Source organism: Tannerella serpentiformis (genome assembly GCF_003033925.1).
In the GTDB taxonomy this organism is placed as follows: Bacteria; Bacteroidota; Bacteroidia; order Bacteroidales; family Tannerellaceae; genus Tannerella; species Tannerella serpentiformis.
In genome coordinates this window covers 2,825,899-2,941,241 of sequence record NZ_CP028365.1, presented here as the reverse complement: position 1 = coordinate 2,941,241, position 115,343 = coordinate 2,825,899, and the positions used below count along the sequence as shown (strand labels likewise).

At 57.1% G+C, this 115,343-nt stretch carries 78 protein-coding genes and 2 pseudogenes (1 of these 80 running past the window's edge); 50 read left to right on the top strand and 30 right to left on the bottom strand.

The window, feature by feature from the left end; translation table 11 throughout:
- The 5 genes from C7123_RS12415 to C7123_RS12390 all read right to left on the bottom strand — a co-directional run.
- On the bottom strand, positions 1-1,240 hold the 5' portion of the coding sequence (locus tag C7123_RS12415; protein ID WP_069175267.1) for a M64 family metallopeptidase. Its footprint begins 32 nt before the window's first position; only the first 1,240 of its 1,272 coding nucleotides appear in the window; its start codon is at positions 1,238-1,240; its stop codon lies beyond the left edge, outside the window.
- 747 nt (positions 1,241-1,987) lie between these two features.
- Complete coding sequence (locus C7123_RS12410) at positions 1,988-2,731, bottom strand: HmuY family protein (RefSeq protein WP_069175266.1); 744 nt, start codon at positions 2,729-2,731, stop codon at positions 1,988-1,990.
- A gap of 188 nt (positions 2,732-2,919) precedes the next feature.
- On the bottom strand, positions 2,920-4,503 hold the full coding sequence (locus C7123_RS12405; RefSeq protein ID WP_069175265.1) for a SusD/RagB family nutrient-binding outer membrane lipoprotein: 1,584 nt from the start codon (positions 4,501-4,503) through the stop codon (positions 2,920-2,922).
- Between the two features lie 20 nt (positions 4,504-4,523).
- Positions 4,524-7,712, bottom strand: a complete 3,189-nt coding sequence (locus tag C7123_RS12400) for a SusC/RagA family TonB-linked outer membrane protein (protein WP_069175264.1) — start codon at positions 7,710-7,712, stop codon at positions 4,524-4,526.
- 989 nt (positions 7,713-8,701) lie between these two features.
- Positions 8,702-8,956 carry a hypothetical protein gene (locus C7123_RS12390; RefSeq protein WP_159049939.1) on the bottom strand — a complete coding sequence of 85 codons (255 nt, stop codon included), beginning with the start codon at positions 8,954-8,956 and terminating at the stop codon, positions 8,702-8,704.
- A 702-nt stretch (positions 8,957-9,658) separates the two neighbouring features.
- On the opposite strand from C7123_RS12390, the gene C7123_RS12380 reads away from it, so the two are divergent.
- The 9 genes from C7123_RS12380 (at position 9,659) to C7123_RS12335 (ending at position 27,192) form a co-directional block, all read left to right on the top strand.
- Positions 9,659-10,615, top strand: coding sequence for a DUF6261 family protein (locus C7123_RS12380; RefSeq protein ID WP_159049938.1), 957 nt, complete (start codon positions 9,659-9,661; stop codon positions 10,613-10,615).
- Positions 10,616-10,802: 187 nt separating this feature from the next.
- Positions 10,803-13,091 carry a TonB-dependent receptor gene (locus C7123_RS12375; protein WP_069175260.1) on the top strand — a complete coding sequence of 763 codons (2,289 nt, stop codon included), beginning with the start codon at positions 10,803-10,805 and terminating at the stop codon, positions 13,089-13,091.
- A gap of 158 nt (positions 13,092-13,249) precedes the next feature.
- Positions 13,250-15,571, top strand: coding sequence for a TonB-dependent receptor (locus tag C7123_RS12370; protein ID WP_069175259.1), 2,322 nt, complete (start codon positions 13,250-13,252; stop codon positions 15,569-15,571).
- A gap of 606 nt (positions 15,572-16,177) precedes the next feature.
- Positions 16,178-17,101, top strand: coding sequence for a DUF6261 family protein (locus C7123_RS12360; RefSeq protein WP_069175257.1), 924 nt, complete (start codon positions 16,178-16,180; stop codon positions 17,099-17,101).
- A gap of 528 nt (positions 17,102-17,629) precedes the next feature.
- Positions 17,630-20,041 (top strand): TonB-dependent receptor domain-containing protein, encoded by a 2,412-nt coding sequence (locus tag C7123_RS12355; protein WP_069175256.1) that lies wholly within the window; start codon positions 17,630-17,632, stop codon positions 20,039-20,041.
- 154 nt (positions 20,042-20,195) lie between these two features.
- The gene (locus C7123_RS12350; protein ID WP_069175255.1) at positions 20,196-21,875 is read left to right on the top strand and encodes a putative transporter; all 1,680 of its coding nucleotides are present in this window, start codon (positions 20,196-20,198) and stop codon (positions 21,873-21,875) included.
- 783 nt (positions 21,876-22,658) lie between these two features.
- Positions 22,659-24,608: a glycogen debranching enzyme N-terminal domain-containing protein gene (locus tag C7123_RS12345; RefSeq protein WP_038010296.1), complete on the top strand. Its 1,950-nt coding sequence runs from the start codon at positions 22,659-22,661 to the stop codon at positions 24,606-24,608.
- Between the two features lie 28 nt (positions 24,609-24,636).
- Positions 24,637-25,905 carry a glycosyltransferase gene (locus C7123_RS12340; protein ID WP_037982461.1) on the top strand — a complete coding sequence of 423 codons (1,269 nt, stop codon included), beginning with the start codon at positions 24,637-24,639 and terminating at the stop codon, positions 25,903-25,905.
- A gap of 15 nt (positions 25,906-25,920) precedes the next feature.
- Positions 25,921-27,192: a glycoside hydrolase family 57 protein gene (locus tag C7123_RS12335; RefSeq protein ID WP_069175254.1), complete on the top strand. Its 1,272-nt coding sequence runs from the start codon at positions 25,921-25,923 to the stop codon at positions 27,190-27,192.
- Between the two features lie 1,037 nt (positions 27,193-28,229).
- Here C7123_RS12335 and C7123_RS12325 read toward each other — a convergent pair.
- From C7123_RS12325 to C7123_RS12315, 3 genes are all read right to left on the bottom strand, one after another.
- Positions 28,230-28,676 (bottom strand): helix-turn-helix domain-containing protein, encoded by a 447-nt coding sequence (locus C7123_RS12325; RefSeq protein WP_069175252.1) that lies wholly within the window; start codon positions 28,674-28,676, stop codon positions 28,230-28,232.
- Between the two features lie 961 nt (positions 28,677-29,637).
- A complete protein-coding gene (locus tag C7123_RS12320) occupies positions 29,638-31,011 on the bottom strand; it encodes an MATE family efflux transporter (protein WP_037982467.1) in 1,374 nt (457 codons plus the stop codon).
- Between the two features lie 48 nt (positions 31,012-31,059).
- On the bottom strand, positions 31,060-32,010 hold the full coding sequence (locus C7123_RS12315; RefSeq protein WP_069175251.1) for a CPBP family intramembrane glutamic endopeptidase: 951 nt from the start codon (positions 32,008-32,010) through the stop codon (positions 31,060-31,062).
- Between the two features lie 587 nt (positions 32,011-32,597).
- Here C7123_RS12315 and C7123_RS12310 point away from each other — a divergent pair.
- From C7123_RS12310 to C7123_RS12295, 4 genes are all read left to right on the top strand, one after another.
- Positions 32,598-32,795: a heavy-metal-associated domain-containing protein gene (locus C7123_RS12310; RefSeq protein WP_083207031.1), complete on the top strand. Its 198-nt coding sequence runs from the start codon at positions 32,598-32,600 to the stop codon at positions 32,793-32,795.
- A 139-nt stretch (positions 32,796-32,934) separates the two neighbouring features.
- Complete coding sequence (locus C7123_RS12305) at positions 32,935-33,213, top strand: HU family DNA-binding protein (RefSeq protein ID WP_037982480.1); 279 nt, start codon at positions 32,935-32,937, stop codon at positions 33,211-33,213.
- A 231-nt stretch (positions 33,214-33,444) separates the two neighbouring features.
- Positions 33,445-35,025 (top strand): Rne/Rng family ribonuclease, encoded by a 1,581-nt coding sequence (locus C7123_RS12300; RefSeq protein WP_037982471.1) that lies wholly within the window; start codon positions 33,445-33,447, stop codon positions 35,023-35,025.
- 123 nt (positions 35,026-35,148) lie between these two features.
- Positions 35,149-36,048 (top strand): alpha/beta hydrolase, encoded by a 900-nt coding sequence (locus tag C7123_RS12295; RefSeq protein ID WP_069175250.1) that lies wholly within the window; start codon positions 35,149-35,151, stop codon positions 36,046-36,048.
- 420 nt (positions 36,049-36,468) lie between these two features.
- On the opposite strand, the gene C7123_RS12290 is transcribed toward C7123_RS12295, so the two are convergent.
- Complete coding sequence (locus C7123_RS12290; protein WP_069175249.1) at positions 36,469-37,050, bottom strand: hypothetical protein; 582 nt, start codon at positions 37,048-37,050, stop codon at positions 36,469-36,471.
- A 107-nt stretch (positions 37,051-37,157) separates the two neighbouring features.
- Entirely contained in the window at positions 37,158-37,421 is a 264-nt protein-coding gene (locus tag C7123_RS13055) for a hypothetical protein (RefSeq protein ID WP_159049937.1), read from the bottom strand.
- A 92-nt stretch (positions 37,422-37,513) separates the two neighbouring features.
- On the opposite strand from C7123_RS13055, the gene C7123_RS12285 reads away from it, so the two are divergent.
- Together C7123_RS12285 and C7123_RS12280 are read left to right on the top strand one after the other, a co-directional pair.
- The gene (locus tag C7123_RS12285) at positions 37,514-40,075 is read left to right on the top strand and encodes an adenosylcobalamin-dependent ribonucleoside-diphosphate reductase (RefSeq protein WP_237269319.1); all 2,562 of its coding nucleotides are present in this window, start codon (positions 37,514-37,516) and stop codon (positions 40,073-40,075) included.
- 10 nt (positions 40,076-40,085) lie between these two features.
- Positions 40,086-42,767, top strand: coding sequence for a 4-alpha-glucanotransferase (locus C7123_RS12280; protein ID WP_069175248.1), 2,682 nt, complete (start codon positions 40,086-40,088; stop codon positions 42,765-42,767).
- A 39-nt stretch (positions 42,768-42,806) separates the two neighbouring features.
- On the opposite strand, the gene C7123_RS12275 is transcribed toward C7123_RS12280, so the two are convergent.
- Positions 42,807-43,226: a bactofilin family protein gene (locus C7123_RS12275; protein ID WP_037979886.1), complete on the bottom strand. Its 420-nt coding sequence runs from the start codon at positions 43,224-43,226 to the stop codon at positions 42,807-42,809.
- A 181-nt stretch (positions 43,227-43,407) separates the two neighbouring features.
- Here C7123_RS12275 and folB point away from each other — a divergent pair, with 181 nt between their 5' ends.
- The 6 genes from folB to C7123_RS13225 all read left to right on the top strand — a co-directional run bounded on the left by folB (position 43,408) and on the right by C7123_RS13225 (position 51,294).
- Positions 43,408-43,761 (top strand): dihydroneopterin aldolase, encoded by a 354-nt coding sequence (gene folB / locus C7123_RS12270; RefSeq protein WP_037979887.1) that lies wholly within the window; start codon positions 43,408-43,410, stop codon positions 43,759-43,761.
- Between the two features lie 522 nt (positions 43,762-44,283).
- The gene (locus tag C7123_RS12265) at positions 44,284-45,237 is read left to right on the top strand and encodes a methylenetetrahydrofolate reductase (protein ID WP_069175247.1); all 954 of its coding nucleotides are present in this window, start codon (positions 44,284-44,286) and stop codon (positions 45,235-45,237) included.
- Positions 45,238-45,399: 162 nt separating this feature from the next.
- A complete protein-coding gene (locus C7123_RS12260) occupies positions 45,400-46,524 on the top strand; it encodes a DNA polymerase III subunit (protein ID WP_069175246.1) in 1,125 nt (374 codons plus the stop codon).
- The gene (locus C7123_RS12255) at positions 46,521-47,531 is read left to right on the top strand and encodes a gliding motility protein GldB-related protein (protein ID WP_069175245.1); all 1,011 of its coding nucleotides are present in this window, start codon (positions 46,521-46,523) and stop codon (positions 47,529-47,531) included. The genes C7123_RS12260 and C7123_RS12255 overlap by 4 nt, the downstream gene beginning before the upstream one ends.
- Before the next feature lie 418 nt (positions 47,532-47,949).
- On the top strand, positions 47,950-49,737 hold the full coding sequence (gene lepA / locus C7123_RS12250; RefSeq protein ID WP_069175244.1) for a translation elongation factor 4: 1,788 nt from the start codon (positions 47,950-47,952) through the stop codon (positions 49,735-49,737).
- 105 nt (positions 49,738-49,842) lie between these two features.
- Positions 49,843-51,294, top strand: a complete 1,452-nt coding sequence (locus C7123_RS13225; RefSeq protein ID WP_083206860.1) for a tetratricopeptide repeat protein — start codon at positions 49,843-49,845, stop codon at positions 51,292-51,294.
- A 135-nt stretch (positions 51,295-51,429) separates the two neighbouring features.
- Here the strand turns inward: C7123_RS13225 and C7123_RS12240 are convergent, their stop codons facing one another.
- Positions 51,430-51,990 carry an NUDIX domain-containing protein gene (locus C7123_RS12240; protein WP_069175243.1) on the bottom strand — a complete coding sequence of 187 codons (561 nt, stop codon included), beginning with the start codon at positions 51,988-51,990 and terminating at the stop codon, positions 51,430-51,432.
- A gap of 446 nt (positions 51,991-52,436) precedes the next feature.
- Here C7123_RS12240 and C7123_RS12235 point away from each other — a divergent pair, with 446 nt between their 5' ends.
- The 3 genes from C7123_RS12235 to C7123_RS12225 all read left to right on the top strand — a co-directional run bounded on the left by C7123_RS12235 (position 52,437) and on the right by C7123_RS12225 (position 54,749).
- Positions 52,437-53,354, top strand: a complete 918-nt coding sequence (locus C7123_RS12235; RefSeq protein ID WP_069175242.1) for a nucleotidyltransferase family protein — start codon at positions 52,437-52,439, stop codon at positions 53,352-53,354.
- A 66-nt stretch (positions 53,355-53,420) separates the two neighbouring features.
- Positions 53,421-54,086, top strand: coding sequence for a peptidylprolyl isomerase (locus C7123_RS12230; protein WP_069176363.1), 666 nt, complete (start codon positions 53,421-53,423; stop codon positions 54,084-54,086).
- A 21-nt stretch (positions 54,087-54,107) separates the two neighbouring features.
- The gene (locus tag C7123_RS12225; RefSeq protein WP_037983066.1) at positions 54,108-54,749 is read left to right on the top strand and encodes a DUF4294 domain-containing protein; all 642 of its coding nucleotides are present in this window, start codon (positions 54,108-54,110) and stop codon (positions 54,747-54,749) included.
- 37 nt (positions 54,750-54,786) lie between these two features.
- Here C7123_RS12225 and C7123_RS12220 read toward each other — a convergent pair whose 3' ends face one another.
- From C7123_RS12220 to C7123_RS12210, 3 genes are all read right to left on the bottom strand, one after another.
- On the bottom strand, positions 54,787-55,362 hold the full coding sequence (locus C7123_RS12220) for an RNA methyltransferase (protein WP_069175241.1): 576 nt from the start codon (positions 55,360-55,362) through the stop codon (positions 54,787-54,789).
- A gap of 2 nt (positions 55,363-55,364) precedes the next feature.
- Complete coding sequence (gene glmM, locus C7123_RS12215) at positions 55,365-56,756, bottom strand: phosphoglucosamine mutase (protein WP_069175240.1); 1,392 nt, start codon at positions 56,754-56,756, stop codon at positions 55,365-55,367.
- A 174-nt stretch (positions 56,757-56,930) separates the two neighbouring features.
- Positions 56,931-57,926, bottom strand: coding sequence for a DUF6261 family protein (locus tag C7123_RS12210; protein ID WP_107490672.1), 996 nt, complete (start codon positions 57,924-57,926; stop codon positions 56,931-56,933).
- 727 nt (positions 57,927-58,653) lie between these two features.
- On the opposite strand from C7123_RS12210, the gene C7123_RS12205 reads away from it, so the two are divergent.
- Positions 58,654-60,117: a hypothetical protein gene (locus C7123_RS12205; RefSeq protein WP_159049936.1), complete on the top strand. Its 1,464-nt coding sequence runs from the start codon at positions 58,654-58,656 to the stop codon at positions 60,115-60,117.
- A 330-nt stretch (positions 60,118-60,447) separates the two neighbouring features.
- Positions 60,448-61,647, top strand: coding sequence for a DUF6383 domain-containing protein (locus C7123_RS12200; protein WP_069175237.1), 1,200 nt, complete (start codon positions 60,448-60,450; stop codon positions 61,645-61,647).
- 527 nt (positions 61,648-62,174) lie between these two features.
- Here the strand turns inward: C7123_RS12200 and C7123_RS12195 are convergent.
- From C7123_RS12195 to C7123_RS12185, 3 genes are all read right to left on the bottom strand, one after another.
- Complete coding sequence (locus tag C7123_RS12195; RefSeq protein WP_159049934.1) at positions 62,175-62,837, bottom strand: porin family protein; 663 nt, start codon at positions 62,835-62,837, stop codon at positions 62,175-62,177.
- 62 nt (positions 62,838-62,899) lie between these two features.
- On the bottom strand, positions 62,900-63,706 hold the full coding sequence (locus tag C7123_RS12190) for a 4-(cytidine 5'-diphospho)-2-C-methyl-D-erythritol kinase (protein WP_069175235.1): 807 nt from the start codon (positions 63,704-63,706) through the stop codon (positions 62,900-62,902).
- A gap of 12 nt (positions 63,707-63,718) precedes the next feature.
- Positions 63,719-65,029: a DEAD/DEAH box helicase gene (locus C7123_RS12185; protein WP_069175234.1), complete on the bottom strand. Its 1,311-nt coding sequence runs from the start codon at positions 65,027-65,029 to the stop codon at positions 63,719-63,721.
- 797 nt (positions 65,030-65,826) lie between these two features.
- Here C7123_RS12185 and C7123_RS12175 point away from each other — a divergent pair.
- Genes C7123_RS12175 through C7123_RS12165 form a run of 3 tightly spaced genes read left to right on the top strand, consistent with a single transcriptional unit; the run spans position 65,827 to position 71,531 of the window.
- On the top strand, positions 65,827-66,945 hold the full coding sequence (locus C7123_RS12175) for an efflux RND transporter periplasmic adaptor subunit (protein WP_069175232.1): 1,119 nt from the start codon (positions 65,827-65,829) through the stop codon (positions 66,943-66,945).
- A 3-nt stretch (positions 66,946-66,948) separates the two neighbouring features.
- The gene (locus C7123_RS12170; protein WP_069175231.1) at positions 66,949-70,149 is read left to right on the top strand and encodes an efflux RND transporter permease subunit; all 3,201 of its coding nucleotides are present in this window, start codon (positions 66,949-66,951) and stop codon (positions 70,147-70,149) included.
- Between the two features lie 14 nt (positions 70,150-70,163).
- Complete coding sequence (locus C7123_RS12165; RefSeq protein ID WP_069176362.1) at positions 70,164-71,531, top strand: efflux transporter outer membrane subunit; 1,368 nt, start codon at positions 70,164-70,166, stop codon at positions 71,529-71,531.
- Positions 71,532-71,719: 188 nt separating this feature from the next.
- On the opposite strand, the gene holA is transcribed toward C7123_RS12165, so the two are convergent.
- Together holA and C7123_RS12155 are read right to left on the bottom strand one after the other, a co-directional pair.
- Entirely contained in the window at positions 71,720-72,757 is a 1,038-nt protein-coding gene (gene holA / locus C7123_RS12160; protein ID WP_069175230.1) for a DNA polymerase III subunit delta, read from the bottom strand.
- 17 nt (positions 72,758-72,774) lie between these two features.
- Positions 72,775-73,551, bottom strand: coding sequence for an AMP nucleosidase (locus C7123_RS12155; protein ID WP_037983485.1), 777 nt, complete (start codon positions 73,549-73,551; stop codon positions 72,775-72,777).
- Positions 73,552-73,594: 43 nt separating this feature from the next.
- Here C7123_RS12155 and C7123_RS12150 point away from each other — a divergent pair, with 43 nt between their 5' ends.
- Positions 73,595-74,080, top strand: a complete 486-nt coding sequence (locus C7123_RS12150; protein ID WP_037983484.1) for a type I restriction enzyme HsdR N-terminal domain-containing protein — start codon at positions 73,595-73,597, stop codon at positions 74,078-74,080.
- A 2-nt stretch (positions 74,081-74,082) separates the two neighbouring features.
- Here C7123_RS12150 and C7123_RS12145 read toward each other — a convergent pair whose 3' ends face one another.
- Positions 74,083-74,829 carry a DUF1266 domain-containing protein gene (locus C7123_RS12145; protein WP_069175229.1) on the bottom strand — a complete coding sequence of 249 codons (747 nt, stop codon included), beginning with the start codon at positions 74,827-74,829 and terminating at the stop codon, positions 74,083-74,085.
- Positions 74,830-75,290: 461 nt separating this feature from the next.
- On the opposite strand from C7123_RS12145, the gene purB reads away from it, so the two are divergent.
- The 9 genes from purB (at position 75,291) to C7123_RS12100 (ending at position 84,982) form a co-directional block, all read left to right on the top strand.
- On the top strand, positions 75,291-76,634 hold the full coding sequence (gene purB / locus C7123_RS12140) for an adenylosuccinate lyase (protein WP_069175228.1): 1,344 nt from the start codon (positions 75,291-75,293) through the stop codon (positions 76,632-76,634).
- Positions 76,635-76,737: 103 nt separating this feature from the next.
- The gene (locus tag C7123_RS13165; RefSeq protein WP_173897011.1) at positions 76,738-78,102 is read left to right on the top strand and encodes a pseudouridine synthase; all 1,365 of its coding nucleotides are present in this window, start codon (positions 76,738-76,740) and stop codon (positions 78,100-78,102) included.
- A 33-nt stretch (positions 78,103-78,135) separates the two neighbouring features.
- Entirely contained in the window at positions 78,136-79,533 is a 1,398-nt protein-coding gene (gene asnS / locus C7123_RS12130; protein WP_069175227.1) for an asparagine--tRNA ligase, read from the top strand.
- A gap of 586 nt (positions 79,534-80,119) precedes the next feature.
- Positions 80,120-80,779, top strand: a complete 660-nt coding sequence (locus C7123_RS12125) for a LolA family protein (protein WP_083206858.1) — start codon at positions 80,120-80,122, stop codon at positions 80,777-80,779.
- On the top strand, positions 80,733-81,404 hold the full coding sequence (locus C7123_RS12120; RefSeq protein ID WP_159049933.1) for a hypothetical protein: 672 nt from the start codon (positions 80,733-80,735) through the stop codon (positions 81,402-81,404). The genes C7123_RS12125 and C7123_RS12120 overlap by 47 nt, the downstream gene beginning before the upstream one ends.
- Before the next feature lie 124 nt (positions 81,405-81,528).
- Entirely contained in the window at positions 81,529-81,906 is a 378-nt protein-coding gene (locus C7123_RS12115) for a hotdog family protein (RefSeq protein ID WP_069175224.1), read from the top strand.
- Positions 81,903-82,649: a glycosyltransferase family 2 protein gene (locus C7123_RS12110; protein ID WP_069175223.1), complete on the top strand. Its 747-nt coding sequence runs from the start codon at positions 81,903-81,905 to the stop codon at positions 82,647-82,649. Before C7123_RS12115 ends, C7123_RS12110 begins: the two co-directional genes overlap by 4 nt.
- Before the next feature lie 200 nt (positions 82,650-82,849).
- Positions 82,850-84,349, top strand: coding sequence for a DNA recombination protein RmuC (gene rmuC / locus C7123_RS12105; RefSeq protein WP_069175222.1), 1,500 nt, complete (start codon positions 82,850-82,852; stop codon positions 84,347-84,349).
- Positions 84,350-84,361: 12 nt separating this feature from the next.
- Positions 84,362-84,982 (top strand): trimeric intracellular cation channel family protein, encoded by a 621-nt coding sequence (locus C7123_RS12100; protein ID WP_037983822.1) that lies wholly within the window; start codon positions 84,362-84,364, stop codon positions 84,980-84,982.
- A gap of 140 nt (positions 84,983-85,122) precedes the next feature.
- Here C7123_RS12100 and C7123_RS12095 read toward each other — a convergent pair whose 3' ends face one another.
- The 3 genes from C7123_RS12095 to C7123_RS12085 all read right to left on the bottom strand — a co-directional run bounded on the left by C7123_RS12095 (position 85,123) and on the right by C7123_RS12085 (position 88,794).
- Entirely contained in the window at positions 85,123-85,650 is a 528-nt protein-coding gene (locus tag C7123_RS12095; RefSeq protein ID WP_069175221.1) for a DUF6155 family protein, read from the bottom strand.
- Between the two features lie 12 nt (positions 85,651-85,662).
- Positions 85,663-86,640: a type I phosphomannose isomerase catalytic subunit gene (locus tag C7123_RS12090; RefSeq protein ID WP_069175220.1), complete on the bottom strand. Its 978-nt coding sequence runs from the start codon at positions 86,638-86,640 to the stop codon at positions 85,663-85,665.
- 111 nt (positions 86,641-86,751) lie between these two features.
- The gene (locus tag C7123_RS12085; protein ID WP_069176360.1) at positions 86,752-88,794 is read right to left on the bottom strand and encodes an alpha amylase C-terminal domain-containing protein; all 2,043 of its coding nucleotides are present in this window, start codon (positions 88,792-88,794) and stop codon (positions 86,752-86,754) included.
- Between the two features lie 1,433 nt (positions 88,795-90,227).
- On the opposite strand from C7123_RS12085, the gene C7123_RS12075 reads away from it, so the two are divergent.
- The gene (locus C7123_RS12075; RefSeq protein ID WP_107490670.1) at positions 90,228-90,914 is read left to right on the top strand and encodes a hypothetical protein; all 687 of its coding nucleotides are present in this window, start codon (positions 90,228-90,230) and stop codon (positions 90,912-90,914) included.
- Between the two features lie 277 nt (positions 90,915-91,191).
- Here the strand turns inward: C7123_RS12075 and C7123_RS12070 are convergent, their stop codons facing one another.
- The 6 genes from C7123_RS12070 to C7123_RS12045 all read right to left on the bottom strand — a co-directional run bounded on the left by C7123_RS12070 (position 91,192) and on the right by C7123_RS12045 (position 97,607).
- On the bottom strand, positions 91,192-92,526 hold the full coding sequence (locus C7123_RS12070) for a DUF58 domain-containing protein (protein ID WP_069176359.1): 1,335 nt from the start codon (positions 92,524-92,526) through the stop codon (positions 91,192-91,194).
- 147 nt (positions 92,527-92,673) lie between these two features.
- Positions 92,674-93,645 carry an AAA family ATPase gene (locus tag C7123_RS12065; protein WP_069175217.1) on the bottom strand — a complete coding sequence of 324 codons (972 nt, stop codon included), beginning with the start codon at positions 93,643-93,645 and terminating at the stop codon, positions 92,674-92,676.
- 61 nt (positions 93,646-93,706) lie between these two features.
- The gene (locus C7123_RS12060) at positions 93,707-94,990 is read right to left on the bottom strand and encodes a DUF4350 domain-containing protein (protein ID WP_069175216.1); all 1,284 of its coding nucleotides are present in this window, start codon (positions 94,988-94,990) and stop codon (positions 93,707-93,709) included.
- Between the two features lie 3 nt (positions 94,991-94,993).
- Positions 94,994-95,623 (bottom strand): DUF4129 domain-containing protein, encoded by a 630-nt coding sequence (locus C7123_RS12055; protein ID WP_069175215.1) that lies wholly within the window; start codon positions 95,621-95,623, stop codon positions 94,994-94,996.
- 6 nt (positions 95,624-95,629) lie between these two features.
- Positions 95,630-96,568: a hypothetical protein gene (locus tag C7123_RS12050; RefSeq protein WP_069175214.1), complete on the bottom strand. Its 939-nt coding sequence runs from the start codon at positions 96,566-96,568 to the stop codon at positions 95,630-95,632.
- A 49-nt stretch (positions 96,569-96,617) separates the two neighbouring features.
- Positions 96,618-97,607, bottom strand: coding sequence for a stage II sporulation protein M (locus C7123_RS12045; protein WP_069175213.1), 990 nt, complete (start codon positions 97,605-97,607; stop codon positions 96,618-96,620).
- A gap of 784 nt (positions 97,608-98,391) precedes the next feature.
- On the opposite strand from C7123_RS12045, the gene C7123_RS12035 reads away from it, so the two are divergent.
- From C7123_RS12035 to C7123_RS11995, 10 genes and pseudogenes are all read left to right on the top strand, one after another.
- Positions 98,392-99,621, top strand: a complete 1,230-nt coding sequence (locus C7123_RS12035; protein ID WP_069175211.1) for a site-specific integrase — start codon at positions 98,392-98,394, stop codon at positions 99,619-99,621.
- A gap of 11 nt (positions 99,622-99,632) precedes the next feature.
- The gene (locus C7123_RS12030; protein ID WP_069175210.1) at positions 99,633-100,847 is read left to right on the top strand and encodes a site-specific integrase; all 1,215 of its coding nucleotides are present in this window, start codon (positions 99,633-99,635) and stop codon (positions 100,845-100,847) included.
- 807 nt (positions 100,848-101,654) lie between these two features.
- Complete coding sequence (locus C7123_RS12025; RefSeq protein WP_037984031.1) at positions 101,655-104,921, top strand: SusC/RagA family TonB-linked outer membrane protein; 3,267 nt, start codon at positions 101,655-101,657, stop codon at positions 104,919-104,921.
- Positions 104,922-104,934: 13 nt separating this feature from the next.
- Positions 104,935-106,503 carry a RagB/SusD family nutrient uptake outer membrane protein gene (locus C7123_RS12020; protein ID WP_069175209.1) on the top strand — a complete coding sequence of 523 codons (1,569 nt, stop codon included), beginning with the start codon at positions 104,935-104,937 and terminating at the stop codon, positions 106,501-106,503.
- Between the two features lie 623 nt (positions 106,504-107,126).
- Positions 107,127-107,210, top strand: a pseudogene (locus C7123_RS13430) (DUF3408 domain-containing protein); the annotation flags it as partial.
- 259 nt (positions 107,211-107,469) lie between these two features.
- Positions 107,470-108,156: pseudogene (locus C7123_RS12015) on the top strand (relaxase/mobilization nuclease domain-containing protein); the annotation flags it as partial.
- 363 nt (positions 108,157-108,519) lie between these two features.
- The gene (locus tag C7123_RS12010; protein WP_069175207.1) at positions 108,520-110,814 is read left to right on the top strand and encodes a cation:proton antiporter; all 2,295 of its coding nucleotides are present in this window, start codon (positions 108,520-108,522) and stop codon (positions 110,812-110,814) included.
- Positions 110,815-110,936: 122 nt separating this feature from the next.
- Positions 110,937-112,586 (top strand): glycosyltransferase, encoded by a 1,650-nt coding sequence (locus tag C7123_RS12005; RefSeq protein ID WP_069175206.1) that lies wholly within the window; start codon positions 110,937-110,939, stop codon positions 112,584-112,586.
- A 363-nt stretch (positions 112,587-112,949) separates the two neighbouring features.
- Positions 112,950-114,356, top strand: a complete 1,407-nt coding sequence (locus tag C7123_RS12000) for a glycoside hydrolase family 125 protein (RefSeq protein WP_069175205.1) — start codon at positions 112,950-112,952, stop codon at positions 114,354-114,356.
- Between the two features lie 86 nt (positions 114,357-114,442).
- Positions 114,443-115,291 (top strand): Abi family protein, encoded by an 849-nt coding sequence (locus C7123_RS11995; RefSeq protein WP_237269318.1) that lies wholly within the window; start codon positions 114,443-114,445, stop codon positions 115,289-115,291.
- Positions 115,292-115,343: the final 52 nt, after the last annotated feature.

The following is a 115,343-nucleotide window of genomic DNA, read 5'->3' as shown; positions in this document are numbered from 1 at the left end:
GTGCCCGCTTACATACGGGGCAAAATTCGGGGAATTGGTTGGTGCGCATACGGCAGTCTTGGAAGGCACGATAGACGCCTTTCACGCTGTAGCCTGCGCCTTCGTAGACGCCTACTTCCATTTTGTTTTTCTCCGTGGGGATGGTGGGGATCTTCGTGCCCTTCTTGACCATGTCTTTCCACTTGCTAGCGAAGTCAACGAGTGTGGTCAGGTTCGGCTCCCACGGCTCGATGTCGTGCGGATAGAGCGGGATAAGCTCTTCTTCAAACGCGTATTCGTCGCCCAGGCCAGCGATGCTGTGGCCAAATTCGTGCACTACGACGGGCTTGAAGTATTTGTGCCGCGTGGAGGTGAGGTTGTACGAGTTGTAGATGCCACCGCCACCGTAGGTCTCGGAGTTGACCAGGACGATGATGTGTTCGTAGGGCGTTCCAGCCAGCTGGTCGTGCATGTCACGCAGGTTGAGCGTGGTCAGGTAGCGATCGCTGTAGAAGGTGTCGAAGTGCGAACCGAGTACGGTGTTTTTCCACACGCCTTTGGAGGGGACACTGGTGCCGCTCTCTTTCGATTCAGACATGACGGCGATGACGTTGAAACGGCCTTTGAGCGACTTGAAGGGCTCGTGAGCAAAAAGCGCCTCGTTGGCCTCGGTGGCGTGGGCGATAAAGTCGTCCATGTCTTCCTTGCGATACCCTTCAGCGATGTAGGCGATGTGCATACACTTATTCGTGTCTGCGGCCTGCATGAGGGTCTTGTAGGGCGTCACTTCTTTCTCGCCGATGTGCTTGATGAGGATGTCAGACGGTATCACGCGGTGGGTGTAGCTGACCAGGACGTCGAGGCGGCTGGTGCGCAGCTCCACGGTCACGTCGACCGTGTCCTTGGGCATAGGCAGGAGGAAGACGTTCTCGAACGATTTCCTCACCTGCTTGGCTTCCGGGTAGGCGAGCCACTCTTGAAAGAGGGTGGAGAAGGAGTTTTTGTAGATCACGCGACCGTCTTTCGATCGGACGGTGATGTCGCCGTTGCCCGCAGTAGGGACTTCGGCCAGGTTTTGTCGTTTGCCATACCAGCGAGGGATAGCGTTCAGTCGGATAACGGAGATCTCTTGTTTGTTGACATCTCCCGTAAAATCGTAGTCGATGCGCAATGTCCGATCTTCAAAATAGTCATTGAAGTTCTGTGCGGAAGCCGCGGTGGCTCCACAGACAATACACATGGCCAAGAGTACCTTTTTCATACGGGGCATTTGTATTTATTGCGTTAAACTTGAATTATAACTTTGCGCCAAAGGTAAAGGAAAAGCCTTCGAACAATTGCAAGAATGAATCACTGAAAAATGCGCCATAGCCCGAAACTTATCCTGCTTTCTCCTCGCAACTCACTCTCTCTCACAGCCCTTATCGGGCTTTCTCCGGTATAATAAAAATGAAGCCCAGGGCGGCGCTTCCCTCTCCCCGCAGCCTGCGGGAGACGTCCGTAGCCCTACAATTGTCTCCTGCAAACTGCGGGGAATGTTCGTAGCCCTACGAAGTATCTCCTGCAAACTGCAGGGAATGTTCGTCGCCCTACGGAGTATCTCCTGCAAGTTGCGGGAGATGTTCGTAGCCCTACAATGATCTCCTGCAACTTGCGTAGGATGTTCGTCGCCCTACGGAGTATCTCCTGCAAACTGCGGGAGATGTTCGTAGCCCTACAATCGTCTCCTGCAAGTTGCGGGGAATGTTCGTAGCCCTACAATCGTCTCCTGCAAATTGCGGGAGATGTTCGTAGCCCTACAATTGTCTCCTGCAAGTTGCGGGGAATGTTCGTAGCCCTACGGAGTATCTCCTGCAAGTTGCGGGAGATGTTCGTACATCTACGATAGGCCCAAACAAATTGCGGGAGATGTTCGCCAAGTGACGAATTGGGGCTACAAAGAAGCGGCGCCCGCCTCTCACTGTTGGAGGGGAGCGCCGCTGATGGAGTAATGGCCAGAAAAGCAGAACTATTTCGCTTGATAGACGTAGCTGAACGTCACGACGCCGTTCTTCTGCCCCGTGGCGTCACTGTAGTCCGTGAACTTCAACTTGGCGTTGGCGCCGCTCTTGAACTTCACGACGTAGACTTTTCCTGAGAGCTTGTAGGTGTAGGGCGGCATGGTGCCGGTCGGGGTGCGGATCAGCCAGCCGCCGAGGGTGGCGTTGAGGCTGGATTGAGCGGCATAGCCTACGAGGCCTTGCTGCATCTTCGACATGTCTGTGATCACGCGCGCTTTGACCACGGTATCAGGCTTGTAGCCAGCGGCGGGCAGGCTGGTCACTTTGTCCAGATCTGTCTCTGTGGTGGCAACGGCTTCGCCTGCGTTGGTCTTGACCTCAAAGCGGTGGATGGCGATGTGCCACTTGATCTTCACGTCCGACTCTGATCCCTTGGCGGGTGTTCGGTTAACCACGGAGTCGCGCTTCATACCTTTGAAGTAGACCCACTCGCTGAAGTCGCGATGTACTTCCGTCTCGCCCGTTTCGAGGTTGATGTAGGTCCAGTCGGCATAGTTCGTGGCGTCGACGGTCATCTTCTTCGTCACGCCTTGATCCGGCTTGGGTTGCGGTTGAGGCTGCGGCTGCGGTTGGGGCTGCGGTTGGGGTTGCGGCGTAGGCGTAGGTTCAGGCTTGTCATCGCCACATCCAACCATCATTGTCATACTACACGCCATGAGCGCGAGCATCATCAGGTGCTTCATTTTCATCATTTCGTCAGGTTTTTATTGGTTATTAACGGCCGCAAAAGTAGAGGCGCCTGTAGGGGGTCACAATCCCAATTAGGGGGGATTTCGGATTGGCGCAATCACCGAAATTCGGGACGCACCGAACGCAAAGCGGGCGGATCCGCTTCATTGCAGACCCGCCCGCAGACTGATTCTCGTCGTTCAATGCACCGCTACTTGTTCGCTGGATGATCATAGGGGCCGGTGCGAACGTCCCAATACATCTTGGAGTAGTAGTTGTTCGTGCCTCCTTCGAGCTTCGATACGGCAGCGTTGAAGTTCTCGCCGTTCAGCGTACTCTCGTTCGTGGGGTACTTCACGCGGGGGATGATCATCCCCTTGGTGTCGGAGAGGGGGTTGAACTTGATCGTGTTACCCTTAGGCCCGACGAGGGAGACCTCACCCGGACGAATGAGCTGGTCGGGATAGCCCGTCCGACGGATCTCGACCCAAGCCTCGGTGCCGTTCATATAGAGGTCGATGTACTTCTGGAGGGCTACGGCCTCAGCGTCCACCTTCTTCGAGACGGCGTCGACATACTTATCGAGGTCTTCGGTGGAGATGGGCTTGCCGTTCAGCGTGGTCCAATACGTGACGGAGGCGCGGACGCCCGTCTTGTATTCATCGGCCGAGAATCCTTTGTATTCACTGAGGATGAACTGCAGTTCGGCGTAAGTCATGATGGGCACAGCGAAGTCCTTGGAGAGGTGAATGGGCGGGTTGCTGTACCAACTCGGCGCTATGTTGCGATAAGCAGAAGACATATCACCGCTGGCGATGCCGAAGGGGATGCCGATGTATTTTCCATTACGCGACGTGGTGTAGACCTCCAGTCGAGGGTCTACGACGCCTGCCCAGGGGTGCGACTTCTTGTTGAGCGTATCGGGTTGCCCCTTGAGGATGTCCATGAAGGGCCGCGCAATGGTGAAGTCGTTACGCTGGGCGACGAAAAAGCCTTCGTAGAACTGGCAGTAGTCCTGCCCCGTGGTGGAATACTTGAAGACGGCGTTGTCAGCATTGCTTTCGAAGACGCCATCCTTGAGCGCCTCGGCGATGTAGGTCTTCCAGTTGCTGTCCACTTTAGAGAGGTGGATGGCCAGGCGGCACTTGAGGCTGTTGGCAAACTTCTTCCACTTCGCGGCGTCGCCCTTGTAGATGATGTCGCCACCGATGAAGGCCTTCTCCTTGACGTCGATCATCTGCGAAGCCTCGGTCAGCTCACGGATCATGGCGGCGTAGATGTCCTTCTGGTCGTCATACTTGGGGTGATAGACGTCCTGGATCAGTTTGCCAGCCTCCGAGTAGGGCACATTGCCCCACGTGTCGGTGATGATGGAGAGCATCCAGACCTTCATGATCTTGGCAGCTGCGATCTGGTTCTTGTTGTTGCCATAATTGACCGAGATGGCTGCCTTCTTCGGGTCGGTGTTAAGCTCGATGATGCGATCCATGTAGTAAAGGTTACGGTAGAAGCTATTGAAGTGACCGTTGTTCACTGATTCACGAATCTGATAGCGATCCTCCTCCGTGTAGTTGCGTTGCGCCCAATACTGGCTGTAGGTGAGGCATTGGCGGGCGCTGAACCAGTTGTCGTAGACGTCGTCCATCATGTGCTTTTGGGCGCCGCTCATCAACATGTGCGAGGGAACCTCTACGGGGTTGTTCGGGTCGACGTTCGTCGTTTCCAGCTTCTCGCACGAAAGGGCAAAGACACCAGCCACGACGGGCAGAACGAGGTATTTATATGTTGCTTTCATCACTGCAAATTCTTAGGTCGTTAAAATTTCAAGTTCACGTTGAATCCGAAGTTCGCCACCGAAGGCAGTGCACCGCCTTCGATACCCTGAATGTTTCCAGAGCCGGTGACGATCATTTCCGGGTCGAAGTGCTTCGTATCCGGCCCCCAAACGGCCAGGTTACGACCGTAGGCCGACACGCGTACGGCTTTGAAGAAGGCGTCCTTCTTCTTGAGCGGAATGGTGTAACCGATGTTGATCTCGCGGAGCTTGACGTAGTCCGATCTGAGCACATTCTGCACTGCGGGGCCTGAGTTATGGTCGTTGCCGTACTGCTTGGCTGAGATCTTGGTCGTGTTGGGCGTTCCGTCTTCGTGCACGCCCTCGAGGACGATACCGTTTTCACGGATGCCGTTGGCGGCGGACTCTTCGAGCATACCGGAATACATTCCCCAGAGGTAAGACGTGGAGAAGTAATGGCCGCCCTTAGAGAAGTCCAGGAGTACGCTCAGGTCGATGTTGCCCAAGCGGAAGGTGTTGCTCCAGCCTCCGGTGAAGTCGGGGAAGATGCTGCCCAAGTTCACGTTGCCGTCGGTGTACATATAGCGTCCGTTGGCGTCGATCAGCTTGTTGCCGTTCTTGTCATACTTATAGTCCGTGCCCATGATTACGCCATAGGCCTCGCCCTTCATAGCGCCAATCTCCACCTTGAACGGTGCGGTGGCGATGCGGTAATAATCGACCACCATCTCCTTCACCTTGTTCTTGTTCGAGGCCAACGTGAGGGCCGTCTCCCAGGTGAAGGTGCGGCTACGAATGGGCAGGACTTTTACCATAAGCTCCATACCCTTGTTTTCGATCACGCCACCGTTCACCACGCGGAAGGTGTAGCCCGTAGTCCCTGAAACGGACAGCGGCACGATCTGATCCTTCGTTTGGCTGGCATAGACCGTAGCTTCGAGGCTGACCCGGTTGTCGAAGAGCGAGAGTTCGAGTCCGGCCTCGAAGGAGTTCGTCGACTCGGGCTTCAGGTTCTCGTTTTTGAGCGTATTGCTAACGACGTAGCCCGGTGTGGAGGGGTCGACATGGGTGTACTGCGTCATGGTGTTGATCACCTGATACGGATCGGTGTCGTTACCCACCTGAGCATAGCCGAGGCGCAGCTTTCCGAAGTTGAGCCACGTGAGCTTATTCTTCAGCAGTTCCGAGAAGACAAAGCTACCCGTCACCGAGGGATACATATAGGAATTGTTGCCCACGGGCAGCGTCGACGACCAGTCGTTACGCAGCGAAGCATCGAGATAAAGCATGCTGCGCCAGCCGAGCGTTGCGCTGGCAAAGACGGAGTTGATGGCCTTCTTGAGCTGGTAATTCTCGGCCGTGGCGGGCGAGACGGAGTTGCTCATGTTGTAGAAGTCCGCAATGGCCAGTCCGCCCACGGTGCGACCGTACGTCATCTCGTAGTGGCGTTTCATCAGGTTGGCGCCCAAGTTAGCGTTCACGGTGAGGTCGCTCACGGTCTGGTTGTAGAGGAGCATGAACTCGTTGTTCAGCTCGTACTGCTGGCGGGCGGTCTCCTTGTATTGGGACTGCTCTTGCGAGTAGACGGCGTTACGCTCGAACTGCTTGTCGGCGAAGAAGTCCAGATTGGCCTTGTATTGGAACTTCAGGCTGGGCAGGATATGGTAGACGAAGCCCACGTTGCCATAGACGCGGTTACGGGTATCGTTCTGATAGTTCTCGTAGCGACTCCAATAGGGGTTGTTGGCGTAGGCAGGGCGCGGATCGTTCCAGTCACTGCGGTTCCAAGTGATCTGCGAGCCGTCGATGGGACTCTTGTAGAGGGCCTCGAGCTCCTTCATGTCCAGCTGGCGGTGGCCCCACTGGATGAATTTCTCCATCACGTTGTTGTTGTCGTAACCCGTCTGCGAACGGCCGCGAGCGGCGGAGTTGAAATAGGTCACGTTGGTCATCACCTCCAGCTTTTTATTGGCGCTGGTGGTCGAGGCGGAGACATTGAAGACGTTCTTACGCAGCGAGCTGTTCGGCATGTAACCGCTAAGCTCCGAGTTGGTGTAAGAGACACGTACGGATGAGCGATCCGTGGCCTGCGAGATGGCGATATTGTTCGTGAACGAGACCCCGGTCTTGAAGAAGGTCTCCACGTCATTGTCCGGAGTCTTCCAGGCGGACGTCTTCGGGTTGCCCACCTGACCACCGATTTCCCAGCGCGCCAAGTCGGCCCATGAGAGCACCTGTTGGTTGTCCAGCTTCGGCCCCCAGCTTTCGTCCGTGGCATAGTCCGGATAGAGGTACTTCTGCCCGTTGATCATCACCTCGGTAAACTTGTCTTCGCCACCACCGCCATAGAGCTTTTGCAGCTTAGGCAGTTTGTTAACCACTTCGAATCCCACGGCGGTGTTGAACGTAATGCCGTAGCCTTCGTTCTTCGCTCCCTTCTTGGTGGTGATCATCACGACGCCGTTCGTGGCGCGTGAGCCGTAGAGGGCCGATGCGTTGGGACCCTTGAGCACGGAGATGCTTGCGATGTCGTCCGGGTTGATGTCCTGGATCAAGTTGCCATAGTCATAGCCACCTCCACCGCGGGCGGTGCTATACTGGTCGCTGCCCGCGCTACCTGCGTCGTTAAAGCCTTGGCCCTCGATGGGCACGCCGTCGATCACGAAGAGGGGCTGGTTGTTGCCCGATATAGAGCTCGTGCCGCGGATCAGGATCTTCGACGAGCCACCCATCGATCCCGCGCCGCCGGCAATTTGCAGACCAGCCACTTTACCCTGCAACGCATTGATCGGATTGCTGACACCACCACGCGATTTCAACATTTCATCGCCACCCACCTCGGTCACGGCGTATCCAAGCGCCTTCTTTTCTCTCGATATGCCGAGGGCGGTAACCACCACCTCGTCCAGCGCCAGATTTGCGCGGAGCACCGTGGTCACGTGCTTATCCGAGATGGGAATTTCTTCTGATCGCATCCCCACGTAGGAGATGATCAGGGTTTTGGCAGAGGCGGGTACGTTCAGCGTATAGCGTCCGTCCATGTCTGTGACGGTGCCCGCGTTTGCGGCGCCTCTGACGGTGACTGCTGCGCCGATGATGGGTTGCCCATCCTCATCGGAAATCACCGTTCCACTCACTTTCACCGTTTGGGCTACGGTCCACCCTATACCTATGAGGAGGTATAGGAGAATCATTGTAATCCTTTTCATAGAAACTCTCGTGTGTTAGTTAATAGTCAGCTTAAATTTCTCATATCTCGACGGGGCAAAAATAGAACATCATTTGAGAAAATACAACTTTTGAGTGATATTTCCTCGTTTTGATCTTTGATTCAATTTCAATTCATCAGCGAAACGCGCTCTTTAGCTTACAGTTTAGAACCCATCGAGAGCTGTGCCGACGGGGTGGCTTTCACAAGCATTTATCTCGACAAGCAACCTTTTACGCGTCGCTCGCAACGTATTTTCACCCACGAGCAGCTGCCCGAAAAAGGCCTTCGGCGTAATTTATTCCCCCAGCAAATGGCTGGGCGGAGCCATTAATGGGTTTCTATTCGTAAGCCGCGGGGCAAAATCTGCTTATAATCGGATTTTATTCGGTGGCCCAATAGCTGGAAAAGCCTTCAACGGGTTTCTATTCATAAGCCGCGGGGCAGATTCTGCTTACAACCGGATTTTATTCGGCGGCCCAATAGCTGGAAAAGCCTTCAACGGGATTCTATTCATAAGCCGCAAGGTGGAATCTGCTTACAACCGGATTTTATTCGGTGGCCACGCTCCGCAGGGCGCCCCTCTCCTACTCTCCATGGGCGGCCCATTTCTGTCGGTGGCTCCTATATATATAATGTATAGGAGCGGCGGAGAGAAAGTTGTTCGTTTTTTTGTTGGGTTTGTTTATTGGTTACAAATAAAGGGTTACATTTGCGGTGCATAAAGCAGAAAAGAGATGACTCAAACAATCAAATACCCTCAGACGATGAGCGACACAGCCCCCAGAGCTGCGAAAAGGATTATGCCTTCACGGCTACGACCGCTCCGTGGCTCCCGATAGACTTTCAATTTGCCATGCCATGAACGATTCAGCTGTATTATATATGTACGCGCAGACCTACGGTGCCTCGGCCGCTTTCGCCGGAGACGCCACAGCCCACTTCGGGCGCGCTGAAGCCTCAGTCGGACTGTCGGACGGGCGCCCCCACTCAGGAGGCGCCCCCGATGGACTTTCCGTCGTGTGCTTTGATCACTTGATGGCCCCCGCTGGATTTTCCAGCGAGAGCCCCCACCGTTCCGCCGCTCCCGTCGTAAAATCCGGCAGGAGCCACCTGCACCCAGTCGCCCTCGTCGTAAATTCCGATGAGAGCCACCTGCACCCAGTCGCTCCCGTCGTAAAGTACGATAGGAGCCGATTGCACCCAGTCGCCCTCGTCGTAAATTCCGATGAGAGCCGATTGCACTCAAGCGCCCCTGCTGGAGAGTCCGACAGGAGCCGCTTATGCTCAGACACCCCCGTCGGACTCTCCAACGAGGCGTCTTTTTGCTCAGACACCCCCGTCGGACTCTCCAACAAGGCGTCTTTTTGCTCAGACACCCCCGTCGGACTCTCCAACAAGGCGTCTTTTTGCTCAGACACCCCCGTCGGACTCTCCAACAGGGCGTCTTTTTGCTCAGACACCCCCGTCGGACTCTCCAACAAGGCGTCTTTTTGCTCAGACACCCCCGTCGGACTCTCCAACAGGGCGTCTTTTTGCTCAGACACCCCCGTCGGACTCTCCAACGAGGCGTCTTTTTGCTCAGACACCCCCGTCGGACTCTCCAACGAGACGTCTTTTTGCTCAGACACCCTCGTCGGACTCTCCAACGAGGCGTCTTTTTGCTCAGACACCCCCGTCGGACTTTTTTCGGGGGGATGATGTAGCCCGGTGGCCCCGGTCGGAACATCCGGCGGTGGGCCTATCGCGGTCAGGCGCTGCTATCGGAGCACGTGGCAGCCGCCCCATTCTTTGCGGTGCTCCAGTCGGGCCGTTCGACGTGAGCGCGGGATCGACAGCCGTCCGCGGCAAAAAATGCTGCGAGGGCCGTCGGCGCCTCCCCGCCCCCCGGGCCGCTTCCGACATTTACCCTTTCACATTAGTGTTAAGCCAAAAACGTTTATGTCCATGAAACCTGTAAAGGCTATAGACAAAACAATGAGTGGGCAGTACCAACTGGACCTGCACACAGATTATCAACAACGCCTCTATGGCGTGATCTCGAAAATCGAGCCGGAGAAAATCTTCCTCGACGCAGCCGACATCGCTCGGTGGCACACGGGGATCGAATCCGAGAGCGAAATTGCCCGTGAGGGGCGCGCTTCCAAAGAGTCTGAATCGATCAAGAAGAAGGACGAGGAGCGCGACGAGATCATCACGGCCCTGTTCCAAGAGATTCGGCAGGCCGACAAGTCTCCCATCCCCACCCGCCAGGCCTCGGGCCACGTGCTGCGACTGATCGTAGACACCTACAAGGGCCTGCAGAGCGAACGCTGGGCCGGAAAGACGGCTCACATCAACGGCCTGCTCAACGACCTGGGTAAGCCCGAGTCCGCAGCCGCGGTGACGGCCATCGGAGTGGGCCAACTCGTGACCATGCTGCGCACGGCCAACGACGAATTCAACACCCTGCGTGAGTCGCGATCGTCGAAGGCAGCCGGCATCAACCTGCCCTCCAGCGCATCGGTGCGGAAGGCTAACGACCAGATGACCACCGACATCTTTTTCCACATCCAAATGGCCTACTCAATGGCCACCAACGAGGCGGATCGGAAGGTGGTCGGCGAATTGATCGACCAGATCAACCAGCGTATCCGTGAAGCCAAAGCCACCTTTAACCAGAGCGAGGCCCAACGGAAACGTCGCGACAAAAAGCGGAGGGGTAACGACCCCGACATCCGTTTACCGGAGGACGAGAAGCCCAAGAAGCCCGACGGGCCGAAGGATCCGAAAGATCCCAAGGATCCGAAGGAGCCCAAGAAGCCGGAGACTCCCGGTGGTGGCGAGCCGCCCAAGAAACCCGACGAGAAACCCAAGCCGGGTGGCGACGGTGGCGGCCCAGATATCCATCTGCCGGAGGAATAGGCGGAGCGATCTAAGAACGATTTGTTGAACAACTCAACCAGCCGGGTACATATAGAGGCGACTCACATGTATCCGGCTTTTTCATACCCCGCTTCGTCGCCCGATTTGCACCCATTTTCGCCACGGTATTGCACAGGCGGGGGGGGCGATATTTGGGGCCATCATTTACGCTAAAAACATCACTACAATGAAGCACTACTTCTCCCTGCTTATTGCATGGCTGAGCCTCTCGCTCTCTGTGGCTCACGCCCAACACCACGCCTTCAGCGGTCGAGTGACGGACACGCAGCGTCAGCCCTTGGTTGGCGTGCGCGTGCTGCTCTCCCGCGGCGATTCGCTCATGGCCGCCTGCCTGACGGACGCAAAGGGGCGCTTCGCATTGTCCGATCTGCCGGCCGACACGTTTCGCTTGCAGATGATTTTTCCCGGCTTTACGACGATCGAGGAGACGTGCCCCCTGACGCGCGATCTCCACACGACGTTTGTCATGAACGAGGAGATGACCGGGCGGCTGGACGAAGTGACCGTCACCGCCTCGGCCTCGGGCGTCGTTCGTCGCACAGCCACCGGCGAGGTGTTCCGCCTCTCCGACTCTGCCCGCTCCTCGGGCGACCCCTACCGCGCCCTCCGCGAGATCCCCCGCCTCGCCGTCAACGAGTCGCTACAAACCGTCAGCATGATAGACGGCAGCCAGCTGCTCGTGCTCATCGACGGCCGCATGGTCAATTCGGGCATCACGCCGATCGATCCGAAGGACATCGAGACGGTGGAGCTGATCGACGCCGTCGGCGCCCGCTACGTACAGATGGGCGTCCGCCACATCCTCAACATCCGTCTCAAGAAGAAACGTGACCCGTACCTCTTCTTCGAGGCCGCCACACGCCACGACATCCCGCGGCGCCACAGCTTCGGCGTGGTCTATTTCGAAGTCGGCAATCCCAAGGCCTCGCTCTACGGACGCGCCGTAGCCGAAGGCACGCACCACGACGACAGCCGCATCGACTCTCGCCAGAGCGACGTGAGGTACCTCAAGACGTACAATGGCCAAACGCGCAGCAACGATGGCTCCCTAATTGGCGAACTGCTCTTCAAATGGAGCATGTCGCCGCGAGACTATTGGGCGCTGCATGCCTACGGGTGGAAGAAGCACAAGACTTCCGAGTCGAATGGGCAGGGGGAGCTACGTATGAACACGCCCGGCGCCTTCACGTATGAAGGGTACGACAAGAACGACGCCTATGTCCTCACCTCGAGCCTCTACTACCTGCACGACTTCTCCGACCGCCGACGCTTCGAGGCCACCCTCGACTACAACCGCAACAGCGACACGGACAAAGGCGATCGCCGCGAGGTGTACGTCGCCCCCCACCCCTCCATCACCGACTATAGCTACGACAACCGACGCACCTCGGCCGGGCTCAATGCCGACTATTCCGCCTCTTGGGGCGAGGCCAGTAGCCTGAACGTCGGCACCACACTGCGCGGCGTCAGCGACCGCGTGGAGAAGTTCAGCTACCCGCCCGTGCCCGTCTTCCGCCACCGCGAGTGGAACGGCTACGTCTACGCCTCCTTCAGCAGCCGCCTCAGCCGACTCTACTACATGGCTTCGGCCGGCCTCGAGGCCATCCGACTGACCGCCGGCGACGCAACGAACGCCTACCTCAAGCCGCGCATCTCCACCAGCGCCACGCTCAACCTCGGCGCCGGACACTCCACACGCCTCTCCTACACGCTCACCAACCGCGCCCCGTCGATCGGCCAACTCAACCCCTACAACACCTCCACCGATCCGCTCGTCGTCACCCGTGGCAACCCCGCGCTGCAGCCCGAACAGTGGCACAGCATCGCCCTCTCGCACACCTACGGCCGCGGTGGCCTCTACCTTATGCCCGCCGTCTACGTCGACTTGGCCTCGGACCTCATCCAAGCCCACGCCTACAACGACGTCAGCCACTTCGTCCGCACCTACCGCAATGCCGGACGTTACGCCACGCTCTCGGCCGGCGGCATGATCCAGTATCGCTTCAAGGACAACCGCGGCAGCGCCTACATCAGCGCCTACCACATCGAGAACTACTTCGAGGGCCTCTCGCCCCGCCGCAGCCTTTCGCTCGGTGCTGGCGCATGGTACACGTGGGGCCGCTGGTACGTGGGCGGCGACATCTCCTACCGCAACTACACCTACACGCCTTTCTCGCGCACCCGCCAGCTGACGCCTGAATACTCGCAAGTGCAGGTGAACTACAACTTCACGAAGGACTTCTACATCGCCCTGGCCCTGCCCTACTTCATCGGCCGGCTTGCGACCGAGACCAACACGCGGGCGGACAGCTACTCGGCCTACTTCCGGCAAGAGATGATCAGCCAATCCTTCCGCCCGTGGGTGCTACTGCGCTATACGATCCGCCGCAACGCCAAGTCGAAGATCCGACTCGACAACGTTGTCCACAGTCGGGAGGAGGGCATCTCGTTATAGGCCTCTCATCAAGGCGAGGTGCAGCCGACGGCCATCCCGTAGCCATCGGTCGCACCTATTTTTTCGAGGGAGATTCGCCCCTTTTCGCCACGGTATTGCACAGGCGGGGGGGGGGGGCGATATTTGGGGCCGTTATTTACACTAAAAACATCACGACAATGAAGCACTACTTTCTTTTCCTTATTGCATGGCTGAGCCTCTCGCTCTCGGTGGCTCACGCCCAGCTTGCGTTCACGGGCCGCGTAACAGACGCGGCCGGTAAGCCGCTCGAGTTTGCCACCGCAGCGCTCTACGACTCGGACTCCGCCTTCTTCAAAGGCAGCGTCACCGACGCCACGGGCACCTTCCAACTCGACCGCGTATCCCCCGGGCGCTATACGCTTGAAGTCCGTTTAATCGGCTTTCAAACGGTGCGCAAACCCGTCGACCTCCGCGCCTCCGAACCGAACCTCGGCACGATCACCCTCGCCGAAACGGGCGTCGGGCTGAGCGAAGTGACGGTCACGGCCGCCCGACCAAACATCACCAATCGCAACGGCGTGCTGACGACGACCGTCGTAGGCTCCGTGCTGGCCAACGAACACACGCTTACCGACCTGCTGGGGAAGATCCCGGGCATCATCAGCGACCAGGGCGGCATCTCCGTTTTTGGCGGAGGCTCGCCGATCTACTACATCGATAACCGACGTGTGCGCAGTGGTACGGAGCTGAGCATGCTCGACGTGAAGAACATTCGCAAGGTCGAACTGCTGACCAACGCCGGCGCTAAGTATGGCGCGGACGTGACGGCGGTGATCAAGATCTACACCTTGCATCGCGCCACGGGCCTCTCCATCGAGGCGGGCGCCAACGGTAGCCTCAGCGAGCGCTTCAGCCACGGCGAGCACGCCTCGATCGGCTACAAAACGAAGCGCCTCAACCTCTCGGCCTACTATGGATATAGCGACTATCGCAACCGCTCGCACCAATTCTCCATCCAGGGAATCGAAGCCGACACCGCGCGCCAATACACCACCGACAGCCACCAGCTTCCCCGCAGCCGAGAGCACGACTACAGCCTCAGCGCCGACTGGGAGATCCGCTCCGGGCATACGATCGGCGCACAGCTGATCGGATCGCGCACCGACGCGGGCGTGACCTCCGACGATCACAACATCGTGAGCCGCGGAGGCGTGATCACGGAGGAGTTTGACAGTCCCAGCAGCATGAATCATGGCGGAACGGACTTCCAGCTGAACGTCTTCTATAATGCCGACTGGAGCAAGCGATTTTCGACGTCGATCAACGCCGACTATGTCTCCTCGCGCGACAAAAAGTTCCAGACCGTGCGCGAGCTCATGGCCCGGGATACGGCCCTGACCGACTCGAAGCTGCTGGCCGACTACGACATCTATGCCACCGACCTCACGGCCGATTGGAACCTCTCCGACGCCCTTTCGCTCTCTCTCGGTGCCGAATACAGCCGCATCAATGGCAGCGGACAGCACTTCATTTATGCCGGCCGATTGCCCGAGTCGCACTATCGGAGCACTGAGGACAAGGCCGCGGGCTATGCCGAGCTGGCGCTGGGCCTTGAGCGATGGGCCTTCAGCGCCGGACTGCGCTACGAGCGTGTCGCCCGCAACCACACCGACCTCGTGGACGCCTCCGAGAGCCTCAGCGACACGGACGTCCAGCTCTTCCCCTCCGCCTCCGCCTCCTACGCCGACGACCACTTCAACACCTCCCTCACCCTCTCCACCAAAACGGATCGGCCCGCGCTCTCCTACCTCGGCAGCCGGACGTATTATCAGAGCCGCTTCGTCTACCAAAAGGGCAATCCGCTGCTCAAACCCTCGACCTCGTACAACCTCGAGTGGGCCTTCGGGTGGCAGTGGCTGAACCTCCGGGCCGGATACACCCGCACCAACAACTATATCTCCAGCCTCTTTGTGGACGATCCGGCCCTCCCGGACGCCATCATCAGCACCTGGCAGAACTTCCCCAAGGCCGAATTCTGGCAAGCCAGCATCGACCTCCGCCACGCCTTCGGCCCCTGGTCGCCATCGCTCTCCGCGGGCGTCGTCAAGCCCCAACTTCAGGGCGTTTATCTGGGCGAAACCGTCGATTACAACCACCCGAGCTATTACGTGCAGACGAACCACTACCTCCAGCTGCCGCTCGGCATGACCTTCAACCTCGACTTCTACTACAACAGCGGCGGCAACCAGGGCATCTATCGCTTCGACCCCTATTGGTCGCTCGGTGCGGGGCTTCGCAAGAGCTTCCTCAGCAACCGACTCGACGTCAAACTCTCCGCCAGCGACCTTTTCCACACGCTCGACTACTACGAACGGGCACGCATCAACCGCTTCAGCTTCTATCAGAACGAATATTACGCCCAGTGGGACGTCTCGCTCAGCCTCATCTATCGTTTCAATCAGCAGCAACTGAAATACGGCGGCCGCTCTGCCGCTGCGAAAGAGAAAAACAGGCTCTAACGAAGCTGTTTGGAATTTATTGAGTGATTGTTTTAAGGGGGATATCCTCTTGGGTAGCCTCCGAAATAAATTTCAAACAGCTTCTGAATCGTTGGCCGGGTACCCCGAATGCGGATATCCGGCCTTCGTTTTTCGTTTACCGTTTTCCCCCGGCCGCCAAACGATCTTTTTCCTTTTCTTCGCCGGCGCTTTTGGCCATACGCCCCGGCTGAAGGCTGGCGAAGGCCTTTCTTCGGAGAAATTCCTCCGACCGAATGCTTTTGAACGAATTTCTTCGGAGAAATTCCTCCAACCAAATGCTTTTGGACGAATTTACTCGGAGAAATTCCTCCAACCGAATGCTTTTGGACGAATTTACTCGGAGAAATTCCTCCGACCGAATGCTTTTGGACGAATTTACTCGGAGAAATTCCTCCAACCGAATGCTTTTGGACGAATTTACTCGGAGAAATTCCTCCAAAAGAGAGTCGTCGGTGAAAATTACTCAAGGAAATTCCTCCAAAAGAAGTCCGTCGGTGAAAATTACTCAAGGAAACGCCTTCAATGGAGGTCAGTTGGGCGTATTGCTTACTACAATTACAGGATTGCACTCTAAATTTTACAGAAATGATACTTTACTTCAATCTCACCAAGCTCCGCCTGATGAATTTCTATCAGGTGATGACGAATGTGCAACTGTTCCTCTCTCAGGAAGATCTGGAGACGCTGAAGCTGAAAGACGCGGCCAAGGTCTTCGATGAGAAGTACAAGGCTTTCGACGCGGCCGTGCAACCGATGCGTGGCGATGTGGACACGAAAGAGCTGAACAAGCTCGACGAGCGACGCGACAAGGCCCTGATGGGGCTTTACGGACACGTGCGCGTCTTCACCGGCTTCCCCGAGGAGGCCAAGGCGACGGCCGCGCAACAGCTACAGGCCATCCTGCTGAAGTACGACAAGGCGCCGCAAACGAAGCCCTTACGCGAAGAAACGGCCATCGTCTCCAACGTCGTCAGCGACTTGGAGGTGGCCGACGCAAAGGCTAAACTGACGCTGATCGGCGCCGAAAAATGGCTGGACGAGCTCAAGGACGCGAACAAGAAATTTGAAGCCGCCTACAACGCCCGTACGCAGCGCAACATGGATCTCGTGGGCCAAACCAAGGAGAAGCGTATCGCCCTCGACGATGAGTATCGCCACCTGGCCCACACGATCAACGCACTGGCCACACTCGGCGGCGAAGCGCCCTATAAACGTCTGATGAGCAGCATCAATGCGGACATACAGCAGGCCCTCCTGGCCGAGCGTCCGGAGACGAAGAAGAAGGAGCCCAAAGAGCCGAAGGAACCCAAGCAGCCCAAAGAGCCGAAGGAGCCCAAGCAGCCCAAGGATCCGAAAGAGCCCAAACAGCCCGACACGCCCAAGAACCCCAAGGATCCGAAGCAGCCGGAGAAGCCCGGCGGTGGCTCGGGCGAGCAGCCTAAGCAGCCGGGCGAGAAACCCAAACCGGGCGGCGACGGCAATCCGGACATCAAGCTGCCGGAGGAATAGGCGTCAGGGACGCCAGCCAAGTTTGCCGGGTACATGTAGGGGCGTATTGCATACGCCCCACCACACGGACCCGAAAGGGGTCGAATGATCCAACAGCCGGGTACACGTGGGGGCGTATGCAATACGCCCCTACCGCGGTACATCGAAAATCTAACAGCTAAAAACTAAAGCCGGGTACACGTGGAGATTTCCCCATCATGTACCCGGCCCTATTCGCCGGCGTCCGTAGACGCCCCCTACCGCCTGCCGGAAGAATAGAGGAGGTTGTTGGGGGCTGAAGCCCCGTTTAGTTGTTGGTTTGTTTATCTGTTTATTCGTTGGTTTGTTTATCTGTTTAGTCGTTGGTTTGACAAGCAGTTTAACACCTAAACACCTAAACACCTAAACGTCTAAACGGGGCGAAGCCCCTAACACCTAAACGTCTAAACAGGGCGCAGCCCCTAACACCTAAACGTCTAAACGGGGCGCAGCCCCTCAACACCTAAACGGGGCGAAGCCCCCATCGTCTACACTAAAAACATCACCACAATGAAGCACTACTTCCTTTTCCTTATTGCATGGCTGAGCCTCTCGCTCTCGGTGGCTCACGCCCAGCGTGGGTTCACGGGCCGCGTGACAGACTCGGCCGGTAAGCCGCTCGAGTTTGCCACCGCAGCGCTCTACGACTCAGATTCCGCCTTCTTCAAAGGCAGCGTCACCGACGCCACGGGCACCTTCCAATTCGACCGCGTATCCCCCGGGCGCTATACGCTTGAAGTCCGCTTAATCGGCTTTCAAACGGTGCGCAAACCCGTCGACCTCCGCGGCTCCGAACCGGACCTCGGCACGATCACCCTCACCGAAACGGGCGTCGGGCTGAGCGAAGTGACGGTCACGGCCGCAGCGCCAGCCGTCTTGCAGAAGGCTGACCGAATGATTGTCCGCCCCGAAGTCTACATGCTGACCGCGGGCAAGAACGCAGCCGACGTACTCCGCCAGTTGCCGGGCGTCATCGTCGATGCCAACGGCGGAATCTCCATCGTCGGTAAGCCGGCCATCGTTTACATCAACGGTAAGCCGGCCGACCTGACCGGAACGACCATCGAGCAACTCCTCAAGACCATGCAGGCCGAGCGCATCGAGCGCGTGGAGCTGATCACCAACCCATCGGCGCGCTATGAAGCCGCCCACTCAGGCGCCATCATCGATATCCGCTTGCGCCGCGACGAGTCGATGGGCTTCAACGGAACGGCCTCCGCCAGTTACTACCTCAAGACGACGGGCCCCGCCGTAGAGCCGAGCCTCAGCGCCAACTATCGCGCCGGCCGATGGAACGTCTACGGCAGCTATGGCGGCAACATGGGTCGCTACGAGCACCAATACCACAACGTCAACCGTTACCACGCCCTCGACGTGCCGCTGGAGTACACTGACCACGGCGTGTTCCGCCCCAGCGGAACATTCCACAACGGCTCCTTCGGCGTCGATTGGTACGCCTCGGACAGTCACACGCTTGGCTTCCTGGCGCGAGGAGGCCGCTACGACGGCGGCAACACCAACCGCACCACGACCGACATCCGACGCCTCGGCCGCACCGAGGTGGACTCCGCCATCCACGCCCCGCTGACGATGGATATCTACAACAACAACCTCACCTTAGACCTGAACCACGTCTGGACGCCCACCAAGCAGACGCGCCTCTCCACGGACATCATCTATGCCTACGCCGACCACAACCAAGAGCAGCAGATGGTGCTCCATTACGTCGCCCCCGACGGCCGAGAGCTTCGCCCGCGGGAGGGCAAGGGCCACAGCGTGTTCCAAAAGACGAACGTGTGGCTGGTGAAGACAGACCTCGAAGCGCCCCTGCCCGCCAGCGTACGCCTCGAGACGGGCGCTCAGCTGAGCGGCATCCGACGCGACAACAATTTGCGGGGCCTCACGCTCGCCACGGCCGACGCATGGATCGACAACCCGGGCCAGTCGAACCACTTCATCTATAAAGAGCAGATCGCGGGGCTGTACCTCAACCTCAGCCGCGCCTGGGGCGAACGCTTCAGCTGCTCGGCCGGTCTGCGGGCCGAACACACGCTTCAGGACGGCTATCAAGCGGTGGGCGACACCGGCTTCACGCACCGTCGTTGGGAGCTTTTCCCCTCCGCTTCGGTGCAATACACCATCGGCCGCGGGCAGTCGCTCTCCCTCTCCTATGCGCGAAAGGTGGATCGGCCGTCGTTCAGCAGCCTGAACCCATTCCGGTTCTACGAATCGCCAACGTCCTACCAAGAGGGCAACCCCAACCTGCAGCCGAGCTATCGCCACAGCCTGCAAATGGTCTACCGCCTCCGCAGCTATAGCCTCACGCTCTCCTACACCCGCACCGATGACATGATCACTCAGGAGCCTTCGCAGGACGATGCGACCCGCATGCAGCACTACACCTACATGAACTTCGGCCGAGTGGACAACGCCACGCTCTCCTTGAACATCCCCATCACCGTCGCCTCCCGCTGGACGATGAACATCAATGCCAACGGGATATACCGAAACTATCGGTCACGATTCATGGGCAGCGACTTCCGCAAAACAGCCCTCCACGGTTACGTGGACTTCAACAACCGCTTCGACTGGGGCCGCGGATGGCAGATGCAGCTGAATGGCTACGTCGTCACGCCCCGCTGGTATCTGGCGAGGCGCTCCCGAGCGTACGGCTCGATGGAACTTAGCGTCGAGAAATCTCTCTGGAGTGGCCGCGGCACGCTATCGGCCACGCTGAACGACCCCTTCCGCTGGGAGACCTCGCATTACGTGCTCCGTTACGGCAACATCGATAACGACGGCTGGGCTCAGTCCGACACGCGCTACCTCCGCCTCGACTTCAGCTACCGCTTCGGGTCGGACAAGGTGAAACGCTCCCGCCAGCGACGCACCGGCGCAGAGACCTTCAACGACCGACTCTGACCTGCACCCACGACGCGGACCGGATACAGCGCATGTACCCCGGTCCGCGTTTTTCGTTTGTAGTGTTTCGTTCCGGAGACGGGTCTACCTTTGCCGCCATCATAAACACTTACACACTACACGTTTCACATTCAGCTTTACCCCTCTCAGTCCTATGGAATGGTTCAATGATCTCCTATGGGGCAGCGGCGTAGCACACTCCGTCATCCTGCTTTCCCTCGTCATCGTCTTCGGCATCCTGCTCGGCAAAGTCCGCGTGGCAGGCATCTCGCTCGGCATCACCTTCGTCCTTTTCGTCGGCATTGTCATGGGCCACTTTGGCCTCACCATCGACCCCGTCGTCATGCACTTCTTCAAGGAGTTCGGCCTCATCCTCTTCGTCTACTCCATCGGTATGCAAGTCGGCCCCGGCTTCTTCTCCTCCTTCAAACGCGGCGGTATCACGCTCAACCTACTCGCCGCCTCCATCGTCCTTCTGGGTGTCATCCTTGCGCTCGCCATACATTATATAACGGGTATCCCGGTGGAGACGATGGTCGGCATCCTCTCTGGCGCCGTCACCAACACCCCCGGACTGGGTGCCGCGCAGGAGGCCTACAACGATGTCCACGGCGAGGCCGCCCCCACCATCGCCCTCGGTTACGCCGTAGCCTACCCCTTGGGCGTGGTCGGCATCATCCTCGCCATCATCTGCCTGCGCTTCCTCTTCCGCATCAATCACGACCAGGAGACGGCCCACCTCGAATCCGAGGACGACCGCCACGACCGCGAGGCGCACCAGCTGCTGCTCGTGGTCAAGAACCCCGCCCTCTTCGGCCGCACCGTCAGCGAGCTCTCCGCCCTCATGCCGCATTACGACTTTGTCCTCTCCCGCATCCGCTACTGTAGCGACGGCCGCACCGAGATCGTCTCCGGCCAAACCGTCCTCCACGAAGACGACCGCGTCCTGGTCATCACCACCGAGCACGACGCCCCCACCGTCCGCACCTTCGTCGGCGAGGAGGCGCCCCTCAAGCAAGAGGAGTGGCTGCGCCGAGAGAGCGAACTCCTCAACCGCCGCATCCTCGTCACCAAGCCCGAGATCAACGGCAAGCGCCTCGGTGAACTCCGCCTGCGCCAATCGTGTGGCGGGATCAACATCACCCGTATCAGCCGCGCCGGCATCGACCTCGTGGCCACGCCGCGACTCACCCTGCAGGTGGGCGACCGTGTCAATGTGGTCGGCACCTCCTCGGCCATCGAAGCCGTCGAGAAGGTGCTCGGTAACTCCATGAAGCGGCTCAACGAGCCCAACCTCATCCCCCTCTTCCTCGGCATTGCGCTCGGTGTCTTCCTCGGCAGCATTCCGCTGCTACTGCCCGGCATACCGCGGCCCGTCAAGCTCGGTCTGGCTGGCGGCCCGCTCATCGTCGCCATCCTCGTCAGCCGCTTCGGCGCGAGCTATGGTCTGGTGACCTACACCACGGCCAGCGCCAACCTTATGCTGCGCGAAGTGGGCATCACCATCTTCCTAGCCTGCGTCGGCATCGGCGCTGGCGACGGCTTCGTCGACACCCTCGTCCGCGGTGGTGGCGCCTCGTGGGTCGGCTACGGCTTCCTCATCACCTTCCTGCCCCTCATGGCCGTCGGCGTCGTGGCCCGCCGCTTCTTCCGCCTGAACTACTTCACCCTCATGGGCCTTCTGGCCGGCAGCACCACCGATCCCCCCGCCCTGGCCTACGCCAACACCACCGCTGGCAACGACGCCCCAGCCGTCAGCTACGCCACCGTCTATCCCCTCACCATGTTCCTGCGCGTACTCACGGCCCAGCTGATGATCCTTCTTTTCACATAAACCGCAGCGCACCCGCTCCGAAATTGGATTTTGACCCCGTTCACTCCCGTGGATGGGGTCTTTTCTTTGTGGAAACACTTAGCGACGGCGAACAAGGGGGTGAATCCCATGTATAGACCTTCATTGTCTACAGACAAACGAAAGTGATAGATATATGCAGACTTTTTGTCCATAGACAAAACTTCGATTTACGTACGGATTGAATTTTCGTCCATAGACAATAGAGCTTCATAGATCCATATGGCTCTATTGTCCACAGACAAAACGTAGGTCTACATATAAATAGCACTTTTGTCCATAGATAATAAACTCATGCAGATCTATATATCCACTTTGTCTACAGACAAACTATGAATTTACGTATAAACGCTCTTTGTCTATAGACAATAGAGCTGCGCAGATCTATATAACTCTATTTGTCCGTAGACAAACCATAGGTTTACGTATAAATAGAGTCTTTGTCTATAGACAATAGCTTCCTATAAATCTATATACCCCTTTCGTCCGCAGACAAACTATAGGTCTACGTGTAAATAGGGTATTTGTCCATAGACAATAGACATCTATAGATCTATATGATCTGTTTGTCCGTAGACAAAGCTCAGATTTATACATTTTGGAGCCTATTGCTCACCGGCCACGGCGCTCGAACGGGAGGGAGAGCGACCAAATCCGATAGGCGCAGGCTGCGCATACGCCTCAGACCTCCCACCCACTTGCAAAATCGCCCCCAAATCCTACTTTTGGGGCATCAAATACAACAAGTTAGGAGGAAGGAATACAATGAGCTACCTGAAATTTGACAAAACGCTGCTGATCAACCTGGAAGAATCCCTCTCGCGCGAAGTGCTTCGCACAAACCGTAAGGGCGCCTATCACTGCTCCACCATCGTGGATTGCAACACGCGGAAATACCACGGTCTGCTGGTCATGCCGGAGCCAAATCTGGACGATGACAACCACGTGATCCTCTCGTCGCTCGATGAGACCGTGATCCAACACGGCGCCGAATTCAACCTGGGCCTTCACAAGTATGAAGGCGGAAGTTTCAGCCCCAACGGTCACAAGTACATCCGCGAATACACGATGGACACCGTCCCACGGACCGTCTATCGCGTCGGCGGAGTGATCCTGTCGAAGGAGATGATCTTCTCCCGCACGGACAATCAAATCATGATCAAGTACACGCTGATGGACGCGCACTCGCCCACTACGCTGCGCTTTCGACCCTTCATGGCCTTCCGCAGCGTGAAGGAGCTGACGCAGGTCAACGGCATGGCCGATCGATCGTATGAAGAGGTGCCCAACGGCATCAAAGCCCGCATGTATCCCGGTTATGCAGACCTCTACATGCAGTTCAACAAGGCGCCGAAGTTCGTCTACGAACCCTATTGGTACAACGGCATCGAGTACCCCAAGGAGCAGGAGCGTGGCTACCCTTACAAGGAAGACCTCTTCGTGCCGGGATACTTCGAGCTGCCGATCGCTAAAGGCGAGTCGATCGTCTTCTGCGGCGGCGATAAACCGGTCGAGGGGCTGGCCGCACTGCCCGCCTTCTTCGACGCCGAAGTGGCCGAGCGCACCCCCCGGTCGAGCTTCTACAATTGCCTGAAGAACTCGGCCCACCAGATGTTCTACATCCCTCGTAGTGACCGCGACGACGTCTACCTCTTGGCGGGCTACCCTTGGTTCAAAGTCCGGGCCCGCGACATGTTTGTCTCCATGACGGCCTGCACCCTCTACCTGGGCGAGCGCGAACGCTACGAACGCCTCATGCGGACGGCCATCCCAGCCCTTCAGACCTTTATGCGTTACGGTCTGCCCGACACCGTGATTCGCGAGATCGACGAACCCGACGTGCTGCTCTGGGTCGTATGGAACGTGCAGCAGTTTGCCCTCAAGTTGGGCGTCGAAGAGGCGCGCCGACTCTATGGCGACCTGATTCACGAGATCATCGAGTACCTCCTTGCCCAGAAGCACCCCAACCTGATCCTACGCGACAACGGTCTGCTCTACACCAACGGTCGCGAGCGGCCCGTGACGTGGATGAACTCCGTCATCAACGGCCGGCCCGTCGTCCCCCGCACGGGCTACATCGTGGAGTTCAACGCCCTTTGGTACAACGCCCTCTGCTTCTATCGCGAGCTGCAAGGCGACGCAACACCGGAGCGGGTGCACCAACTCATCGCCGCCCTCGACCTCTCCTTCCCCGCCACCTTCGTCAACCCGTACAACTACCTCTTTGACTACGTGGACAACAGCGCCAATCAAGACTGGAGCGTGCGGCCGAACATGGTCATCGCCTTGGCCTGCCCTTACTCACCACTGACCCGCGTACAGAAGCGTGGCGCCCTCGACATCGTCACCAAGGAGCTGCTCACCCCCAAAGGTCTCCGCTCCCTCAGCCCCAAAAGCGAGGGCTACCGGCCGGACTACATCGGCCCGCAATACGAGCGCGATCTGGCCTACCATCAAGGCCCCGTCTGGCCCTGGCTAACGGGCATGTACCTGACGGCATACTTGAGCCTCTTTGGCCGCGGAGGCGTATCCTTTGCCGAGCGCACCCTGATCAATATGGAGGAAGAGATGTCCATGCACTGCGTCAGCACCATCTCCGAACTCTTCGACGGCAACCCGCCCTTTACCGGTCGCGGCGCCATCTCGTTCCTGATGAGTGTAGCCTCGATATTGACCGTCATCGAACGCCTCAAGGCCTACAACGTTGAAGACTAATTACACACTCTGCACACGATATACAGATATGAAAGCATTGATGTTTGGATGGGAATTCCCTCCGCATATCCTGGGAGGTCTGGGGACAGCCAGCTACGGCCTGATCAAAGGCATGTCTCTGCAGCCGGATATGCATATTTCGCTGGTGATCCCCAAGCCGTGGGGGGACGAAGACCAGAGTTTTTTGAAGATCATCGGGGCATGCAACACGCCGGTTGTGTGGAAGGACGTCGACTATGATTACGTCGCCGAACGCCTCTCGAAGTTCATGGACCCGCAGTACTACTTCCGCCTACGCGACCATATCTACGCCGACTTCAGCTATCGTTACGTGAACGATCTGGGTTGCTTCGAGTTCTCGGGTCGCTATCCGGACAACCTGCTCGAGGAGATCAACAACTACTCCATCGTGGCCGGCGTCATCGCCCGCACCGAGGAGTATGACATCATCCACGCACACGACTGGCTGACCTACCCCGCCGGTATCCACGCCAAGACGGTGAGCGGTAAGCCACTTGTCATCCATGTCCACGCCACCGACTACGACCGCAGCCGTGGCAACGTCAATCCGGACGTCTACGGCATCGAGAAAAACGGCATGGACTACGCCGACCACATCATGACCGTAAGCGAGCTAACCCGCCGCACAGTGATCGAAAAGTACCACCAAGACCCGGCCAAGGTGACCACCGTCCACAACGCCGTGGAGCCGCTTAGCCCCGAGATTCTTGCCATCCCTGACAAGCGCGGCGTAAAGGACAAGATCATCACCTTCCTCGGCCGCATTACCATGCAAAAGGGGCCGGAATATTTTGTCGAGGCCGCCTCACGCGTGCTGATGAAGGCCGACAACGTGCGCTTCGTCATGGCCGGTAATGGCGACATGATGGACAAGATGATCCGCCTGGCCGCCTCACGCAACATCTCCGATCGTTTCCACTTCACCGGATTCATGAAGGGTAAGCAGGTCTATGAGATTCTCCGGGCCAGTGATGTCTATGTTATGCCCTCCGTCTCCGAGCCCTTCGGCATCTCGCCGCTTGAGGCCATGCAATGCGGCGTGCCCTCCATCATCTCGAAGCAGTCTGGCTGCGCTGAGATCTTGGATTACGCCATCAAGGTGGACTATTGGGACATCGAAGCCCTGGCCGATGCCATGTACGGCCTCATCACCTACCCCACGCTGCACACTTTCCTCCGCGACGAAGGTCTCAAGGAGGTCAACAACATTAAATGGGAATACGCCGGACAGAAAGTCCGCAAAATCTATGATCAAGTTCTGTTTGGTAAACAATAAAATGAAGAGAGATATATGAAGACCATTTGCTTTTACTTCCAGATACACCAGCCTTTTCGCCTGAGGCGCTACCGTTTCTTCGACATCGGCAACAACCATTATTACTACGACGATTTCCAGAACGAAGAGATCTTTCACCGCATCTCCGAAAAGTGCTACCTGCCGGCTAACCGTGCCATCATGGAAATGATCCGCAAGAGCGGCGGGAAATTCAAGGTTGCCTTCTCCATCTCCGGTACTGCCCTCGAGCAGATGGAGATCTATGCCCCGGAGGTGATCGACAGCTTCCGCGAATTGGCCGGCCTGGGCTGCGTAGAGTTCTTGGCCGAGACGTACGCCCACTCACTCGCCTCACTCGGCGACCCGGAAGAGTTCAAGGCGCAAGTTCGGATGCACACCGAGAAGGTCAAGGCCCTCTTTGGCGTCGAGCCGAAGGTGTTCCGTAACACCGAGCTGATCTATTCCGACGACATCTCCGAACTGGTCTATGAGCTTGGCTTTGAAGGTATGCTGACCGAAGGCGCTAAGCATGTCCTGGGTTGGAAAAGCCCGAACTACGTCTACGCCTCCGCCATCCGTCCACAGCTCAAGTTGCTGCTCAAGAACGATCGCTTCAGTGAGGACCTCTCCATCCGCTTCGACGACCACTCGTGGAAGGAGTATCCGCTGACGGCCGATAAGTACATCTCCGCCATCTCCGCCACAGCCGAAGGCGAGAAGATCATCAATGCCTTTATGAACTACGAGGTGCTCGGCTCCATGCACGCCGCCGACACCGGCATCTTCGACTTCTTCAAGGCCCTTCCGCAGTATGCCGAACGAAACGACATCACCTTCTCCCTGCCCTCAGAGATCTTTGCCCAGACGCGCCCCGTGGACTCCATCTCCGTACCCTACCCCATGTCGTGGGTAGACGAAGAGAAGGATTGTAGCTCATGGCTCGGTAACGTCCTGCAACAGGAGGCCTTCCAGAAGCTCAACGAGATCAGCGAGCGCGTGCGCCTCTGTGAGAATCGCCGTATCAAGCAGGACTGGATCTACCTGCAAAGCAGCGACCACCTCTATTATATGAGCACGAAGCACTACAACCTTTTCAGCCCGTACGACAACCCGTACGACGCCTTCAACAACTACATGAACGTGCTCTCCGACTTCATCCTGCGCGTAGAAGCGCAGTTCCCCTCCTCGATTGAAAACGAGGAGCTGAACTCCCTCCTGACTACAATCCAGAATCAGGGTGACGAGATCACTCGCCTGAAAAAGGAGTTAGAGGCAGCCCGTAAGTAGCTTTCAAGGCTTCATCAAGACCACACCCAAAGGGGGCACGGACAAGAGCGCCGTAGCCCCCTTTTTCATATCCGTGTGGTTCATGGGCTATAAGGGCCTTATAACGGATGGTATGGGTGTGTGAATGCTCTCTACGGTTTAAGCATCTCGTGGGCCATTATTCGTGGAGTCATTTCCGTCTGGCACCATAAAAACAAAGGTCGGAGTGAGGGCTTAGCTTCTCGTTATTCCGCCTCCTGAAACGCAAAACTGATCCCGGACTTAGCAAAACCCCAAACCGGAACGCGAAGTCGATCTCCAGTTTCACGAAAGGCCAAACCGAAACGCGAAACCGATCTCAGACTTCGAAAAACGCCTTCCCGCCGCACGAAACCGATCAAAACGTTCGAAAAACGCCTTCCCGCCGCGGGAAATGGGGAAAAATCTCCGAAAAACGCCTTCCCGCCGCGGGAAATGGAAAAAAACGCTCGAAAAACGGTTTCCCGCGGCGGGAAAAGGGAAAAAACGCTCGAAAAACGGTTTCCCGCGGCGGGAAGGCGGTAAAATTTTCTGGAGATCGGTTTCCCGCCACGGGAAATGGGGCTTTTTCGCCGAAAAACGCTTTCCGCCGCCGAATCACCCTACGCGCCCCCCGTAAACCTTACCTCACACAATTCGTTGCAGAGCAAAAAAAGTTGCAAGTAGAAACCGAGTGAGTTTCCGCTTGCAACTTTTCGTGACCTGATGGCGACTCTACCGACTGTCAGGACCAAGGGAGGGAGGTGATAGCATAAAAAGCGGTCGTATCATGCCCTTGAACATAGTCGTACGCCTCCGTTTGCATGGTCGTTTTGTTGGTTTTATCTGAGGGAGCGGCTTGTTGCTCCTCGTCAAGAAAGAGGGAGTAGCACAAGACGACCACAAAGAATGATAACAGTAATGCCTTCATGTTTTTCTACTTTTTGCCCTGATGATGCGTTTGTGTACGAAACGTTGCATCGCGTTGGGTTATTGTGTAGAAAACCTTTTGCCTAATCCCTACCAAAGCAGAGGGACGACTACACCTCCCCCTGCTCCTTTCTCTCCGGAACGAACGATTCGAACGTGCCGTCGGAGTAGAAGAGTAGGATTCGCTCAACTCCTCGGGCGATGGTTTTCGGTTGCTCGGGCAGCTCAGGCGTAAAGTCCGCCAACGATTCGGGTGATGTCGCTGCAGGGGGAAGGCCCACAAAGAGGCTGGGCGCCGGAGGGGGTGGCGTTGATTCCGGCGGCGTAGCTACCGGCTGTGAGCCGCGCTTCATAGGTCCTTTTTCCATCAGTAGCCAATCCGGACTGATATCAGGGAAACGCTCCAAGATCTTTTTCATCACGTCTAAGCTCGGATTGTTACGCCCGGACGTGATATGCGACATAGCCGCACGCTGAATACCTATCGCCTCAGCAAACTGTGATGCTGTAAACCCTTTTTGGGCCATCACCTGCATAATTCTCTCTCTCTCACTCATAATACACAATTGTTGATTTACACATCTACCATTCACCTTGCAGAATGGATATACAAAGATATATGGCAATTCAGTTTCTGGAAGGATATGATTGTATACTTCAAGAAATATACACTCGTATATTGTGGATATACGATTGTGTCAACCGTATATATGGCTAGTACATAATGTAATGATATGATCCGTATAAATCACTTTCTCATATCATCCATATTTAATTGATGACAAGCGTATTATTACTCCTCATATGCCTATCTATCCAGCTATACATGCTCAGGTACAGACTCCAACCCGATTTATATTTGAATGATCACTTGATTCATCATGCATAAAACGCTGATATATAGATATGATTATGCATTATATAAGGTATAGATTGGTGTTTATCAGCATATATGTCGGACGTTGTTTGCATGTATAACCGTAGCAAGAAGACGTAACAATAGGAGAACGAAGGTATACATTCATACATCTCAATGAGAATCGTAGAATACGGCGGGGAGAACATCTGTAAATTCATATAGTGTTGTACACGAATGTGTGTATACATTAGTATTTGTAATATTATTGTGTATTGATGAGAAGATGAATGAGGGGGTGTTAGAAATGTATCAGACGGTGGATTAGAAATATGTTTTACCCCTTACGGAAATACCCAGCGAGTTTCTATGAACCATTCGCCAATAGGTTCTGAAGTGGTCATCGATACGTTCCGAAGTACCCGATAATAGGGTTCCGAGCGTATCAATGACTACCTCGGAACGCATTGAGACTACGTCCAGAACATATCAACGACCGCTTAGGAACTTGTTGAGACCACGTCAAGAACCTATCTAAGGAATAGTTCGGGATGTAGCGATGGCCGCCTCGGAACGTATTACACTGCGTTCGGAACGTACTAACACCACGTCCCGGACGTATCAGGGAGAGGTTCGCAAATATTGAGGGGAGGGAGGATCGACTAAGCGGTTTTCACGGCGTATTTGCCCGATGCTGCGAGCTGGCGGAACATTTTGCGGCAACGTAGGCGGAAGAGTACGGCGGCGACACTGAGTCCGAAAATGAAGCCGGCCCATACGCCTATGGCTCCGAATTGGAAGACGAAACCTAAAAGGTATCCGAACGGCAGGTTGATGCAGATATAGGCAATGAAGGCGTAGAGCATGACAATTTTCACGTCCGTCAGGCCGCGAAGGATGCCGGCGCCGATGGTCTGTAGGCCGTCGGAAACTTGGAAGATGCCGGCCATGATGATGAGGCGTCCGCCGATGTCGATCACGGCTGGATCGGAGGTGAAGGCTGAGGCGATGGCATGGCGGAAGGTGATGAGAAGGGTGCCGGCCAGGGTGTTGTAGACGAGGCAGAGATGGACGGAGGCGTTGCCGGCCTTACGTGCGGCGTCAAGGTCGAGGGCGCCGAGCTGATGGCTGACGCGGACGGTGGTGGCGGCGCCAATGCCGAGCACGATCATATAGGTGAGGTGCGACATGTTTTGCGCGATCTGATGGCCGGCTTGCGGTGTGGCACCGAGCCAACCAACCATGATGGCCGAGAGTGCAAAGGCTAACACCTCAAGGAGCATGTGAGCCGCAATGGGAGCACCGACTTTCACGAGTTCGATGAGGCGGCGCCAACTGAAGAGGTGCATGCGGAAGGCACGGAAATAGGCCCACCACTCGCTGCGAAGACGGATGGCAAGGAGGAACATGAGGGGCATCGTCAGGCGTGAAATGAGCGTGGAGACGCCCGCACCCAGCACGCCCAGCTCGGGAAATCCGAACTTGCCATAGATGAGCAGATAGTTGAAAAGCACGTTGATGAGATTCGAGATGATGGTGATCACCATCGCAATCATGGTGTTGCCCATGCCTTCAAAGAACTGCTTGATGGCCGTGAAATAGAGGAAGGGGATCAGGCTAAAAACAAGGGTCTTGAAATAAGGGATGGCCGTCTCGACCACAGCCGCGTCCTGCCCCATATAGGGCATTAGATGGATGACGCCGAAGAGCAGGCTGCACATGACGACGGCCGAGAGGGTGGCCAGGGTGAGCGAGTTCTGGAAGAGGTCCGTCACACGGGCACGGTCGCCGCGCACGTAGGCCATGCCCACCAGTGGCGTGAGGCCCATCAGTATGCCGATCGAGAAAACGAAGCCGATGATGAAGACGGACGTGGCGAACGAGACCGATGCCAGTTGCACGGTGCCCAGCCGGCCGACCATCAGCGTGTCGACCAATTGTACGAGCGCACCACCCAGCTGTGAGAACACAATCGGGAGTGCCACCTTGAGGTTGCGCCGATAGAACGGCAGGTAGGTACGTAAGCTGTAAGCCATCGCTTCTTATTTCAAGAGAAGGGGGAGTGTCGTTGTTCGGGGTGAGCTTCAGACGTATTTGAAGGGAGGCGGCACGGGCCGGCGGAGCACCCCGAACTGCCATTTATATAGGTATGCCAAAATGCCCACGAATAGCGCCCCCGAAAGAATCAGCTCCGGCAGATCCGCCATGGGGTTGAGCTCACGAACCATGAAGAGGGCGTCCGTCTGGATCGCCGCCCCCTCATACGTGGTCAGCAGGGCGCCGCAGAGGTTGTTGGCCGCGTGCGCCCCCATCGCCACCTCAATGCCGTCGTCGAGCAACGCCGCCAATCCGAAGGCCACCCCCATGAGGATGTATTGCGGCATCATCACCCAGAAACCATACTGGGCGACCTCCGGGTTGGCCGTGTGCATGAGCCCAAACAACACGGAGGGCACCACCAGCGCCCACCACCGACTGCCCGTCCACGAGGCCACGCCCTGAGCCAGATAGCCACGAAAGAAGAACTCCTCCGAGGCGGACTGGATCGGGATCATCGTCACCGCCACCAGCACCAGCGGGATGAATCGCGCGGCATCGAAGCGGAACTCGAAATTGCCCGGATCCGTCACGTAGCCCACAGCCATCGAGATCACGTTGATGACGCCCCACACGGCAAAGCCACCGAAGAAATGACTCCAGCGCACCCGCTGCGTCCCGTTGACCACCATCCGCCACGTGCGCCCCTGCAGCTGCTGGATCAGGTAAGCGCCCGCCACCAACAGGATCACGAAGGCGAAAAGCATCACGAAAAGCATCAGGTTCGAGTCAATCCCTTCGGTCAAAAACGAGAGGTTGCCACCAGAGAGCACCTCCGGCATGTTTTGCAGCCCCCCCGACCGCAAGATGTTCCACACAATGACAGCCATATAGGGGATGGTGCCGAGGGTGTTTGAAATGAGGAAACTCAGGAAGAGGATCAGCAGATACCAATACCACTGATTTCGCTGCGCAGTCACGCATTCTAAATGATTCATCTGAATGTATACCTATAATATATGTAGTCCGATTTGCGTCACCCCGGGTCTCGGGCTGACGGCCGCAAAGGTAGCATCAGGCGCGTCCTTCCAAATTCCACCCCGCTGATCGCTTCCGTCAAGTCCCTCCCGCGTGGTTTCAGCTTAGATACACTGTTTCTGGAGCGTTCCCGGACGGTTTCAGCTTAGATACACTGTTTCTGGAGTGTTCCCGAGCGGTTTCGGCTTAGATACGCGGTTTCTGGAGCATTCCCGAGTGGTTTCGGCTTAGAATCACTGTTTCCGAAGCGTTCCCGCGTGGTTTCGGCTTAGATACACTGTTTCTAGAGTATTCCCGAGTGGTTTCAGCTTAGATACACTGTTTCTGGAGCGTTCCCGGGCGGTTTCGGCTTAGAATCACTGTTTCTGGAGCATTCCCGGGCGGTTTCGGCTTAGAATCACTGTTTCTGGAGCGTTCCCGAGCGATAAGCGACTACAGTTTGGCTTATCCGCGGCTTTTCACTCCGCGTTTTCGGTCTATTTTTGCGCCGCGCTGCCGGAACAGGCCGACAGCCAATAGAATAAGAAAGGAATAAGCCAATATGGAAATGAGAATTAGAATAAACGGAATGAGTTGCAGCCATTGCCAGGCTCGCGTAGAAAAAGGGCTCTCTGAACTGGACGGCGTGACGTCCGTTCGCGTCGATCTCCCGACCGGCACCGCCACCGTCGTGGGCGACGTGACCGAAGACCGCCTCCGCACTGCCCTCGACGACCTCGGTTACGAATACGGCGGCAAGCTCTGACCCCTCCCCCACCGGAACGAACGGCTCGTCCCTCCCCGCGGACTGTTTTTTGGCGCCCCCCTTCCAGATTATTCAAATGGCTATATATTTGCAGTCCAAAATATTAGACGGATACATTATATATAACTATAATAGAGATATGACCAAAGCAGACATTGTAAGCGAGATCGCAAGGAGCACGGGGATAGATAAAAATACGGTCTTGACAAGCGTGGAATCGTTCATGGAAGAGGTAAAGAAATCACTCGCAGCAGGCGAGAACGTGTACCTCCGTGGATTTGGCAGCTTTATCGTCAAGAGACGCGCGCAAAAGACCGCCAGAAACATCTCACAGAACACCACGATGATCATTCCCGAGCACGACATCCCGTCATTCAAGCCAGCTCGAATCTTCATGAATCAAGTAGCGAACAAATAAAACAGGAACACTTATATAACCCATTTAATTATTCAAAGTCATGCCAAGCGGAAAGAAAAGAAAGAGACACAAGATGTCCACGCACAAGCGTAAGAAGAGACTGAGAAAGAATCGGCATAAGAAGAAGTAAGTCTCAACCCCGGAACTTTTGGAAGAACAAACTCTGAGCGCTCAGCTTTTACGTTTGTTCTTCCATTTCATATATACACGAATAAGCAACAAGATCAAATTGTGGTAAGCGAATTAATTGTAGACGTCAAGCGTGACGAGATCTCGATCGCCGTACTCGAGGACAGGAGCCTGGTGGAACTGCAAAAGGAACAGCAGAGCGACTCCTTCGCCGTGGGCAACATCTATCTGGCACGCATCAAGAAGCTACTGCCGGGGCTGAACGCCGCCTTCGTCGACGTGGGATATAAAAAGGAAGCCTTCCTGCACTACCAAGACCTGGGCCCCACGTTCAAGACGCAACAGAAGTTCCTCAAGCAGTGGCGGGGCGACCCCAAACGCCGACAGCCCGTGCAGAAAGTCAGCCTACAGCCCGACATCGATAAGGACGGCACCATCGGCGACGCCCTAACCGTGGGCGACGAGATACTGGTGCAAATAGCCAAAGAGCCCATCTCGACAAAGGGCCCACGACTGACGGCCGAAATATCCTTCGCCGGACGATTCCTCGTCCTGATCCCCTTTGCGGACAAAATATCCGTCTCCACCAAAATCAAATCGAGCGAAGAGCGAGCCCGCCTTCGCCAACTCATCCAAAGCGTAAAGCCGAAAAACTTCAGCGTCATCGTCCGCACCTCCGCCGAGGGCAAACGCGTGGCCGAACTGGACGGCGAGCTGCGCATCCTACAAAAACGCTGGGAGGACAACATCCTCAAAGTGGCCGCCAAGACGAAAGCCCCACTCGTCATCTACGAGGAAACGGCCCGCACCGTCGCCCTGCTGCGCGACATCTTCAACGCCTCGTTCCAAAACATCTACGTCAACGACCAACACGTCTTCGAGAGCGTCTACGACTACGTCAGCCTCATCGCTCCCGAACAGAAAGAAATCGTCAAGCTCTACACCGGCGAGCTCCCCATCTTCGACAACTTCGGCGTCACGAAGCAGATCAAGTCGCTCTTCGGCCGCACCGTCACCTACAAAGGCGGCGCCTACCTCATCATCGAGCACACCGAGGCCATGCACGTCATCGACGTCAACAGTGGCAACCGCGTCAAGGGGAACACCGAGCAGGAAAAGACGGCCTTCAACGTCAACATCGCCGCCGCCGAAGAGATAGCCCGACAGCTCCGACTGCGCGATATGGGCGGCATCATCGTCATCGACTTCATCGACCTCACCGAGGCCTCCAACCGCCAGCAACTCTTCGAGCACATGACCAAGGCGATGGCTAATGATCGCGCCAAGCACAACATCCTCCCCTTGAGCAAATTCTGCCTCATGCAGATCACACGCCAACGCGTGCGCCCCATCCTCGACGTGCAGACCACCGAAAGCTGCCCCTCATGCTTCGGCACAGGCGTGGTCAAGTCGTCCATCCTCTTCACCGACAACCTCGAGGGAAAGATCGACTGCCTCGTCAACCGCCACAACGTGAAGCGACTCACCCTCAACGTCCACCCCTACGTAGCGGCCTACATCAACAAGGGTATTTTCTCGCTGGCCATGAAGTGGAAGATGAAATACACGCACCAACTCAAGGTCGTGCCCGACCAGAGCCTTGCCTTCCTGGAATACAAATTCTACGACCAGGACAAGAACGAGCTGGACATGCAGGAAGAAAAAGAAATCGTAAAGAAGTGAAGCGTGGGGCGGAGCGGCCGATGCCCCTCCCCCACGTTCCCACATATATATAATGTATCTCACCCCCCTCCTTTTTCTACACGATTCCCCCTCCCCTTCTCCCCTAAAACAAACGATTGAGCGATGAAGCACTTTATCCTCTTATGCGTCTGCGTGGGCTATATGCAGACGGCCGCGGCGCAGGACAAACCCATCAAACTCTTTCCCGAAGGTGTGCCCGGCGGCGCCGACACCGTGGCCGAAAAAAGAAATACGGATGGCAACCGCGTGGCCGGTGGAAACGTGCTGCGCATCACGAACGTCAGCCAACCCACCATCACCATCTATCAACCCCCGCAGGAGTTTGCCGCCGGATCGGCCGTCATCGTCTGCCCGGGCGGCGGGTACGACCTCCTGGCCTACGATCTGGAGGGCGACGAGGCCTGCCTCTGGCTCAACGATCTGGGCATCACGGCCGTGCTACTCAAGTATCGCGTGCCCCAACGTGAGGGCCGACCGCCCTACGAGGCACCCCTCGAAGACCTCCAACGCGCCATCAGCTACGTGCGCGCCCATCGCTCCTCGCTCAACATCGACCCGGAGCGCATCGGCGTGCTCGGATTCTCGTCCGGCGGACAACTGGCCGCCCTGGCCGCCACACAGTTCGACCGCCGCACCTACCCGCTGCGGGCCGTCGACAAAGCCTCCTGCCGCCCCAACTTCTGCCTCCTCGTCTACCCCTCCCACCTCGGGGCCCGCGCCACCGACAGCTGTTTGCAGACGGCGCCCGAGCTGCGCGTCACCAAGCGCACTCCCCCGACGATGATCGTGCAAACCGAGGACGACAAGTCCTTCATCGACGGCAGCCTCTCCTACTATCGCGCCCTGAAGTCGGTCGGCGTCCGCGCCTGGCTATTCCTCTACAGCCGCGGCGGCCACGGCTACGGGCTGCGCGACACGGGCGCGATGGTCAACAGTTGGCCCGACCGCGCCGAGGACTGGTTTCGCGAGATCGGCGTCATCACGGCCGACACCGACGATTGACGGGCCTTCCATCGTCAACCGCTTATCCCTTGGGGGGCGGGGGTACGTCCCGAAGTGGGCGTAATAGGTTCGGAGGGGTATTTAATACCGTTCCGAGGGGTATTTAATACCGTCCCGAGAGGTATTTAATACCGTTCCGAGGGGTATTTAATACCGTTCCGAAGGGTATTTAATACCGTCCCGAGGGGTATTTAATACGGTTCGGCGGGGTATTTAATATGGTTCCGAGGGGTATTTAATCACGTCCGGAACGTGATTACGACCACCTCGGAAGGGTATTTAATTACGTTCAGAACGTCATTACACCCACCTCGGAACGTCATTAGACCACGTTCGGAAAGGGGTAAAAACACGTTCGGAACCTACCCCCAGTGGGATAGATTCCGAATGTCATACGGATCACGTGTATAGCTCTCCTATTTATTCCTCCGGCAGGTGGATATCAGGGCCGCCGTTATCGGGCTTTTTCTTATCGTCCGGCTTCTTGTCCTCTGGCTTCTTACCCTCCGGTTTCTTGTCTCCCGGCTTTTTCTCCTTACCCTCAGCCTTTCTGCCTCCGTGGTAGTGCTGCCTCAGATCCTGATAGATGGTCGTCGTGCCCGGTTCGTTCTGCTCGGCTAAGAATTTCACGTAACGATAATAGGCCTGTGCCACTTGCAGGTTGTCGTAGTCGAGCAGCGTCTTCGTGTCACGCAGCTTTTCAGCCACCATAGTCAGCTCGCGGAGTGGCGCCTCCACCTGTCCACGCGCCGCATAGTCGCGGTCGAACTCGGCCTTGTCGATTGTCTTCGGCACGGTGTGCGGCGCCTTCTCCATGTAAAACTTAGCCTTGTCTACCAGCAACTTATTGCGGTCGGCAATGCTGCCATACTGTCGGCGATCCTCGGGCGTAAGGTTGATAGCCTTGCCCTTGAGTATCGTGTTGATCTGCTCAATGGCGGTGGAGATCTTCGTCAGCTCCTCGTCGGTGAATGAAACCGAAATCAAATTGTCTAATGCCATGGGTGATGTTCCTTTCTTTTTAATGTGTATGTGGTCGTTATGGGTTATGATGATGTTTTCATCGGCGGCAAAAGTAGGCCCACATGGATCATATCCAAAAGTGAGGATCACGATTTTATGTCTTCGCTGCCCCTCAGATAGGCACGTTTCATCCCACCTACCCCTCCACCGAGTGCCCCAAGCCAGGTAATAACTTGTTGAAAAGTAATTCGCAAGATGCTTGGGAATGTCGATTGTTCTTTTCCAAAGTGATTCGTTTCGGGTAACATCTTGGACTGCGAAAAATCATTATACGCTTGTTTATAGCGGGTTAAAGAATCGTTTCGGGAAACTTCTTCATTTACGCCATCTTTCAGGTGACTTCTTTCCACGAACAAGGCATGAAGAAAAGTCTACCTTTGCGTCACTTTTAAGGAAAGAATTATCGCAAAAAATATCGCAAAACGACTACATACACACCTCAATGAAAAAGATTCACTTCATGGGCGCAGAGACGGAAACGTACACCTTTGACGAGGCCTACGCCGCATCGCTCGACTACTTCACTGGCGACGAACTGGCCGCCAAAGTCTGGGTCAACAAGTACGCATTGAAAGATGCTTACGGGAACATCTATGAACAGTCGCCCGCCGACATGCACCGCCGCCTGGCACGCGAGATCGCCCGCGTGGAGCGCAAGTATCCCAACCCGCTGACCGAAGACCAGCTCTTCGAACTCTTCGACCACTTCCGCTACATCGTGCCCCAGGGCAGCCCCATGACGGGCATCGGCAACGACCATCAGATCGCCTCGCTCTCGAACTGCTTCGTGATTGGCGTCGAGGGCAACGCCGACTCCTACGGCGCCGTGATCCGCATCGACGAGGAGCAGGTGCAGCTCATGAAGCGACGCGGCGGCGTCGGCCACGACCTCTCGCACATCCGCCCCAAAGGCTCGCCCGTGAAGAACTCCGCGCTCACCTCTACCGGCCTCGTGCCCTTCATGGAGCGCTATTCAAACTCTACCCGTGAGGTGGCTCAGGACGGCCGACGCGGTGCCCTCATGCTCACCGTCTCCATCAAGCACCCCGACGCCGAATCATTCATTGACGCAAAGATGACCGAGGGCAAGGTGACGGGTGCCAATGTGTCAGTCAAGATCGACGACGAGTTCATGCAAGCCGTCATCAACGACACCCCCTACCGCCAGCAATACCCCATCGCGGGCCCCGATCCGATGGTAAGAAAGGACATCAGCGCCCGATCACTGTGGAAGAAGATCATCCACAACGCATGGAAATCAGCCGAGCCAGGCGTGCTCTTCTGGGACACCATCCTGCGCGAATCTGTGCCCGACAGCTATGCCGATCTGGGCTTCCGCACCGTCTCCACCAACCCCTGCGGCGAGATTCCCCTTTGTCCCTACGACAGCTGCAGACTGCTGGCTATCAACCTCTACTCCTACGTCGTCAACCCCTTCACACCCGATGCGCACTTCGACTTCGACCTGTTCAAGAAGCACGTCGGACTGGCTCAGCGCATCATGGACGACATCATCGATCTGGAGTCTGAGAAGATCGACAAGATCCTCGAGAAGATCGATTCCGACCCCGAAGCCGACGAGATCAAGCGTGCCGAACGCGAGCTCTGGCAACGCATCCGTCGCAAGACTCTCATGGGTCGACGCACCGGCGTAGGCATCACCGCCGAGGGTGACATGTTGGCAGCCCTCAACCTCCGTTACGGTACGGAAGAGGCTACCGACGTGGCCGAAGAGATACAGAAGACACTCGCTCTGGCCGCCTACTCCTCGTCTGTCGAGCTGGCCCGCGACCGTGGCGCCTTCGAGATCTACGACGCCGAACGCGAGAAGAACAATCCCTTCATCGCCCGCCTGCGCGAAGCCGACCCGGCCCTCTACGAACGCATGACGAAGTTCGGCCGACGCAACATCGCCTGCCTCACCATCGCCCCCACTGGCACCACGAGCCTCATGACGCAGACCACGTCCGGCATCGAGCCCGTCTTCCTGCCCGTCTACAAACGCCGCCGCAAGGTGAACCCGAACGACACGGACGTACATATAGATTATGTGGACGAGACGGGCGACGCCTTCGAGGAGTACGTCGTCTTCCACCACAAGTTCGTCACCTGGATGCTGGCCAACGGCTACCCGGCGGCCAAGAAGTACACCTCGGCCGAGATCGACGACATGATCGCACACTCACCTTATTATAAGGCCACTTCGAACGACGTCGACTGGGTGCAGAAAGTGAAGATGCAAGGCCGCATCCAGCGCTGGGTCGACCACTCGATCAGCGTGACGATCAACCTGCCGAACGACGTCTCTGAGGACCTCGTAGATCAGCTCTACGTCGAGGCTTGGCGCTCGGGTTGCAAGGGCTGCACCGTCTATCGCGACGGATCGCGTGCCGGCGTACTCATCTCCGCCGAGGACAAGAAGAAGAAAGGAGAGACCAAGATGGCTCCCCCGCAGATCGTCTCCACCCGCCCGGCAGAGCTTGACGCCGACGTGGTGAAGTTCCAGAACAACCGCGAGAAGTGGATTGCCTTCGTGGGCCTGCTCAACGGTCGCCCCTACGAGATCTTCACCGGTCTGGCCGACGACGAAGAGGGCATCATGTTGCCCAAGACGGTCGAGAAAGGCTCCATCATCAAGAGTTACGACTCCGATGGTCGCAAGCATTACGACTTCCAGTTCAAGAACAAGCGCGGCTTCAAGATGACGCTCGAGGGCCTCGATAGCAAGTTCGAGCCGGAGTATTGGAACTACGCGAAGCTGATCTCCGGTGTCCTGCGCTACGGTATGCCCATCACGCAAGTCATCAAGCTGGTGCAGGAGATGGAGCTGAACAACGAATCGATCAACACGTGGAAGAACGGCGTGGCGCGCGCCCTGAAGAAGTACCTCCCGAACGGCACGGAGGTGAAGGGTCAAGAGTGCCCCAACTGCGGCAGCGAGACGCTGGTTTACCAAGAAGGCTGCCTACTCTGCGCCAACTGCGGCGCCACGGAGTGCGGATAATCTTTCCCCTATGACTCTCACTTTCCACCTCTTCTACCCCGCACCGACGGGCCACACCGTGCAGCTTGTCTGCCGAGACATCGCGACAGCTGCCGGTGCTGACCCCGCCGTGGGTCTACCGATGACCTCCACCGACGGGGCGCATTGGTCGCTCTCGCTCGATGTGCCCACGTCGTTGCTGGAGGCCGACTATGCCTACCAATCCCTCGATGCTGACGGGCAACCGTCCGACGAGCCTTGGCGACCGATGCGCCACGTATCGCTCGACCCGACTCACGCTGTCTACACCCTGCATGACCGTTGGCAGACTATCCCCGGCGACAGCCCTCTCTACACCGCGGCCTTCACCCACGCACACTTTATCAGGCACGAGCCACAATCTCCGACCAAGGCGACTCACCCGCGCAGTCTCATCCTACGTGTACCGGCCCCACGCGTCGGAAAGGATGAGCACGTGGCCATCGTCGGCAGCTGCGACAGCCTCGGCAACTGGGATCCCACGCGAGCCGTACGAATGAGCGACGCTCACTTCCCCGATTGGGAGGTCTGCTTAGACTTGGATACGCTCACCCTTCCGTTCGAATACAAGTTCATCCTCCGCAATACCGACGGCCAACTCCACCAATGGGAGGCCGATTTTAACCGTACGTGGACGGGAAGTACGCCGCGAGCGTCCGAGGTCGTGATCGTGTCAGAAACACCCTTCCGCGACGCACGTCCCCAGTGGAAGGGTGCGGGTACGGTGGTTCCTGTCTTCTCCCTGCGATCGGAAACGAGCTTCGGCGTAGGTGACTTGCACGACTTGCGACTCCTCATCGACTGGGCCGCTGAGACAGGACAGTCCGTCGTGCAAGTGCTGCCGATGAATGACACGACCGCCACCTACACCTACCGCGACTCCTACCCCTATAGCGCCATCTCTGTCTACGCCCTCCACCCCATCTATCTCTCACTGACCGACCTCGAGCCGCTAAAAGACGCGCATCAATCGGCCGTCTTTCAACGTATGCAACGCCAACTCAACGCGTTGCCGGAGATGGATTATGAGGCGGTTCTAAAGGGCAAGCTGGACTATTGTCGCACCTACTTCAGCGAGTCGGGGGCGAAGGTGTTGCAGAGCGACGGCTATCGGCGTTTTGTCAGGAAGAACCGTGCATGGCTCATGCCTTACGCCGTCTTCTGTTACTACCGCGACCTACACGGCACAGTCGACTTCATCCGCTGGGGCGACGATGCGACGTACGATACCGACCGGGTGCGGGCGCTCTTCGATGCACAGTGGAAGACGTCTGGCGAGGTGGGTTACCACTGCTTCCTGCAATACATCCTGCACACACAGTTCAGCGACGTGGCCGACTATGCACGCCGCCGAGGTGTGATCCTCAAGGGCGATCTACCTATCGGTGTCAACCGGGCCAGCGTGGACGCGTGGGCCGACACGCCGTATTTCAACCCGCAACAGCAGGCAGGCGCTCCGCCCGACGACTTCTCCACCGTGGGGCAGAATTGGGGCTTTCCGACCTACAACTGGGAGGTGATGGAGCGCGACGATTTCGCTTGGTGGAAGGCGCGACTCGGTAAGCTCAGCGAATACTTCGACTGCTTCCGCATCGACCATATCCTCGGTTTCTTCCGTATTTGGGAAGTACCGATCGACTATGTGCGTGGCCTTTGTGGACACTTTCGTCCGGCTCTTCCACTCACCCCGGACGAGATCGAGGCCTTTGGGTTGTCCTTCGATGTACGTTATGCCCGCCCTATGATCCGACGCGAATGCCTCGCCGAAGTATTCGGTGATAAGTCGGACGAAGTGCTGGCACGTTTTCTTACTTCTATCGATGACGCGTATGTGGCTCCGAACGCCCTTTGTGATACCCAACAAAAGATCGCCACACTGTTTCAGAAAGCCAACGACATCGGTCTGCGCGATGCCCTCTACCGTCTCACCGAGGAGGTGCTCTTCGTGGAAGATCCCTACACGCCTGGCCATTACCATCCGCGTATTTCGGCCGATCGCTCACTACGTTACCACACACTGACCGAGGCCCATCGTATCGCTTTCGATCGCCTCTACGCCGACTTTTTCTTCGTCCGCCACCACGACTTTTGGCGTGACACGGCCCTCCGTCGCCTCCACCCCCTGACGGCTTCCACCGATATGCTTGTCTGTGGCGAAGACCTCGGCATGATCCCCGATTCGGTGCACGAAGTCATGGACCGCCTGCGCATCCTCAGTCTTGAGCTGGGGCGTATCTCCAAGATCTACGGCGTGGAGTTCACCGACCTCCGCCGTGCGCCCTACCTCTCTGTCTGCACCACCTCCACGCACGACATGGCGCCGCTGCGTCTCTGGTGGCAAGAGGATGCCGAACGCACCCGCCGCTACCTGCAGGCCCTATCCTACCCTACCCACAATGAAAATGAAGAAGCTACGCCCGAAGCCGCTGAGTGTATCGTTCGCGACCACCTTCAGGCGGCCTCCATCCTCACTGTCCTCCCTCTCCAGGACTGGCTGGCAATAGATGGTAGTCTGCGTGTACCAGACCCGACTCGCGAGCGGATCAACATCCCCGCCGATCCGGATCATTACTGGCGTTACCGCATGCACCTCACACTCGAGGAGCTACTCGGAGCTGAGGCATTCAACAAAAAAATCGGTGCGATGCTCCGAGAGAGCAACCGCACCGATTGAAGGCGATTGTGTGTGAAACGAATGAAAGATGTGGGAGGGCTACTTCTTATTGAGCGGCGTGACGTTCGACTTGTTGTTGCCCTGTGTACGCGGATCGTCCACCTTGCCTGACATCGTACACGTACCGTTGAAGTGAGCACCCGGTTCGATCTCCAGCGTTTGCGTGAAGATGTCGCCCTTGATGATGGCGGTCGACTTGAAGACCAGCTTCTCCTTGATACGGATCGAGCCTTCTACATCGCCCAAGATCTCAGCATTGTCGGAGATGATATTACCGACTATGCTACCCTTAGGGCCAATAACGATCTTGCCCTTGCAATTGATGTCGCCCTCGATACGTCCGTCCAACCGGAAGTCCGATTCCGAGGCCACGCTACCCGTTACGACCGTTCCCGCGGCCAGCACATTGTGCATCCCACCGCTACTCAGCGGTATCTCTTCGTTCTTTGTTCGTACCATGATTTTTTATGTTTGGTTTTCGCAAATATAGACAGTTTTTCCGGCGGCGAAAGACAGAACGAACAGAGACGAGATCTATTCCTACATGGCAGCAACCCGGCTAAAGGCCGTAACTACCAACGATTATCGAGGGTGAAGCCCTCAAAACCAGTCGGCCCCATGGCCCTAACAATCTCTGATTATGAACGGAAAAATCGCCCTACGCGGCATGAAATTCTACGCCCATCACGGCGTCTTTGAACAGGAAACTGTGATCGGTGGATACTACACCGTAGACGTGGCCTTTGCCCTGCCCACCCTTGCTTCCACGGAGACGGACGAGCTGTCGGATACGGTCAACTATGCCGAAATCTACGACCGAGTGCAGGCCGAGATGGCCCGTCCCTCGCGTCTGATCGAGCATGTGGCCGGACGCATCCACCGCGCCTTGCACGCCTATCGATCTGACCTGACCGACCTACGCGTCACGGTCACCAAACATCATCCACCTCTCGGTGGCGAAGTCCGTGACGCCACCGTGACGCTGGAGGACTGAAGCGGGATTATATCGTTGATTATTGCTACCCGAGGCGTCCACGAATTTGGTCGGGTACCTGTGGGGCGTATGCTTTTGCGCCCTTACAACCGGGTACAAATAAGTCGGATAGCGAAAGAAAAAAAGGCGTTGACAGCAGTCAGAGGTATGCGCCCCGGAGTTTTCTGCCCGTTGACAGTTGTCAAAGCCCCGAAAACTTGAGGATTCTACCCTTTGACAACAGTCAAAGCACAAAATCCCTAAGGTTTTTGCGCATTGACAACTGTCAACGGTCAAAAAACTCGGGGATTCTATTCATTGATAGCTGTCAGAGGGCAGAATCCCGGGGGGTGCATGCCTCTGACTGCTGTCAATGACCGATCTCTTAAATATTTTAACAGGAAGACGAGAGGAAGGTGAACCCGCCCGCCGCTTGACGAGTCTCGTGCTACTTTTGTCCGCCGAAAAGGGCCGCGGGTGAATGTACACCTCTTATTATATGTATGTCACCCCCGATCAAACCACCCTATAACTACCCTATATATGGAAAGAGTCATCGATTTAATCAACAAGAGCCGAGGCACGGCCTTCTCGTTCGAGATCCTGCCGCCGCTGAAGGGCAACAGCATCCAGAGCGTCTATCGCGTCATCGACAAGCTGCGCGACTTCGACCCCAAGTACATCAACATCACCTCGCACCACAGCGAAGCCATCGAGGTGCGCGGCACGGACGGCATGGTGCGCACCGTCAACCTGCGCAAACGCCCCGGATCAGTCGCCATCGCCTCGGCCATACAGAACCGCTACGGCATCGCCGCCGTGCCACACCTCGTCTGCAAGGGCTTCACCAAAGATGAGACGGAGTATGGCCTGATCGACCTGAATTTCCTGGGCGTGAACAACCTCCTCCTCCTCCGCGGCGACGTCAAGCGGCTCCACGAGCCCGATAACGCCGAGATTTATCACGATCACGCCACCGATCTACAGCTCCAAGTGAACAATTTCAACCGCGGCATAGCTCTGGACGGCTCGCCGATCACGGATATCGAAACGCCCTTCTCTTACGGCATGGCCTGCTACCCCGAGATGCACGAGGATGCCCTGTCGATGGACGACGACATCCGATACGCCAAGCTGAAGGTGGAACAGGGCGCGGAGTATCTCGTTACGCAGATGTTTTTTGACAATGCGAAGTATTACGCCTTCGTCGATCGCATGCGGGCGGAGGGCGTCACGGTGCCCATCATCCCGGGCATCAAGCCGATCGTGCTGCGCGACCAGTTGGAGGTCATTCCGCGCATCTTCCACTGCACCTTCCCGCCCGAGTTTGCCGCCGCGCTCAGTCGTTGCAAGACTGACCAAGAGGCGACGGAGGTTGGCGTAGAGTGGTGCACAGCCCAGTGTCGCGATCTGGTGGCACACGGCGTGCCCAGCATCCATTTCTACACCCTGATGGCCTCGGACAGCATCCGCCGCGTAGCCAAAGAGATCTACTGATGATAAAATGAACGGTGAAAATGGGGACGCTCATTCAGGGACGCCGCCCCCATTTTTCGTTTTATCCACCATACTCAACTAGGTTTTCCGCCGAGAAATTAGGGGCACACACAACTCTACGCCCTCGTTTTCGTTTTTAGCATGTAGATTTTAGTTCTCTCTATGTATTTCCACAACGTTATCGGGCAGGATGACCTCAAGGCACGCCTCACGGACACAGCGCGCCGAGGCCTCATCCCCCATGCCCGCCTTTTTTGCGGACGCATGGGCTGCGGCACCTTCCCGCTGGCCCTCGCTTACGCCCGTTATTTGAATTGCTCCGACCGTACGGACACGGACGCTTGCGGGAAATGCCATTCCTGTCGCCAATATGATGCGCTCGCACACCCCGATTTGCATTTCGTCTTCCCCATTGTCGCTGACAAAAAGAGGAAGCGGACCGTCTGCGACGATTACCTCGGTGAATGGCGCGCGATGCTGACTGAGCACACCTATTTTGACCTCGATGAGTGGCTCGACAGGATGGAGACTGCTGGTCGACAGGCCTTAATCTACGCCGAGGAAAGTGACCAGATGATTCGCGCCACCAGCCTCCGAATCTACGAGGCCCAATACCGTGTGCTGATCGTCTGGATGCCTGAGCGCATGCATGCCGCATGCGCCAACAAGCTGCTCAAACTCATCGAAGAGCCCCCGGCACGCACCGTGATCTTGATGGTCTCCGACGCGCCAGACTTGATCCTCGGTACAATCCTTTCGCGCACGCAAAGACTCGACGTCCGACCCATCGAGGCCGACGCCCTCGCCCGCGCATTGGAGCAGCGCAGCGGGCTGTCCTCCGACGCCGCTCGCCACACGGCCCACCTGGCCCATGGCGATCTGCTCGCCGCGGAACGTATCATGGGGCAGGACGAGCGGGAGCGTCTTTTCCTCGACTTTTTCATCCGTATCATGCGCAACGCCTGGAAACGCGACGTCCGCGCCATGAAGCAGACCGCCGACGAGCTCGCCGCGCTCTCCCGCGAGCAGCAGCGTGCCTTTTTGGCCTACTGCCAACACCTCGTAAGGGAGAATTTCGTCCGCCGATTCCGTTCCGACGACCTCAATTACCTCCGCCCGGACGAGGCCGCCTTCTCCGCTCGCTTCTCGCCCTATGTCAACGAGCGGAATGTCTTCGATTTCGCCGCCGAGCTGGCCGATGCGGAGCGTCACATCACCCAAAACGGCAATGCGAAAATGATCTTCTTCGACTTCACCCTCCGAATCACAGTCCTATTAAAGAAATGACCCGTAAGCCCCTCCTTTTTCTCACGCTCATCCTGCTCCTTACCTCGGCCTGCCACTCCACTTCGGCCGACGTGGATTCGACTGCCGATCCTGCTCCCATCGCTCGCTTCGATCGCGATCTCTTCGCTTATGTGGATGCCGACAGCGCGCACGCGACCATCCTACGCGACGGTCTACTCCGCACCTATCCCGAAATGCTCCGCATCCTCTCCCTCGCCCTCTTCGAGCGCCCGGACACGCCGACCGTGGACTACTTCGGGCGCCTCTCCGACTACTACAATGAGCCCACCCTACACCGACTCTATGCCGACGCCCTCGAGCGATACACCGACTCGGCCGTCGACACTCTTTCCCGCACGCTCGGCGCGGCCTTCACCCGCCTCGAGGCCGATCTTCCTGGGCACCGTCGGCCCGCACTCTGCCTGCACGTCTCTGGGCTCTATCAAAATGTACTCGTGGGCGACAGCCTACTCTCCGTTTCCATCGACAAATACCTCGGCGCAGACTATCCGCTCTATGCCGACTTCTTCACGCCCTATGCGCGCCGCAGGATGGCCCCCGAATGCGTGGCGCCAGACCTCATGGCGGCCTATCTGATGTCCGAATACCCTTTCCGAGGCAATGAAGCCGTGCTGCTCGACCGGATGATCTACGAAGGCGCCCTCCGCTATGCTGTGCTCCGTGCCCTGCCCGATCTCAGCATGACCACGCTCATGGGCTGGACGCCTGATGAGCTGAGCGAAGTGGAGCGTCGCGAGGCGGACATCTGGCGGATCATCGTCGAGCGCCGCGCTCTCTACACGCCGGATCGTACCGCCACGGCGCGTTACTTCCTAGATCGGCCGTCAGACTTCCTCTCCGACAAATTGCCCGGCCGACTCGGCGCGTGGATCGGTCTCCGCATCGTCAGTCGCTATATGGATCACACGCACGCCCCACTCGACAACCTCCTCCGCACCACCGACGCGCAAGCCGTCCTCATCGCCTCAAAATATCACCCCCGCTAACCCCTGCACTGCCCTTTCGCGGCTGTTTTTTCTTGTTCCACTCATTTATACACTCCATTTTTCGGGGTAAATAGCGCCGCACAGGTGTAAAGCCACGAACTACACTGTATTTTTCAGTCGCATAAATCGAGGGGGATAAATTTCCGCGCATTCTTCGGGTAACACGTTTTGAAGCCCTGCGTTTTTGCTGTTTGGGGGTGCATGCATGGCGGAGAGAAATATATAAACGTACGCGCACGTACCTTTATAATAGAGCGACGGCGTCCGTCGGACTTTCGAGGGCCAGACAGAGGGGCGACCTGCATGCAGCGACGCTTTTCGGGGCATGCGACGGAAGGGGAGGCCGGAAATGCAACAATCCGTATCCTATCTTACTTTTGCGGGCCGAAATCATCCCCTCAAGCGAACATTTCACAATATGAACCACATACGCAACTTCTGCATCATCGCCCACATCGACCACGGGAAAAGTACCCTCGCCGACAGATTGCTCGAGTACACCAAGACGGTCTCCCCTAAAGACATGCAAGCCCAGGTGCTCGACAATATGGATCTCGAACGCGAGCGCGGAATCACCATCAAGAGCCATGCGATCCAAATGGACTACGCATATCGGGACGAGAAGTGGGTGCTGAACCTGATCGACACGCCCGGGCATGTCGATTTCTCGTATGAAGTCTCGCGTTCCATTGCCGCCTGCGAGGGCGCACTGCTGGTGGTCGACGCCGCACAAGGCATTCAGGCCCAAACGATCTCAAATCTCTACATGGCCATCGAAAATGACCTCGAGATCATTCCGGTGATCAACAAAGTCGACCTTCCGAGCGCCAAGCCTGAGGAGATTGAAGACCAAATCATTGAACTCATCGGCTGTCCCCGAGAGTCCATCCTTCGTGCCAGCGGAAAGACGGGCTTGGGCGTGGCGGAAGTGCTGAACGCCGTGGTCGATCGGATCCCGGCCCCCAAGGGCGATCCCGACGCGCCGTTGCAATGCCTCATCTTCGACTCAGTCTTCAACCCCTTCCGGGGGATTATCGCCTATTTCAAGGTGGTAAACGGGGTGATTCGGCGCGGCGATATGGTCAAGTTCATGGCTACCGGTCGCGAGTACGACGCCGACGAGGTGGGCGCCCTGAAGCTCGAAATGAGCCCGCGCGAGGAGGTCCGTACCGGCGATGTAGGCTATATCATCTCGGGCATTAAGACCTCGAAAGAGGTGCGAGTCGGCGACACCATCACCCATGTGGCCCGCCCCGCCAGCGAACATATCGAAGGCTTTCAAGAAGTCAAGCCGATGGTCTTTGCCGGTGTCTATCCCATTGCATCGGAGGACTTTGAAAACCTGCGTGCCTCACTCGAGAAGCTCCAGCTCAACGACGCCTCCCTGACCTTCCAGCCCGAGAGCTCCGTGGCCCTTGGGTTCGGCTTCCGATGTGGCTTCCTCGGACTCTTACACATGGAGATCGTGCAGGAACGTCTCGAACGTGAGTTCGGAATGGACGTGATCACCACGGTGCCGAACGTATCTTACAAGGTGTACGATCGCAAAGGCGTATGCACCGAAGTGCACAACCCCGGAGGCCTCCCAGACCCAACGCTTATCGATCACATCGACGAGCCCTTCATCCGCGCTTCGATCATCACCCAAACCACTTACATCGGCCCCATCATGACCCTCTGTCTGGGTAAACGCGGTGTGCTCATTAAGCAGGATTACATCACGGGAAACCGTATCGAACTCTTCTACGACCTCCCTCTCGGCGAGATCGTAATCGACTTCTACGACAAACTGAAGAGCATCTCCAAGGGATATGCCTCTTTCGACTACCACTTGCATGATTACCGCCCGGGAAAGCTCGTCAAACTCGATATTCTGCTCAATGGCGAGCCGGTAGATGCCCTTTCTACGCTTACACACTTCGACAACAGCGTGTCGTTTGGCCGACGCATGTGCGAAAAGCTCAAAGAGCTTATTCCCCGCCAACAATTCGACATCGCGATACAGGCTGCCATTGGTGCGAAGATTATCGCTCGGGAAACGATCAAGGCCGTCCGCAAGGATGTTACCGCCAAATGCTACGGAGGTGATGTCTCACGCAAGCGAAAGCTCCTCGAGAAGCAAAAAGAGGGCAAGAAACGGATGAAGCAGATCGGAACCGTGGAAGTTCCCCAGAAGGCCTTCTTAGCGGTCCTGAAATTAGACTAACTCTGGACCAACCACTACAAATACATCATCAATGAAGGGCGCGACGCAGGGCAGCCCCTTAGGCGCCTGCCCTACCTCAAACTCCGTTTTACTATCCCTATACGCATGATCGAAAGTGATACGAATTATTCGTTCCTGATCGGGTCGATGTCCCACCTCACGTGTGCATCTGTGCGGGCCCTCTCCGATCGCTTTATCACCGACCTGGCCGAGGCCGATCGGGACCACCTCTTCGCCGAACTCAAACGAGACGGCAACCAATTGACCACCGAGCCGCGCCTCTGTGCTTACACCTATGCCTTCGGGGCTGTGCGTGAGGCCCGCCTCCGACGTGCTTTTTCGCACCTCTCCAACATCTTTGCCCAGCGCGACGTGGAGCTGATCGACTACGGCTGCGGTGTGGGCCTCGGCGCCTTGGTCTATCACGACCTACTCCTTGAGCGCGGCCTGCCCCTTACGTCCGTTCGGCGTATCACCCTGATCGACCCCACTCCACGCTGCCTCGAGCGCGCTGCACTACACGCCCGCGTTTGCTTTCCCGGCGCCGAACTGCGCACCATCTGCAAGTACACCGATGAGCTTCAAGCCGCAGACACAACGTCCGACGCGAAGCTCCACACGCTACATATCTTTTCCCAGATCGCAGACATGGAGGTTCCATCCATCGCGCACCTGGCGGACACGATCTGCGCAGGACTGCGCGGCCCCAATTATTTTGCCTGCGTGACTCCCTTTTGCGAGCGTGCCCTCCGAGGTACGCCTCCCGCGGATCTTTTCGTAGAGCTGATGGACCCAGACGAAGGGCGCGTGACGGTGGAGAATCTCGCGGCCCGCCGCTTCGTTCGGGGGCAGCAGTGGACGGCTTCCCTGCGTGTCTTCACCAAAGAGGGCAGCCACGACACACCTCCCCCGCCTCCTACGCCGCCGACTGACCCTACGCCGCCGCCCTCTCCCACACCTCCGGCACCGTCCACTGATCCGGCGCCGTCCCCTCCTGCTGATCCGGTTGCGCCTACCCCGACCGCCGTCCATGCCCCTCCTCCGAAATCCACCCTACCCATCGAAAAAGAGCCAGCCCGGCAAGTCGTGGATACGGAGCGCCGTATCGATGAAATTCTTACTTCACTCAACGAACCAGAGGAGCCGGAACACATTCGCCAACTGCGCAACGCGGCTGAGAGCGGCGACGCCAAAGCGCAAAACAAGCTCGGTTACCTCTACGACACGGGGCGCGAACTGCCGCAAAACGACGCCGAGGCCGTGCGCTGGTACCGCCGAGCAGCTGCCCAAAATCACGCGATGGCGCTCTACAATCTGGCCAATCACTACCTCTCCGGCCGCGGCGTACCGCAGGACACCGAAGAGGCCATCAAGTGGTACCGCCTCGCAGCCGATCGCGACGTGTTGCCAGCGATGAACAACCTCGGCGTGATCTACGCCTCCGGGCGCGGCGTCCGTCGCAACGAGGCCGAGGCCATCAAGTGGTATCGCCGAGCGGCTGAACGCGGCGACGAGACAGCTATCCGTAACCTAAAAAAACGGGGCATCAAGGTCTGAACAGGTATGCCCAGTAAGCGCATACGTTGAAATAAAAATCGGGCAGAGCGATCGAAAAGATCACCCTGCCCGATTTGGTTTTTATGCGAGCAGCGTCAGCTTCTCAGCCGGAAGAAAGCGTTTCATACCGCACGACTATCGAGCGGCAGATGACGTGGCGCCGTCCAAAAAGCGGCGAATGCCCCGCTGGATGGAGGCCAGTCCGAAGGCTTCGGGGCGAAGTGCATCGAGCGGTATCCACAGTAATTCCGACGCATCATCGTGCGCTTCCGGCTGAGCCTCGTCCTTAGCCACGCGGCAACGGAAAAACATGTCGACCGTAGCCACCACAAAATCCAAAAAGAGGTAACTGTTCGGCAGTGAGAAGAGAAAATCGGCGTGAAGGACACGCAGCCCCGTCTCTTCGGCCACCTCACGAACTACGCCCTCCTCGGCCGTCTCGCCAACGTCGCAAAATCCGCCAGGCAAGTCGAGCGTGCCGCGCGCGGGATCGTTGGCACGACGGCAGACGAGTAGCTCGTTGCGGTCGTTGAGGATGAGGGCAGCCGTAGCTGCCGCCGGATTATAATAATACGTGAAGCCGCATGCCGGGCAACGGTTCGACTTTTCGTCGTGTGGCGCAAACGTATCCGAGCCACAGCGCGGGCAGTATCGGAAGTCGGCCAGGGGATGAGGATTGGATGATGGAGTGTACATAAGGGCCGCGAAGAAATCGAAAAACAAGATGCAGCCATGCATGGTGCCTAATACCAGTTCGACGCAAGTCGCTCGGGCGGGCCGATGGGGCGAAAGTGGCGCTAAAAAGTCGCTCGGGCGGAGCCGCTGGGTCACAGCGACGCCAAAAAGTCGCTTGACGGGGCCGCTGGCACGCAGGGACGCCAAAAAGTCGCTTGACGGGGCCGCTGGCTCACAGCGACGCTAAAAAGTCGCTTGACGGAGCCGCTGGCACGCAGCGACGCCAAAAAGTCGCTTGACGGAGATGATTGCTTACGTCGGACTCCCAACTGCATGACGGAAAACGAGCTGTCACACCGGTGCGCCCAGAGGCCGGAGGGAACGTATCACATACGCCCCTACATTTGCCGCCAAAATTTCCGGGTGACCCAGAGAGGGGCCTGCCCTACATAAACCACCTATTAAATATGACACCCACTTTGTGCATACTGGCTGCCGGCATGGGCAGCCGCTACGGAGGTCTGAAGCAGCTGGACGGCGTCGGTCCGGACGGCGAGACGATCATGGACTACTCCGTCTTCGACGCTGCACGCGCTGGCTTCAGCCGCGTCGTGTTCGTTATCCGGCGCGATTTTGAGGCCGACTTCCGCGCCCGTGTACTGTCGCGCTATGCCGATCACATCCCCACGGAGGTGGTCTTTCAATCGATGGACGATCTGCCCGACGGCTTCACCTGTCCGCCGGGGCGCACCAAACCTTGGGGCACGAACCACGCCGTGTGGATGGCGCGCCACGCCATCCGCGAACCCTTTGCCGTGATCAATGCGGACGACTTTTACGGTCGTGACAGCTTCGCCACGCTCGCTCGTGCGCTGGCCGAAACGGCGGGTCGAGAGGGCGATTATTGCATGGTCGGCTTTCGCGTCGGCAACACGCTCAGCCCGAGTGGAACCGTCTCGCGCGGCGTCTGTACAACGGATGCAAAGGGCTACCTAACCGGCATCGTGGAGCGAACCGCCATCGCCCGTGTGGACGGCCAAGTCCGCTTCACCGACGAACACGGCACACCGCAGGTGCTCGCCGACGATACGCCCGTTTCGATGAACATGTGGGGCTTCACGCCAGACTATTTCGCACATACAGAAACGTATTTCCGCCGCTTCCTTGCGGATCACGCCACGGACGAACGTGCGGAGTATTACATCCCTTGGGCGGTGAACGAGCTGATCACGAGTGGCACGGCGCGCGTCCACGTGCTCGACACCACATCCTCGTGGTTCGGCGTCACCTACGCTGAGGATCGCGCCGAAGTGGTCCGTCGGCTGCGCGCCCTGACCGACGCGGGAGAATATCCCGCCACGGGACTCTTCCAAAGCATACGATAAGCCTATACGGAACCGTTTTTCATGCGTATTCCGATAAAGACAACCACTAACCCCAACAAAGTCATGATGAAAAGAATGCTATTAGCCGCCTTGCTGTGCGGCATGTGTGCGCTCGGAACATCGGCGCAAGAGAAAGAGACGAAGGTGGCGATCGACACCAACAAAGGCGTGATCACCATCAAACTGTATAACGAGACGCCGCACCATCGCGACAACTTCGTCAAGCTGGTCAAGAGTCACCTCTACGACGGCGTCTTGTTTCACCGCGTGATCAAGGATTTCATGATCCAAGCGGGACATATCGACATGAAGGAGGCTCCGAAAGGGATGAAAGTAAAAGAAGGGGAACCGGACTATACCGTGCCGGCCGAGATCCTTTTCCCCAAACTGTATCATAAGCGCGGACAAGTAGGCGCAGCGCGTTGGGGCGATGATATCAACCCCGAGCGGGCGTCGTCGTCCACGAACTTCTACATCGTCGAGGGTAAGAAATTCACCGCCGAAGGGCTGGACAAGATGGAGCAGGAGAAGCACATCAAGTTCACACCCGAGCAGCGTGAGGTCTACATGACCGAAGGTGGCACGCCACATCTTGACAATGCCTACACCGTCTTCGGCGAGGTGATAGACGGCATGGACGTGGTGGACAGCATCCAAGTTGTGCCTACGGGCAAGGAAGATCGGCCGCTGGAGGATGTGGTCATCCGGTCGATGAAGATCGTTGAGGAATAAACGGATAAGCAAAGGATCACGATGATGAAACGTTGCAGATACGCAATCCTCACCCTGCTCGCCCTGTTCTGTCTCGCGGGAAGTGCGGCCGCACAAAAGCAGCGGCTCACGATCGACGCGGGTTCGAAACGCATACGCATCGTCATCCCCGACGGCTATGCGCTGGGCTCGGTGGAGAACGGCGACACCATCCCACATGTGTACCTGCCGACGGTTTACGTTTTCCCCGAACTCACGTTCAAGAACGATAAAGAGCGGCAGCAGTACAACAAGCTCGTGCGCGACGTCAAGCGCACCCTGCCCTACGCTCGCCTGATCTACGAGACGCTGATCGAGACGTACGAATACATCGAAACGCTCCCGGACGAGAAGTCGAAGCAGGCGCATCTCAAACGTATGGAAAAGGAGCTCTACGCGCAATACAAGCCGGAGCTGAAGAAGCTCACCCTGTCGCAGGGCAAGCTGCTCATTAAGCTCGTCGACCGCGAATGCCATCAGTCGAGCTACAACCTGGCCAAGGCTTACTTGGGCAGTTTCCGCGCGGGTTTCTGGAACATCTTCGCCGGCATGTTTGGCGCCAGCCTTAAAACGAAGTACGACCCGAACGGCAAGGATGCCCTTACCGAACGAGTCGTGCTGTTGGTGCAATGCGGAGCTATTTGAGGAGCTGTTTTCCTCTCTCCTCTCGATGGAGCCAAAGTCAGGGGCTTCCAGCCAAGTTTTCTTGAGAACCGAGGAGTGATTCAGACGGGGTCAACCCCTTGAAAAATTCCCACAAAACGATTCCCGCAGCGACGGACACATTGAGCGAATGCTTCGTGCCGCGCTGCGGGATTTCTATGCATACGTCCGAACGATCGACGACGCGCTGGCTGACACCTTTCACCTCATGACCGATCACGACGGCGTATTTCCGGCCGCGCTCGGGCCGAAACCGATCCAGCGAGACGCTGCCTTCGGCCTGCTCCAAGGCGCAGATGACGTACCCCTCGCGCCGTAACTCCTCGACGGCCTCCAGCGTATCCTTCTCATACCGCCACTCGACGGTCTCCTCGGCTCCGAGCGCCGTCTTGTGGATCTCGGCATGCGGCGGCGTGGCCGTGATGCCGCACAGCCACACGCCTTCCAAACGGAACGCGTCGGCCGTGCGAAACACGGACCCGACGTTGTTCAGGCTGCGCACCTCATCGAGTACCACCACGACGGGCAACTTCTCGCTGGCGCGATACTCCTCCGGCGTCAGTCGGCCCAGCTCCGTAACCTTTAGCTTGCGCATCGTTAGGCGTGGCTTGACTGGATGATGTCGATCAACTCCCGCCCGAGCGCGTCGGCTTCGGCCTTGGTGTGCGCCTCGGCATAGACGCGGATGATAGGCTCGGTATTGCTGCGGCGCAGGTGCACCCAGCGGTCGGCAAAGTCGATCTTCACGCCGTCGATGTCCGTCACGCGCTCACCGGCGAAGCGCTGCTTGACACGATCCAAAATGGCGTCCACGTCAATGCCCGGCGTCAGCTCTACGCGCTGCTTGGAAATGAAATAATTCGGATACGTGGCCCGAAGCTCGCTCACCTTCATCTTCTTTTTGGCCAGGAAAGTCAGGAAAAGCGCAATGCCCACGAGGGCGTCGCGGCCGTAATGCAGGGCCGGATAGATGACGCCGCCGTTGCCCTCGCCGCCGATCACGGCGCCGGTCTCCTTCATTTTCTCCACCACATTCACCTCGCCCACGGCCGAGGCGGCATACTGTCCGCCGTGTCGCTCCGTGATGTCGCGCAGTGCACGCGTAGAACTGAGGTTGCTCACCGTGTTACCCGGCGTGTGCGACAGCACATAGTCGCTCACCGCCACTAACGTGTATTCTTCGCCAAACATCTCCCCGTTCTCACAGACGATGGCCAGCCGATCGACGTCTGGGTCGACGACGAACCCGACATCGGCCCGCGCATGGGGCATCAGGGCCGAGATCTCGGTCAGGTGTTCCGGCAGCGGTTCGGGGTTATGAGAGAAATTGCCGTGCGGATTGCAGTGCAGCTTGAAGATCTCGCGCACGCCGAGGGCGTAAAGCAGATCGGGGATGACCAGGCCGCCGACGGAGTTCACACAGTCGATCGCCACGCGGAAGTTGGCCGCGCGGATGGCGTCCACATCCACCAGGTCGAGGGCCAGCACGCGCCCGATGTGACGCTCCTTGTAACGGTTGTCAACGATCACCTTGCCCAGCGAATCGACCGACGCGAAGCGGAACGCCTCCCCCTCGGCCAGTGTGAGCACCTCGCGCCCATCCTCATCGCTGAGGAACTCGCCGCGCTCGTTGAGCAACTTCAGCGCATTCCACTGCTTCGGGTTGTGGCTCGCGGTGAGAATGATGCCTCCACAAGCCAGCTCGTTTGTGACGGCCAGCTCGGTGGTGGGCGTCGTGGCCAGATCGATGTCGATCACATCGAAGCCCATGCTCATCAGCGTGCCCACGACGATCGATTTGGCCATCGGCCCAGACATGCGGGCGTCGCGTCCGACGACAACGCGGTGCTTCTTGCCTTCCGTCGAGCGGTTGCGGATCCATGTGGCGTAAGCCGCCGTAAACTTCACAATCGAGAGGGGGTTCAGCCCCTCGTCCGGCCCGCCACCGATGGTGCCGCGGATACCGGATATGGATTTGATGAGTGTCATATTATATCGGTATGATGATGACGCAAAGGTAGAGGCGAGCGGGCACAAAAAATGCCGGGCCCCATAGCTCTGGGCACCCGGCATAACCATTAAACATTGACAATTTCTATTTCGGGGCTATTTGAGGCCTATTTCGCTCCGAATATCCTCCGAAAATAAAATCCAAACAGCTTCTCAATTCTCCGGCAGATGGATGTCGGGGTCGCCGCTATCGCCGCCACCAGTACCGCCCGTTCCACCGCCTTCGGGTTTCTTGCCGCTCTCCCCTTCGCCACCGCCGGGCTTTTTCGGACCCTCCTCCTCTGGGAGGTGAATGTCCGGACTACCGTCGTCCTTCCCCGGCTTCTTCGGCTTCGGGTCCTTCGGATCCTTCGGCGTCTTGGGGTCCTTGGGATCCTTTGGGTCCTTCGGCGTCTTGGGATCCTTCGGGTTTTTCTTTTTTCTCGTAGCGGCCGTCGTGCGACGATTAGCCAACGTGGCGCGCATTTCATTAATGAGCGCGTTCACCGGCTTCACAAAGGCCAGATAAGGCGCCTCACCGTTGATCACAACGAGCGCATTGGTGACCTCCACCAAGCGCCGATAGGCCTCATCCGTCTCCTTGCGTCTCTTTTGGATAAGGCCCAGATTCAGGCGCTCCCCCTTCTCATCAACACGGACATTGACGGCATCGACAAAAGCCTTGTTCTTCTGCTCCAAATCATTGAAATATGGAGTAAGTCCGGCCTTAGCCAACTTGGCTGTGCCCATGCCGCGCAGGTCTTCGATCAGGTTATGCAGGCGTCCCGATTCCTCCATCTGGGTAGCCCGCATCAAGTCGCCGTACTTGTCGAAATGCCGCAGCGCCTCGACCATGATTTCGTTCACTTCTGCGTCCGGATGTCCGACCGACGCCTTGACGAAGTTGCGCATGAGGTACCATGACTTGTCGCGCGCCGCATCCTTCTTGGCCGCATCGAGCGCCGCGGGGACGGATTTGGAGCTTTCCAGCACCTTGTCCAATTCCTCGACGGCTTTATTGTAGGCATCGGCCGCCGTTTTGAGGCCGACAGAGTAACCGGTGGCCGATTCGGTGAGCGGCAAGTGGGTCACTTTAGCCTGAACTACTTGGTGATAAGCAAAGTCTTCTTCGACTTTCATCGCATTTACGTAGAATGCATCAATCTTCATAGTGTATACTTTTAAAATTGAGTGGATAGATATTCGGTATAAAAATCACTGTCTCTCCAACGATCCGATGTAGGTGTACTTCTTGAAGGGGAAACGCTTTCTGGCACCCAGAAATTGGCATTGTTGCGCCACAAAGCACTTTCCTGCCCCAAAAAACGGCATTGTTCATCAACAAAGCGCTTTCCTGTGCCAGAATTCCGCCTTGTTGGCCAACAAAGCATTTTTCTGACCCAGAAATCTGCATTGTTACGCCACAATGCGCTTTCCTGCCCCAATTTCAGAAGCTGGTTTGAATTTATTTCGGAGGCTATCGGGGGAGCTCCATAAAACAATCATCCGATAAATTCAAAACAGCTTCTCAGTCTTATCCGCTGTCAAAGCACTTTGAATCCCTTCGCCAAGGGGTGCTTTTCTTTTCAAAGAAGTGTGCCATCGGCGCCCCAATGATGGGACTTTTCCCCGAAAAACAAGCGACGACCTCTCATTGCACACAGGCCTTTCCACGAGCCAAAGCTCCCTCTCGCCCCCCTTTATACTGCTTTTCCAACATAAAATTCTGTTTATCCACCAAATGCTTCATCGCAACTTTCGCACGGGGCGAATTTGCAATCTAAGACCAAAACAGCTGATTAATCAGCATTTAGACGCCTCTCAAACGCTTGCATATCTAATCCGGCACGCATACATTCGCACTCACATTTTAAAAACCCATAAACATCATCGAATTATGAAGCAGAAATCGATTACCGTATTATTTGCCGCCACCCTCTTCCTCTTTGGGTTGGCTGGCACAGTGAAGGCTCAAGGACATCGCAGTCCTTGGCGCGCAGAGTGGGACTCGTGTATTTTAGACCGTGGGCATGGGCATTATCGCCCTCATATACCCGCAGGCCCGTATGGCTATGTCAACGAAATGCCTATGCGTATCTATGAGGACTGCCCTGTACACGTAGACTCCACGTTTCGTATCCCCGCGGGAACAAAGCGCACGCTGAAGGTCAAGGGGCACAAGTTCCTCGGTGAGGATCTTCAGCCGGATGGTCCGCTCATCCCTGGCCTGCCCAAAGATCATTTAGGACGCCATTACCTGACCAACACCGAGACGGGCCGTCCCTTCTCGGAGTTCGATGAAATCGAGCTCCCCGCCTCGGATGACGACACCTATTTCCCCATTTCATTCGTGCATCATCCGTTGACGGAAGGCGATCCGGTGTACAAAGACGGATATGGCGTGGCAATCTCCTTTATAGAAAAGATAGACGGTGTTGAACAGTCCTTCAATGGTATACTTAGGTATCAGTACTTCCAAAAGCCGACGGTCACCGGCTTCAGTTACCAACGTCCGGGCCCCGGATTCGCGGGACAGTTCACCATGACGTTTCAAGGCGAACTCGTTCAACCGGAAAACCGCGTAGGGTATGATCCGAAAGTATCTATCGGTTCTACAGCAGAAGCCAGAGACTGGACCAAATTCAAGAAGTACACCGCGGGTGCTTACTACAGCTTGGACGATGGCGCCACATGGTTCGAAGCCACGGATAAGACCGTCAACCTCACCCAGTCGCAGGTGGAAAACCTGCCGGAGGTGGTCAACGTGAAGATGAGACTGCCCGGCGGTTGCGGCTCGTTCTTCCCCGTCGGAGCCGAATATGACCCCAACGACCCGAGCCGTGGCAGACGACCGGACGTGCCCTTCTCTATCACTCGCCAAATCACGCTCAACAACGAGACCGGCGACGCCTCCTCCACACTCCTCGAACCCCTCAAGCAAATCTACGACGTAGCCACAGGCAAGGATTTCACCCTCACGGTTCGCCCCACAGGGAACAACGTGCCGACGCTCACCACGAGCCGCAACAGCCGTCTGTCCGATGAAATCGGCGTCAAGACGGAAGTGTTGCCCGACGGCGCCTATCGCTTCACCATCCGCAAGGTGCAGGAGAACCTCACCGTGACGCTCAAGTACACCGTCAGCAACGCCGAGGTAGACGGCACACGCGTCTGGGGCGAGGACGGCACGCTCTGCATCACGTCAGCCGCCGCCGGCCGCGCTAACATCTACAATGCGCTCGGTCGCTTTGAGAACAGCCTCACGCTGTCAGCCGGTGAAACGCGCCGCCTCACCATGCCCGTCGGCATCTACATCGTCAAGCTCGACAACGGCCGCGCTTACAAGGCCGCCGTCCGCTGACACTGACAGCGAACACGCAAAATCAGCGAACTCATGAAACGAAAACTGCTCAACTCATTATTATTTGCCGCCGCCATCCTCTTGGGGATGGCTGGCACGGCAAATGCACAAGTCAAGGGTACGCCCTGGAATGAAAGATGGGACTCGTGTATGCGAGGTACGCCAGCTATGATTCCTCCTAATGGTCCGCCTGGTTTTACGCCTGTAAACAACTTTTCTCCGGCGCATTATCTCCCGCTTACTCCCGGCGGTCCTTATGCATATCTGCATGTCACTCCCACTGACGATGTCTATGTGGCCACGCCACTACGTATCTATCAGAACTGCCCAGTGCAGATCGATACGGCCTTTAAGGTGCCCGCCGGCATCAAGCGGCAGGTGATCTTCAAAGACATGCCGAAGGATGAACAAGGACAGCATTACATTATGAACAGGCTTACGGGACGCGTCTTTTCGGAGTTTGACCCCGTCGACCTGCCCGACGCCACCGAGCCTACGCCTTTCCCCATGCTCTTTGAGCACTATGCGCTCAGCCCCGGAGATCCGGTCTACGAAGACGGATATCACGGCGCCATCATCGCCGAGATCAAGATCAACGGAACGGTAGTCAGGACGGACACGATCAAGTATCAATACTTCCAACGCCCCACGGCGACGCTCAACTTCGAGGCGCCTGGGCCGATGGTGGCGGGAAAGTTTGAACTCACCTTTCATGGCGAACTGATTCAGCCGGAAAACTACGTAGGCTTCAACCCGAAAGCAGCTGTTTATAATATATACACTGAAGGCAAGGCCAAAAACCTGGACAACTTCAAGGAATACACCGCAGGCGCTTACTACAGCCTCGACGAGGGCGCCACATGGATTCCGGCCCCAACGGAGACGATCAAGCTCACCCAATCGCAGATCGATGAGCTACCCGACGAGATCAACGTATGGGTACGGCTGCCTTACGGCTGCTCAGCCTTCATCCCGCTGAGCCCGAGTGGCGACAGTCTCCGTCGGCCCCGCAAACGCCTCCCGCACGTTATCCCCAACATCACCCGCCAAATCACGCTCAACAACGAGACCGGCGACGCCTCCTCCACACTCCTCGAACCCCTCAAGCAAATCTACGACGTGCCCACGGGCAAAGATTTCACCCTCACGGTTCGCCCCACGGGCAACAACGTGCCGACGCTCACCACGAGCCGCGACGGTCATATTCCGGATGCCACGGGCGTCATCACCGAGGTGTTGCCTGACGGCGCCTATCGCTTCACCGTCCGCAAGGTGCAGGAGAATCTCACCGTGACGCTCAAGTACACCGTCGGCAACGCCGAGGTGGACGGCACACGCGTCTGGGGCGAGGATGGCACGCTCTGCATCACGTCAGCCGCCGCTGGCCGCGCCAACGTCTACAATGCGCTGGGTCACTTGGTGAACAGCCTCACGCTGTCAGCCGGTGAAACGTGCCGCCTGAACGTGCCCGCCGGTGTCTACATCGTCACGTTCGACAACGGCCGCGCCTACAAAGCCGCCGTCCGCTGACGGACTGCTGACAGACTAAGAAGCTGTTTTGAATTTATTGAGTGATTATTTTAAGGAGCCGTTTGGTAGGAGCTTTCCCTCTTCTATTTCGGGGCTATTCAGGTCTATTTCCGCCCTTTTGTCCCATCTTTTTCGTTACATAGCTCGCTATGCTCCTCAAAAGATGAAACAAAATCCCCGGAAATATCCTCAGAATATCCTCCGAAATAAATTCCAAACAGCTTCTAAAGAGATAGTTCCTTCATTCTACATACTTGTTCTACATACTTGTATAATGGTTTTTGAAAGCCCGGGGAGAGCCGTTTCCTCGGGCTTTTTTGGCTTCATAGAGCTGCACATCTGCTGCGTTGCCTTCGACACTCCGGCTCGGATGCCTTGCATCTGCATTACTCTGCAAAAACCTCAAGGGAAGAAGAAAGGCACAACAGATGCCCTACGATCTTGATGAACATCCTTGACTCCACAAAAAAATAGCCCGAAGCAACCATGCTCCGGGCCTTAAAATCATACTATGGGATTGCAGACGTTCAGAACGTCTTGATGTCGTACGCCACAGACAGCTGAACGGCATATTTCCGCGTCATGCGCGGGATAAACTCCTTCTCCGACGTCTTGAATTCATGCACATAGTGCGCCGAGAGGGCCAGCCCGTTCTTCCAGCGATAACCGAGCCCTGCCACACCGGAGAGATCGAAAGTCGTAGCGGGTCCACTCGCACCAGCTACATCTCCTACACGTTCACCAGTTTTTGTGCGTATCGATCCGTGACTGCCCAATAATAATCCCGGTTGCGGACCCACCTCGGCAAAGAGTCCGGAGCCAGGAACCGTAAGCCGAAACAACACCGGCAGGTTGAGGTAATGCATCCGCATACGGCCCGTTACATTATCATAGACGTGTCCGCGGAGATCCACCGTTGGAATGCTAATCTTATACCCCATCTGCGAATAGAGCAGCTCAGTCTGCACGCTGAAAAGCGGCGAAAAGGCGTACCGCGCATAACCGCCGACATGCGCGCCGGGCAGGTAGCCGTACTCCAGCGTCCACGACTCGAGATCGCCGGGCAGGGGATTGCTGGGATAAACCGTCACATTGCCAATACTCGCCACATTCAAGCCGGCCTTTGCACCGACCGTAAACTGTGCATAGGCGTGCGACAAACCAAGGGCCGCACAAATCAAAAGAATCATCACTCGTTTCATTATATTATCCGTTAAAAATTCACGTCTAATGAAACGTATATAAAGGAGGATTATTGCAGCTTTCCCTGCCAGGCGAAGCAGTCTGTGAAGGCGGGCAACGATGGCTCACCATCGAACAGGCCGAAAACGGCCGACCCGGATCCAGACATGGCGGCGTAGACGGCGCCAGCGGCGTAGAGCTGCGCTTTGATGGCGCCGATCGTGGGGTGAAGGGCGAAGACGGGCGCCTCGAAATCGTTCTTGAGCGCGTCGCGCCACTCCGTGACGGGGCGGCAGATGATTTCGTCGAGGGGTACCGCGGGCGCGGCCGGACGGATCGCTGCGTAGGCCTCGCGTGTGGAGACTGAGACGGCCGGCTTAACGATAGCAATATGATAGCCCGCCAGCGAGACATTCACCGGGCTGAACACATCGCCGATGCCCGTGGCCATGACAGGGCGATTGCGGACGAAGAAGGGACAGTCTGCGCCGAGGCGTGCGGCGATACGCTCCAGCGCGCCGTCCGTGAGGGAGAGCGACGCATAGTCGCGCAACAGCTTCAACATAAAAGCGGCGTCGGCCGAGCCACCGCCCAGTCCGGCGCCGAAGGGGATCGTCTTCTTGAGATGGATGGCCACGGGCGGAATGTCCACCTGCTGGCGCATGGCCGCGAGGGCACGCATGACGAGGTTGTCGTCCGCCGGCCCGTCAATCGCAAGGCCGTAGGTGTGAAACGAAAAAGCCTCGGCCGGCACGATCTCTAAGGCATCGCAGAGGGGGACGGGGTAAAAGACCGTCTCGATGCAGTGGTAGCCGTCGGGGCGACGGCTGACGACATGCAGTCCGAGGTTGATTTTGGCGTTCGGGAAACAGATCATAACAGGATGGGGTCAGGAGTGCGCTGGACGGTTTTGAGAGGGCTTGTTACGCCGCCTGTTGCCGCCTCCACGAGGCTTTGAGGAGGTCGATTGTGCCTTGGCACGTCCACCGCCGCCACCACTTTGGCGCCCACGTCCGCCCTTGCCGCGCGTGCGACTGTATTTCTCCGGCTCATAGGTCGGTGACTCGCCGATGGAGGGATCGATGGGGATCTTATAGATATCCTTTTCGATAAACGTCTCGATCTCCTTGAACCGCGCCTGTTCCTGTTGCGAGACGAACGTGATGGCCAGTCCACTGCCCTCCGTGCCGCGCGCCGTACGCCCGATGCGGTGCACATAGTCCTCGGGATCGTTGGGAATGTCATAGTTGATGACGAGCGAAATGTCGTTGATATCAATGCCACGCGCCACAACGTCCGTCGCCACGAGCATGCCAATATGACCGTTTCGGAAGTCCTTCATCACCTGCTCACGCTCGCTCTGCTCCAAGTCGGAGTGCATGGCGGCCACGTTGAAATTCATCCGCTTGAGCGTCGCCGCAAGCTCTTTCACCTTCATCTTGGAGGACGAGAAGATGATGACGCGCTCGGGAGCTTTCTTGGCGAAAAGCTGCTTCAAGAGCGGCATCTTATGGGCCTCATAGCAGATGTAGGCCGTCTGCATAATCGATTCCGGCGGACGCGATACAGCGATTTTAATCTCTTCCGGATCCTTCAGGATGTTGTGCGCCAGCGTCCGGATCTTAGGCGGCATGGTAGCCGAGAACATGACTACTTGACACGTCTCCGGGAGCTGCTTATAGATCTGCATAATGTCGTCATGGAAACCCATATCGAGCATGCGATCGGCCTCGTCAAGGACGAAGAAGGAGGTGCGCGAGAGGTCCACACTGCCCATGTTCAAGTGGCTGATCAGGCGGCCAGGCGTGGCGATAACGATGTCGGCACCCATCTGCAATCCGCGCTCCTGCCGGGCGTAGGCGATGCCGTCGGTACCACCGTAGACAGCCACCGCCGAAACGGAAACGAAGTAGGTAAAGCCGTCGATCTGCTGATCGATCTGCTGCGCCAGTTCGCGCGTCGGTGCCATAATGACCGCATTGATCGCATCCTGTGGATATCCGCCTCGGCTCAGCTGGCTGATGATGGGCAGCACGTAGGCGGCCGTCTTGCCGGTGCCCGTCTGTGCGCACCCGATCAAGTCCTTGCCCGCGAGGATGGGCGGGATGGCCAGTTCTTGGATAGGTGTCGTCTCCACGAAATTCATGGCCTCGAGTCCGTCCAACACGGCGTCGTCGAGGTCTAATTCATCAAATCTCATTGTCTTTCTATCTATAAAATATGGGCAAAAATAGACGGATTTCGTCGACACCCCTGTACCAATGCGCCCTTGGGTCGCCGCTGATCTGCGAAGTATGGAGGGGGAGGGTACGGCAAACGCCAAAATGGGGAAAAGCGTCCTTGCAGAAGTTCTGCAAACACCAAAATGGGGAAAAAGCGCTCTTGCAGAAGTCCTGCAAACGCCAAAATGGGAAAAAGGGCCCTTGCAGAAGTTCTGCAAACGCCAAAATGGGGAAAAGCGCCCTTGCAGAAGTTCTGCAAAGACCAAAATGGGAAAAAGCGCTCTTGCAGAAGTTCTGCAAACACCAAAATGAGGAAAAGCGTTCTTGCAGAAGTTCTGCAAACACCAAAATGAAGAAAAGCGTCCTTGCAGAAGTTCTGCAAAGACCAAAATGGGAAAAAGCGTCCTTGCAGGAGTCCTGCAAACGCCAAAATGGGGAAAAGCACTTTTGCAGAAACGCTGCAAAGCCCAGAAACTTCTTCGAAGTGTTTGCGGGAGTCCCGCAAGTCCCACGGAAAACTTTTTGGCGTTTGCGGGAGTCCCGCAAGTGCCCCGAGAAACTTTTCGGCCTTTGCGGGAGCCCCGCAAGTGCCTCGAAAAACTTTTTGGTGTTTGCGGGAGCCCCGCAAGCACTTACACTTATTCAGTACGAGGAATGGGAATGCTCTCTTAGCACCGTTCATGCAAAAAAGTAGGTATCTTTGCCGGCGCTTTAGAACGGCAAGCAACTCGTGTTGAAATCAGCAATCCATATACATTATATTATTAGCAGAAGAATGAAAGTGAAAAGTTTCATGTGGTTAGTCCTGGCCGTTTGTCTGCCGGGGCTTATTGTCTCATGTGGTAAGAAACAAGCTGGCGATGCGTCGCAGGCTGGTGCGGGAGCCGCCGGAGCGTACAAGACGATGACGGTGGAGCGCTCGGACAAGGAGTTTACCCGCACCTATTCGGCCACGATACGCGGGCGGCAAGATGTGTCGGTCATGCCGCAGGTGTCGGGCACATTGACGCAGGTCAGCGTAACAGAAGGACAGACGGTACGCCGCGGACAGACGCTATTCGTGATCGATCAAGTGCCCTATCAGGCGGCGCTCAATCAGGCCCGGGCGGCCGTGGGCACGGCTGAGGCATCGCTGGCTACAGCGCGGCTGACCTATGAAAGCAAGCAGACGCTGTATGACCAAAAGGTGATCTCGGACTATGAGTTGCAGACGGCCAAGAATGCGCTGAAGACGGCCGAGGCGGCCGTGGCGCAGGCGCGAGCAGCTGAGGTGAATGCACGAAACAACCTTTCATACACCACGGTCAAGAGTCCGGCCGACGGCGTGGTGGGTACGCTGCCTTACCGGCAGGGCTCGCTCGTGGGGCCGTCGATGCAGACGCCGCTGACGACCGTCTCGGACAACTCGCAGATGTATGTCTATTTCTCCATCAACGAGAACGAACTCTTAGCGCTGGGACGCGAATACGGTTCGACGGCTGAGGCGCTGAAGAAGTTCCCGCCCGTGCGCCTGGTCCTGAGCGACGGATCGGAGTATCCTGACTCGGGGCGTGTGGAGAGTGTGAGCGGCGTGATCGATCCCGCGACGGGGACGGTCAGCCTCCGGGCGGAGTTCCCCAATGCCGGGAGGCTGCTGCACAGCGGCGCCACGGGCAACATCGTCATGCCGTCGGTTTATCGCGATTGCATCGTCATCCCGCAGGCAGCTACGGTGCAAATGCAGGACAAGACGCTCGTCTATAAAGTGGTCGACGGCAAGGCGGTCTCCACGCTCATCACCGTCTCGCCGCTCAGCGACGGACAGGAATACGTGGTGCTTAGCGGCCTCGAGGCGGGCGACGTGATCATCGCTGAGGGGGCCGGACTGATTCGGGAAGGAACGCAAGTGCAGTAAACGATGAAGGGAAACGTATTTATCAAGCGGCCGGTGCTGGCCATGTCGATCTCCATTCTGATCGTCATCGTAGGACTTATCTCGCTCTTTACGCTGCCCGTGGAGCAGTATCCGAACATCGCCCCGCCCACCGTGATGGTCTCCACGGCCTACACCGGCGCAGACGCCGAGGCGGTGCAGAAGAGCGTCATCATGCCGCTCGAAGAGAATATCAATGGCGTGGAAAACATGATCTACATGTCGTCCACGGCTACAAACAGCGGATCGGCCTCGATCTCGGTGTATTTCAAGCAGGGGACAGACCCAGACATGGCCGCGGTGAACGTGCAGAACCGTGTGTCGCGTGCCCAAGGGTTGCTCCCGGCCGAGGTGACACGCGTCGGCGTGAGTACGCAGAAACGACAGACGAGCTTCCTACAGATCAACGCCCTGACGTGTACGAACGGGAAGTATGACGAGCATTTCCTCTCGAATTACCTTGACATCAACATCATCCCACAGATCAAGCGTATCGAGGGTGTGGGCGACGTGATGGAGATGGGCGATACGTACAGCATGCGTATCTGGCTCAAGCCGGATGTGATGGCGCAGTACGGGCTCGTGCCGTCGGACATCACGGCCGTGCTCGGCGAGCAAAACATCGAAGCGCCTACGGGCTCGCTCGGTGAAAACTCGGACAACACGTTCCAATACACGATGAAGTATAAGGGTCGCCTTGTCAGCGAAGAGGAGTTTGGCAACATGGTGATCCGTGCCGACGAGAACGGCAATGTGCTCCGCCTGAAAGACGTGGCGCGGGTGGAGCTCGGTTCGCAGTCGTACAGCTTCCACGGCACGATGGACGGCAAGCCGGCCGTTTCGTTCATGGTCTTTCAGGTGTCCGGCGCCAACGCTACGGAGACGAATGCGCGCATCACGGCCCTGCTGCAAAAGCTGAGTAAAGACCTGCCCGACGGCCTCGAGTTCACGAACATGATGAGCTCAAACGACTTCCTCTACGCCTCGATCTATAATGTGGTGGAGACGCTCGTCATCGCCATCCTGCTCGTCATTCTGGTGGTTTACTTCTTCCTGCAAGACTTCAAGAGCACCGTCATCCCCTCGATCTCGATCATGGTGTCGCTGATCGGCACCTTCGCCTGCCTCTCCATGTTCGGCTTCAGTATCAACATCCTGACGCTGTTCGCCCTTGTGCTGGCCATCGGTACGGTGGTGGACGACTCGATCGTCGTCGTCGAGGCCGTGCAGTCGAAGTTCGACATCGGCTACAAGTCGCCTTACCAAGCCACGAAGGATGCAATGGGCGACGTGACGATGGCCGTCATCACGTGTACGATCGTCTTCATGGCCGTGTTCATCCCCGTGACCTTCATGGGCGGTACGTCGGGCATCTTCTACACCCAGTTCGGTATTACGATGGCTACGGCCGTCGGCATCTCGTGCATCAACGCACTCACGCTCTGCCCCGCCCTCTGCGCCATGATCATGCGCCCGGCCGACGGCACGAAGAGCGCCAAGAGTTTCAACGGTCGGGTGAAGGCGGCTTACAACGCGTCGTTCAACGCCGTGATGGGGAAGTATAAGAAGGGCGTGATGTTCTTCATCCATCACCGCTGGATGACGTGGGCCGCACTGGCCTGCGCTGTGGGGTTGCTGGTTTACTTTATGAAGACGACGAAGACCGGCCTCGTGCCGCAAGAAGACCAGGGCGTAGTGATGGTCAACGTCAGCGTATCGCCCGGTAGCTCATTGGCCACCACGATGAAGACGCTCGAAAAGGCTGAAGCCATCGTCAAGACGGCACCCGAGGTAGAGCATTATACGCGTGTGGCGGGCTACGGACTGATGTCTGGGCAAGGCGTATCATACGGCATGTTCATCGTCCGCCTCAAGGACTGGAGCGAACGCAAAGGCCGCGCGCACAGCTCGGACGCCGTGTTGGGCAAGCTGATGGCGCAACTACAAACCATCAAGGAGGCGCAGATCTTCGCCTTTCAACCGGGTATGATCCCCGGTTACGGCGTGGGCAACGCCGTCAGCCTGAACCTCCAGGACAAGACGGGCGGCGACATGACGAAGTTCTACCAGACCACCATGCAATACCTCGGCGCCCTCAACCAACGCCCCGAGATCGCGATGGCTTACACCTCGTACGCCATGAACTTCCCGCAGTACAGCATCGATGTGGACGCCGCCAAATGCAAACGCGCCGGCATCTCGCCCTCCTCCGTGCTCAGCGTCCTTAGCGCCTACTGCGGCGGCGCGTACGTCTCCAACTTCAACCAGTACGGCAAGGTCTACCGCGTCATGATGCAGGCCGACCCCAAGTATCGCCTGAACCAGCAATCGCTCAACGGTCTCTACGTCCGCAACGGCACGGAGATGGCGCCGATTGGCCAATTCGTCACCCTCAAACAGGTGATGGGCCCCGAGGTGGCTACGCGCTTCAATCTCTACTCCGCCATCACGGCCAACGTCAGCGTAGCCGACGGTTACTCTACCGGCGAGGCCATGCGGGCCATCGAAGAGGTGGCCGAGCAGGCCCTGCCGCAGGGTTACGGCTACGAATACAGCGGCATCTCGCGCGAGGAATCGGAGAGCGGCGGCGCTTCCACGCTCCTCATCTACGGCATCTGCGTGGTGCTCATTTATCTCATCCTCTCCTGCCTCTACGAGAGCTTCCTCATCCCCTTTGCCGTCATCCTCTCCGTGCCGTGCGGACTGATGGGCAGCTTCCTCTTTGCGCAGCTCTTCGGGCTGGAGAACAACATCTACCTCCAGACGGGTGTCATCATGCTCATCGGGCTGCTGGCCAAGACGGCCATTCTGATCACCGAGTACGCCATCGAGCGGCGTCGCCAAGGCATGGGTATCATCGAGTCCGCCTATTCGGCCGCGCAGGTGCGCCTCCGCCCGATCTTGATGACGGTACTGACGATGATCTTCGGTATGCTCCCGCTCATGTTCTCGTCTGGCGCTGGCGCCAACGGCAACAGTTCGCTCGGAACGGGCGTGGTGGGCGGTATGATCGTCGGCACATTGGCCTTGCTCTTCCTCGTGCCGGTGCTCTACATCGCTTTCGAGTTTATGCAAGAGAAGGTGCGCCCGGCTATGCACAAAGAGGCGGACGCGCAGGTGCAGTTGGAGCGCGAGCGGAGCCTGAATGAGCGCAACGCATCACACACGGATAACACAGCAGAATGATGAACATGACAGTAATGAAACGGACCTTCCTCACCCTCGTCGCAGCAGCCATGCTGACCAGCTGCGGCATCTATACGAACTATCAACGCCCCGACAGTGTCCGCACGGACGGCCTCTATGGTAGCGCCGAAAAACCTAGTGGCGACACCACGAATCTGGGCAGCCTGCCCTGGCGCGACGTCTTCACCGACGTCCGCCTCCAGGCGCTCATCGAGCGCGGACTGCGTAACAACACGGATCTCGGTCGGGCGCACCTGCAGGTGGAGCAGGCCGAGGCGTCGCTCTCGGCGGCCAACCTGGCCTTCCTGCCCGCCTTTGCGCTGGCGCCTCAGGCCACGCTCAGCGGCATAGATGGCGCCGCACCCTCGCAGACGTATCGCCTGCCGCTGACGGCCTCGTGGCAGCTCGACGTCTTCGGCAGCCTCCGCAACGCCCGCCAGCGCGCCCGGACGCTACTCATGGCCAGTCAGGCCTACCGACAGGCGGTGCAAGCGCAAGTCGTCTCCGGCATCGCTACCTATTATTATACGTTGGCCATGCTCGACGAGCAGCTGAAGATCTCCGAAGAGACGGCCGCCAACTGGCAGAAGAACGTCGAGACCATGCGCGCGCTGATGGCGGCCGGGCGATACAACGACGCCGCCGTGTCGCAATCCGAGGCCAACTGGTACAGCGTCAGCGCCTCCGTGCTCTCCCTCCGCCAGCAAATCCGCGAGACGGAGAATCGGTTGGCCGTCTTGTTGGGCGACAGCATTCACGCCGTGGAGCGTGGCGAGATGGACGCCTGGCAAATGCCGGCTTCGCTCAGCGTAGGGCTGCCGGCCTCGCTCTTAGCGCAGCGCCCGGACGTGATGCGCGCCGAGCAGAGTCTGGCCGCCGCTTTCTATGCGACCAATGCCGCCCGCGCGGCCTTCTATCCCTCCATAACGCTGAGCGGAACTGCCGGCTGGACGAACAGCGCGGGGGCGGCCATCGCTAATCCGAGCAATTTCCTCTGGACGGCCGTCGCGTCGCTCACGCAACCCCTCTTCCAAAACGGTCGCCTGCGCGCACAGCTGCGGATCGCCCGCGCCGAACAGGAGTCGGCCGCGCTCACCTTCCGCCAGACGCTACTCAACGCCGGCATGGAGGTCAATAACGCTTTGACTCAGGTGCAGACCTACGAGGCCAAGGCGGAGTATTACGACAAGCAAGTCGCCTCGCTCGAGCGCGCCGTCAAGGCTACCACGCTGCTCATGGAACACGGATCGGCCACCTATCTCGAGGTGCTCACCGCGCAGCAAAGCCTGCTCGCCGCCCGACTGACCCGACTGACGAACCGCTACAACGAGATCTCATCCGTCATCACGCTTTACCAGGCGCTCGGTGGCGGAGCGCAGTAGCGTTATCGCACTTTTCGCGATTCCTACACACGAAAAAAGAGCCCTCGCACTGGTTGCGGGGGCTCTTCGTATTTCTGATCGACGGGGCGACTGCGGCCGCCAGCGAAGTTTGGCCGGGTACCAGGCAAACTTCCCCGGCCTCGGCAGAGGCCTGCGCGGACGAATTTGGGCCCTCGATTGGCTCCCCGTCAGTGCATGATGCGGTGTAGCAACTCCTTGAGGATCTCGCCATCGGTCATGGACGAAGTCGCGTCCACGCCCTTCGATCGCGCATCGGCCAGACGGATGTCATGAATCACGTGGAAGACCTTCATGGCCTTGTAGTTCTTCATACCCGTCACATAGTCACGCACCTGTACCGGGAAGCGAAGCCCCAAGGTCTGCATCAGTCCCCGCTCCGAACGATCCTTGGCGTAATAGCAGATCAGGAGGTTGGTGAAGTAGTTGAAGAGCACGGGCAGCGTCATCTGTATCGGGTGATTGGTCGGATCGCTGTCGAAGTATTGCGCAATCCGGTGCGCCCGCAGCGTGTCGCGCTCAGCAATGGCGTGCAGCAGTTCGAAGTTGTTGTAATCCTTGCTGATCCCCACGTTTTGCTCGATCAGCTCCGGCGTAAGCGTCTTGTCCTTCTGACTGGCCAGGAGGATCTGCAACTTGTCTAAGATCTGGTTCAGCCGCGCTGGGTCGTTACCGACGAACTCGTTCAGCATGGCCGACACCTTTCGGTCAGCCGTCATCGAACGCCCCTTCAACGCGGCCGTGATGTAGGCCTCCATGCGGTAGTCAGGGATCTTGTCCGACTCGAATACGACGCCCACCTTCTTCACCGCCGTAGATAGAGCGGTAAACCGCCTCCGGCCGTCCAACTTCTTCAGCTTGCAACAGAGCACAAGCACGGTCGACGCCAGTGGCTTGCGCGCATAAGCCGTGATCAGCTCCAGGTCAGTCAGCGCCTGCGCCTCACGCACAAGCACCAACTGCCTGTCGGCCATCATCGGGAAACGTCGTGCTGCATTGATCACATCGGCCGACTTCGCCTCCGAGCCGTAGAGGATCGTCTGGTTGAAATCGCGGTCGGCCTCTTTGACCACGCGCTCCGTAAGCAACTCCGCGATGCAGTCAATGAAATACGGCTCCTCCCCGATCAGCAAATAGATCGGGCTGAACTTCTCCGCTCGAATGTCGCGGCAAAGGCTGTCAAACGTCTGTGCTCCCTCGGCTGCCATGCGTAAGCCTCTACCGGCTACCAGTTAAACTTGATGTGCTGGATCGTCTTCTTCTCGTCGATGATCATCTCCAAGGCGGCAATGCCCAGCTCCACGTGCTCGGGAGCGAACTTTTGCGTCACGCCCTTGTCGCTCTCCTGCGTCTTGACGCCATTCTCCTCCAACGGCTTGTCGGAGACCATCAGCAGCGCCCCGGTCGGGATCTGATTGGCAAAGCCAGCCGTCAGCAGGGTGGCCGTCTCCATGTCGATGCCCGTGGCATGGGTGCGGACAAGATATTCCTTGAACGACGTGTCGTACTCCCACACTCGTCGGTTGGTGGTGTAGATCGTGCCCGTCCAGTAGTCGTGGCCTTTGTCACGTATGGCCGACGAGATGGCGCGCAACATGGAGAATGCAGGTAACGACGGCACCTCGGGCGGCAGATAGTCATTCGATGTGCCTTCCCCACGGATCGCCGCGATCGGCAACACGTAGTCGCCTAAGGAATTGGCCCGCTTCAGTCCGCCACACTTGCCCAAGAAAAGCACCGCCTTGGGCATGACGGCCGAAAGCAGATCCATGATGGTGGCGGCGTTCGAGCTGCCCATCCCAAAGTTGATGATCGTAATGCCACCCCCCGACGCGTTCGGCATCGAGTTGCGCAGCCCCAGAATGGGCGCATCGAAATGTTCCGCGAACAGCTCCACATACTTCGTGAAGTTGGTCAGCAAGATGTGGTCTGAAAAGTCCTCCAGCTTCCTATCCGTGTAGCGAGGAAGCCAGTTCTCTACGATTTCTTGTTTTGTCTTCATCTGTCATGCATTTATGTTTGTCCTACATTTTTATGATCACGCAATGAGCCTTTACCCCCCACTCCATCTCCCTCCCTGTTCGCTGCGCTTCGGCTCCGATCGAGGGCGCCAAACGGTTTTAGATCCCCTGCGCCGCAAATACGTAGCGCTTACGCCCGAAGAATGGGTGCGCCAGCATTTCGTGCATTACCTCCTGTCGGAGAAAGGTGTGCCCGCTGAACTGACGGCCAATGAGGTGCCCATCACGCTGAACTCCCTCTCGCGACGTTGCGACACGGTCGTTTACAACCGTCAGCTGCGTCCGCTGGCCATCGCGGAATACAAGGCCCCCTCGGTAGCCATCACGCAGCGTGTGTTTGAGCAAATCGCGCGCTATAATATGGTGCTCGCTGTGCCCTTCCTGCTCGTCAGCAACGGGCTTCGCCACTTCTGCTTCCGCCAAAATCAATCGATGGACGCATACCTCCCGATGGATCATATCCCCGCTTACGACGAGATGCTCCTTGCGCTGGATCAGCGGGCAACGTAGCCTCAACTAAAGGCTATATCCCGGTAAACCGTCAGATCCGGATCGTCCGTTTTCACCTCCGCCCCGTCTCGGATTGCGGCGAGCAGCTCCTTGGCCGCGGGCAGCACTTCTTCGGGCTTAAATCCCTGAATGCAGCGCCCCAGTAAGAAGGAGCAGGTGTATTCCGTCCAGTCTTTGCCCAAGCGGGACACCATCTCATTGCAACGGTCTAAGCAGCCATAGAATTGCGATTCCGTCAGGTATCCAATCCAGAAGCACCACTTGGCCACGTTCACCGCACGGCTAATGTCCCACGCGTACGTCGATCGAACCTGCTTCACCTCCTCCTCCGGAAGGTCTAATTCTCGCGACAGCCGCGTATAGATGCGATTGAGCTCTTTATTCGTCTCATGGGTGCGGATAAACTCGTCGAAATTGATGCTGTTCTGCAACTGGAGAAGTGCATTCAGGGCTGTTATAGCCGACTGCTCGTCGACGATGTTTCGACTTTTCTTCATCCCCTCTCGGTACGTCTCAATGCGCTCCTTGGGAATCATCGACAGCACCGATTCGCCCCTCGATCGGGCCAACACAGCGCCATAGACCATGGCCCGCTGATGATTTTCGCCCAGCGGCTTACCCGAATAGCGCGAATTGAACTCCTCCAGCTCCTTGCGACGTGCCCGCTTCATCCGGAAATTGGCATACAAGAAATAGCCGCACACAACCGCTGCAACCACAGCGATAGCCACATAAATTACTGTATTCATCTACCTTTTACTGATTTGATTCGCTGGCAAAAGTAAACGTAAAGTATAGCAGGGCACGCGTTTCCCCCGATAAGAGACAGGGAGCTATCGTATCAAAATGGTACGTCGTAGGGCTCCGATAGAGGTACGGAGATCAAAACCACGTGTGGGTGGGCTTTCCGTAGGGGTACGGAGATCAAAACCACGCGTGGGTGGGCTTTCCGTAGGGGTACGGAGATCAAAACCACGCGTGGGTGAGCTTTCCGTAGGGGTACGGAGATTAAAACCACGCGTGGGTGGGCTTTCCGTAGGGGTACGGAGATTAAAACCACGTGTGGGTGGGCTCTCTGTAGGAATAAAGCGCCCCCAAAACTCGCACGTAGTCCTACTCCTCGGCGTCCTTATGCAGTCTGATTAGACCTATCCAGCGGAGGAGGGTATTAAAAAAGGCATACTTTTGCCACCCCTAATAAAACCAGTAGATGATTCTTTCAGCATTAACGGCTATCTCTCCGGTCGACGGACGTTACCGGGGCAAAACAGAGGCGCTGGCCTCGTATTTCTCTGAATTTGCATTGATCCGATATCGTGTACGCGTGGAGGCGGAATACTTCTGTGCGCTGACCGAGGTGTTGCCGCAACTCAAGGCGGCCAATCGCCCGGAGATACACGAGGCGTTGCGGCGCGTTTATCTCGACTTTTCGATGGCGGACGCAGAGCGCATTAAGGAGATCGAGCGGACAACGAACCACGACGTAAAGGCGGTGGAGTATTTCATCAAAGAGCGCATGGATGCGGCGGGCCTTGGAGCGTACCGCGAGTTTGTGCACTTCGGACTGACGTCGCAGGACATTAATAACACCGCCCTCCCGCTCTCGGTTAAAGAGGTCTTAGAGGAGGTCTATTATCCAGCTCTCGACTCCGTGATGTCCGTATTATATAGGTATGCGGAGGCGTGGGAAGAGATCGCCATGCCGGCCAAAACGCACGGGCAACCGGCCTCTCCGACACGGTTAGGCAAGGAGATTCGGGTGTTTGCCTACCGACTGGAACAGCAGCTGACCCTGCTGCGGGCTGTGCCCATTTCAGCGAAGTTTGGCGGAGCAACGGGCAACTTCAACGCGCACCATGCGGCCTATCCGCAGACGGACTGGCGAGCCTTTGCCGACCGCTTCGTCAGCGAACGGTTGGGGCTGGTGCGTGAAGCGTGGACAACGCAGATTTCGAACTATGACAACTTGGCTGCACTCTTCGACGGGCTGCGGCGGGTGAATACGATCCTGATCGACCTCTGTCGTGACATGTGGCAGTATATCTCGATGGATTACTTCAAGCAGAAGATCAAAGCAGGCGAAGTGGGATCGTCGGCCATGCCACACAAGGTGAACCCGATCGACTTCGAGAATGCGGAGGGTAACCTCGGGGTGGCCGATGCCATCTTGACACACCTGAGCACGAAGCTGCCTATTTCTCGCCTGCAACGCGACTTGACGGACTCGACCGTGACGCGCAACATCGGTGTGCCGCTGGCACATATTGCCGTGGCACTGGCCAGCCTAAGCAAGGGGCTGGAGAAGCTGGTGCTGAACCGCCCTGCCATCGATCACGAGCTGGATGCCCACCGTGAAGTGGTGGCCGAAGCCATACAAACCATCCTCAGGCGGGAGGGTTATCCCCAGCCTTACGAGGCACTAAAGGCGCTAACGCGCAAGAATGAAGCGGTAACGGAGGAATCGATCGACCGCTTCATTGACTCACTGGAATTAAGCGACGCGGTGAAGGCCGAATTGAAGGCTGTGAACCCACATAATTATACCGGCGTATGAGGAGGCATCGTTCCCCGCTGAATGGCCTCTAAAAACCCGGAACTAATAGTCGCGACGACTATAATCCCCAATTAATCAACCCCCATTTATTTTCTTTTTAAGCATGGAAATAGAAGAGAACGACGGACGCGAGCCTCGTCCGACCAGTGAAAACCAAGAGATCAGCAAGGAGCCGGCTCCGCAGAACAAACCGGAGCGGCAACGCCCTGCCTATCGTGCCACACGCGAAGGCGGCGGCTACAAATTAGACAGCAAGGGCAGGCCGACGCCGCCCCCTCCCCCCTCGACCACGAAGCGCCGTCCGCGCATCAAGGACAGTCGGCCGGCAGGGTATAATCGCATCGCCTACGGGTCGTATGGCCCGGCCTACGAAAAAGACGAGTATCTGCACACATCCTACTCTGCGCCGGACAACCGTCCCTACGCCTACGAGCAGCCGACGGAAGGCGTGGAGCGCAAGCCCTATGTGCCGCAAAGTGCCGACTCGGATCGTCGCAGGCATTACGCGTCCTATCCGCAGGGGGGTGAACGCCCGGAGCGCCGTCGACCTTTTACCCCACGCGAAGGCTATGGCGAGCGACCGCACCGCCCCCATGACCCGCGTCAGGCGTATGGCGAGGGTGAATCGAGACCCGCGGGACCGTTCCCACCGAAGAAGAAGGTGATGATGAAAAAGAAGAAGCCGAAAAAGCCCGTCACACCCTTCATCCCGGAACAAGTCAAGTATGAGGAGCAGCTGAGCGACCCGAACGAGCCGATCCGTCTGAACCGCTTCTTGGCCAACTCGGGCGTCTGCTCACGTCGTGAAGCCGACACGTTCATCCAGGCGGGTGTCGTGAAGGTGAACGGCGAAGTAGTCACCACGCTCGGCACGAAGATCACACGGCAAGACGAAGTGCTCTTCCGCGACCAGCCCGTGCACATCGAAAGCAAGATCTACATCCTACTGAACAAGCCGAAGAACTGCATGACCACCGTCGACGATCCGCAGAACCGACGCACAGTAATGGACCTCGTCAAGAACGCCTGTCCGGAACGCATCTACCCCATCGGCCGCCTCGACCGCAACACGACGGGCGTGCTGCTGCTCACGAACGACGGCAATCTGGCCTCGAAGCTCACCCACCCGTCGTTCAAGAAGAAGAAGATCTACCACGTGTGGCTCGACAAAGAGGTCGCTGTGGAAGACATGGAGAAGCTGGCCAGCGGTCTGGTGCTGGACGACGGCGAAATCCACGCCGACGCCATCAGCTACGCCAGCGAGGAAGACCACAAGCAGGTGGGCATCGAGATCCACTCGGGCCGCAACCGCATCGTCCGTCGCATGTTCGAGGCGCTCGGATACCACGTCACGAAGCTCGACCGCGTCTATTTCGCCGGCCTGACGAAGAAGAACCTCGGCCGCGGAAAGTGGCGCTACCTGAACGAACAGGAGGTAAACATGCTGCGCATGGGCGCCTTCGAGTGAACGCGTAAAACCATCATCACAACGTAACACACGATGAAACGAACGAAAATCAAAGAAATACTTGCCAGTGAGGCGTACGACACCGACGTCGTCGTCTGCGGCTGGGTGCGTACACGCCGCGGCAGCAAACAGGTGGCCTTCATCGCCCTCAACGACGGCTCCACGATCCACAACCTGCAAGTGGTGGCCGACATCGACGGGATTGGCGAAGAGGCGCTCCGCAACGTGACCACCGGCGCCTGTCTGCGTGTCAACGGACGACTCGTCCGCTCGCAGGGCAAGGGACAGACGGTAGAGGTGCAGGCCGCAAACATTGAGGTGCTCGGTCCGGCCGATCCCACCACCTATCCGCTGCAGAAGAAGGGGCACTCGATGGAGTTCCTCCGCGAGATTGCCCACCTGAGACCGCGCACGAACACCTTCGGCGCCGTCCTCCGCATCCGCCACCACATGGCGATGGCCATCCACACCTTCTTTCACCAGAAGGGATTCTTCTACCTCCACACGCCGATCATCACCGCCTCCGACGCCGAGGGTGCCGGGCAGATGTTTCAAGTCACCACGCTCGACGTGTCCAACCCGCCGAGACGACAAGATGGCAGTGTGGACTACGACGCCGACTTCTTCGGACGCCGCAGCAGTCTGACTGTCTCCGGACAGCTGGAGGGCGAGCTGGGCGCGATGGGCATCGGCGAGATCTACACCTTCGGGCCCACCTTCCGCGCCGAAAACTCCAACACGCCGCGCCACTTGGCCGAGTTCTGGATGATCGAACCAGAGATGGCCTTCTACGAGATCGAGGATAACATGGATCTGGCCGAGGAGTTCATCAAATACTGCGTCCGGTGGGCGCTCGACCACTGCGCCGACGACCTCCACTTCCTCAACGACATGTTCGACAAGGAGCTGATCACCCGCCTCGAGGGCATCCTTCAGGCACCGTTCGTGCGACTGGCTTACGGCGAGGGCATCCGCATCTTGGAAGAGGCCGTGGCTGGTGGCACCCGGTTCGAATTCCCCGTCTATTGGGGCGCCGATCTGGCTGCGGAGCATGAGCGCTTCTTAGTGGAGCAGCACTTCAAGCGGCCTGTCATTCTGACCGATTACCCGAAGGAGATCAAGGCCTTCTACATGAAGCAGAACGACGACGGACGCACGGTGCGCGCCATGGACGTGCTCTTCCCGAAGATCGGCGAGATCATCGGCGGATCAGAGCGTGAGGCCGACTTCGACCGACTGCAAACCCGCATCGAGGAGCTGCATATCCCCATGAAGGACATGTGGTGGTACCTCGACACGCGTCGCTTCGGCGCCTGCCCTCACTCCGGCTTCGGCCTCGGCTTCGAGCGCCTGTTGCTCTTCGTGACGGGCATGGCCAACATCCGCGACGTGATCCCCTTCCCCCGCACGCCGAAGAACGCCGAGTTCTAACGCGGCCGCGGTAGCTGTTTAGAGAAAGAAGCCCCCGGACCTTCGCACGTTGAAGGCTCGGGGGCTTTGCTGTGGTTAATCCTCTCTCTGCGAGGGGGGGGCGGCTGCCCCGAAGGCGTCAGGGACGTCTACCAAGCTAGCCGGGTTCCTCAAAAGCCCGTACTCGGCAAACTTGACTGGCGTCCCTGACGGCCCGAGGGGTCGGAAAGGCTCAAACAGGTTGTTTGAAGGTTTTCGAGGCCTCGGAAAGGCCTAAACAAGTTGCTTGAAGGTTTCCGACGCCTCGGAAAGCGCCAAAACAAGTTGCTTGAAGGTTTTCGAGGCCTCGGAAAGGCCGAAACAAGTTGTTTGAAGGTTTCCGACGCGTCGGAAAGGCCAAAACAAGTTGCTTGAAGGTTTCCGAGGGCTCGGAAGGCTCAAACAAGTTGCTTGAAGGTTTTAGAGGGTATCAGGGACACCTGCCAAGATTGCCGGGTACATCAAACGTGCGTACCAGGCCTACTTCGCCGGCAGCCGAAGCTGCCCCCGCCGACTTAATTTGACCAGGCACTTATCTTCGCGCCCCGATATTTTAGGTATAAACAAGATGAAAAGGATGAAGAAAGCAGTGATAACTGCCATGTTGGCGGTGTGCGTGCTGGCGACGGCGTCGGCACAGACGGGCGGATACCGTGCGGCAAGCGAGGCACAACGCAAGGAGATTGTGGCTAAGATCACGCAGACGGCCGCCAGCGTGCGCACGATGAAGTGCGACTTTACGCAGGTCAAGCAGCTGTCGTTTATGAATGACAAAGTGACATCCGAGGGACGGATGTATTATAAGAAGGCAAACAAAATCCGCTGGGAATACACGCGGCCGTACGCCTACGTTTTCTCGACCGACGGCACGACGGTGCACATGACCTCGGGCAAGGGCGGCGCATCGAACCGTGTGCCGGTGAAGTCGAGCAAGCTCTTCAGCGAGATCAGTCGCGTGATGGTCGGCGGTGTGAGCGGGGCAGGTCTGGTGGATTCGCCCGACTTCTCGTCCACCTTCTCCGTCGGGCAGAGCGATTGGCAGATCACGCTCACGCCCCGCAAGAAGGAGGTGCGCGACCTCTTCGCCTCCGTGCGGCTCTACGTGGGCAAGTCCGACGGGCGCGTGCGGCGCGTGGAGCTCGAGGAGAAGAGCGGCGACCGGACGACGATCACGCTCAAGAATGTGCAGGCTAATGTGGCGGTGGACGATGCGCTATTTAATCGTTAAGGGGCTTCGCATAGCACCGCATCTGCTGCGTTGCCTGCGACACTCAGGCTCGGACGCCTTGCATCTGCACTGCTATGCAAAGCCTCTCGCCTTTATGCTGTGCCTCCTGCTGACGGGCTGCGCTGCGACGCGCAATGTCCGGCAGCAGGAGGCGTCGACGGCGCGCGTATGGACGCCGGCCATGCGATCGACAGAGGCGAAGAACACGTATCGCGTGCACCTCCGGGCGGCGGGCCGTGACCTGACAGGCATCTGCGTCGCGAAACGCGTGGGCGACGAGTGGCGCGGCTCGCTCGTGAACGAGTTCGGCAGCAAGGCGTTCGACTTCGTCACCACGGCGCGGCGGGGCGCGTTGCTCAACGTCTTTCCGATGATGGACCGGTGGTACATCCGGCGGACCGTCGCGGCCGACCTGCACTTCCTGTTCGAGGTCGACAATGCTGAGGCCACGTTCGCCCGTCGGGTCGAGCGCAGCAAGCGGGGCGACACGATCGTAGCCGTTTCAGGTCGGTGGCGCATGACCGCGACGCCGCACGACAGCACCGTGACGCTCGTCAATACCCGCCGCAACATCGTCTACGAACTGCGCCGAATGGCCGAGACGAACGACGGCAGCGATGAATAATGGGGCGGCTACCCTCTGACTACCCTGTAACTACCCCTTGACTTCCCTCGGACTACCCGGGGCGCAGCCCCGTAACTACCGCGGCCGCAGGCCGCATAACTACCCTTTGACTACCCCCTATCGTATGTTGATTGATTCCCTATTCACAATCCGCAGCCGTGAGGAAACGCCTGCGGGATGCACCTATGTGTTGGCGCCCGACGCCGGCCACGCGATCTATGGCGCACACTTCCCCGGAGGCCCCGTGACGCCCGGCGTGTGCATCATTCAAACGGTGAAGGAGCTTGCGGAGCGGTCCATCGGTCGGCCGCTCTTCCTGCGCACCGTTCGCAACGCCAAGTTCCTCCACGTCATCGACCCGCGTCAGGCCACCGAGGTGACCTTCCCGCTCGCCATCTCCCAACCGGACGAGGGCGGGGTCGCCGTCTCGTGCGTCGTGACCGACGCCGTCGGCACACTCTTCGCCAAGATCAGCCTGCTGCTCGAGGAGGTGGAGGGATGACGCAGCCCCTCTGTGTGGTGATCCCTACCTATAATAACGTACGCACCGTCGGCGGTGTGATCGACGAGGTACTGGCAACGGGTGCTCGCGTGATCGTCGTCAACGACGGTTCGACGGACGGCACAGCGGACGTCTTGCGCAAGTATGAAGGTCGTGTGGAGGTGGTGGCCTACGCAAAGAATCGCGGCAAGGGGTACGCCCTGTCGCGCGGCTTCGATCGGGCGGAGGCGATGGGTTTCGATCGCGTCGTAACGATGGATGCCGATGGGCAACACAGTGTCGCCGACCTGCCACGCTTCATTGAAGCCACGGCCATGCACCCGAACGCACTGCTGATGGGTCGGCGCACGGTGGAGGGCGAGATGCCGCAGGGCAACACGTTCGCCAACCGGCTGTCGAACTTCTGGTTCGCCGTGCAGACAGGCCATCGCCTGCGTGACACGCAGAACGGGTTCCGCCTCTATCCGCTATCGGCTATGCGTGGTATGCGTCCGCTGACGTCGCGCTACGAGGCCGAGTTAGAGTTGGCCGTGCGTTGTGCGTGGCGCGGGCTGCCCATCGTGGCCGTCCCCGTGACCGTCAACTATGCCCCCCCGGGCGGTCGCGTGACGCACTTCCGACCGGGCCGCGACTTCCTCCGCATTAGTCTGCTCAACACGGCACTCACCCTGCTGGCGCTTGTGTATGGTTATCCGTCGATGCTCGTTCGGCGAATCGTGAGGCATCATCCTAATGATCAATGATTATCTCCAATCGGCCATTAGAGATGATCGTCTCCTCCGACCGGCAGGGTAGGGGCGTATTGCATACGCCCTACTTAACGCCCCAATAGGGGCGAAAATCCAGTGTCCAGGTACATGTGGGGCGTATGCAATACGCCCCTACCCTATCGGCTGATTCATCTCATTTTTCCCTTTTCCCTTTTTCGTTTTTCATTTCCCCTATGACTTTCCTCTATTTATTGATTGGCCTGGCGGTGGGCTTCACCGCGGCCTGGTTCTATTTGCAAGCGCGCAGTCGTAATGAGGTCTTGCAGGCTGAGCAGACGGTGCGCCAAGAGCTGTCGCAGCTGGAACAGTCTGCGCGGCAGGAGCTGCAGCGTCAGCTACAGACGGCTGAGCAAGCGCGGCTACTGGCCGAACAAGCGGCAGCGCGCGAGTCCCTGCTCCGGCAACGTGCCGAGTCTGACGCAGCCGAGCTGAAGCAGGAACGTGATCGGCTGGCACACGAGCATGCGACGTTGCAGGCCGAACGTGCCGCCCTCGTCGCGTCGATGGACGCCCTCAGACAGCAATCGAAAGCCGACGCTGCACACCATCAGCAACGCTTCGACGAACAGATGGCGACGCTCAAGGAGCAGTTTCAGAACGTCGCACGACAAGTGCTCGACCGCACTTCCGAGCGCCTCAAGAGCGAGAATACGGAGCACATGGAGCGCTTCACCCTGCCCCTCCGCGAAAACCTGACGCAACTGCGCACGGCTATCGAGCAAACGAACGACGCCACGACACGCAACACGGCCTCGCTGGCCGAACAGCTCCGCCAGATGGTCGCCCAGACGGAGCGCATGGATCGCACGGCCACCAACCTGACGAACGCCCTACGCGGCGACAACAAACAGATCGGCGATTGGGGTGAGTTGGTGCTCAGCGAGCTGCTTGACGCCCAAGGTTTCGTGCGCGGACTGAACTACGATGTGCAGGACACGCTGACCGACGATCGCGGGCAGGCCGTGGTGCACGATGAGACCGGCCAACGCATGCGCCCGGACGTCATCCTGCATTACCCCGACAACGAGGACGTGGTGATCGACGCCAAGGTCTCCATCAAGGCCTACTCCGACTATGTCGCCGCCACGGACGACTTCACCCGCCGTCGTCATTTGGAGCGACACATGCAGAGCGTCCGCTCGCACGTCACGGAACTGGCTCGGAAGGACTACAGTCGCTACATCACGGCCCCACGCCGCGCTGTGGAGTTCGTCATCATGTTCGTCCCCAACGATGCGGCCCTGCAACTGGCCCTCGCGAACGATCCCAAGCTGTGGCAGTCGGCCTTCGAGCAGAAGGTGTTCATCACCGGCACACAAAACCTCTACGCCATCCTCCGCATGATCAGTATTGCCTGGCGCCAACATACGCAGACTGAAAACCAAAAGCACATCTTCCAAATGGCCGAAGAGCTGCTCAAACGCGTAGGTGATTTCGTCAAGCGTTTCGATCGGGTGGGCGAAAGCATCCGCGCACTCACCAAGGATTACGATAGCGCTTACAACAAGGCCTACAGCGGCAAGCAGAGCATCGTGCAGAAAGCCAACGAGCTGAAGGCCCTCGGCGTGAAAGAGTCGCAGACGTACCCACTGCCCGCCGCCGTGTTCGCTTTCGACGATGACGCGGACGCTACGAACGCCACCCCCAACGAGTTACCGCATCCCCAACCCTAACCCAAGCAACGCATGGATTCTCTTCCTCTTACCCTCCGCGAAGCGATCGAATACATCGGCACGATTGTCTTTGCCATCAGCGGTATCCGCCTCGCTGCCGCCAAAGGTTTCGATTGGTTCGGGGCCTTCGTCGTCGGATTCGTCACGGCCATCGGTGGCGGAACGGTGCGCGATCTGCTCCTCGACGTGACACCCTTCTGGATGCTCAGTCCGGCCTATCTCTGGTGCACACTCCTCGGTATGATTGTCGTTTTCATCTTCAATCGCCAGCTTGTTCGGCTTGACCTGCCCTTTTTCATCTTCGACGCCATCGGATTGGCGCTTTTCGTGGTGATTGGCATCGAAAAAACGCTCGATCTCAAGTATCCCTTTTGGGTAGCGATCACGATGGGCACCATTACGGGCATTGTGGGCGGTGTGATGCGTGATAATTTCATCAATGAAACGCCGCTCGTCTTCCGTAAGGAGATCTACGCCTTGGCCTGCGTGATGGGCGGAACGGTTTTCGCCGCCTGCTACTACCTCCATTTCAATCACGAGGTGTGCGAGCTTTCCGCCGCTGCCACGGTGCTCATCATCCGCATTTTAGCGATCAAATTCCACTGGCATTTGCCCAAAATGAAGTTGCGGTAAAGCGCTCTCTCGATGGGAATCGGATACGCTGAATACGTACGAAGCCCAAAAGCGCTCGGGATACCGTAAGCAGAAAAAAGGAGAAGGAAATGGCGGCCCATTCCCCTCTCCTTTTTCTATCTCGGATAGGCGCCCACGGCCTATTTCGTCACGTATTTGTTATAACTATCGAGCAACTCGTCGGGGAATCCCCAACCGACATCGTCATAGACCGAATCGACGATCTTTTTTGCGCGATTCCGATAGACACTCATCAGATTATTGGCGCGGATATACTTCATTGTCTTGTCGAAATAGCGTGCAAAGGAGGCGTAGAAGGGCTCGTCTATGTCGCCATAGGCTAACGTGAATCGGCATCCTATCTCCACGTAAAACAGCATCAAATCCGCTACGTCGACCGAATCTGCCTTTATTTTCTCAGAGTCGGAAAAGATCTTCTTACACTTTACGACCGAATAGTCACCAAGCATCTGGCCCTCTCCGCGAGGAAAAAACTCCTTGTGAAGCCATTTCTTAGGCTTCTCGATCTCGCCTTGGCTATCGGCATGAAGAAAATACTCCAAATATTCCTTCGCTTCCTTTCGGGCATCGTATAACCCGAGGATGACTTCGATCAGCTCCTCTTTGGGCATCGATTTGAAGCACTTTTTCAGTTGAGCTTTCGACACGCTGTCCTCTTTTTACGCGATAAACGTCTCCAACAGCTTGGCGCCATCGCTGTCGGGGGTGAGTGTGACCTGCCGAGTCGTGGCGGGAAGGAGAACCGTCTGGCCGCGGCGGATCGTCCGCACATGACCAAGGTCGTCCGTGAGGCGAACGCCACCCGCCATGCAGAGGTAGATGACGAACGAGTCGAGGCGAGCGAAGTCGCGCGTCATGGGTAGCGTCGTGAGGTCGAGTAGGTGGGTCGTGAAGTAGGGGCAGTGGATGAGCTTGACGACGGCGTCGTAGCGGGGCGTGTAGGGCTGGCGATGATCGGCGTAAAAGGTGTAATCGATCGCTTCGAGTGCCTCAGCCACATGCAGTTCGCGCTTCCGACCGTCGGTGCCCACCCGATCATAGTCGTAGATGCGATACGTCACGTCGCTCGTTTGCTGAATCTCGGCCACGAAGCACCCCGCGCCGATGGCGTGCACGCGACCCGGGGGCAGGAAGAAGACGTCGCCCGGACGGACCTCGTAACGCTTGAGCACTTCCATGATCGTCCGCTCTTCCACACGACGGCGGAACTCGTCGGCGTCGATCGGGCGCGAAAAACCACTGTAAAGCGCGGCGCCGGGGGCAGCTTGGACGACGTACCACATCTCCGTCTTGCCGAGGGCACCATGACGCGCATGTGCCAGATTGTCATCCGGGTGCACTTGTACGGAGAGGTCGTCTCGGGCATCAATAAACTTGACCAGAAGTGGGAAGCGCGATCCAAAACGTTCCAAAATGCGGCCTCCGACGAGATCGGCGCCGTGTCGACGAACCAATTCGCCGAGCGTGACGCCCTCCTCCGGCCCATCGGCTACGACCGACGGCCGACCGTCTACGTCAGACACTTCCCAGCTCTCGCCAATCTTGCGCGGATCGGGGGGCAGGGACTTAAAAGGACAGATGGCCGCGCCGCCCCAAAGGACTTCTTTCAGTATCGGCCGAAAAACATAGGGATTCATTTCGTTGTTACGCCGACTCACATGCTAAAAATGAGTGGCGATGAGCTTACAGAAGTACTTGATATGTTGAACTTTAATCAGATTTCTATTGCTTGCCCTCTCGGGCATCCTTTACCGCTTCGGTTTTCGCTTCTTGGGCGTCACGCGACGCAAAACCATGGCCGTGCGGGCGGGCAGGTAGAGCTTGAGCCAGCCTTTCCCGTCGGGGGCGTAAAGCGGATCGGATTGGGTGAAGTGTTCTACGCTGTCGTCCGTGAGCCCATTGCCTCCGTAGAGCGGATCGTCGGTGTTGAGCACCACCCGATAGCTGCCTTCGGGCGTAAGCAGACCGTAGTCGGTGAAGGAATGCGTTGGGCTGAAGTTAAACGCGAACACAAAATCGCCGCGCATGTAAGCCAGCACCTGATCCCCGTCGTTGTCCCACACCTTTTGCAGCGGGAGCGCCTGAAACGCGGGCACGCTGTGGATCAGTGCCAACATGGCATGGTCAAAATCGCCGAGAAAATGATACTTCAAGTCCGGATTATCCACAAGCCCCCACTGTCTGCGGGCGTATTTGTATGACCAACCGTTGCCCTCGCGCGGAAAGTCTATCCACTCCGGATGGCCAAACTCGTTGCCCATAAAGTTCAGATAACCACCGTTCATGGTGGTCGCCGTCACGAGGCGGATCATCTTATGAAGGGCCAGGCCACGCTCTACGGTGAGGTTTCTGTCGTTCGTCTGCATGTGCCAATACATATCCGCGTCGATGAGCCAGAAGATAATCGTCTTGTCACCCACAAGCGCCTGGTCGTGGCTCTCCGCATAGCTGATCGTCTTCTCATCCGCGCGCCGATTCGTGGTCTCCCACCAAATGGCCGACGGATGCCAGTCCTCGTCCTTCTTCTCCTTGAGTGTTTTGATCCAAAAATCGGGGATATTCATGGCCATTCGGTAGTCGAAATCGTAGCCCCCGTCCTCGAATCGGGCAGCCAAGCCTGGCATACCGCTCACCTCCTCGGCGATCGTCACCGCGTGCGGGTTGACCTCGTGAATCAGCCTGTTGGCGAGGGTCAGGTAGACGATTGCATCGCCATCCTGATGGCCGTTGTAATAGTCGCCGTAGTTGCTAAAGGCTTCCCCGAGGCCGTGGCTATAGTAAAGCATGGAGGTAACGCCATCGAAGCGGAATCCATCGAAACGATACTCATCGAGCCAGAATTTGCAGTTAGAAAGCAGAAAATGAAGCACCTCGTTACGCCCGTAATCGAAGCAAAGCGAATCCCAGGCGCGGTGCTCACGCCGTTCTCCGGTGTGAAAATATTGGTGGTACGATCCGTCAAAGCGTCCCAAGCCTTCCGCCTCATTCTTGACCGCGTGGCTATGCACAATGTCCATAATCACGGCTAAGCCGAGCGCATGCGCATCGTCGATCAGCCGTTTCAGCTCTTCCGGGGTGCCAAAGCGAGACGAGGCCGCGAAGAAACTGCTCACATGATAGCCAAAGGAGCCGTAATACGGGTGCTCTTGGATGGCCATGATCTGGATGGCGTTATACCCGTCGCGGGCCACGCGCGGCAGCACGTTGAGACGAAATTCCTCGTAGGTTCCGGTCTTCTCTTCCTCCGTGGCCATGCCAATATGGCACTCGTAGATGAGCAGCGGCGAAGTGTCAGGCTGAAAATCGTTGACGCGGAACTTGTATTTCTCCGCCGGATCCCAAACCTGGGCCGAAAAGATCTTCGTCGTCTCGTCTTGCACCACACGCCGACACCAAGCCGGAATGCGTTCGCCAGCGCCTCCCTCCCACTCCATGCGGAGCTTATACAGGTCGCCGTGGTGAAGCGCGTCCGCAGGCAGCACGATTTCCCAGTTGCCCGCCGCGCCTTCCAAGCGCCGCAGACGGTAATCCTCGCGTTTTTCCCAACCGTTAAAGTCGCCCACGAGGTATATCGCGGTGGCATTCGGAGCCCATTCCCGGAACACCCACCCTCCGTCGGCCATCCGCTGAAGGCCGAAATAGAGGTATCCCGATGCAAAGTCAGAGAGGCTAAGCCGTCCATTCTGCGTCAAGTCTTGTTCCTTCTTAATCACATCATTATGTCGCCCTTCGATGGCTTCGGCGTAGGGTTCCAGCCAAGGGTCTTTCTGAATCAGCATCAGTTTGTTCATCATCTTATGCTACATAGTTAGGGATTATGAATGCGTGAGCGGAAGCGATGATTGGTCCCATCCTGCGACGCGCCCGCAAAGGTAACAGTCGCCGTATAATTATGGAAGCGCGCCTACCCCACTTTTCGCACAACCCACGCCCCGCCCCCTTTTCCGCCCCCCCTCAAAATACGAACCCTATTCCCGGCCGGTTTTTTGTTCACTCGACCACCTGTGTGGTCGTTTGTGGGGCGTATGCCTTTGCACCCTACCTGAATGGTAAAAACCTCGCCCCTTTTTTCGTTCGCTCGACCATTGCCGTGGTCGTCTGTGGGGCGTATGCCTTTGCGTCCTACCTGAACGGTAAAAACCTCGCTCCTTTTTTCGTTCACTCGACCACTGCCGTGGCCACCTGTGGGGCGTATGCAATACGCCCCTACACGGATACCCGGGAAAATGGCGATTTTCTTCTGCACCGGATAAAAACGAACCCAAAATCTGATGAATTTTCGTCCGTCAGGGTAGGGGCGTATTGCATACGCCCCACAGACGGCCACGCCAGAGGTCGAATGGGCGAAAAAATGGATAGAATTTCGTCCGTCAGGGTAGGGGCGTATTGAATACGCCCCACAGACGGCCACGCCAGAGGTCGAATGAATCTAATCCCCACCCAAAAATCCATTCCCTGAATAAAACGCGGCCTTATCCCCACCCGGTTTTCCATTCCCCGGATAAAACGTAACCCTATCCCCGCTGGGTTTTCCAATCCCCGACCGAAAAACATCCTCAACCTTGACGCATAAGGCATATTCCCAGCATAAAAGAACGCTATATGCGTTGCAGATTGAAATCTCCCGCTATAAAAGAACAACACATGCGGCGCGAATTCGTTTCTATCGTATGGAACGAATGCCATTTGCATTGCAGATCTTATCTTATAAGGATAAAAGAAGATCTTTTGCAACGCAGATTGTATCCTCCCGATCCATTAGGATCCTATATGCGGCGCAGATAGACTTCTTTTAATCCATGAAGATACCATCTGCAATGCATACGCACTTCTTTCTGATCAATAGATCGAAATATGCAATGCAGAATCACTTTTTTCAGTGTAAAAGATTCGCATCTGCAACGCATATCATATCCTTTCATATCGGGAACATACCTTATGCGCCGGGTACAGCCATCTCTTTCGGTCCGGGATTAGAAAACCCAATGGATCTGAGATTCATTTTCGGTCGGGGATTGGAAAACCTGATAAGAATAAGGTTACGTTTCGTTCGGGGAATAAAAGAATTGCCATTTTTTCGGGTACCCGTGTAGGGGCGTATTGCATACGCCCCACAAATGGTCAAGCAAATGGACAAATGAACGGAAAAATAAACCGGTTTTTGGTTCGTTTTTATTCGGGGAATCAAAAATCGAATCGGAATTAGATTCATCCGGCCCCTGCCGTGGCCGTCTGTGGGGCGTATGCTGTTGCGCCCTACACGGACGACCTGAAAAATGGCGATTTTTCTATCTGTTCGACCACTGCAGTGGTCGTTTGTGGGGCGTATGCTGTTGCGCCCTACACGGTTGACCTAAAAAATGGCGATTTTTCTATCTGTTCGACCACTGCCGTGGTCGTCTATGGGGCGTATGCTGTTGCGCCCTACACGGGCGACCTGAAAAATGGCGATTTTTCTATTCATCCGGCCTCTGGCGTGACCGTCTATGGGGCGTATTCAATACGCCCCTACACGAGCGGCCTAAAAAATGGCGATTTTTCTATCTGTTCGACCACCGGTGTGGCCGTTTGTGGGGCGTATGCTGTTGCGCCCTACACGGGCGACCTGAAAAATGGCGATTTTTCTATCCATTCGACCACCGGTGTGGCCGTTTGTGGGGCGTATGCAATACGCCCCTACACGAGCGACCTGAGAAATGGCGATTTTTCTATCCATTCGACCATTTGCATGGTCGCTTGTGAGGCGTATGCAATACGCCCCTACACGGGCGACCTGAAAAATGGCGATTTTTCTATCCATTCGACCACCGGCGTGGCTGTCTGTGGGGCGTATGCTGTTGCGCCCCTACACGGGTACCCAAAAAAATGGCAATTTTTCTTTCCGTTCGACCACCGGCGTGGTCGTCTGTGAGGCGTATGCAATACGCCCCTACCCTGTCGGACGAAAATTTATCGGGGTTTTGGTTCGTTTTTATTCGGAGAATCAAAAATCGAATCGGAATTAGATTCATCCGGCCCCTGCCGTGGCCGTTTGTAGGGCGTATGCAATACGCCCCTACACGGACAGACGAAAACCGGGCTGGTTTTTGGTTCGTTTTTATCCGGAGAAGGGGAAAATGGCCGGGGATAGCATGGATAGACATCCCCGGAAGGGCGTTTGGGGTTGTTCGATTGTAGTCGTTCGTTTTTTAGATCACATGCCGGGCCTTCATTTCGAGGTAACGGTTGATTACATCGACGGATAGACGCTCGGGAGCGGTCAAAAGGGCGTAGATGCCGTGGCGCTGGAGCAGGTTGACCACGTGTTGCTTCTCGGCAATGAATTTATCGGCAAGGGTTTGATCAAAATAGTCCGAGAGATGACGCGGCTTACGCTCGGCGAAGGCCGTTAGGGACGCGTTTTCGAAAAAAACGGCGAGGACGACGTGCCTGTTGGACAGGAATTTGAGCGCCTCGAGCTGGCGCTCCATGCCGACGACGCTGTCGAAGTTTGTATAGAGGATGAGCAGGCTGCGCTTGGTGATGTGCTTGTTGAGATGGACCGAGAGCGCGCTATAATCACTCTCGCCGAAGTCGGTGGCCTGTCGGTAAAGGCTTTCGAGGAGCTGCTGCATTTGCCCAGCCTGTTGGGAGGCGGGCAGGAAGGTCTCGAAATGGTTGGAAAAGGTGGCAAGGCCGACCTTATCCTCGCGGCGAAGGGCCACGTAGGAGAGGACGAGGCTGGCGTTGATGGCGTAATCGAGAAGCGTCATGCCGCGGAAGGCCGATTGCATGATGCGACCCTTGTCAATGACGCTGTAAACCTGCTGGGAGCGCTCGTCTTGGTAGGTGTTGACCATGATTTGGTGGCGGCGGGCACTGGCTTTCCAATTGATGGTGCGATAGTCGTCGCCGCGGACGTACTCTTTGATGTGCTCGAACTCGGTGTGGTGCCCCAGGCGACGGACACGCTTAATCCCGAGCTCGGTGAGGTTGTGATGGGCGGCGAGCAGCTCGTACTGGTTGAGCATGAGGTAGGACGGGTAGACCTTTACCTCTTGCGGCTGGCCGTCGGTGATGCGAGTTGTCACGAGGCCAAGAGGAGAGGTGATAAAGAGTCGGATGCGGCCGAAATTGTAGACGCCTCGACGGACGGGGCGTAGTCGGTAGACGATTTCTCGTTTTTCGCCACGTTTCAGATCCACGGGGAAGCGGACATCGCGGCGCTGGAAGATGTCGGGTAACTCGTCGATGATGTCTATGTGAACGGGGAGGAGATGGCGGTTCTCCACCGTGATGCGCACCTCATTCTCGTCGCCGTTGGAGAAGCGGTCTGCGCAGGTGCGGCGCGCCGTGATGGTTCCGAATCGCTTTCTAGAGGGCCACAGGAAACACACCAAAATCAAGGTTACCACACTAAACACTGGGCCGAGTTTCGATGGACTTAAAAGAACGAATAGACAGCCAAACAGAATGCCGCAGAAAATGAGGTAAAAAAGGGCCATGAGACGCCCTTTCTTACTTTGTAACGTCTCCCCCCACATGGTATCTATGTATGATAGAGTAAGAAGGATGTAGCCCAACCACCGGGCAGCCTCGTAACAGACGGGGAAGGCATAGCTCGCGAGGTAGAGCAGGAAAACGGCGGCGAGGACGACGAAGAAGCGCCGAGTGAAAAACATAACGCGGGCTTATTTGGGGACTTCAACTTGCTCGACCAGTCGACCGATGATCTTCACCGGGTTGTGCCCCTCCATTTCAGCCTCGGCCGTGAGGGTGATGCGGTGCTGAAGGACGGGGATGGCTACGGACTTGACGTCTTCGGGGGTGATAAAGTCGCGGCCATGGAGCAAGGCTAAGGATTTGGCTACCTGCATCATGGCGACAGAGGCGCGCGGGGAGGCGCCGAGGTAGACGGTGCGGGCGGTACGGGTACGGGCGACGATGAGGGCGATGTAACGCAGCAGGGCGGGCTCGACATAGACATGCCCGACGTAGTCGATGAGTCGGAGCAGCTCGTCCTTGGTGATGACGGGCTGAACGGACTCCAGGGTGGTCAGGCGACGGTTGGCGTGGTGGCGCTCCAGGATGCGGACTTCCTCGTCCAGAGTGGGATACTGCATGGTGATCTTCATCAGGAAGCGGTCGAGCTGGGCTTCGGGGAGCTTGTAGGTGCCTTCATGCTCGACGGGGTTCTGGGTGGCGAGGATGGTGTAGATGGGACTCATGGGATAGGTGGTTCCGTCGATCGTGGCCTGTCGCTCCTCCATGACCTCGAAGAGGGCGGCCTGCGTTTTGGCCGGGGCACGGTTGATCTCGTCGGCCAGAACGATGTCGGCAAAGATGGGACCGCGGTGGAAGTCAAATTCGCTGGTCTTCATGTTGAAGACCGACGTCCCGAGCACGTCCGAGGGCATAAGGTCGGGGGTGAACTGGATACGGGAGAAGTCGGCGTCGATCAGTGCAGCGAGGAGTCGGGCGGTGAGCGTTTTGGCTACACCGGGCACTCCCTCGATGAGGATGTGTCCGCGGGCGAGGATGGCGGCAAGTAGGAGATCGGCCACGCGCTCTTGTCCGACTACGACGTCGGAAATGGCAGCACGTATGCGGTTGATTTTCTCTGTGAAATCGGTCAGGTCAAGGGATGCGGTTCTTTGTTCCATTGGGATGATGAGTAGTTAGGATTAGTGGGGTGAGTTAGGGGTAGGCGCACTTTGGGGCGACCTATTTGAGCTTACGTTTCCAGTGATTGATGCCATCTATGGCGCGGCGCATGTCAGCTTCGGAGACGCGCGTGCCATCGCTAAGGAGATGCTTGAGACGGACGAAGTCGGCCGTCACTTCTTCGACGGGTAACCCGGTGCGTGCAGCCAGTCTTTCGGCTGCGGCTTTCGGATCGGGCTCAGTTTCGGGATCGGTGGCGTAGCGCCGACGGAGTTCGGTGCGGAAATAGAGATACTTTTTGCGGAGCAAGTCCTGATAGTCGCGCTTCTGATAGAAAAGGTTGCCGATGAGGCGCGTAAAGCGGAGCATCTCGTTGGCCGGGGGTGTGACGACGGGAATGGGGCGCTGTTTGCGCTGCGCAGCGTTCGTCATCAGCAGGAGGACGAGCAGGAGAAGGCTGTAAAAGGCTGCCTTGAGCGCGGGACTGTCGAAGATGGCCTTCAGCAAGCTCGGGCTGGCGGCGCTATGGCTCTCCTCAAGCCGCACGATCGGGTAGTTATCGGGAAAGTAGAGGAGGCGGAAGATGTACGAGGCATTGTCACCGTCCAAAATGCCGTAGTTGGTGAAGAGCAGCGGTGTGGAGACGATGAGGAGGGAACCGTAATCCCAGCGAGACTCCGCGTCCATATCATCCTCAGCGTCATTAGAGTAAAGGGACATGATGAGTGCGAGGGGGTGGTCGTGGTTATCCCTAGCCAAGAAGGCCATGTTGCGATCCAGCTCGCACTCTTGGAGCTCCAAGTAGACGGGATGGAGCTGCGGGAAGACGCGATAGAGGTGGTAGTCGTCGTCAATGCGATTGTCGTAGTAGATGGTGTCGCGGACGGGGTCGAGTCGCACGGCTTGATCGAAGACGTTGATTAGGTCCCGCTCGTTATACTCGACAGAGAAGCCAAAGGTCTCCATCATCTCCTCAGAGAAGTCGGAGGCGCAGATCACAACGTTGTGACCCTGTCGGAGCAGGCTGCGAATGTCGAGGAGCCCCGAGTCTGGCGGGGAGTAGACGTCTTGGATAAGGAGGTAGGTGCGCCGTTCGGATCGGGGCAGGATGCCGGTGTCGGGGTATTCCATGCGCACTTTGTAGAGGGACTTCTGCTCGACCCGATAGTCGTCGAAGGAGCTGGCGAGTACGTCGTCAAAGACGTAGCAGCCGAACGGTTGGCGGTCGTCGTGGAGATAGGTGGGCTTCCAAATGAAAGGGCGCGGTGTGTTGTACTGCACCAAGAAGACCGCAACGAAGAAGACGGCTATGAGCACGAAAAAGACAATGCGACTGCGTTTCATTCGTCAGGCTCCTTTCAGTATTTGTTGTTGTAGGTCGTGCATCTGATGGCAGAGTTCGGGTGTCGCACGGTAGTTGCCATAGCGGACGTGCAGGAAGATGTTCGTCAGGTCGCGGAAGGGGGGGCGAAGCGACTCGGGCTTCAGCTCGTAGACGTATTCGGTGGGCGTCTTGAAGATCTGAAAGCTGACCCACTCGAGGTCGGCTATCTGGCGGAGCGTTTGCAAGTAAATGAGGCGGACAGCGGCCTGATGATCGCCTCGGGCGAGGGCGTCGGAGAGGGCACGATCGAAGTCGGTGCCGTAGAGCTCTTCTTCCGTGACCTCTTCGTAATCCACGCCCAGCTTTTTATTGCGTAGAAAGAGGCTGGGCCTCTTCTTCCAGATAAACCAGATGACGACGATAAGGGCAAGGACGAAAAGCACAACGAGCGACCAGGTCACAATGCCGCTGGCTCGCTCCGCGTCGAGGCCGTGAAAGAGACGTTGCAGCAGGCGTGCGAGTCGACTGATCAGGGCCTCCCACCACGAGGTGTCGATGGGCTGCAACTGGCTGTTGTAGTCGTAGCGCGGATCGGCTTGGTAGCGGGCGATCTTGTCGAGATCGTAGGTGAGGGTGTCGATAGAGTCGATCATTGGTGGTCAGAGCTTAGAAAAGGAGGCAATGTCGGTGGCGGCGCTGACGCCCTCGTGCTTCTCGTGGAGGTGGAAGTACTCGAAGGCTATGCCGGTCATGGCTATGACCTGCGAGAGGTAGTAACCGTAGGATTGGATGATGCCGAGGATGTAGCTCGTGAGCTGAAACCAGAGGGTGTCCGCCATGCCATTGCCTTCGGTGTAGGAAAAGAGTTGGCCGATGAAGGTGAAGAGGTACCACGGCAGGTAGGTCACCATATTGACGATGCTACCGATGAGACCGAAGACAAGCATCAGTCCGAAGATCTCAAACCAGGCGGGCATGCCCCAACGAAAAGCCTGTCGGAAGGAGGCGAAGAAGGGGCGGTCTCCCAAGAGATAGAGCGGAGCGAAGAGCCACAGCGGCGAGATAAAGAGGAGGACGAGCAACAAGGTGACGGGAATGGTTGCAAGTAGTGTCCACAGGGAGCCCAAGAGCGCGGGAAGGCCGATGAAGGCGCCGACGAGGAGGGAGAGAAGCAGGCCGAAGAGCAGCACACGCACCGATCGCCCGACGAGGCGACCCAAGGGGGCACGCAACTCATCGAACGTGACACCGCGGAGCCCGCCTTCGCGTCGCTCGTAAGTCTGCATCAGACTGTAAAGCAGGGCCGAGAGGAGGATGTAGCCAGCGATGTAACAGCAGTAAACCCCCACCGCATGCGCAAGCACCCGGCTGATTACGTTGCTGAAGCTCGATTCGCCAGCCACGGGAAAATCGATGAAGGTGTTGCTCATGAGCTGATTCAGGAAGAAGGCCTGAACGAGACAGAGCGGCAGGATGAAGTAAAGCGAGTAACGGAGCAGGGGGCGCCAGCTATGACGCAGGTAGTCGAACGTGGTGTTCAGCTTTTCGCCGAAGGTGCGTTCGCGATAGAAGTTGATTTTAGGTGCGGGGGATTCCATATGCGTGTACAAGAGGTGTGACGACTGTATATAAATAGGTATAGGGCGATCAGGCCAGCCGGTCGGGGTCGTTGGCGGCCTCGGCCTCCACACGGCGGCGGACGTAGAGCGGATAGACGACCACGTAGAAGATCATCAAGACGAGGCTGAGCAGGATGTAGGCGGCACGGAGCGCGTCGGGCAGCTCCGTGTGGCGCGTGAGGAAGCTCTCCACGAAGGCGGCCAGGACGATGAAGGGAGCCACGCCGACGGCGAGCTTGAGTCCGCGCTTGGCCCCCTGACGAAAGGCGTAACCGCGCGGATAGGTGCCCGGAAAAAGCCAGCCGTTGCCTAAGGCGAACCCCGCGGCACCGGCGATGATGATAGACGCGATCTCGACGACGCCGTGGAGCCAGATCGACAGCACAGACTCCCACCCCACGCCGTGGCGGAAGAGGAAGGCTTGGAAGGTGCCGATCATGATGCCGTTGTAAAAGAGATGAAGGCCCGTCGCCACACCCGTAAAAAGGCCGAGGATGAAGATGCGGAAGCAGACGTAGAGATTGTTCGTGGCGATACGGAGGAACATCATCCATTCGTTCGAGATGTCATAGACGTCCATCGGCCGGCCAGCCGCGATGTTGCGGAGCGTCATGTCGACGTATTTGTCGCCCAGCACGAGGCGGGAGAAGTCGGTGTCTTGAGCGACCGAAAAGACGCCGATGGCGACGCTCACAAGGAAGACGAGGAGCGAATAAAACAGCTCGCGGCGCGATTCGTAGAAGGCCATCGGCAGCTCCGTGCGCCAGAAGTCGAGGATGCGCCCGCGATCCTCACGTTTGTTCTTGTAGAGCGTGTTGTGGAGGGCAGAGGCCAGATTGTTGAGGTAGATCGTGATGCGTGACGTGGGGTAATGGCTGCGCGAAAAGGCAAGGTCGGTGGTGATCGCCATGTAGGCGTCGGAGAGTCGCTCGGGATCCTCCTTCGCGGCCTGATCGACCACCCGCTCCAGGTCTTTCCACTTCTCGATGTTCTGCCGAATGAATACAATCTCTTTCACTGCGATTTATCTTTCTTGATCAATTGGCCGCAAATGTAACCAGACGAACGAATACGGCTGGGCAGCCACTCCCCGCCCCTCTTGCGCCACAGTTTTCACCTCACCTATGCGCTCCTATCAACCCTGTGTGATCAAAATTTGATCACGTGAGAGGTAAAAGAGCTCGTGCGTCATCAAAATTCGATCACGCGAGAGGTAAAAAAGCTCGTGCGTCATCAAAATTCGATCACGCGAGAGGTAAAAAAGCTCGTGCGTCATCAAAATTTCATCATGCGTCATCAAAATTTGATCACACGAGAAATAAAAGAGCTGGCGTGTCATCAAAATTCGATCGCACGAGAGGTAAAAACACTCGCGAGTCATCAAATTTTGATCATGTGCCAGCTTCCTCTTGCTCGCGTGTCATCAAATTTTGATCACGCACCAGCTTCTTGTTGCTCATGCGTCATCAAAATTTGATCACGCGCCAGCTTGTTGTTGCTCGCGTGTCATCAACTATTCCCCTTAAAAGCAGAAGAGCCGATGTCGAAGTAAGTGGACTGATTGTTAGGTGGAAAGGGGTGGATATGCTTCCGATTGCGTCGAGCGTAAAAGGCTGAAAAGTGCGGATCCGAGCAGAAGTTCAGTTACCAAACCATTACCCCGCTCCGCAACAGGTAACGATGGTGCAAAAGCTGGTAACTGGATACATCTTGCACATGGTTCTTTTGCATTGATATACAGGAATCTGCACAGGTAACGGGCGCTTTGGACCGGGTAATTTTGCCCACAGTTTTCAAAGCGTATGGATGACAAGAAAATGAAGGTGTTGCTCTACCTTAAAAAGAGCAGTCGTGACAGGTCGGGCAAGGCGCCGATCATGGGACGCATCACGCTGGGACGTTCCGTCGCACAGTTTAGCTGCAAGCTATCTTGTAACCCCGACTTGTGGAACCCGCGCGAAAGCCGAGTAGACGGGAAGAGCCGCGAGGCGGTCGAAGTCAATGGACGATTGGATAACCTCCTTCTTGCCGTTCAGACCTCCTATCAATCCCTGCTTTCCAAGGGTTCGCCGTTTGACGCGACAGACATCAAGGAGCATTTCCAAGGCAGCGTGCAGAGTCGAACGATGCTTTTGGAACGGTTCGATGGCCTGATCGAGGAAACGGAAGAGCACATCGGTGTAGACATCAAGGAAAATTCTTTGGCCTCGTATCGTCAGACGAGAGCGCAATTGCAGAGGTTCATTCGGGCGAAGTATAACGCTTCAGACTTGGCCTTTTCGCAGCTTACGGAGGACTTTATCAAACGATTCGAGCAGTATGTAACCGGAGAGGTTGGTCTAAAACAGAGCACTTGCTACAACATGATCGTCCTTATCAAGAAGGTCTGCAAACTGGCGTATCGAGAAGGCGCGGCAGACACCTTATTGTTCGACAATGTGCATGTAGACAAGGGGGATAGCCGACTGCCCAAAGCGCTCGATAAGGATGCGTTAGACAAGTTGAAAGCACTGCGTTTTGATAGCTTGGACGGGGATATGGAAACCTCCCGCAATATGTTTCTTTTTGCCTGTTACACCGGCGCGGCCTATTGCGATCTAATGGCACTGAACCGTGAGCATCTTGTTCGCGACGATGAGGGCAATCTTTGGCTGAAGTTCAGCAGGCAGAAGACAGGCGTCCTCTGCCGCGTAAAGCTGTTGCCCGAAGCTCTTCGATTGTTGGAGCAGCTACACAGCGATGCCAGAGAAACACTGCTTCCTTATATGAACTATGCCACCTATTTGTCTTGCTTGAAGGCGATTTCGCTAAGGGCCGGACTGTCTTTGCCGATCACCACGCACACGGCCCGACACACCTTCGCAACACTCGTCACCTTGGAGCAGGGCGTGCCCATTGAGACCGTCAGCAAGATGCTTGGGCATAGCACCGTGCGCATGACCGAGCGATATGCAAAAGTCACTCCCCAAAAGCTGTTTGAGGAGTTTGATCGCTTAATCTCTTTCACCGAAGATTTACACCTAACTATTTAACCGAAACCGATATGAGAAGTACATTCAAAATTCTATTCTACATCAACAGACAGAAGACGAAGGCGGACGGTAATACAGCCATCTTTTGCCGTGTCACCATCGATGGCAGAAGCACGACCATGACAACCGGCGAGGAATGTCTGCCGGCCGAATGGAACAGTGAGCAGGGGACAACTGGCGACAAGAAGATCAACCAACGCCTCGCAGCGTTCAGGGAACTCGTGGAAAAGACCTACACGGAAATGCTTACGAAGGACGGAGTAGTCAGTGCTGAACTACTCAAGAATCGCTTGCAGGGTGTTGCCGCTGCTCCTGCCACCCTTTTGGCTATGAGCGAGGCCGAACTGCAATCCGTTAAGGCATGCGTGGGTAGGTCAAGGTCTGAAGGCACCTATCGAAATCACACCTATTCGGACAAGATGCTTCGCGATTGGATAGAAAACAAAGGGCGAAAGGACATACTCATCGACGCTGTTACAGGAGACTTGTTTGAGGAGTTCCGTTTCTATCTCAAGAAGAAACGGTTTACAGCGAAGACGGTCAATCGGCACCTTTGTTGGCTCTGCCGATTGATGTATCGGGCGGTCAGCAAAAGGATCATTCGCTACAATCCTTTTGAAGATGCCACCTATGAAAAGGAGGAAAGGAAGATTCGCTTCTTGCAAAAGAGCGATGTAGCCAAGCTCATGGCGCTGAAAGTAAACGACAAGGAAGCAGAGCAGGCTCGGCAGATGTTCATCTTCTCCTGCTTCACAGGTTTGGCCATTGCGGATATGGAACGTCTGAAATTTTCGCATATTCAAACGGCGGCAGATGGCCGGAGGTATATCCGCAAGGAACGGCAGAAGACGAAAGTAGAATCCGTCGTGCCGTTACATCCGATCGCGGAGACTATCCTCAACAGACTCCGAGAAGAAGAGGAACAAACGGTGAAAGAGAAAGGTGACGACCTTGTCTTCCCACGTGGTTGCAGCCGCAGTACGATGAATAACAAACTGAGCACCTTGGGGTTGGCATGTGGTATCAGACAACGCCTGTCATTCCATATGGCGCGCCACACGTTCGGGACGTTGTCACTCAGCGCAGGCATTCCGATAGAGAGCATTGCCAAGATGATGGGGCACGCGTCCATATCCAGCACGCAGATCTATGCGCAGGTGACGGACAAAAAGATCTCGGAAGACATGGACAAGCTGATCCGAAAGCAACAAGCGGCATCAGCGTAATCCCCGGACGGCTGTTCCAACGTGAGGCGGTATGCTTTTTTCCTTTCATCGAATAGATCTTACTACATGGCTACAACGGGGATAACAGCTTGAGGAAATAGAAGTTAGAATGTCGTAGAAGCCCCAACCCCTTCATACTACCTTCCAACTACATAACACGATATGAGTTTCTTTTTCCCCGTAAAACTATGTTCTACATTGTTGTTACGTCATCAAACTTTGACCACGCAAGACGCTTTTTTCCTCTCCCGCGATCGAAATTTCTTCATGGAATGGCGCCTGTCGCTCGTGGCACTCTTACAGAAGGATGTTGGAGAACCGGAAATCTTTTCTTGTGAAAGGAAAGAGTAACATCTCCCATATTTTCAGCCGGTCACTTCCGTGATTTTTCTGAACCGACTTGTTTTAACGTTAAATCTTTATCTTTGCTACGGTTTCAAGGCAATAAAACAGATCCAGAATCAAACAGAAATTACGACGCCATGCCGCAAGTGATGATCGAATTGAAGCGATATACGAACCGGGGGGACCACCCGTCCGCCCGTTTGCATCGTATCGGTATGCCTCAAGCGCTGTCAGTTTTGGAAGCCGTTAAAAATACCCCCCCCGCACAATAAAAGTTTGCAAATTGATCTGTGTAGACGTCGTCAACTGCGCAGAACAACAAAAAAAGGAGAGGAAAGAGGTCGTCTTATGTGTCCTCAGTCCCCTTCCACTGGCTTGTGTCCTGACAGCAAGCGCAAAGTGTCTACTCCATCGCACTTCAAGTAACAACTATAGTATTAACCCATTTGAAAAACGAGAAGTATGAAAAGGAAATTATCCCTGCTGTTGATGTGCCTCGTTGTAGGCATCATGTGGGCTTCGGCCCAAACGCAAAGAGTCACGGGTACGGTAATCTCGGAAGAAGACGGATTGCCAGTCATCGGTGCCTCGGTTCTTGTGAAGGGAACGCACGTCGGTACGATCACCGACATGGACGGCAAATTCGTCATGACGGATGTGCCCAGTTCCGCCAAGTTGTTAGTTGTCTCATACATCGGTATGAGGACTCAGGAAGTCGCCGTAGCTCCCACGCTGCGCATTGTGCTCAAGCCCGCCACGGAGATGATCGACGAAGTGGTTGTCGTAGCCTACGGTACGCAGAAACGGCAATCTGTCGTGGGCGCCCAATCGTCCGTGTCATCTAAGGACCTGGAGAAACGCCCTATCACAAACGTTACGAGTGCCTTGAGCGGTGCCGCCTCCGGCGTACAAGTGACCACCTCCACCGGTCAACCGGGTGAATCCAGCACCCTCCGCATCCGTGGTTTTGGCTCCATCAATGCCTCCTCTGCCCCGCTCTACGTAGTGGACGGAGCCATCTACAACGGCGCCTTGGGCGACATTGCACCGGCAGACATCCAAAGCATCAGCATCCTCAAAGACGCCGCATCTACTGCCCTCTACGGCTCGAGCGCCGGTAACGGCGTGATCCTCATCACCACCAAGAGCGGCATGGGCGCACGCGACGGTAAGCCCAAGTTTACCTTCACCATGAATCAAGGTGCCACCCGTCGCGGACAGGCCGACTATGAGAAGGTCGGTGCAATGGACCACTACACCATGCGCTGGCAGCAGTGGTTCAACCAAGAGAAATACTCCAATGGCCGCAGCGACGACTTGGCCGGTAAACTGGCAGCGTATTACGTCTATCGCGACCTCCGCTATAACCCCTATGCTGGTCTGAAATCCGTCTACGAAGAGAACCCGGAGACCGGCGAGATCACCATGACAAACAACCCACACCAAGGCTGGGACACCTACCCGGCCATCGTAACCCCCGACGGCAAGCTGAATCCCGAAATCAACGGCCTCCTCTGGGGCGACGACATGGACTGGGAGAAGGCGCTCTTCCGCACCGGCTATCGCAGCGAGTACTCCCTTAGCGGCGGCTTGAATACGGACAAGATGAAGAGCTTCATGTCGATCAGCTACCTGGGCGAAGAGGGCTACAAACGCCACACCTCTTTCCAGCGTTTCTCTGGTCGCGGCAACCTCTCTTACGACGTCAATAAGTGGTTCTCCATCGGTAGCAACGTCTCTTTCTCGCGTGTGCACAACACGGCTCCGAAGACGGCAAGCGATAGCTATTCATCCAATCCGTTCTACTTCAAACGGAACATTGCGCCGATCTACCCTATCCACCGCCATAAAGCCGACGGCAGCTACGAGCTTGACGAACAAGGCAACAAGATCTATGACCACAATTACCTGCGTCCCTACAACGGTGGATTCAACCCCGTGCAAGAGGGTGAACTCGACCACTCTACTTTCGATCGCGACGCTATCACCAGCCGCTCGTTTGCAGAGTTTACTTTCATTCCTGAGTTGAAGCTGCGCACCAACCTCTCTTACGACCTCGTTCGTGGACTCTCCAAGAAACGCTACAATAACATCATGGGCGACCAGCCCGCAGGCTACTTGCAGATCTCGGACTATCGCTACTCTACCATCACCTTCAACCAGCTGCTGAGCTACAAGAAGAGCTTCGGCCTCCACAACTTCGACGCCATGCTGGGACATGAGATCTATTGGCTGCAAATGCAAAGCACCGATATGCGTAAAAAAGGTATGGGCATCTTGGGTATCGATGAAATGCCGAACCTCTCCACCCCGGTCAGAATAACCTCAGGCACGGACACCTATTCTAAAGAGGGTTACTTCGGTCGCGTGAACTACGACCTTGACAGCCGCTACAACCTCTCGCTCTCCTATCGTCGCGACGGAACTTCACGCATGGCTCCGGACAAACGCTGGGGTAACTTCTGGTCCTTCGGTGCCGGCTGGAACCTCGCCCAGGAAGCCTTCGCGAAAAAAGATTGGCTCGATGAGCTGAAACTCCGTGCCTCTATCGGACAGACGGGTAACGACCTCATCTCTTGGGCTAGCGATTCAGACGAAGACTCGTATTATGCTTATCGGACGCTGTACCAACTGGGATACAACAACGGAGATTATCCCGGAGTGCGCCTCGTAGAGCTGGGCAACTCGAACTTAAGGTGGGAGACACAGACAAGCACCGATATCGCCGTAGAGTTTGGCGTCTTCAATCGCCTGCGTGGTACGGTGGAATTCTTCAACAAGGAATCCAAGGACTTGATCTTCGGCTATCCTCTGCCCGAATCGAGTGGAGCGAAGTCCATCAACCGCAACATCGGTAAGGTGCGTAACTACGGCTTGGAGTTTGAACTGCAAGGCACACTCGTTTCCACCAAAGACTTTAAGTGGAACCTCAGCTTGAATGGTACAATTCTCAAGAACAAGATTGTCCGCCTGCCAGACGAAAACCGCAAGGACGGCATCGAGTTCAAGTATAAGAAGTATGAAGAAGGTCGCAGTGTCTATGATTTCTACCTCAACGAGTGGATCGGTGTAGACCCGAAAGACGGCATGGCGATGTATCGCTTAGACACGGAGAAATATGCCGACTATGCAGACCCCTCCAAGCCCAACTTTGTAGGCGTAGGTAAGGAAGGCGAAGCCGCTACATGGACGAAAGACGCCCGCTTCGCTCGGAAGCATTTCTGTGGCACTGCCATCCCCGACATCTACGGTGGATTCGGCACACGCGCCGAGTGGAAGGGCTTCGACGCGGAGATCCTCTTCTCCTACCAGCTGGGGGGAAAGACGTACGACACCGGCTATCAAGACCTCATGGGCCGCAGTCTGAACGGTGGACGCGCCATGCACAAAGACATGGAGAGAGCTTGGAAAAACCCGGGCGACCAAACCGATGTACCGCGCTTAGATGCTGGTAACGCTGGTCGGTATGACGCTGAACGCTCTGACCGCTTCCTCATCTCCAGCGATGCCCTGATGCTGAAGTCCATCAACGTGGGCTATACCTTCCCCCGCATGTGGGTCAAGAAACTCGGCGTTGACGAACTGCGCCTGAGCGTAGCTGCCGAAAACCTCTTCCTGCTCTCCGCCCGCAAGGGGTTGAACCCGATGATGAACTACAGCGGTGTGACGGCTACTGCCTTCTACGATTACGCCAAAACATTAACCTCAAGCATTTCCATCAAATTCTAATCCTGTCTGCGATATGAAAAAGACAAATTATTTCTTGGCCGCTCTCCTTGCCGGAGGCCTGTTGATGAGCGGATGTTCAGAAGACTTTCTGAATAACGACCCGACGACGAGTATCACCGACGACATGGCCTCTAAGAGTGCTTCGGGACTTCGAAGCATTATCGAGGGTATCCATAACATGATCTACTCCTATTCGTCTGACTCTGATCAGAGCTTCACGCTCGGTCAGCCTGCCTTCAACATTCACTACGACATGCTGGGCGACGACTTCATCAACACCATGATCGCTTACCACATGTCCGTCTATCGTTGGCAGGATCACACCGATCCGTACGGCGACATCAACGAGCGCGCTTGGGACTTTTATTACAAGGTCATCCAGCATGCGAACCAGGTGATCACAGGCGTCGAGAAGCTCAAAGACGCCCCTGCCTCTGACGTGGCATCGCTCAAGGGCGAGGCCCACACGCTGCGGGCTTGGGCTTACTACAACCTCGTGCAGCTCTTCGGCAAGCGCTATGTGAAAGGTGCCGCCAACGACAACCTCGGCGTCATCATTCGCAAGGAAGTCACCTACGACGCTGTCAAGCGCTCGACCGTGGCTGAGGTCTACGCCCTGATCGACGAAGACATGAAGATCGGCCTCGAGAACCTGGCGAAAGCTCCCGACCTCGGACGCAAGAATGCCATCCGTTACTCCACCGCTTGCGGCATCGCCGCCCGCATCGCCCTGACCAAGTCAGAGTGGGCAGACGCTGCGAAATACGCCGACCTGGCCATCCAAAAGTCCGGCGCCACGCTGCAAAGCGGCGCTGCCCTCTGCGATGGCTTCTGCAAGCTCTCAGCCTCCGAGTGGATGTGGGGCTACACGCAGAACTCCCTGCAGGACTTCTTCTACGCCAGCTTCTTCGCCACCTATGGTTACAACTTCAAGGGGAAGATCAGCGGGTTCAAGTTTGCCGTCAACCGCGACATCTACGACAAGATGGGCGAGAAAGACGCTCGCCGCGGCTGGTGGGTCTGCCTCGATAGGAAAGATCCTATCCCTGAGGATGCCAATGAAGACTACTTCGAAGGCGGCACCAAGGAGCCGAAATGGGAGATCACGGGGCAGAACGTCAAGTTCCGCGCGAAATCGGCTAACGACACCCACGGCGACTTGCTGATCATGCGCCTCGGCGAGATGTATTACATCAAGGCCGAAGCTGAGGCACGCCAGGGCAAAGACGCCGAGGCGAAGAAGACCTTGGAAGAGATCATGGTGACCCGCGACCCGGACTATAAGACCACCGCCACGGGTAACGAGCTGATCGAGGAGATCCTCCGCAACCGACGCATCGACCTCTGGGCCGAAGGCCAACGCTTCTTCGACATGAAGCGCCTCAGCGCCGTGCCGAATCGCCTCAACGTATCGAACATCACGAAATACCTGCACGGCAAGGACAGCGTCACGGCCGTCACGCGTAACTCGGGATCCTTCGCCAAGCAAGTCGCCAAGTCAGCCGACGCCAACGCATGGCAGTTCGCCATCCCGTATGCTGAGCTCCGAGCCAACAAGCTCTGCGAACAGAATCCGTTCTGAATAAAGGGGGAAATCCCCCTGCATACTCTTTTTAATTGATTGTTAGAGACGCCCATTTCTGTGTGGGCGTCTCTATTTGTTTGCGGGGTATCGTTCGATTCACATCTCCCCTTTCAAACAGTGAGGATCTGTGGATCGACTATGCCGAAGACCGTGGCGGAAGCACAGGGCAACCGTGTCAAATTGGCGATAAGTCCAAGTGCAGGTACTTTTAATCTCCGTACCCCTATGGAGATCTCCCGGACAAGTGTTTTTGATCTCCGTACTCCTACAGAGATCTCCCCGACAAGTGTTTTTGATCTCCGTACTCCTACGGAGATCTCTCGGACAAGTGTTTTTGATCTCCGTACCCCTACAGAGATCTCCCCGACAAGTGTTTTTGATCTCCGTACCCCTACGGAGATCCCCCCGACAAGTGTTTTTGATCTCCGTACCCCTACGGAGATCCCCCCGACAAGTGTTTTTGATCTCCGTACCCCTACGGAGATCTCCCGGACAAGTGTTTTTGATCTCCGTACCCCTACGGAGATCTCCCCGACAAGTGTTTTTGATCTCCGTACCCCTACGGAGATCTCCCCGACAAGTGTTTTTGATCTCTGTACCTCAACGGAGGTCTCTTGGGGCTGATCGAATGTCGGGCTGTCTATTTGAGAAGAGACACACAGGAGCGCGCCGACTTCGTTGTCCGTCGATTGGGAGATCGAGGAATGGCGAAAGCTGTAATCCAAGCACACGGATCCATCAAATAGTCCACGAACAATATGCACGTCAAGCAATCAGCAACCGCCTGAATGCACGGCATGCAGTGATCACAAGAATCACTGTAGGATTTGTACCGGAGCGTGACGACGGTAATGCAAGACGTCAGTTTGTTCCCACAAACTGCGCTTGCTCCCCCGGCCCTGTCGGTCGGTGGAGAGGGCCGTAATCACATCTGTTCTCATCGGCCCTAACCATAGAATAAGCACCACAGAAAACATCGACAACATGCACATCATCGCCAATTGGACCAGCCTTGGTGGAAAGGTCTACGACACCACTTTCGTGAGCAATCGAGCGGCGAGAGTGGCCGAAGAACTCAGCCACAAGTATGGGCTGACCATCGCAAAAGAAGTCGCTACCGTGCGACCGCACCGGAAAGCCCAAGCCGATCCTGAAAGAGAGCGGACAAAGCAGCAAGTTCGGAGCATCTGCTACGCCCTGCTCGAGAAGCACCGTGGGAAAGGCCTGTCGGGTCACTCCATGTTCCTCTACGAACTCCACCGAAGCGGCGTCACGATCGAGCACATGAAGAACAAGCAGGAAGTCTACGGACTCAAGTTCACCTACGGCGATCACAGTTTCAAGGCCTCCGGGATCGGTCGTGACTTTGGCTACTGCACCCTGCCGAAACAGTTCGAGACAGGCAATGCGCAGAGGCCCATCATCTCCTCCAGCCATTCCTCCACGAGATCCACGAACGATAGTACACCTATCGCACAAGTCGCAAGCTCCGTTGTGGACACCGCTTTAGACACCGCGGGAAGCCTCCTTTCGGAGACTGGAGAGGTCACAGCTCTACAGACACACGGCGCAGACTACGCCGAGATCGCATGGCAACGACGCCTAAGAAACCAAGCCGTGAAAAAGAAGAAACGAGGGAGGGGGATATGAGCCTTAGCCCCCATCCGCTCTGCGTTCACATACTCCCAAGTCGAAAGCAGAATCGTGAGAATCGCATCAAAAGCGCCTGTAATTCAAATAGCCATAGTAACATTGCGCCCTCAAATGACAAGCGCCCTTTGTTTGTGCAGATTCCAGCAACCTCAAGCGCTTCGCTCGTTTCCACTTCGTTACCCGTCCAATGCCTACGACCGAGCAACTTCTTCTTTTACAGGAGGATATTCCCGAATAGTTTTTTACATCATCAAATTTTGATCACACAACTGGCTTTCCGCCGAAGGCATAAAGTCCACTTACCTCGCGCGCCATGTTTTTTCACTCTCGTACCTTTGCGGCGCATTTGCAACACACGTAATGACGAAGAAATTCAAAGGTTTTTTGCTCTATGTCGGGTTGATCGTGCTCTTCGGCGCATCGATGTACCTCATCATCCGCGAAGGTCAGGCGCACCAACTCGTCTCCGACTCGGCCGACTCGGCCCACGCGCCGCAGAACCTCGTCGAGGGCTTCAGCGTCTTCCTCGCGCTCATGGCCGAGCACATCCACTCGTCCTTCGGCCTGCTCCTCTTGCAGATCATCATCATCCTCATCACCTGCCGCATCGTGGGGCTGCTCTTCAAGCGCATCGGGCAGCCGATGGTCGTGGGCGAGATTCTGGCCGGCATCCTGCTCGGGCCGTCCGTCCTAGGCCGGTTCGCGCCCGACTTCTCCCAGTTCCTCTTCCCCCACGAATCGCTGGGCAACATCAACCTCCTGAGTCAGTTCGGACTCATCTTTTTCATGTACACCATCGGTATGGAGCTCGACGTCGACGCCATCCGTAAGAAGCTGCGCGAGACGGTGATGATCAGCTACACCTGCATGTTCTTCACCTTCTTCTGTGGGCTCCTGGCCGCCTACTTCATCTACGATCGCTATGGCCGCGAGGTGCCCTTCCTGCCCTTCGCGCTCTTCATCGCCATAACGATGAGCATCACCGCCTTCCCCGTCTTGGCGCGCATCATCCAGGAGCGCCGCCTGACACGCACACACCTCGGCACCGTGGCTCTGGCCGCGGCCGCCAACGGCGACGTCACGGCCTGGTGCCTCCTGGCCATCGTCGTCGCCATCTCGCAGGCCGGCACCATGCTCGGCGCCGTCTACAATATCTTATTCGCAGCCGTCTACCTGCTCATCATGTTCGCCATCGTCAGGCCCCTGCTGCGCATGGTCGGCAACCTCTACCACAACCCCGAGGTGATCGGCAAACCCCTCGTCATGCTCATGTTCCTCCTGCTGCTCATCTCGTCTTACCTCACCGAGATAGCCGGCCTCCACGCCCTCTTCGGCGCCTTTGTGGCGGGGCTGGTCATGCCCGAAAACATGCGCTTCCGCAAGATCATGACCGAGAAGGTGGAGGACGTCTCGCTGATCATCTTCCTCCCGCTCTTCTTCGTCTCAACAGGCCTGCGCACGGAGATCGGGCTGATTGATTCGGCCGAAATGTGGCTCGTCTGCTTCGGGCTCATCCTCGTCTCCACGATCGGCAAGTTCAGCAGCGCCATCCTCTCCGCCCGGATCGAGAAAGAGAGTTGGAAGAACAGCTTCCTGCTCGGGGCGCTCATGAACACGCACGGCCTGATGGAGCTTATCGCCCTGACGATCGGTTACGAGATGCACATCCTGCCGCCTCCGGTGTTTGTCATGCTCGTACTCATGACACTGGCCTCGACCTTCATGACCACGCCCCTGCTCAGCCTCATCAACTTCAGCTTCCGCACCGGCGAGCGCCTGCGTCTACGGCGCACAGAGACGGTCGGCCAAGGGCCCTTCCGCGTACTCATCTCCTTCGGCCGTGCCGGCAGCGGACCCGTCCTGCTCGACGTCGCCTTCCGTATGTTCGGCCGTGGCGACACGAAGATGGACCTCACCGCCCTCCACCTCACCGTCGGTTCGGACATCAATCCGCTCCACACGGCCGGCTTCGAGCAGGTCAGCTTCGAGCCTTTCATCCGCGAAGCCAAACGCCTCAACCTACGCGTCTCCACCCGCTACGAAGTCTCAAACAACGCCGGCGATACGATCGTGAGTCTGGTCAACGACGAGCCGTTCGACTTCCTGCTCGTGGGTGCCGGCATCGCCATGAGCAACCTGCCGACCGACATTGAGGCACGCCGCATCCGTAAGTCGCTTTTCTCCCTCCTCGGTGGCGCCCGAGTGCAAGAACTTCTCTCGCCCGGATCGCTCATCCACGATAAGACGCGCTACTTCATCGAGCACAGCCGCTGCTCCGTGGGCGTCTTCGTCAACCGCGGCTTCACCCGCGCCGACCACCTCATCGTCGTCATCGATTCCGAGGCTGACCTCCCGCTTTTGCATTATGCCCGCGTCCTGCTACGCTCCACCCACGGCACCGCCGCCTTGCTCCACCGTCGACCGTCCGACGACGCCTCTCCCGCGCTGGACACCGTGGCCCATGAGCTGGAGTCCTTCATCGCCCACACCGAGAATGTCCACCTGCTTCCCGAGCGCGAACTCACCCGTGAATCGTTTGCCGAAGCAGACTTTATGCTTGTCGGTTATGCCACCTGGAATATCATCTCCGACGTCTGCCGAGAGCCCCTCCGACAAATGCCTTCCACGCTCATCATCCATCACCGCCAGCGGTAGGCCACTCTCCAACTTCACAAAACGAGCGGACACCTCATTCGCCCCAACAAAACGAATAGGCACATCGATCCGTCCCCACATATAAATATAACTACCCGGGCAAAGCCCGTAACTATCCCCATATGATACAACCCGATTACATTTTTGAATGCAGCTGGGAAGTCTGCAACAAAGTGGGCGGCATCTACACCGTCCTATCAACTAAAGCACGCACCCTGCAACAACAGTTCCCCGACCACATCCTCTTCATCGGCCCCGACTTGGGGCATGCCGGCCAAGCCGCCGAGTTCGACGAAGACACCACGCTCTACGCCGACTGGCGACGCACCACCGCCGCGGCCGGACTCCCCGTGCGCATAGGCCGATGGCGCGTGCCCGGCGCTCCGCTCGTTATGCTCGTCGACTACCGCCAACTCTTCAGCCACAAAAACGAACTCTTCTACGAGATGTGGGAATCGTTCGGCGTCGACTCTTCGCAGGCCTATGGCGACTATGACGAGTCGTGCATCTTCGCCGCCGCCACGGGGCGCGTCATCGAGAGCTTCTACCGATTCCACCACCTGGAGAGCCAACGCGTCGTGGCCCACTTCGACGAGTGGATGCTGGGCTTCGGCCTCCTCCATCTGCGCAAATACACGCCGCGCATTGCCACCCTCTTCACCACACACGCCACCACCATCGGCCGCTCCATCGCCGGCAACAACAAGCCGCTCTACGGCTACATGTCTGGCTACAACGGCGACGGTATGGCGGCCGAGCTGCACGTCGAGGCGAAGCATTCGGTGGAGAAAAAGGCGGCCCACTTTGCCGATTGCTTCACGACAGTAAGCGAGATCACGGCCGTAGAGTGTCGCCAGCTGCTCGACAAGGCGCCGGACGTAGTCACGCCAAACGGCTTCGAGCCCGACTTCGTCCCCACGCCCGACCGCTACCCCACCCGACGCGCCGACGCCCGCCAGCGACTGCTCCGCGCTGCCTCAGCGCTCTACGGCCAGACGTTCGACTCGGACAACACGTTCCTCGTCTCCATCAGCGGCCGCTACGAGTATCGCAACAAGGGCATCGACGTCTTTATCGACGCCATGAACCGCCTGCGCACATCGGCCGACCTGCCCCGCGCGGTCGTGGCCTTCGTGCTCATCCCGGCCTGGGTCTATGCCCCGCGTGCCGACCTGAAGGCTATCCTTGAGCACAGCGCTCCCACGACTGCACCGCTGCCCACCCCCTTCCTCACCCACTGGCTGCACCGCATGGACGACGACCGCGTCTCGAACTTCATCCTCCACGCCGGCTTCAACACCATCGACGGCGAGCGCCTGAAGATCGTCTTCGTACCCTGCTACCTCGACGGCCGCGACGGGATCTTCGACACGCCTTACTACGACCTCCTCATCGGCATGGACGCCACGCTCTACCCCTCCTACTACGAGCCTTGGGGCTACACGCCGCTCGAGAGCGTGGCCTTTGGCATCCCCACGGTCACGACCGACCTGGCCGGCTTTGGGCGTTGGGCGCAGACCGTCGTCAGTGGGCGCGACATCACCGAGGGCGTAATTGTCGTCCATCGCACGGACGACAATTACGCCGCCGTGGTCAACGAGTCGGCCGACGCCCTGCTCACCCTCATGCGTCGCTCTGACGCCGATCGCCGCACGATCGCCGCGCGCTGTCAGTCCCTCGCCGCCCGCGCTGAGTGGGAGCGCTTTATCACGTATTACTACACCGCCTTCGATCACGCCCTCACCGCTGCCGCCCGCCGGGCCGACGCATAGGGCGACTGGATCGCCAGAGGCGCCACTCGATGGGCGTATCACGTTGGCAGGCCGCCTGCCAACATCGCCTGAGAGTCCGGTGGCTCTGGCAGGCGGCCTGACACCATCACCAAAGACTCCGGCAGCCCTGGCAGGCGGCCTGCCACCTTCACCAAAGACTCCGATAGTCCCGGCAGGCGGCCTGACACCTTCACCAAAGACTCCGATAGTCCCGGCAGGCGGCCTGCCAGCCTCACCTAAGGGTCGGGTAGTTTTGGCAGGCGGCCTGCCAGACGTCGCCCGAGGGTACGAGGCCATTTCTAAGGCCCCTACCTCGTCTTCCTCCTCCTCGTTTTCGTTTTTCACACTTCACTTTTCGTTTCAATGACACACTACTACCCCCTCCGCCTGGCCACCCTCACCGCGGCCTGCTTCCTTATTTACACATCGGCCAGCGCCACGCCCATCGTGACAGACGACAACACCGCCGTCCGCGACGAAACGGACTACACGCTGTCGCTCCGCCCGGCCGTCTCCGAACGTCTCTTCATCTCCAAAGCCATCGAGAAAGAAATCGTGCGCATCAAACGGATGATCACGAACGAGAAGTTGGCTTGGATGTTCGAAAACTGCTTCCCCAACACGCTCGACACCGCCGTCCACTTTAGCGCCATCGATGGCGACGACGACACCTTCGTCTACACCGGCGACATCCACGCCATGTGGCTCCGCGATTCCGCCTCCGAGGTCTGGCCCTACCTGGCTTTTGTCAGCAAAGACGACGAGCTGCGGCAGATGATCCGCGGCGTCATCCTCCGCCAGTTCAAGTGCATCCTCCTCGACCCCTACGCCAACGCCTTCAGCGACGGCGCCGAAAACGGCGAGGTCTACGAACGCCGTTGGGAGCTCGACTCCCTCTGCCACTGCCTGCGCTTAGCTTATGCCTACTGGAAGGAGACGGGCGACAAGAGCGTCTTCACCGACGGGAGATGGCAGAAAGTCATGCAGCTCGTCCTCCGCACCCTCCGCGAACAGCAGCGCAAGGACGACCCGGATCCCTACGCCGCCGACTCGCTCATGGACCATCACAGCCTCCGCCCCGTGCGCCCCGTCGGACTGATCGCCTCCGCCTTCCGCCCCTCGGACGACCCGGTGACACTGCCCTTCATCGTCCCCTCGAATTTCTTCGCCGTCAGTTCGCTCCGTAAGGCAGCCGAGATCTTGAGCAAAGTGAATAAGGACGCGAAGACGGCCGACGCCTGCAAGGCCCTGGCCAACGAGGTGGAGGAGGCACTGCGCCGCTACGCCACCGTGGAGCACCCCGTCTACGGCCGCATCTACGCCTACGAGGTGGACGGCTTCGGCAACCGCCTGATGATGGACGACGCCGATGTGCCCAGCCTTCTGGCCATGACTTACCTCGGCGACGTGCCCGCCGACGATCCCGTCTACCTCAACACGCGGCGCTTCGTCTGGAGCGAAGACAACCCCTACTTCTTCCACGGCAATTCCGGCGAAGGCATCGGCAGCTCGCGCACCGGCAACGACATGATCCGCCCCATGTCCCTCCTCGTCCGCGCCCTCACCTCCACCGACGACAACGAGATCGCCGCCTGCCTCCGCATGCTGATCACCACCGACGCCGAGACCGGTTTCATCCACGAGTCCTTCTATAAAAACGACCCCAAGCGTTACACCCGCTCCTGGTTTGCCCGCCAGAACAGCCTCTTCGGCGAGCTAATCGTCAAACTCGTCCTCGACAAGAAGATCGAGCTGCTCAACGATTTGTAGGGGGAGAAAGGACGAAAGGATGAAGTATGAGTAGCAAAAGAGCAACCACCCTGTCGGAACAAATCGCCTTATTGAGGCAGCGAGGAATGACAATAGATGATGAGCGTAAGGCAAAAGAGGTCTTGCTCGACATTGGCTATTACCGACTGGGCTTCTACTGGTTCCCTTACGAAAAAGTACATCCTCAGAAAGGTCTGCGAACACACGAGTTTCGCGAGGGAGCCCGATTCGACCACGTAGTAAAGCTCTACTACTTCGACTTCAACCTGAGGAATATGTTGATGAAGTACCTCAACCGGATAGAAATCAACTTCAAGACTTTCCTGACGTACCACGTCTCAACCCTCCATCCTGACTCTCCCACATGGTTTGCAGACCCAGCGATCATAAGTAGCGAATACATCCAGGAGTTCGACAGGAGCGTGTATACCGAGAAGTTCAAAAAGAGTCATCCCGTCATTAAGCGCCACCATCAAATCCATAAAAATGACAGGTATGCACCGGCATGGAAAACGATCGAATACATGACCTTTGGAGCTGTCATCCACCTCTTCCAAGCGCTCTTGGATCAATCAACTCGAATCACGATCTGTGGGCATTTTGGGATAAGACAGCAAAAGATCTTTGACAGCTATATGAAAGTCCTTCTGGATATCAGGAATCATTGCGCCCATGGAGGCGTCCTTTATGATCTTGCCCTACCTCGACCGATCAAGAAAGGACCCGCAGGGAAAAAAGACATGGAGCCAGCAGATTACCAAGGCCTCTATGGAGCCTTACGCGTTGTCCTTTATATGATTGGAAACGTATCCAAGAATAGGCAACAAGATTTGAAGAACGAACTGAGAGAGCTGTTCGAGCAAAATACTGACGTCCGTGAAATACTGACATTGACTACAGGAATAAGGGATATCGACACCTTCTTAGAAGACTGAAAAACTTCCTCCTGAATTTCATTTTTCAAGAATGGCTATACCTTTGTCGCGC

Coding starts and splice junctions, on each gene's coding strand:
- C7123_RS12410 (WP_069175266.1), bottom strand. CDS start 2,731: ATGATGAAAATGAAGCACCTGATGATGCTCGCGCTCATGGCGTGTAGT.
- C7123_RS12405 (WP_069175265.1), bottom strand. CDS start 4,503: ATGAAAGCAACATATAAATACCTCGTTCTGCCCGTCGTGGCTGGTGTC.
- C7123_RS12400 (WP_069175264.1), bottom strand. CDS start 7,712: ATGAAAAGGATTACAATGATTCTCCTATACCTCCTCATAGGTATAGGG.
- C7123_RS12380 (WP_159049938.1), top strand. CDS start 9,659: ATGAAACCTGTAAAGGCTATAGACAAAACAATGAGTGGGCAGTACCAA.
- C7123_RS12375 (WP_069175260.1), top strand. CDS start 10,803: ATGAAGCACTACTTCTCCCTGCTTATTGCATGGCTGAGCCTCTCGCTC.
- C7123_RS12370 (WP_069175259.1), top strand. CDS start 13,250: ATGAAGCACTACTTTCTTTTCCTTATTGCATGGCTGAGCCTCTCGCTC.
- C7123_RS12360 (WP_069175257.1), top strand. CDS start 16,178: ATGATACTTTACTTCAATCTCACCAAGCTCCGCCTGATGAATTTCTAT.
- C7123_RS12355 (WP_069175256.1), top strand. CDS start 17,630: ATGAAGCACTACTTCCTTTTCCTTATTGCATGGCTGAGCCTCTCGCTC.
- C7123_RS12350 (WP_069175255.1), top strand. CDS start 20,196: ATGGAATGGTTCAATGATCTCCTATGGGGCAGCGGCGTAGCACACTCC.
- C7123_RS12345 (WP_038010296.1), top strand. CDS start 22,659: ATGAGCTACCTGAAATTTGACAAAACGCTGCTGATCAACCTGGAAGAA.
- C7123_RS12340 (WP_037982461.1), top strand. CDS start 24,637: ATGAAAGCATTGATGTTTGGATGGGAATTCCCTCCGCATATCCTGGGA.
- C7123_RS12335 (WP_069175254.1), top strand. CDS start 25,921: ATGAAGACCATTTGCTTTTACTTCCAGATACACCAGCCTTTTCGCCTG.
- C7123_RS12325 (WP_069175252.1), bottom strand. CDS start 28,676: ATGAGTGAGAGAGAGAGAATTATGCAGGTGATGGCCCAAAAAGGGTTT.
- C7123_RS12320 (WP_037982467.1), bottom strand. CDS start 31,011: ATGGCTTACAGCTTACGTACCTACCTGCCGTTCTATCGGCGCAACCTC.
- C7123_RS12315 (WP_069175251.1), bottom strand. CDS start 32,010: ATGAATCATTTAGAATGCGTGACTGCGCAGCGAAATCAGTGGTATTGG.
- C7123_RS12310 (WP_083207031.1), top strand. CDS start 32,598: ATGAGAATTAGAATAAACGGAATGAGTTGCAGCCATTGCCAGGCTCGC.
- C7123_RS12305 (WP_037982480.1), top strand. CDS start 32,935: ATGACCAAAGCAGACATTGTAAGCGAGATCGCAAGGAGCACGGGGATA.
- C7123_RS12295 (WP_069175250.1), top strand. CDS start 35,149: ATGAAGCACTTTATCCTCTTATGCGTCTGCGTGGGCTATATGCAGACG.
- C7123_RS12290 (WP_069175249.1), bottom strand. CDS start 37,050: ATGGCATTAGACAATTTGATTTCGGTTTCATTCACCGACGAGGAGCTG.
- C7123_RS12285 (WP_237269319.1), top strand. CDS start 37,514: ATGAAAAAGATTCACTTCATGGGCGCAGAGACGGAAACGTACACCTTT.
- C7123_RS12280 (WP_069175248.1), top strand. CDS start 40,086: ATGACTCTCACTTTCCACCTCTTCTACCCCGCACCGACGGGCCACACC.
- C7123_RS12275 (WP_037979886.1), bottom strand. CDS start 43,226: ATGGTACGAACAAAGAACGAAGAGATACCGCTGAGTAGCGGTGGGATG.
- folB (WP_037979887.1), top strand. CDS start 43,408: ATGAACGGAAAAATCGCCCTACGCGGCATGAAATTCTACGCCCATCAC.
- C7123_RS12265 (WP_069175247.1), top strand. CDS start 44,284: ATGGAAAGAGTCATCGATTTAATCAACAAGAGCCGAGGCACGGCCTTC.
- C7123_RS12260 (WP_069175246.1), top strand. CDS start 45,400: ATGTATTTCCACAACGTTATCGGGCAGGATGACCTCAAGGCACGCCTC.
- C7123_RS12255 (WP_069175245.1), top strand. CDS start 46,521: ATGACCCGTAAGCCCCTCCTTTTTCTCACGCTCATCCTGCTCCTTACC.
- lepA (WP_069175244.1), top strand. CDS start 47,950: ATGAACCACATACGCAACTTCTGCATCATCGCCCACATCGACCACGGG.
- C7123_RS13225 (WP_083206860.1), top strand. CDS start 49,843: ATGATCGAAAGTGATACGAATTATTCGTTCCTGATCGGGTCGATGTCC.
- C7123_RS12240 (WP_069175243.1), bottom strand. CDS start 51,990: ATGTACACTCCATCATCCAATCCTCATCCCCTGGCCGACTTCCGATAC.
- C7123_RS12235 (WP_069175242.1), top strand. CDS start 52,437: ATGACACCCACTTTGTGCATACTGGCTGCCGGCATGGGCAGCCGCTAC.
- C7123_RS12230 (WP_069176363.1), top strand. CDS start 53,421: ATGAAAAGAATGCTATTAGCCGCCTTGCTGTGCGGCATGTGTGCGCTC.
- C7123_RS12225 (WP_037983066.1), top strand. CDS start 54,108: ATGATGAAACGTTGCAGATACGCAATCCTCACCCTGCTCGCCCTGTTC.
- C7123_RS12220 (WP_069175241.1), bottom strand. CDS start 55,362: ATGCGCAAGCTAAAGGTTACGGAGCTGGGCCGACTGACGCCGGAGGAG.
- glmM (WP_069175240.1), bottom strand. CDS start 56,756: ATGACACTCATCAAATCCATATCCGGTATCCGCGGCACCATCGGTGGC.
- C7123_RS12210 (WP_107490672.1), bottom strand. CDS start 57,926: ATGAAGATTGATGCATTCTACGTAAATGCGATGAAAGTCGAAGAAGAC.
- C7123_RS12205 (WP_159049936.1), top strand. CDS start 58,654: ATGAAGCAGAAATCGATTACCGTATTATTTGCCGCCACCCTCTTCCTC.
- C7123_RS12195 (WP_159049934.1), bottom strand. CDS start 62,837: ATGATTCTTTTGATTTGTGCGGCCCTTGGTTTGTCGCACGCCTATGCA.
- C7123_RS12190 (WP_069175235.1), bottom strand. CDS start 63,706: ATGATCTGTTTCCCGAACGCCAAAATCAACCTCGGACTGCATGTCGTC.
- C7123_RS12185 (WP_069175234.1), bottom strand. CDS start 65,029: ATGAGATTTGATGAATTAGACCTCGACGACGCCGTGTTGGACGGACTC.
- C7123_RS12175 (WP_069175232.1), top strand. CDS start 65,827: ATGAAAGTGAAAAGTTTCATGTGGTTAGTCCTGGCCGTTTGTCTGCCG.
- C7123_RS12170 (WP_069175231.1), top strand. CDS start 66,949: ATGAAGGGAAACGTATTTATCAAGCGGCCGGTGCTGGCCATGTCGATC.
- C7123_RS12165 (WP_069176362.1), top strand. CDS start 70,164: ATGAAACGGACCTTCCTCACCCTCGTCGCAGCAGCCATGCTGACCAGC.
- holA (WP_069175230.1), bottom strand. CDS start 72,757: ATGGCAGCCGAGGGAGCACAGACGTTTGACAGCCTTTGCCGCGACATT.
- C7123_RS12155 (WP_037983485.1), bottom strand. CDS start 73,551: ATGAAGACAAAACAAGAAATCGTAGAGAACTGGCTTCCTCGCTACACG.
- C7123_RS12150 (WP_037983484.1), top strand. CDS start 73,595: ATGAGCCTTTACCCCCCACTCCATCTCCCTCCCTGTTCGCTGCGCTTC.
- C7123_RS12145 (WP_069175229.1), bottom strand. CDS start 74,829: ATGAATACAGTAATTTATGTGGCTATCGCTGTGGTTGCAGCGGTTGTG.
- purB (WP_069175228.1), top strand. CDS start 75,291: ATGATTCTTTCAGCATTAACGGCTATCTCTCCGGTCGACGGACGTTAC.
- C7123_RS13165 (WP_173897011.1), top strand. CDS start 76,738: ATGGAAATAGAAGAGAACGACGGACGCGAGCCTCGTCCGACCAGTGAA.
- asnS (WP_069175227.1), top strand. CDS start 78,136: ATGAAACGAACGAAAATCAAAGAAATACTTGCCAGTGAGGCGTACGAC.
- C7123_RS12125 (WP_083206858.1), top strand. CDS start 80,120: ATGAAAAGGATGAAGAAAGCAGTGATAACTGCCATGTTGGCGGTGTGC.
- C7123_RS12120 (WP_159049933.1), top strand. CDS start 80,733: ATGTGCAGGCTAATGTGGCGGTGGACGATGCGCTATTTAATCGTTAAG.
- C7123_RS12115 (WP_069175224.1), top strand. CDS start 81,529: ATGTTGATTGATTCCCTATTCACAATCCGCAGCCGTGAGGAAACGCCT.
- C7123_RS12110 (WP_069175223.1), top strand. CDS start 81,903: ATGACGCAGCCCCTCTGTGTGGTGATCCCTACCTATAATAACGTACGC.
- rmuC (WP_069175222.1), top strand. CDS start 82,850: ATGACTTTCCTCTATTTATTGATTGGCCTGGCGGTGGGCTTCACCGCG.
- C7123_RS12100 (WP_037983822.1), top strand. CDS start 84,362: ATGGATTCTCTTCCTCTTACCCTCCGCGAAGCGATCGAATACATCGGC.
- C7123_RS12090 (WP_069175220.1), bottom strand. CDS start 86,640: ATGAATCCCTATGTTTTTCGGCCGATACTGAAAGAAGTCCTTTGGGGC.
- C7123_RS12085 (WP_069176360.1), bottom strand. CDS start 88,794: ATGAACAAACTGATGCTGATTCAGAAAGACCCTTGGCTGGAACCCTAC.
- C7123_RS12070 (WP_069176359.1), bottom strand. CDS start 92,526: ATGTGGGGGGAGACGTTACAAAGTAAGAAAGGGCGTCTCATGGCCCTT.
- C7123_RS12065 (WP_069175217.1), bottom strand. CDS start 93,645: ATGGAACAAAGAACCGCATCCCTTGACCTGACCGATTTCACAGAGAAA.
- C7123_RS12060 (WP_069175216.1), bottom strand. CDS start 94,990: ATGAAACGCAGTCGCATTGTCTTTTTCGTGCTCATAGCCGTCTTCTTC.
- C7123_RS12055 (WP_069175215.1), bottom strand. CDS start 95,623: ATGATCGACTCTATCGACACCCTCACCTACGATCTCGACAAGATCGCC.
- C7123_RS12050 (WP_069175214.1), bottom strand. CDS start 96,568: ATGGAATCCCCCGCACCTAAAATCAACTTCTATCGCGAACGCACCTTC.
- C7123_RS12035 (WP_069175211.1), top strand. CDS start 98,392: ATGGATGACAAGAAAATGAAGGTGTTGCTCTACCTTAAAAAGAGCAGT.
- C7123_RS12030 (WP_069175210.1), top strand. CDS start 99,633: ATGAGAAGTACATTCAAAATTCTATTCTACATCAACAGACAGAAGACG.
- C7123_RS12025 (WP_037984031.1), top strand. CDS start 101,655: ATGAAAAGGAAATTATCCCTGCTGTTGATGTGCCTCGTTGTAGGCATC.
- C7123_RS12020 (WP_069175209.1), top strand. CDS start 104,935: ATGAAAAAGACAAATTATTTCTTGGCCGCTCTCCTTGCCGGAGGCCTG.
- C7123_RS12010 (WP_069175207.1), top strand. CDS start 108,520: ATGACGAAGAAATTCAAAGGTTTTTTGCTCTATGTCGGGTTGATCGTG.
- C7123_RS12005 (WP_069175206.1), top strand. CDS start 110,937: ATGATACAACCCGATTACATTTTTGAATGCAGCTGGGAAGTCTGCAAC.
- C7123_RS12000 (WP_069175205.1), top strand. CDS start 112,950: ATGACACACTACTACCCCCTCCGCCTGGCCACCCTCACCGCGGCCTGC.
- C7123_RS11995 (WP_237269318.1), top strand. CDS start 114,443: ATGACAATAGATGATGAGCGTAAGGCAAAAGAGGTCTTGCTCGACATT.